At 69.5% G+C, this 115,343-nt stretch carries 93 protein-coding genes (1 of these 93 running past the window's edge); 32 read left to right on the forward strand and 61 right to left on the reverse strand.

Annotation, left to right across the window (positions count from 1 at the left end; all coding sequences use genetic code 11):
• Positions 1-50: 50 nt before the first annotated feature.
• Together CEK65_RS08510 and CEK65_RS08515 are read right to left on the reverse strand one after the other, a co-directional pair.
• Positions 51-3,368 (reverse strand): ankyrin repeat domain-containing protein, encoded by a 3,318-nt coding sequence (locus tag CEK65_RS08510; RefSeq protein ID WP_152181425.1) that lies wholly within the window; start codon positions 3,366-3,368, stop codon positions 51-53.
• Complete coding sequence (locus CEK65_RS08515; RefSeq protein WP_017909431.1) at positions 3,361-3,621, reverse strand: YcgL domain-containing protein; 261 nt, start codon at positions 3,619-3,621, stop codon at positions 3,361-3,363. The genes CEK65_RS08510 and CEK65_RS08515 overlap by 8 nt, the downstream gene beginning before the upstream one ends.
• Positions 3,622-3,838: 217 nt before the next feature.
• Here CEK65_RS08515 and CEK65_RS08520 point away from each other — a divergent pair, with 217 nt between their 5' ends.
• The 5 genes from CEK65_RS08520 (at position 3,839) to CEK65_RS08540 (ending at position 10,149) form a co-directional block, all read left to right on the forward strand.
• Positions 3,839-5,038, forward strand: coding sequence for a beta-ketoacyl-[acyl-carrier-protein] synthase family protein (locus CEK65_RS08520; protein ID WP_152181495.1), 1,200 nt, complete (start codon positions 3,839-3,841; stop codon positions 5,036-5,038).
• An 8-nt stretch (positions 5,039-5,046) separates the two neighbouring features.
• Complete coding sequence (locus tag CEK65_RS08525) at positions 5,047-5,823, forward strand: beta-ketoacyl synthase chain length factor (protein ID WP_152181496.1); 777 nt, start codon at positions 5,047-5,049, stop codon at positions 5,821-5,823.
• Positions 5,820-6,641, forward strand: a complete 822-nt coding sequence (locus tag CEK65_RS08530; protein WP_150409026.1) for a glycosyltransferase family 2 protein — start codon at positions 5,820-5,822, stop codon at positions 6,639-6,641. Before CEK65_RS08525 ends, CEK65_RS08530 begins: the two co-directional genes overlap by 4 nt.
• Complete coding sequence (locus CEK65_RS08535) at positions 6,638-8,263, forward strand: tryptophan 7-halogenase (RefSeq protein ID WP_152181426.1); 1,626 nt, start codon at positions 6,638-6,640, stop codon at positions 8,261-8,263. The genes CEK65_RS08530 and CEK65_RS08535 overlap by 4 nt, the downstream gene beginning before the upstream one ends.
• A 209-nt stretch (positions 8,264-8,472) precedes the next feature.
• On the forward strand, positions 8,473-10,149 hold the full coding sequence (locus CEK65_RS08540) for a tannase/feruloyl esterase family alpha/beta hydrolase (protein ID WP_152181427.1): 1,677 nt from the start codon (positions 8,473-8,475) through the stop codon (positions 10,147-10,149).
• Positions 10,150-10,210: 61 nt separating this feature from the next.
• Here the strand turns inward: CEK65_RS08540 and fabG are convergent, their stop codons facing one another.
• From fabG to xanC, 9 genes are all read right to left on the reverse strand, one after another.
• Entirely contained in the window at positions 10,211-10,948 is a 738-nt protein-coding gene (fabG, locus tag CEK65_RS08545) for a 3-oxoacyl-ACP reductase FabG (RefSeq protein ID WP_152181428.1), read from the reverse strand.
• Between the two features lie 266 nt (positions 10,949-11,214).
• Entirely contained in the window at positions 11,215-11,646 is a 432-nt protein-coding gene (locus tag CEK65_RS08550; RefSeq protein WP_150409037.1) for a phosphotransferase, read from the reverse strand.
• 4 nt (positions 11,647-11,650) lie between these two features.
• Entirely contained in the window at positions 11,651-14,008 is a 2,358-nt protein-coding gene (locus CEK65_RS08555) for an MMPL family transporter (protein WP_152181429.1), read from the reverse strand.
• Between the two features lie 97 nt (positions 14,009-14,105).
• The gene (locus tag CEK65_RS08560) at positions 14,106-14,753 is read right to left on the reverse strand and encodes a LolA-related protein (RefSeq protein WP_152181430.1); all 648 of its coding nucleotides are present in this window, start codon (positions 14,751-14,753) and stop codon (positions 14,106-14,108) included.
• Positions 14,677-15,651, reverse strand: a complete 975-nt coding sequence (locus CEK65_RS08565; protein WP_017908318.1) for an acyltransferase — start codon at positions 15,649-15,651, stop codon at positions 14,677-14,679. The genes CEK65_RS08560 and CEK65_RS08565 overlap by 77 nt, the downstream gene beginning before the upstream one ends.
• A complete protein-coding gene (locus CEK65_RS08570) occupies positions 15,648-15,935 on the reverse strand; it encodes a hypothetical protein (protein WP_017914445.1) in 288 nt (95 codons plus the stop codon). The genes CEK65_RS08565 and CEK65_RS08570 overlap by 4 nt, the downstream gene beginning before the upstream one ends.
• A gap of 9 nt (positions 15,936-15,944) precedes the next feature.
• Entirely contained in the window at positions 15,945-16,694 is a 750-nt protein-coding gene (locus tag CEK65_RS08575; RefSeq protein ID WP_026144254.1) for a lysophospholipid acyltransferase family protein, read from the reverse strand.
• A 55-nt stretch (positions 16,695-16,749) separates the two neighbouring features.
• Positions 16,750-17,481, reverse strand: a complete 732-nt coding sequence (locus CEK65_RS08580; RefSeq protein WP_039726353.1) for a hypothetical protein — start codon at positions 17,479-17,481, stop codon at positions 16,750-16,752.
• Complete coding sequence (xanC, locus tag CEK65_RS08585) at positions 17,456-17,725, reverse strand: xanthomonadin biosynthesis acyl carrier protein XanC (protein ID WP_003470209.1); 270 nt, start codon at positions 17,723-17,725, stop codon at positions 17,456-17,458. The genes CEK65_RS08580 and xanC overlap by 26 nt, the downstream gene beginning before the upstream one ends.
• 131 nt (positions 17,726-17,856) lie before the next feature.
• Here xanC and CEK65_RS08590 point away from each other — a divergent pair, with 131 nt between their 5' ends.
• From CEK65_RS08590 to CEK65_RS08600, 3 genes are read left to right on the forward strand one after another with little or no spacing between them, the layout of a single operon-like run.
• Positions 17,857-19,215, forward strand: a complete 1,359-nt coding sequence (locus CEK65_RS08590; protein WP_152181431.1) for an NAD(P)/FAD-dependent oxidoreductase — start codon at positions 17,857-17,859, stop codon at positions 19,213-19,215.
• Positions 19,212-20,228: a pteridine-dependent deoxygenase gene (locus CEK65_RS08595; protein ID WP_193314733.1), complete on the forward strand. Its 1,017-nt coding sequence runs from the start codon at positions 19,212-19,214 to the stop codon at positions 20,226-20,228. Before CEK65_RS08590 ends, CEK65_RS08595 begins: the two co-directional genes overlap by 4 nt.
• 22 nt (positions 20,229-20,250) lie before the next feature.
• The gene (locus tag CEK65_RS08600) at positions 20,251-20,754 is read left to right on the forward strand and encodes an AAA family ATPase (protein WP_255424516.1); all 504 of its coding nucleotides are present in this window, start codon (positions 20,251-20,253) and stop codon (positions 20,752-20,754) included.
• A 235-nt stretch (positions 20,755-20,989) separates the two neighbouring features.
• On the opposite strand, the gene CEK65_RS21155 is transcribed toward CEK65_RS08600, so the two are convergent.
• The 6 genes from CEK65_RS21155 to CEK65_RS08630 form a co-directional block, all read right to left on the reverse strand.
• The gene (locus tag CEK65_RS21155) at positions 20,990-22,486 is read right to left on the reverse strand and encodes an XVIPCD domain-containing protein (RefSeq protein ID WP_226980522.1); all 1,497 of its coding nucleotides are present in this window, start codon (positions 22,484-22,486) and stop codon (positions 20,990-20,992) included.
• Positions 22,487-22,501: 15 nt separating this feature from the next.
• Positions 22,502-23,071 carry a hypothetical protein gene (locus CEK65_RS08610; RefSeq protein ID WP_152181433.1) on the reverse strand — a complete coding sequence of 190 codons (570 nt, stop codon included), beginning with the start codon at positions 23,069-23,071 and terminating at the stop codon, positions 22,502-22,504.
• A 289-nt stretch (positions 23,072-23,360) separates the two neighbouring features.
• Positions 23,361-24,722 (reverse strand): AMP-binding protein, encoded by a 1,362-nt coding sequence (locus tag CEK65_RS08615; protein ID WP_152181434.1) that lies wholly within the window; start codon positions 24,720-24,722, stop codon positions 23,361-23,363.
• A 103-nt stretch (positions 24,723-24,825) separates the two neighbouring features.
• Complete coding sequence (gene cydB, locus CEK65_RS08620) at positions 24,826-25,842, reverse strand: cytochrome d ubiquinol oxidase subunit II (protein ID WP_152181435.1); 1,017 nt, start codon at positions 25,840-25,842, stop codon at positions 24,826-24,828.
• A complete protein-coding gene (locus CEK65_RS08625) occupies positions 25,842-27,245 on the reverse strand; it encodes a cytochrome ubiquinol oxidase subunit I (protein WP_152181436.1) in 1,404 nt (467 codons plus the stop codon). Before CEK65_RS08625 ends, cydB begins: the two co-directional genes overlap by 1 nt.
• Positions 27,246-27,627: 382 nt before the next feature.
• On the reverse strand, positions 27,628-27,939 hold the full coding sequence (locus CEK65_RS08630; protein ID WP_019800014.1) for a hypothetical protein: 312 nt from the start codon (positions 27,937-27,939) through the stop codon (positions 27,628-27,630).
• 889 nt (positions 27,940-28,828) lie between these two features.
• Here CEK65_RS08630 and CEK65_RS08635 point away from each other — a divergent pair.
• From CEK65_RS08635 to CEK65_RS08655, 5 genes are all read left to right on the forward strand, one after another.
• A complete protein-coding gene (locus CEK65_RS08635) occupies positions 28,829-30,916 on the forward strand; it encodes a glycosyl hydrolase family 28-related protein (RefSeq protein ID WP_152181437.1) in 2,088 nt (695 codons plus the stop codon).
• 503 nt (positions 30,917-31,419) lie between these two features.
• Positions 31,420-33,804, forward strand: a complete 2,385-nt coding sequence (locus CEK65_RS08640; protein WP_152181438.1) for a S9 family peptidase — start codon at positions 31,420-31,422, stop codon at positions 33,802-33,804.
• Between the two features lie 525 nt (positions 33,805-34,329).
• Positions 34,330-34,890: a hypothetical protein gene (locus tag CEK65_RS08645; RefSeq protein ID WP_152181439.1), complete on the forward strand. Its 561-nt coding sequence runs from the start codon at positions 34,330-34,332 to the stop codon at positions 34,888-34,890.
• A 75-nt stretch (positions 34,891-34,965) separates the two neighbouring features.
• The gene (gene hemF / locus CEK65_RS08650; protein WP_017910342.1) at positions 34,966-35,865 is read left to right on the forward strand and encodes an oxygen-dependent coproporphyrinogen oxidase; all 900 of its coding nucleotides are present in this window, start codon (positions 34,966-34,968) and stop codon (positions 35,863-35,865) included.
• Positions 35,862-36,128 (forward strand): DUF2164 domain-containing protein, encoded by a 267-nt coding sequence (locus CEK65_RS08655; protein ID WP_152181440.1) that lies wholly within the window; start codon positions 35,862-35,864, stop codon positions 36,126-36,128. Before hemF ends, CEK65_RS08655 begins: the two co-directional genes overlap by 4 nt.
• A 519-nt stretch (positions 36,129-36,647) precedes the next feature.
• Here the strand turns inward: CEK65_RS08655 and polA are convergent.
• Positions 36,648-39,419, reverse strand: a complete 2,772-nt coding sequence (gene polA / locus CEK65_RS08660) for a DNA polymerase I (protein WP_152181441.1) — start codon at positions 39,417-39,419, stop codon at positions 36,648-36,650.
• Between the two features lie 611 nt (positions 39,420-40,030).
• Between polA and CEK65_RS08665 the strand changes: the two genes are divergently transcribed.
• A complete protein-coding gene (locus CEK65_RS08665; protein ID WP_017910345.1) occupies positions 40,031-40,324 on the forward strand; it encodes a DUF2782 domain-containing protein in 294 nt (97 codons plus the stop codon).
• A 246-nt stretch (positions 40,325-40,570) separates the two neighbouring features.
• On the opposite strand, the gene CEK65_RS08670 is transcribed toward CEK65_RS08665, so the two are convergent.
• Together CEK65_RS08670 and CEK65_RS08675 are read right to left on the reverse strand one after the other, a co-directional pair.
• A complete protein-coding gene (locus tag CEK65_RS08670; RefSeq protein WP_148828883.1) occupies positions 40,571-41,017 on the reverse strand; it encodes a universal stress protein in 447 nt (148 codons plus the stop codon).
• Between the two features lie 84 nt (positions 41,018-41,101).
• The gene (locus CEK65_RS08675; protein WP_152181442.1) at positions 41,102-41,662 is read right to left on the reverse strand and encodes a sugar O-acetyltransferase; all 561 of its coding nucleotides are present in this window, start codon (positions 41,660-41,662) and stop codon (positions 41,102-41,104) included.
• A gap of 221 nt (positions 41,663-41,883) precedes the next feature.
• Here CEK65_RS08675 and CEK65_RS08680 point away from each other — a divergent pair, with 221 nt between their 5' ends.
• The 6 genes from CEK65_RS08680 (at position 41,884) to CEK65_RS08705 (ending at position 48,129) form a co-directional block, all read left to right on the forward strand.
• Positions 41,884-42,180, forward strand: coding sequence for a hypothetical protein (locus CEK65_RS08680; RefSeq protein WP_226975046.1), 297 nt, complete (start codon positions 41,884-41,886; stop codon positions 42,178-42,180).
• Between the two features lie 291 nt (positions 42,181-42,471).
• Complete coding sequence (locus CEK65_RS08685; RefSeq protein ID WP_152181443.1) at positions 42,472-44,409, forward strand: M61 family metallopeptidase; 1,938 nt, start codon at positions 42,472-42,474, stop codon at positions 44,407-44,409.
• Positions 44,410-44,531: 122 nt separating this feature from the next.
• The gene (locus CEK65_RS08690; protein ID WP_152181444.1) at positions 44,532-45,272 is read left to right on the forward strand and encodes an endonuclease/exonuclease/phosphatase family protein; all 741 of its coding nucleotides are present in this window, start codon (positions 44,532-44,534) and stop codon (positions 45,270-45,272) included.
• Complete coding sequence (clsB, locus tag CEK65_RS08695; protein WP_152181445.1) at positions 45,269-46,474, forward strand: cardiolipin synthase ClsB; 1,206 nt, start codon at positions 45,269-45,271, stop codon at positions 46,472-46,474. The genes CEK65_RS08690 and clsB overlap by 4 nt, the downstream gene beginning before the upstream one ends.
• Positions 46,471-47,406, forward strand: a complete 936-nt coding sequence (locus CEK65_RS08700; RefSeq protein ID WP_226980523.1) for a UPF0104 family protein — start codon at positions 46,471-46,473, stop codon at positions 47,404-47,406. The genes clsB and CEK65_RS08700 overlap by 4 nt, the downstream gene beginning before the upstream one ends.
• 216 nt (positions 47,407-47,622) lie before the next feature.
• Complete coding sequence (locus CEK65_RS08705; protein WP_193314734.1) at positions 47,623-48,129, forward strand: hypothetical protein; 507 nt, start codon at positions 47,623-47,625, stop codon at positions 48,127-48,129.
• 218 nt (positions 48,130-48,347) lie between these two features.
• On the opposite strand, the gene CEK65_RS08710 is transcribed toward CEK65_RS08705, so the two are convergent.
• The 4 genes from CEK65_RS08710 to CEK65_RS08725 form a co-directional block, all read right to left on the reverse strand.
• Positions 48,348-49,631: a HipA domain-containing protein gene (locus tag CEK65_RS08710; protein ID WP_081616541.1), complete on the reverse strand. Its 1,284-nt coding sequence runs from the start codon at positions 49,629-49,631 to the stop codon at positions 48,348-48,350.
• A gap of 2 nt (positions 49,632-49,633) precedes the next feature.
• Positions 49,634-49,951 (reverse strand): helix-turn-helix transcriptional regulator, encoded by a 318-nt coding sequence (locus CEK65_RS08715; RefSeq protein ID WP_223875660.1) that lies wholly within the window; start codon positions 49,949-49,951, stop codon positions 49,634-49,636.
• Positions 49,952-50,145: 194 nt separating this feature from the next.
• Positions 50,146-52,347 (reverse strand): DNA helicase II, encoded by a 2,202-nt coding sequence (uvrD, locus tag CEK65_RS08720; protein WP_043091413.1) that lies wholly within the window; start codon positions 52,345-52,347, stop codon positions 50,146-50,148.
• Between the two features lie 70 nt (positions 52,348-52,417).
• Positions 52,418-53,299: a LysR substrate-binding domain-containing protein gene (locus CEK65_RS08725; protein ID WP_152181447.1), complete on the reverse strand. Its 882-nt coding sequence runs from the start codon at positions 53,297-53,299 to the stop codon at positions 52,418-52,420.
• A 115-nt stretch (positions 53,300-53,414) separates the two neighbouring features.
• On the opposite strand from CEK65_RS08725, the gene CEK65_RS08730 reads away from it, so the two are divergent.
• Positions 53,415-54,932 (forward strand): MFS transporter, encoded by a 1,518-nt coding sequence (locus CEK65_RS08730; protein WP_152181448.1) that lies wholly within the window; start codon positions 53,415-53,417, stop codon positions 54,930-54,932.
• A gap of 162 nt (positions 54,933-55,094) precedes the next feature.
• Here the strand turns inward: CEK65_RS08730 and CEK65_RS08735 are convergent, their stop codons facing one another.
• The 5 genes from CEK65_RS08735 to CEK65_RS08755 form a co-directional block, all read right to left on the reverse strand.
• Positions 55,095-56,519 (reverse strand): FAD/NAD(P)-binding protein, encoded by a 1,425-nt coding sequence (locus CEK65_RS08735; protein ID WP_152181449.1) that lies wholly within the window; start codon positions 56,517-56,519, stop codon positions 55,095-55,097.
• A 111-nt stretch (positions 56,520-56,630) separates the two neighbouring features.
• Positions 56,631-58,049 (reverse strand): cardiolipin synthase, encoded by a 1,419-nt coding sequence (cls, locus tag CEK65_RS08740; RefSeq protein WP_152181450.1) that lies wholly within the window; start codon positions 58,047-58,049, stop codon positions 56,631-56,633.
• Positions 58,050-58,209: 160 nt separating this feature from the next.
• Positions 58,210-58,377, reverse strand: coding sequence for a 50S ribosomal protein L33 (gene rpmG, locus CEK65_RS08745; protein WP_169411268.1), 168 nt, complete (start codon positions 58,375-58,377; stop codon positions 58,210-58,212).
• A gap of 10 nt (positions 58,378-58,387) precedes the next feature.
• Positions 58,388-58,624, reverse strand: a complete 237-nt coding sequence (rpmB, locus tag CEK65_RS08750; protein WP_010342733.1) for a 50S ribosomal protein L28 — start codon at positions 58,622-58,624, stop codon at positions 58,388-58,390.
• A 242-nt stretch (positions 58,625-58,866) separates the two neighbouring features.
• Complete coding sequence (locus tag CEK65_RS08755) at positions 58,867-59,775, reverse strand: LysR family transcriptional regulator (protein ID WP_152181451.1); 909 nt, start codon at positions 59,773-59,775, stop codon at positions 58,867-58,869.
• Between the two features lie 129 nt (positions 59,776-59,904).
• Between CEK65_RS08755 and CEK65_RS08760 the strand changes: the two genes are divergently transcribed.
• The 5 genes from CEK65_RS08760 to CEK65_RS08780 all read left to right on the forward strand — a co-directional run bounded on the left by CEK65_RS08760 (position 59,905) and on the right by CEK65_RS08780 (position 66,423).
• Positions 59,905-60,294, forward strand: coding sequence for a RidA family protein (locus CEK65_RS08760; RefSeq protein ID WP_152181452.1), 390 nt, complete (start codon positions 59,905-59,907; stop codon positions 60,292-60,294).
• 67 nt (positions 60,295-60,361) lie between these two features.
• On the forward strand, positions 60,362-60,700 hold the full coding sequence (locus CEK65_RS08765; RefSeq protein ID WP_017908581.1) for a hypothetical protein: 339 nt from the start codon (positions 60,362-60,364) through the stop codon (positions 60,698-60,700).
• 56 nt (positions 60,701-60,756) lie between these two features.
• On the forward strand, positions 60,757-62,010 hold the full coding sequence (locus CEK65_RS08770) for a TolC family protein (RefSeq protein WP_152181453.1): 1,254 nt from the start codon (positions 60,757-60,759) through the stop codon (positions 62,008-62,010).
• Positions 62,007-63,203, forward strand: a complete 1,197-nt coding sequence (locus tag CEK65_RS08775) for an efflux RND transporter periplasmic adaptor subunit (protein ID WP_152181454.1) — start codon at positions 62,007-62,009, stop codon at positions 63,201-63,203. Before CEK65_RS08770 ends, CEK65_RS08775 begins: the two co-directional genes overlap by 4 nt.
• 10 nt (positions 63,204-63,213) lie before the next feature.
• Positions 63,214-66,423, forward strand: coding sequence for a CusA/CzcA family heavy metal efflux RND transporter (locus tag CEK65_RS08780; RefSeq protein ID WP_152181455.1), 3,210 nt, complete (start codon positions 63,214-63,216; stop codon positions 66,421-66,423).
• Positions 66,424-66,480: 57 nt separating this feature from the next.
• On the opposite strand, the gene CEK65_RS08785 is transcribed toward CEK65_RS08780, so the two are convergent.
• The 12 genes from CEK65_RS08785 to CEK65_RS08840 all read right to left on the reverse strand — a co-directional run bounded on the left by CEK65_RS08785 (position 66,481) and on the right by CEK65_RS08840 (position 77,423).
• Positions 66,481-68,295, reverse strand: a complete 1,815-nt coding sequence (locus tag CEK65_RS08785; protein WP_193314735.1) for a DUF885 family protein — start codon at positions 68,293-68,295, stop codon at positions 66,481-66,483.
• 348 nt (positions 68,296-68,643) lie between these two features.
• Positions 68,644-69,225 carry a transposase gene (locus CEK65_RS08790; RefSeq protein WP_226980524.1) on the reverse strand — a complete coding sequence of 194 codons (582 nt, stop codon included), beginning with the start codon at positions 69,223-69,225 and terminating at the stop codon, positions 68,644-68,646.
• Between the two features lie 303 nt (positions 69,226-69,528).
• Positions 69,529-69,870 carry a lipid-A-disaccharide synthase N-terminal domain-containing protein gene (locus tag CEK65_RS08795; protein WP_152181456.1) on the reverse strand — a complete coding sequence of 114 codons (342 nt, stop codon included), beginning with the start codon at positions 69,868-69,870 and terminating at the stop codon, positions 69,529-69,531.
• 1 nt (position 69,871) lies between these two features.
• Positions 69,872-70,594 carry a glycosyltransferase family 2 protein gene (locus CEK65_RS08800; protein WP_010342743.1) on the reverse strand — a complete coding sequence of 241 codons (723 nt, stop codon included), beginning with the start codon at positions 70,592-70,594 and terminating at the stop codon, positions 69,872-69,874.
• Positions 70,595-70,677: 83 nt separating this feature from the next.
• Positions 70,678-71,643: an NAD-dependent epimerase/dehydratase family protein gene (locus CEK65_RS08805; protein WP_152181457.1), complete on the reverse strand. Its 966-nt coding sequence runs from the start codon at positions 71,641-71,643 to the stop codon at positions 70,678-70,680.
• A 58-nt stretch (positions 71,644-71,701) separates the two neighbouring features.
• Positions 71,702-72,427 carry a suppressor of fused domain protein gene (locus CEK65_RS08810; RefSeq protein ID WP_152181458.1) on the reverse strand — a complete coding sequence of 242 codons (726 nt, stop codon included), beginning with the start codon at positions 72,425-72,427 and terminating at the stop codon, positions 71,702-71,704.
• A 40-nt stretch (positions 72,428-72,467) separates the two neighbouring features.
• Positions 72,468-72,776, reverse strand: a complete 309-nt coding sequence (locus tag CEK65_RS08815; protein ID WP_017917017.1) for a helix-hairpin-helix domain-containing protein — start codon at positions 72,774-72,776, stop codon at positions 72,468-72,470.
• Positions 72,777-72,812: 36 nt separating this feature from the next.
• On the reverse strand, positions 72,813-73,733 hold the full coding sequence (locus CEK65_RS08820; RefSeq protein ID WP_017908742.1) for a ParB/RepB/Spo0J family partition protein: 921 nt from the start codon (positions 73,731-73,733) through the stop codon (positions 72,813-72,815).
• Complete coding sequence (locus tag CEK65_RS08825; protein ID WP_017908741.1) at positions 73,733-74,530, reverse strand: AAA family ATPase; 798 nt, start codon at positions 74,528-74,530, stop codon at positions 73,733-73,735. Before CEK65_RS08825 ends, CEK65_RS08820 begins: the two co-directional genes overlap by 1 nt.
• A gap of 89 nt (positions 74,531-74,619) precedes the next feature.
• Positions 74,620-75,261 (reverse strand): 16S rRNA (guanine(527)-N(7))-methyltransferase RsmG, encoded by a 642-nt coding sequence (gene rsmG / locus CEK65_RS08830; RefSeq protein ID WP_152181459.1) that lies wholly within the window; start codon positions 75,259-75,261, stop codon positions 74,620-74,622.
• 88 nt (positions 75,262-75,349) lie between these two features.
• Positions 75,350-76,678 carry a Fic family protein gene (locus CEK65_RS08835; RefSeq protein ID WP_226980525.1) on the reverse strand — a complete coding sequence of 443 codons (1,329 nt, stop codon included), beginning with the start codon at positions 76,676-76,678 and terminating at the stop codon, positions 75,350-75,352.
• 121 nt (positions 76,679-76,799) lie between these two features.
• Positions 76,800-77,423: a 4'-phosphopantetheinyl transferase superfamily protein gene (locus tag CEK65_RS08840; protein ID WP_152181460.1), complete on the reverse strand. Its 624-nt coding sequence runs from the start codon at positions 77,421-77,423 to the stop codon at positions 76,800-76,802.
• Between the two features lie 129 nt (positions 77,424-77,552).
• On the opposite strand from CEK65_RS08840, the gene CEK65_RS08845 reads away from it, so the two are divergent.
• Complete coding sequence (locus CEK65_RS08845; protein ID WP_017908994.1) at positions 77,553-77,804, forward strand: GlsB/YeaQ/YmgE family stress response membrane protein; 252 nt, start codon at positions 77,553-77,555, stop codon at positions 77,802-77,804.
• Between the two features lie 64 nt (positions 77,805-77,868).
• Here the strand turns inward: CEK65_RS08845 and CEK65_RS08850 are convergent, their stop codons facing one another.
• The 10 genes from CEK65_RS08850 to CEK65_RS08895 form a co-directional block, all read right to left on the reverse strand.
• Positions 77,869-78,300 carry a GFA family protein gene (locus CEK65_RS08850; RefSeq protein WP_152181461.1) on the reverse strand — a complete coding sequence of 144 codons (432 nt, stop codon included), beginning with the start codon at positions 78,298-78,300 and terminating at the stop codon, positions 77,869-77,871.
• The gene (xth, locus tag CEK65_RS08855) at positions 78,297-79,073 is read right to left on the reverse strand and encodes an exodeoxyribonuclease III (RefSeq protein ID WP_017908996.1); all 777 of its coding nucleotides are present in this window, start codon (positions 79,071-79,073) and stop codon (positions 78,297-78,299) included. The genes CEK65_RS08850 and xth overlap by 4 nt, the downstream gene beginning before the upstream one ends.
• 78 nt (positions 79,074-79,151) lie before the next feature.
• Positions 79,152-79,985 carry a hypothetical protein gene (locus tag CEK65_RS08860; RefSeq protein ID WP_152181462.1) on the reverse strand — a complete coding sequence of 278 codons (834 nt, stop codon included), beginning with the start codon at positions 79,983-79,985 and terminating at the stop codon, positions 79,152-79,154.
• A gap of 11 nt (positions 79,986-79,996) precedes the next feature.
• Complete coding sequence (locus tag CEK65_RS08865) at positions 79,997-80,881, reverse strand: peptidylprolyl isomerase (RefSeq protein ID WP_152181463.1); 885 nt, start codon at positions 80,879-80,881, stop codon at positions 79,997-79,999.
• Positions 80,882-80,974: 93 nt separating this feature from the next.
• Positions 80,975-82,078: a glycerophosphodiester phosphodiesterase family protein gene (locus tag CEK65_RS08870; RefSeq protein ID WP_017908349.1), complete on the reverse strand. Its 1,104-nt coding sequence runs from the start codon at positions 82,076-82,078 to the stop codon at positions 80,975-80,977.
• 478 nt (positions 82,079-82,556) lie between these two features.
• Positions 82,557-83,993 carry a coniferyl aldehyde dehydrogenase gene (locus CEK65_RS08875; protein WP_152181464.1) on the reverse strand — a complete coding sequence of 479 codons (1,437 nt, stop codon included), beginning with the start codon at positions 83,991-83,993 and terminating at the stop codon, positions 82,557-82,559.
• A 304-nt stretch (positions 83,994-84,297) separates the two neighbouring features.
• Positions 84,298-84,987: a pyrimidine 5'-nucleotidase gene (gene yjjG / locus CEK65_RS08880; protein ID WP_043093836.1), complete on the reverse strand. Its 690-nt coding sequence runs from the start codon at positions 84,985-84,987 to the stop codon at positions 84,298-84,300.
• Between the two features lie 123 nt (positions 84,988-85,110).
• Positions 85,111-86,841, reverse strand: a complete 1,731-nt coding sequence (locus CEK65_RS08885; protein ID WP_152181465.1) for a cation acetate symporter — start codon at positions 86,839-86,841, stop codon at positions 85,111-85,113.
• The gene (locus tag CEK65_RS08890) at positions 86,838-87,155 is read right to left on the reverse strand and encodes a DUF485 domain-containing protein (RefSeq protein ID WP_017908353.1); all 318 of its coding nucleotides are present in this window, start codon (positions 87,153-87,155) and stop codon (positions 86,838-86,840) included. The genes CEK65_RS08885 and CEK65_RS08890 overlap by 4 nt, the downstream gene beginning before the upstream one ends.
• Positions 87,156-87,187: 32 nt before the next feature.
• A complete protein-coding gene (locus CEK65_RS08895) occupies positions 87,188-88,600 on the reverse strand; it encodes a DcaP family trimeric outer membrane transporter (protein ID WP_152181466.1) in 1,413 nt (470 codons plus the stop codon).
• A 215-nt stretch (positions 88,601-88,815) separates the two neighbouring features.
• On the opposite strand from CEK65_RS08895, the gene acs reads away from it, so the two are divergent.
• The 3 genes from acs (at position 88,816) to mntP (ending at position 92,767) form a co-directional block, all read left to right on the forward strand.
• Positions 88,816-90,759 (forward strand): acetate--CoA ligase, encoded by a 1,944-nt coding sequence (gene acs, locus CEK65_RS08900; RefSeq protein WP_152181467.1) that lies wholly within the window; start codon positions 88,816-88,818, stop codon positions 90,757-90,759.
• A 144-nt stretch (positions 90,760-90,903) separates the two neighbouring features.
• Positions 90,904-91,569: a response regulator transcription factor gene (locus CEK65_RS08905; RefSeq protein ID WP_010342764.1), complete on the forward strand. Its 666-nt coding sequence runs from the start codon at positions 90,904-90,906 to the stop codon at positions 91,567-91,569.
• A 622-nt stretch (positions 91,570-92,191) separates the two neighbouring features.
• Entirely contained in the window at positions 92,192-92,767 is a 576-nt protein-coding gene (gene mntP / locus CEK65_RS08910) for a manganese efflux pump MntP (protein WP_017908356.1), read from the forward strand.
• 92 nt (positions 92,768-92,859) lie between these two features.
• Here the strand turns inward: mntP and CEK65_RS21160 are convergent, their stop codons facing one another.
• From CEK65_RS21160 to CEK65_RS08935, 5 genes are all read right to left on the reverse strand, one after another.
• Positions 92,860-93,000, reverse strand: coding sequence for a hypothetical protein (locus CEK65_RS21160; protein WP_226980526.1), 141 nt, complete (start codon positions 92,998-93,000; stop codon positions 92,860-92,862).
• Positions 93,000-93,479, reverse strand: a complete 480-nt coding sequence (locus CEK65_RS08920; protein WP_150409502.1) for a hypothetical protein — start codon at positions 93,477-93,479, stop codon at positions 93,000-93,002. Before CEK65_RS08920 ends, CEK65_RS21160 begins: the two co-directional genes overlap by 1 nt.
• 143 nt (positions 93,480-93,622) lie before the next feature.
• Positions 93,623-96,334, reverse strand: coding sequence for a TonB-dependent receptor (locus CEK65_RS08925; protein WP_152181468.1), 2,712 nt, complete (start codon positions 96,332-96,334; stop codon positions 93,623-93,625).
• Positions 96,335-96,656: 322 nt separating this feature from the next.
• Entirely contained in the window at positions 96,657-98,513 is a 1,857-nt protein-coding gene (locus CEK65_RS08930) for a sulfotransferase (protein WP_152181469.1), read from the reverse strand.
• Between the two features lie 122 nt (positions 98,514-98,635).
• Positions 98,636-102,067 (reverse strand): PAS domain-containing hybrid sensor histidine kinase/response regulator, encoded by a 3,432-nt coding sequence (locus CEK65_RS08935; RefSeq protein WP_152181470.1) that lies wholly within the window; start codon positions 102,065-102,067, stop codon positions 98,636-98,638.
• A gap of 828 nt (positions 102,068-102,895) precedes the next feature.
• Here CEK65_RS08935 and CEK65_RS08940 point away from each other — a divergent pair.
• A complete protein-coding gene (locus CEK65_RS08940) occupies positions 102,896-105,322 on the forward strand; it encodes an AAA family ATPase (RefSeq protein ID WP_152181471.1) in 2,427 nt (808 codons plus the stop codon).
• A gap of 266 nt (positions 105,323-105,588) precedes the next feature.
• Positions 105,589-106,083 (forward strand): gluconokinase, encoded by a 495-nt coding sequence (locus CEK65_RS08945; protein WP_152181504.1) that lies wholly within the window; start codon positions 105,589-105,591, stop codon positions 106,081-106,083.
• Positions 106,084-106,323: 240 nt separating this feature from the next.
• On the opposite strand, the gene CEK65_RS08950 is transcribed toward CEK65_RS08945, so the two are convergent.
• The 5 genes from CEK65_RS08950 to CEK65_RS08970 all read right to left on the reverse strand — a co-directional run.
• A complete protein-coding gene (locus CEK65_RS08950; protein ID WP_152181472.1) occupies positions 106,324-106,938 on the reverse strand; it encodes a DNA-3-methyladenine glycosylase in 615 nt (204 codons plus the stop codon).
• A 382-nt stretch (positions 106,939-107,320) separates the two neighbouring features.
• The gene (locus CEK65_RS08955) at positions 107,321-109,390 is read right to left on the reverse strand and encodes a S46 family peptidase (RefSeq protein WP_226980527.1); all 2,070 of its coding nucleotides are present in this window, start codon (positions 109,388-109,390) and stop codon (positions 107,321-107,323) included.
• A gap of 488 nt (positions 109,391-109,878) precedes the next feature.
• Positions 109,879-110,334, reverse strand: coding sequence for a hypothetical protein (locus CEK65_RS08960; protein ID WP_152181474.1), 456 nt, complete (start codon positions 110,332-110,334; stop codon positions 109,879-109,881).
• A 1,072-nt stretch (positions 110,335-111,406) separates the two neighbouring features.
• Complete coding sequence (locus tag CEK65_RS08965; RefSeq protein ID WP_152181475.1) at positions 111,407-115,246, reverse strand: translocation/assembly module TamB domain-containing protein; 3,840 nt, start codon at positions 115,244-115,246, stop codon at positions 111,407-111,409.
• On the reverse strand, positions 115,243-115,343 hold the 3' portion of the coding sequence (locus CEK65_RS08970; protein WP_152181476.1) for an autotransporter assembly complex family protein. It continues 1,681 nt past the right edge of the window; the window shows 101 of its 1,782 coding nt (coding positions 1,682-1,782); the start codon falls outside the window, past its right edge — the gene reads right to left on this strand; the stop codon is at positions 115,243-115,245. Before CEK65_RS08970 ends, CEK65_RS08965 begins: the two co-directional genes overlap by 4 nt.

The raw sequence follows: 115,343 nt of genomic DNA on the forward strand, positions 1-115,343 counted from the left end.
CCTCATCCGGCCCTTCGGGCCACCTTCTCCCGGTGGGAGAAGGAAAAGCGCTAGCGGCTTTCGCGCAGGAACCGCGCCATCGACGACACCCCCGGCAGCGCCGGCTGGAACTGCCCGGCGACGTCGACGAAGCCGCGCATCACCGCGATCTCGCGCGGGGTGCGGTTCAAGGTATCGCGCAGTTCCGGATCGGCACCGGCGCGCAGCAGGCGCTGCACCAGCAGCGGCAGGCCGTGCAGCGCGGCCAGGTGCAGCGGGCCGAAACCGCGCGGATCCTGCACCTCCAGGCTGACCTCCTCGTCGAGCAGGCGCTCGACGCCGGCCAGCACCACCGGCTCCTCGCAGGCCGTGCCCGGTTCGGCGCGCGCGCCCAGCAGCAACAGTAGCGGCGTGACCCCGCCGGCGGAACCGCGGTCGGCCTCGGCGCCGGCCAGCAGCAGCGTGTCCAGCAGCGCCAGTAGGCGCGACTTGTCGCGCGCGGTGAAGCCGTACAGCGCGGCGCAGTGCAGCGGCGCCAGTTGCTGCGCGTCGCCGGCATGCACGTCGGCACCGGCGGCCAGCAGCCGCGCGGCGATGTCCGGCAGACCCAGCGCGCAGGCCAGCATCAGCACGGTGACCCCGCCCGGCAGGCGGTGTTCGATCTGCGCCCCGGCCTGCAGCAATGCCGCGACGATCTCGGTCTGGCGCATGCTCACCGCCGCCGACAGCGGCGTGGCGCCGCTGGCCGCGGCGTGCTGCAGATCGGCGCCGCGCGAGAGCAACAGTTTCACCGCCTCGGCATGGCCGCCGCCAGCGGCGCGCAGCAATGCGGTGCAGCCCTGCGCGTCCACCGCATCCACCGGCAGGCCGAGGTCGATCAGGCGGCGAATCGCCTCGGCGTCGCCGACCATCGCCGCGGCCGGCACGTCGGCCTCGCGCAGCGGGCGCCGCGGCAGCGGCCAGGTGCGCCAGTCCAGCCAGTCGGCCAGGTCGCGGCGGCCGCTGGCCAGGGCCACGCCGAGGGGGGTCTGGCCGTCGGCGGCGCGCGCATCCGGCGAGGCGCCCTGCTGGATCAGCAGTTTCAGCGAGGCCTCGCGGCCCAGCGCGGCGGCCAGGTGCAGCGCGGTCATGCCGTGGCTGTCGCGCGCCTCGCGGTCGGCGCCGCGCTCAAGCAACTGCAACTGCAGCCGCAGCCAGCCCAGGCGCACCGCCAGCGACAGCGGCGGATCGCCGGCCGGCGACGGCGCGAACGGATCGGCGCCGCGCTCCAGCAGTTCCAGGGCGAACTGTTCCAGCGCGCGCGAGGCGTGATCGTGCTGCGCGCAGGCGGCGAGCAGGCGGGTCAGGCCGCCACGGCCGGCCGGCGACACGCCGTGGCGCAGCATCGCCTGCAGGCTGGGCACCGCCTCCACGCCGCGCGAGAGCAGCGCGAACATCGGGGTGTCGCCGCAGGCATCGAGCACCTCCGGCTCGGCGCCGTGCGCCAGCAGCCAGTCCACCGCCTGCGCGTTCAACGCCAGCGGCGGCTCGTGCAGCAGCGCGCCCAGTTCCTCGGCCGCGCACAGCCGCGCCAGCGCGGCCAGGCCGTCGCGCGGCTGGCCCAGTTGCAGGCCTTCGCGCAGCAGTTCCAGCGGCGGCCGGTCGGGCAGCCCGGCCGGGCCGGTCTCGCCCTGACCGTCGCTGACCGCGGCCGGCAGCGGATAGTCCGGGTCCAGCGCGGACACGATCGCCCAGCGCCCGGCCTCGGCGGCCAGGTCGACGGCGCGGCGGCCGCTCTGGTCCGGCTGCGCCGGCGCCACGCCCAGCTCCAGCAGGCGCCGGATCAGCCCAGGGGCGACGTGGTCGGCAGTGCAGGCCAGCAGGATCGCGTTGCGGCCATCGCCATCGACCGCAACCAGGTCCGGCTTGTGCGGCAGCAGCCGTTCCAGCACCGCCACGCGGCCGTGGCGGGCGGCTTCCAGCCACGGCGTGCGGCCCAGCGCATCGCGCGCTTCCAGGTTGGCGCCGGCGCCGAGCAGGGCCTGCACGATCTCCACGTGGCCGGCCTGCGCCGCCTCGTGCAGCGCGCTGCGGCGCTGGCGATCGCGCGCGTCGACACGCGCCTTGTGCTTGAGCAGCAACTGCACGCCGGCCGGATCGTCTTCCTCGGTACCGGCCGCGGCCAGCAGCACCGGGCTGGCCTCGGCCGGCTCCGGCTTGGCGCCGCGCTCAAGCAGGAACTTGGCCATGCGCCAGTTGCCGACCTGGCAGGCCACCGCCAGCGGGGTCAGGCCGTCGCGGTTGGCCGCGTCCAGTTCGGCAGCGGCGTCGCGCAGCAGCGCAGCCACGCCCGGGTCGGAACTGCGTGCGGCGTGATGCAGCGGGGTGTTGCCGTCGCCGTCGCTGGCGCGCGGATCGGCGCCGTTGGCGAGCAGGGTCATCACCGCCTCCGGGCGGCCATGCCAGCTGTCGCGGGTGGCGGCCAGCAGCGGGGTCATGCCCAGGTGCGGACGATTGACGTCGACCCCGCGCACGATCAGTTCGCGCAACAGGCGCAGGTCCGGCAGCACCGCGGCCAGCACCGGCAGGCTGCGCTGGTCGCGCCACTCGGCGGCGGGCAGCGCATGCGGATCGGCGCCGGCCTGCAGCAGTTGCAGCGCGCGATCGACGCGACCACCGCGGGCGGCGTCGTACAGCGCCGCATGCAGTTCGTCCTGCGCCGGCGGCGGCTCGTCCGCGCGCGGCGCGGCAGTGACGCTGAGTTCGGCGAACAGGTCGGCGGAAGACACCGGCGGGGTCAGCGTCTGCGGCGGCGCCACCCGTTGCAGGCCGGCGTGCAGCAGCGGCGACAGCAGCGCATAGGCCAGCGCCAGCGGCCAGCGTGCGGCCTCGGCGAGCAGTCCCGGCCAGGCCAGCACCACGCCGAGCCCGGCCAGCACCAATACCAGCGCGGCCACCGCCAGCCCGCGCCAGGCCTGCACGTCCTGCTGCGCCAGCGCATGCCAGCGCGCGCCCAGCGGGCCGCCCTCGGCATCGCTGCCGTGCCACAGCGGCCAGGTCCGCCACAGCCCGAGCAGCGCGGCACTGGCGGCCACGCTCAGCGCCAGCGCCGCAGCCAGGCTGCCGCTGTCGTGCAGCGCCGCCAGCGGCCAGGCCACCAGCACCGCGACCAGCGCCATCCCGCCGGCCCACAGCACCAGCAGCGACGCCGCCGCGCCGACCAGATCGCGCGCCGCGCGTGGGCGCGGCCGGCTGCCACGGTGCCAGGACAACGCCAGTGCGAACGCCGGTTGCGCCAGCCATGCGCCCAGGGCGGCGGCCAGCGGGCCGATTCCGGCGGCCAGCGCCAGCACCGCGCCCAGGGCGGCGGCGAGCATCGGCGCACGCGCGCGGAGGAAAGAGTCAGTCATCGTGTCGATCGGTGGTGCCGGGCAGGGACGGCGGCAATTGCAGATGGAAGCCGCAGCCGGCGAGGTTGGCGCGCACCGCGGCCGGATCGGCGCGGGCCAGCGTGCGTTCGGCGGTCAACGCCACCTCGAGCACGAACGCCAGCGGCTGCAGCGACGCCAGCAGCGCCGGCGGCAGACGGCCGAAGTCGTCGCGGGCGGCGAGATACAGATAGGTGTCCGGCTTGCGTTGGCTTTTGTAGACGTAGGCTTGCATGCCCGTGGCGTGCGCCTGGCGTGGAAAGGCAAGCGATTGTGGAGGAAATGCGCCAGCGGCGAAAGCGCACGCCGGCCCTGCGCTGAACGGATCCGGGCGCGGGCGCTATTCACGTTCGCGTCGTGGGTGTTTCACGGCATGACCGAATGCGTCGATATACTGCGGCGATTGTCCTTGTATGGAATACCGCGTGACCGAAGCGTCCTCGTCGCCCCGCATGGCCCCGGTGGCCATTCGCGCCTACACCGCGACCAACGCGCTCGGCAGCGGACTGCAGGCCCAGGCCGCGGCGCTGCGCGAGGGCCGCAGCGGCCTGCGCCGCAACGACTTCGGTCCACAACCGCTGGAATGCTGGATAGGCCGGGTGGACGCGCTGGAAACCGCCGCGCTGCCGGAGGCCCTGGCCGCGTGGGAATGCCGCAATAACCGCCTGGCCTGGCTCGCCCTGCAACAGGACGGCATGGCCGCGGCCGTGGCCGCCGCGGCGCAACGCCACGGCGCCGAACGGGTGGCGGTGGTGATGGGCACCTCCACCTCCAGCATCGGCGCCAGCGAGGAGGCCTACACCCGGCTCGAGCACGATGCGGAGGGTCCGCGCATGCCCGCCGACCTGGACCGGCCGATCGTGCACACCCCGCATTCGCTCGGCGATTTCGTGCGCGCCGCCACCGGCCTGCGCGGCCCGTGCATCACCGTCGCCACCGCCTGCTCGTCCAGCGCCAAGGTGTTCGCCCAGGCCGCGCGGCTGATCGCCGCCGGCGTGGTCGATGCGGCCCTGGTCGGCGGCGTGGACACGCTGTGCGGCAGCGTGCTGTTCGGCTTCAACTCGCTGCAGGTGGTGTCGCCGGAACCATGCCGGCCGTTCGACGTGCGCCGGGTCGGGCTGTCGCTGGGCGAGGCCGGCGGCTACGCGCTGCTGGAGCGCGCCGATGCCGCCGACGCGCCGCCGGCGCAGGCGCTGCTGTGCGGCTACGGCGAATCCAGCGACGCCCACCACATGTCCGCGCCGCATCCGCAGGGCCTGGGCGCCGGCCTGGCGATGCGCGGTGCGCTGCAGCGCGCCGGCGTGGACGCGGCCGAGGTGGGGTACCTGAACCTGCACGGCACCGCGACCCCGGCCAACGACAGCGTCGAGGCCGCCGCGGTGGCGGCGCTGTTCCCGCCGACCCTGCACGCCAGTTCGACCAAGGCCTGGACCGGGCACACGCTCGGCGCCGCCGGCATCGTCGAGTCGGTGTTCGCGCTGCTGGCGCTGCGCGACGGCCTGCTGCCCGGCACCCTCAACAGCGAATTGCCCGACCCCGCCTGCGGCCCACAGATCCGCTTCGCCACCGCCCATGCACAGGTCCGCTACGCGATGAACAACTCCTTCGGCTTCGGCGGCAACAACTGCTCGCTGCTGTTCGGCCGCGCATGAGCACGCCCATGCTGAGCGCGACGATCGAAGGCATCGGGTTCTGGGCGCCCGGCCTGCCCGGATGGACGCTGGCACAGGCGTTCGCGCGCGGCGAAGGCGCGCCGCTGGAGACGCCCGGACGGCCCTCGCCGCAACTGCTGGCGCCCAACGAGCGCCGCCGCGCGCCGGACACGGTGGCGGTGTCGCTGGACGCGGCGCTGGCCGCCTGCCAGGACGCCGGCCGCGACCCGGCCACGCTGCCGTCGGTGTTCACCTCCACCCACGGCGACCTGGCGATCACCGACTACATGTGCACCACCCTGGCCAGCGAGCCGCTGTCGGTGTCGCCGACCAAGTTCCACAACTCGGTGCACAACGCCGCCGCCGGCTACTGGACCATCGGCGCAGGCGCCACCGCCGCGGCGACCGCGATCAGCGCGCACAGCGGCAGTTTCGCGCAGGGACTGCTGGAAGCGCTGTCGCAACTGGCCGCGGGCGAAGACGCGGTGCTGCTGGTCGGCTACGACAGCCGCTCGGTGGGGGCGCTGGGCCGGATCGCGCGCAGCGAGGGCCTGCTCGGCGGCGCGCTGGTGCTGAGCGCGGGCGCACGCGACGGCAAGCCGCAATTGCAGGTACAACTGCGCGACGGCACCGCGCCGGTTGGCGATGGCCCGCTGGCGCGGCATGTCGCGGGCAACGCGATGGCGCCGATGCTGCCGCTGTTCGACGCGCTGGCGCTGGGCAGCAGCGGTTGCGTGCTCGATGCCGGCGGCGGCCGTTGCCTGCAGGTGGAGCTGCGCGCATGAGCCGCACGCCGCTGAGCGCCGCCGACGCGGCGATCCTGATTCCGGCCCTCAACGAACGGCTGCGCATCCGCGAGGTGGTCAGCGACGCGCTGGCGCACTGCCCGCGGGTGATCGTGGTCGACGACGGCTCCGACGACGGCACCAGCGACTGCATCGCCGACCTGCCGGTGACCCTGCTGCGCCATCCGCAGCGCCGCGGCAAGGGCGCGGCGCTGCGCAGCGGCTTCGCCGAGGCGCAGCGCCAGGGCGCGCGCGCGGTGATGACCATGGACGGCGACGGCCAGCACAGCGCCGCCGACTTCCCGCGGCTGCTGGCCGCGGCCAACCGCCATCCCGGCTGCGTGATCGTGGGCGCGCGCCTGCGCAAGCGCGCCAGCCAGCCGCCGATCCGCCGCATCGGCAACGATTTCGGCGACTGGGGCATCGCCTGGGGCTGCGGCTTCCGCCTGGTCGACAGCCAGAGCGGCCAGCGCCTGTACCCGCAGTCGGTCTACACCCTGCCCGACGTGCCCGGCGAGGGCTTCGTGTTCGAGGCGCAACTGCTGATCTCCGCGGCGCGCCAGGCCGGCGCGCGGGTGGTGGCGGTGCCGATCGAGACCCGCTACGCCAACCAGACCCCGGGCACGTTCCGCAAGAGCCACTTCCGGCTGGTGCGCGATCTGTGGAAGATCACCTCGCACGTGATCGTGCAGGTGTGGACCTATGGGCACGTGGTGCGCGAGTACCGGCGCACCCGCGCCAATCCGGTGCTGATCGACGACATCGACGGCACCCTCGACACGGCCCCCCTGGCCGTCGCCAAGGAAAAGACGACATGAAGGCAGCGCAGGCGGATGTGGCGATTCTGGGCGGCGGACTGGCCGGACTGACCCTGGCGCTGCAATTGCGCCAGCGCGACCCGCAGTTGCGCATCCGCGTGCTGGAACGGCGCGCGCACCCGGTACGCGAGGCCGCGTTCAAGGTCGGCGAGTCCTCGGTGGAGATCGGCGCGCACTACTTCGCCGAGGTGCTGGGCCTGCGCGAGCACCTGGATGCCGAACAGATCCGCAAGTTCGGCTTCCGCTTCTTCTTCTCCGACCGGCGCACCGACATCGACCAGTGCACCGAGCTGGGGGTGAGCCAGTTGCTGCCCACCCCGTCGTGGCAGATCGACCGCGGCCGCTTCGAGAATTTTCTCGGGCAGCGCGCGCGTGACCTGGGCGTGGAATTCCTCGACGGCAGCACGGTGCGCGGCGTCGACCTGGCCGAGGACGACGGCGACCACTGCGTGCGCTACAGCCGCGACGGCGCCGAGGCCAGCCTGCAGGCGCGCTGGGTGATCGACGCCAGCGGCCGCGCCGGCCTGCTCAAGCGCAAGCTCGGCCTGGCCCAGGACAACGCGCACCAGGCCAACGCGGTGTGGTGGCGGGTGGACGGGCTGGTCGATCCCAACGGCTGGTCGCAGGACAGCGCCTGGCTGCAGCGCTGCACGCCGCCGGACCGCTGGCGCTCGACCAACCACATGTGCGGCCCCGGCTACTGGTTCTGGCTGATCCCGCTGTCCTCCGGCGCGCATTCGCTGGGCATCGTCTGCGATGCCGCGATGCATCCGCTGGAGACCATGAACACCCACGCCAAGGCGATGGACTGGCTGCGCACGCACCAGCCGCAGGTGGCCAGCACGCTGGAGCGCAGCGAGCACACGGTGCAGGATTTCCTGTTCCTGCGCGACTTCTCCTACGGCTGCAAGCAGGTGTTCTCGGCACAGCGCTGGGCGCTGACCGGCGAGGCCGGCGTGTTCCTGGATCCGTTCTATTCCCCGGGCAGCGACTTTATCGCCATCAGCAACACCTACATCTGCGAACTGATCGGGCGCGAGCGCGCCGGGCGCGACATCGCGCCGTATGCCGAGCTTTACCAGCAGCTGTACTTCTCCTTCTACGAGAACACCCTGACCCTCTACCAGGACCAGTACCCGCTGTTCGGCGATGCCCAGGTGATGCCGGTCAAGGTGATCTGGGACTACACCTACTACTGGTCGCTGCTGGCGCCGCTGTACTGCACCGACCGCATCGCCGACCTGGCCGTGCTGGGCCGGCTGCGCCCGGCGCTGCAGCAGGCCAGCGCGCTCAACCTGGGCATGCAGGCGCTGCTGCGCGACTGGGGCGCGGCCAACCGCGCGCAGGCCGCGGCGGTGGCCGACGGGCGCCTGCTGGACCAGTACCTGATCGGCTGGTTCCACGAACTCAACCGCGCCCTGAGCGACCGGCTGGACGATGCCGCGTTCGTCGCCCGCCTGCACGGCAACGTCGCGCGCATGGCGGAACTGGCCGGGGAGATCCTGGCGCGCGCCCGCCAGCAGCATCCCACGCTGGCCGACCACGGCCTGCTGGATGCCTGCCGCGACGCGGCGACGCCGCTGCCGGTGCTGTCGCCGGCCTGGTACGCGGACGCCGCCTGATCCACGCGCAGGGCCATGCCGCCCTGCAACAACGCGCGCTTCGCTTCCCCGCCGCGAAGCGCCAGGCGAGCGCGCAATTGCGCGGCACGCGTCACATGGGGCGAATATCGCCCGCGCATTCGGGTTTTCGCACGCGCGGCGGTTGACGCCCCGGCGCCACCGGCGCGACACAGGCCCGCCGCGCCCGGCGCGTCCTCCAGGAGAACTCCATGCGCTCCACGCTGCTCGCCTTGGCCCTGCCGCTGGCCGCTCTCGCCGCCGCCTCCACCGCACAAGCGCAGACGACCGCGCGCGCACCGGCCTCGCCGGCACCACTGCAGCAGTCGTGCGACGCGCTGGCGAGCCGGCTCGCCTATCCCGGTACCCGCTTCACCGCGGTGCGCAGCGTGGCGGCCAGCGCCCTGCAGGTGGCCGGCCAGCCGATCGGCGCACACTGCCAGGTCACCGGGCTGATGCACGAACGCGTCGGCAGCGACGGCCAGTCCTATGCGATCGGCTTCGAGATGCGCCTGCCGGCGGCATGGAACGGGCGCTTCTTCTACCAGGCCAACGGCGGCCTGGACGGCAACGTGGTCCCCGCGCTCGGCGACATCGGCGGCGGCGGCCAGCGCGACAATCCGCTGCGCATGGGCTTTGCGGTCATCAGCTCCGATGCCGGGCACAGCAACGCGCAGAACCCGCTGTTCGGCCGCGATCCGCAGGCGCGCCTGGACTACGGCTACCAGGCGGTGCAGGCGCTGACGCCGATGGCCAAGCGCGTGGTGCAGATCGCCTACGGCAAGGCGCCGGACTACAGCTACTTCGGCGGCTGCTCCAACGGCGGCCGCCACGGCATGGTCGCCGCCGCGCGCGACGCGCAGGACTACGACGGCATCCTGGTCGGCGACCCCGGGTTCCATCTGCCCAAGGCGGCGATCGCGGACCTGGCCGCGGCCCAGCAACTGGCGGCACTGGCCGGCGGCAGCGACACGCGCAGCGGCCTGACCGTGGCCGAGCGCAGCCTGGTGGCCGAGCGCATCGTCGCCACCTGCGATGCGCTGGATGGCGTGCGCGACGGCATGGTGCAGGACGTGCTCGCCTGCCAGCGCCGCTTCGACCTGAACCGCGACGTCGCCACCTGCGGCAGCGCCGGGCGCACCGGCCAATGCCTGACCCCGGCGCAGAAGCGCGCGCTCGGCGCCATCCACGCCGGCGCGCGCAACAGCGCCGGCACGCCGCTGTACGCGCCCTTCCCCTACGACCCGGGCATCGCCAGCGGCGACTGGGCCGGCTGGCGACAGGACGCCTCGCTGACCCTGGTGCCCGGCTCGGTGGCCTTCGGCTTCGTCACCCCGCCGGAGGATCCGGCGGTGCTGCAGGATCTGAAGCGCTATGCGCTGCAGTTCGACATGGACCGCGACGCGCCGAAGATCTTCGCCACGGCCGGCGCCTTTGGCGAATCCGCGTGGTCGTACATGACCCCGCCGAACGAGACCCGGCTGACCACGCTGAAGAAGCGCGGCGGCAAGCTGCTGATCTACCACGGCACCGGCGACGGCATTTTCTCCTTCGCCGATACCGCGGCCTGGTACGACCGCCTGCGCACCGCCGACACCGATGCCGCCAGCTACGCACGCCTGTTCGCGGTGCCGGCGATGGCGCATTGCGCCGGCGGGCCGGCCACCGACCAGTTCGACGCGTTGACCCCGCTGGTGGCCTGGGTCGAGCAGGGCCAGGCGCCGGACGCGATCGTCGCCAGCGCGCGCGGCAGCGGCAGCGCCGCGCCCAATGCCGAGGTACCGGCCAACTGGAGCAGCCAGCGCAGCCGTCCGCTGTGCCCGTATCCGCAGGTGGCGCGCTACGTCGGCGGCGACGTGGAGGCGGCGTCCAGCTTCGTCTGCCGCTGAGCGCCGGCCGCCGTTGCGCCGCCAGCATGGCGGCGCAACGGCCGCGTCGTTTTCGAGGCGGTCAGCCCATGCCGCCGTTGATGCCGATGATCTGGCCGTTGATGTAGGCGGCCGCGTCCGAGCACAGGAAGGCGACCAGCGCGGCCACTTCCTCCGGCTTGCCGGGACGCCCGGCCGGGACCATCTGCTTGATCGCCTCCGGCGGGAAGGCACTGTCGGCCATCGCACCCTGGATCACGCCCGGTGCGACCACGTTGACGCTGATGCCGCGGCTGGCCATTTCCCGCGCCAGCGACATGCTGGCGCCGTGCAGCGCCGCCTTGGCCGCGGCGTAGTTGGTCTGCCCGCGGTTGCCCAGCACCGCCGACACCGAGGACACGCTGACGATGCGGCCCCAGCGCGTGCGCGCCATCGGCAGCAGCAGCGGCTGGGTGACGTGGAAGAAGCCGTGCAGCGAAACGTCGATGACCTTGTGCCATTGCGCCGCGCTCATGCCCGCCATCGGCGCGTCGTCGTGGATGCCGGCGTTGTTGACCAGCACCTGGATCGGGCCGGCCTCCAGCAGCGTCGCCAGCGCCTGCGCGCTGGCCTGCGCATCGGCCACGTCGAACGCCACCGCCTCGGCGCTGCCGCCGGCGGCGACGATCGCCTCCACCACCGCGGCGGCGCGCGCGACGTTGGCATTGGCGTGCACGATCACGTGCAGGCCCTGCGCGGCCAGGGCACGGCAGATCGCGCCACCGAGATCGCCGCTGCCGCCGGTGACCAGGGCGCGGCGCGGGGAAGCAGGCTGGGACATCGTGGTTCCTTGGGCGGAGGGACAGGGCCGCCATCCTAACGACTCGTCGCGCACCGCGGGCACCCCGTCCGACGCCGCAGCAGCCGCGGGCGGACGTTATCGTGGAAACCTATCGCGATCGATGACCCACGACACCGCGAAACGGCACCTGCAGGAATGTGCCTGTGCGTTGCCTGGGTGCACTGTGGGAGGGACTTCAGTCCCGACGCTTTCCAAGCCTGGATACTCGGCGAGCCGCGCCTGCAGCGCCGTCGTTGCCTACGCGGTCACGCCGCGCCCAGCATCACCGTCGCACGGCCCTCGGCCAGCAACTGCCCGGCATGGCTGATGCGGAAGGCGTACTGCTGGCTGTCCTCGGCCTGCAGCAGCACCTCGGCCTCGCCTTCGATCGGACCCGGCAGATCCTGCAGTTCGGCGACGTGCAACTGCACCCCGCGCAGCGCCACCAGCATGCCCGGCCGCACCGGCGTGCCCGCGGCGCGACCGAGCAGGCCACCGTGCACCGCCATCGCCTGCGCACCGTACTCGCACAGGTGCAGCGCGCGCAGCCGATCGCCACTGCGGAGCGGATGCGCGGCCTGGCGATGCGCGACGCTGCGCAACACCACGCGCTGCGCGTCCCAGGCCACCACCTCTTCCCACAGGCACATCAGGCCCTGGTGCGGGACCAGGGCGGCGATGGCGTCGCGTCCGTGCAAGGGTTCAGTGGGCATGGCGGCTCTCCCGGGCCTCGCTGGCGGTCTCGCGCGAAATCAGCAGCGCCAGCACGAAATTGAACAGCACGCCCAGCGCCACGGTGCTGCCGATCGCGCGCAGCACCGGGATGCTGGAGGCGGCCAGCAGCGCGAACACCAGCAGGGTCATCAGGCTGCACACGATCAGCGCATGCAGGGTGCGCAACTGGTCGGCGCGGTCGTCGCCGGCGTGGTCGAAGAACAGCGCGTAGTCCAGGCCCAGGCCGGCGGCCAGGATCAGCGCGATCAGGTGGAACAGGTTCAGTTCGACCCCGCAGCCGCGCAGGATCGCCAGGATCAGCAGCGTGGTCAGCGCCATCGGCAGCAGCACGCGTGCGATCCGTCGCGGCGTGCGCAAGGCGATCGCCACGGTCAGCGCCAGCAGCACCGCGGCCACACCCAGCGCGGCGAGCACGCGGCCGCGGTAGGCGGCGACCAGCGACTCGGAGGCGTCCTTCAGGTCCAGCAGTTGCGCGCCGCTGCCCTGCACCGCCCGCGCCAGCTGCGCCGGATCGCGCAGCCCGGTCAGCGACACCAGCGCGGTGGTGCGGTCCGCGCGCTCCAGCAGCAGGCCGCCGACGGGGGTCGCCAGCGGCGTGCCGTGCAGATCGCGCGCGGTCAGCAGCGGCGCACTGCGTGCGGCCTGCAGGTCGGCCAGGAACGGCGCGAAGGCGTCGGCGCGGAACGGGGTGGCGGCGACCGCGGCGGCGGTGATCGCCTGCGCCTGTGCCGGATCGGGCAAGGCGGCCTGGCGCCGGCGCTGTGTGGCGGCGCTGGGCAGGTAGCGCGCGGCCATGTCGTAGCCGGCCAGCTCGCCCTGCGCCACCAGCGCATCCAGGCGCGGGCGCAGGCGTTCGGACGCGGCCAGCGCGGCCTCGGCGGAAGCCGCCGGCAGCGCCAGCACGTAGCGCACGTCGGGCGCACCCAGTTCCTGGCGCAGGTGCGCGTCGCGGGCCAGGCCGTCGGCCGGCACCGGGGTCAGCTTGGACAGGTCGTTCTGCCAGAACGGCCCCGGCGCGAACACGATCACCGCGGCCGCCAGCAGGGCCAGCGGCAGCAGCGACCAGCGCGGCCGCGGCAGCCGCGCGATGCCGCGCCACAGCCGCTCCAGCATCGGCGAATCGGCATGGTCCCGCGGCGAGGGATCGATCAGCGCCGGCAGCAGCAGGCGCGTGGTCAGCGCCGCCACCAGCAGGCCGGCGATGGTGAACACCGCCAACTGGCGCAGGCCGTCCACGCCGGAGAACAGGAAGGTGACGTAGGCGATGCAGGTGGAGACCACGCCGGTGGCCAGGGTCGGCCAGAGATGGCGCGCGTTCTCGCGTGGATCCAGGCCCGGGCGCTGATGGCTGAACAGATGGATCGGGTAGTCCTGGACCACGCCGATCAGGGTGAAACCGAACGCCACGGTGATGCCATGCACGCCGTCGAACAGCAGCGCCACCGCGCCCAGCCCGGCCAGGCCGGCGCTGGCCAGCGGCAGCACGCCCAGCACCGGGATCTTCCAGCTGCGGTAGGCCACCAGCAGCAGCACGATCAGCCCCACCGTATCCAGGGTGCCGATCCACTGCGCCTCATTCTGGGTGCGCCCGCCGATCTCCACCGAGAACGCGCCGGGGCCGGTCAGGGTCAGCGTGCTGCCGGTGCCGGCGCTGACCTTGGCGAAGGCGGCATGGATCGCATCCACCGCGCGCTGCTGGCCGGTGGGGTCGAAGCCGGCGGCGCGGGTCTGCGCGACCAGCAGCGCGTCCTTGCCGGCGCGGTCGAACCACACCCCGTCGCGCTGCTGCGGGCCGCCGGCCGGCTGCAGGCTCTCGGCCAGGTGCAGCACTTCCAGGGTGGGATCGCGCGGCAGCAGCGGCTCCACCATCGCCGCCGCCGGCGAGCCCAGGTCCTGCAGCCGCGCCTGCAGCGCATCGCGCAGGGTCGGCGCATCCAGCGATTTGGCGTCGAAGCTGTCGCTGAGCAGGTAGCGGTACGGCAGCAGGCGCGGCGGGATTGCGTCCAGGCCGGCGTCGGCACCGTTGGCGACCAGTTCGAACACGTCGTGCTGCGCGGCCAGTTCGGTATGCAGCGCCTGCGATTGCTTGGCCAGCGTGGCCGGATCGGCCCCGGACAGCGACATCAGCAGCAGCCGCGAGCCAGGGCCTTCGCCGAGTTCGTCGAGCAGGAGTTTCTGAGCGGGAGTGCGGGCTTCCGGCATGAATTTACGAAGATCGCCCGACACCTGCAGCGCATTGCCCAGCCAGATCCCGGCCACGGTCAGCAGCGCCAGCCACAGCAGCGCCAGCGAGATGCGCATCTTCGAACTCAGGGGACGCTTCATCGCCGCGTCCTCAGGCCTGCCTGCACCGCGCGATCAGCCACCGCACGCGCAGCCGTCGGGCCGGCAGCATGCTGCCGGCGGGCGCCTCGTGCGAGGATCACGCCGCGTCGCCGTGGCACAGCGCGGTCAGCGCAGCGCCGTCGGCGAGGGCGCCGGCGGCCTGCGCGGCACCGGCCAGTAGGGTGCGCTGGACGTCGCCCTTGGCCGGGGTGGTCTCGATGCAGCGCAGTTCGGCGCCACGGCCGTACAGGCGCAGGCTGCGCACGTGCGCGGCCACGGCCGGGTCCTTGGGCTGCAGCTGCAGCTGCCAGCGCTCGCGGGTGCCGGAGCTGCTGATGGTGTACTGCTGCTGCAGCAGCGCACGGTCGCCGGACAGCAGCGCGCCGAAGCCACTTTGCAGGCCGGCCAGTTCTGGCACGCGCGTCAGCGAGAAGCGCCGCGGCGGCTTGCCGTCGCGCTCCAGCGTGGCTTCACTGCCGCGCAGGGTGGTGGTCTCGTGGTACGGCGCGGTGACCTCGCGCACCAGCGTCTGCGCGTCCGGGCGGCGGTACTCGCCCTGCACCCGCAACGGCGTCTTCAGCAGCGCCGAGCCGCGCAGTTCGACGAAGGCGGTGCTGACCGGCGCCGGCCGCGCCAGCTTCTGCAGGATCCAGTCGGCATCCGGCGCCTCAGGCGATGCGGCGCTCAGCGGTGCGGCGCTGCACAGCAGTATCAGCATCCACGGCAAGGTGCGGCGCATCGGCATGGCGGTTGTTCCAGAAGTCGTAGAAGTTGAACCAGTTGTAGGGCGCGGAGCGGGTGTAATGCTCCAGCCTGGCGGCGTAATCGCGGATGAGCGCGGCCAGCACCGGGGCACGCTGCCGGCGCGGCAGGTCCAGGCCTTCGCTGAAGGTCTCGAACACCAGCTCGTAGCGGTTGCCGCCGCGGTACAGCCCGAACGCCAGCACCACCGGCACCTTGAGCGCGGCGGCGATCAGCCACGGCGAGGTCGGGAACATGGCGCCCTGGCCGATGAACGCGGCCGGCAGCGCCGGATCCTCCGGGCGCGGCCGGTCCACCAGCAGCGCGACCAGCGCGCCCTCGTCGGTGGCCTGCTTGATCGCCATGACGATGGAGGTGCTGTCCATGCCGGCGTCGATGATGTTGGCGGCCAGTTGCGGGTTCAGCGCGCCCAGCAGTTCGGTCATCGCCGGGTTGTGCGCCTTGTCCAGCACCACCTTGACCTGCACGTCCGGGCGCTCGGTGGCCAGTACCCGCAGCGCGTCGAAGCTGCCCAGGTGCGAGCCGAAGATCAGCACGCCGCGGCCGCGGTCCATCTGCGTGTGCAACTGGTCCAGGCCGCGGATCTGCACCCGGAACCGGTGCATCTGCCCGCACAGCATGAACACCCGGTCGAGGATGGTCGAGGCGAAGGTGTGGATGTGCCGGGCCACCTCCAGCAGCGTGGCCGGGCGGTCGAACACGCGGCTCAGGTAATGCCGCGAATCGCGCCGCTCCGGGCCGCGCACCAGCAGGAAGTACAGGGTGATCGGGTACAGCAGCAGGCGGCCGACGGCGCGGCCGCCGTAACGGGCGATGCTGCGGATCAGCCACAGGGCGAAATGGCCGCCGCCTTCCGGGCGGTGCTTCCAGCCGGCGCTCACGGCGCCGCCTCGGCGTTCAGCTCGCCGCTGACCAGCAGGTCCTCGCCGCGCAGCACGCGGAAGCGCCAGCGCGGCGCGGCGCCGTCCAGTTCCACCCGCGCCGGCTGGCCGGGAAACAGCGGTTGCACGAACTTCACCTGCGGCAGGCGCAGCGGCGCGCGCGCGCCGTGCGCCGCCTCGACGGCCTGCAGCACGTGGTCCAGCACCACGACGCCGGGCACCACCGGGCGGCCCGGGAAGTGGCCGGGCAGGCTGGGATGATCATGCGGTACGACGAATTGCATACGGGCGACTCATATCCTGGGTTCGAGCATGGCACGGACGGCCTGGTGCGCGCGCTGGGTCACTTCCTGGCGGTTCAGCGGGCCGTCCTCGCCGTTCACCCGGATCGGCGTGCCGATCCGCACCCGGATGACGCCGGGCCGGACCCGGAACAGGCTGGTCGGCGGCAGCACCTTGCCCGCCCCGTCCAGCGCCACCGGCACCACGTCCACCCCGGCGTCGATCGCGGCCTGCAGCAGCCCGGCCTTGAACTCGGCCAGTGCGCCGCTGCGGCTGCGGGTGCCTTCCGGGAACAGGCACAGGTCCTGGCCACGGCGCAGCAGCGCCGCCGCCTCGCGCCGCATCATCGCCCCGGCGCGGCGGCTGTCGCGGTCCAGGAACAGCATGCCGGTCGCGCGCGCATACCAGTTCACGAACGGCACCTTCAGCATCTCGTCCTTGAGCAGGAAGCGCAGCGGCACCGGCAGCGCCATGAACAGCGCGCAGATGTCGATGATCGACTGGTGGTTGCTGACGAACAGGTGGTTGCGCGACCAGTCCACCCGCTCGCGGCCCTCCACCTGCAGCCGCGCCCCGGCGCCGAACAGCAGCACCGGCGCCCAGAACCGCGCGCCCATGCGCAGCGGCAAGCGCGGCCCGGTCAGCCGCAGCAGCACCAGTGCGACGACGATGCCCAGCGCGGTGTGCGCCAGGGTGAATACCAGTTGCAGGGCGTTCCACACGGCCCAGGCCATGCGCGAAGGCATCCCAGCCTGCGGCAACTTGCTGTTTTCCTTGATGATCTGCACGACCCTTGCGTCCCCTGCACTTCGCGCGTCAGCGCAACAGATCGCGCCAAAAAACCGGCCCCAGCCGCGCCAGCCGGTGCAGGAAGTCGGGCAGATTACGGTAGGGACGCTGCGGAAACCAGCGCCCGCGCAGCAGGTACTCGCCGACGAAGAAGCCGCCGATGACCCCGTAGCCCAGCAGATTGGCGAACAGCGAGGCGCGCGCATCGCTGATCGGCAGCGGCGAGGCCAGGCCCAGTTGCGCCAGCACCCCGCTGGGCTGGGCGCACAGCGCCAGCAGCAGGTTGAGCAGGGTCAGCCCGACCAGCAGCAGGGTCCAGGCCAGGGTCAGGCGGCGGGTGTAGCGCAGTTGGTCCGGGGTGATCGGCATGCCGGCCTGCCGGTACAGGGCCTCGACGATGCGGGTGATCAGCGGCGTGCGCCCGCGCTGCAGGCTGCGCCCGAAGAACCAGGCCACCCAGGCGGTGAACAGCACCGGCGGTGCGGCCAGCAGCAGCAGGGCGTGCGGCGAGCGCCACAGCGGCACCAGCGCCGCGGTCGCGGCGATCGCCAGCGCCCAGGCCCAGGGCCGCCAGCGCGCCATCGGCTCCACCAGCACCATCAGCACCAGCGCCGCGCCGGCCAGCACCGCCAGGTCCGGGCGGTGCGCGGCATTGGCCCAGTGCGCCAGTGGCGAGTAGGCCAGCGCCAGCAGCACGCCCAGGGCCAGCGCCCAGGGCGCGGCGTCGGCCGGCTCAGCTGGTCTTGTTGGCTTCGACATGCGCCGACAGCGCGCGCAGCGAGGCGAAGATGCGGCGGTTCTCGTCGTTGTCCGAGCGCAGCTGGAAGCCGTAGCGCTTGCTGATCGCCAGCGCCAGTTCCAGGGCGTCGATCGAGTCCAGCCCCAGGCCGGTATTGAACAGCGGCGCCTCCGGATCGATGTCGCCGGGCTGGACGTCTTCCAGGTTCAGGCTCTCGACCAGCAGCTCGGCCAGTTCACGTTCGGCGGCGGTTTGCGAAGACATCCAGGGGCTTCCAGGCGAAAGGACGGGTGCGACAAGATGGTGCATCGGGCGCTGCGGCGCAACCATCGGCCCGCGAACGGCACGCTATCATGCCGTTTCGCCCCGCCGTTGCGCCCGCAGGTTCCCTCAGGATGACGTCCGCCGCTGTTGCTTCCCCTCCCCCCACCGCACGCGACGCCGCGGCAGACACGCCCGACGTGCTGGTGATCGGCGGGGGGCCGGCCGGCTGCGCGGCGGCGATCGTGCTGGCGCAACGCGGCTGGCGGGTGACGGTGCTGGAAAAGGACCACCATCCGCGCTTCCACATCGGCGAATCGCTGCTGCCGATGAACATGCCGATCCTGCAGCGGCTGGGCGTGCTCGACCAGGTGCGGGCGATCGGCGTGCTCAAGCTCGGCGCCGATTTCCCCAACGATGCCGGCGGCTACAACACCTTCCGTTTCGCGCATGCGCTGGGCGCGCAGTCCGACTTCGCGCTGCAGGTGCCGCGCGCCGACTTCGACCGGGTGCTGTTCGCACACGCGCGTGCGGTCGGCGCCGACGTGCACGAGGGCGTGCGCGTCGAGGCGGTGCAGCTGGACGGCGAGACGCCGACGGTGCAGGCGCGCGGCGCCGACGGCGTGCGCCACTACCGGCCGCGCTACCTGATCGACGCCAGCGGCCGCGACACCTTCCTCGGCAACACGCTCAAGCTCAAGCGCGCCAACCCGCGGCACCAGTCGGCTGCGCTGTTCAGCCATTTCCGCGGCGTGGCGCGGCGCCCCGGCGAGGACGCCGGCAACATCAGCATCTATCGCCACGCGCACGGCTGGATGTGGCTGATCCCGCTGCCCGACGACGTGATGAGCGTGGGCGCGGTGTGCGACCCGGAGTACATGAAGACCCGCAAGGGCTGCGACAGCGAGACGTTCCTGCTGCGCACGCTGGCGCTGAATCCGGACGTGGTGGCGCGCATGGCCGGCGCGCAGCGCGTTGCGCCCGTGCACGCCACCGGCAACTACGCCTACGAATGCACGCGCATGAGCGGGCCGCGCTGGCTGATGCTCGGCGACGCCTACGCCTTCGTCGACCCGATGTTCTCCTCCGGCGTGTACCTGGCCATGCACAGCGCCGAGCGCGGCGCGTCCGTGGTCGACGCGGCGCTGCGCGACCCGGCCAGCGAGGCGCGGCTGCAGCGGCGCCTGGAGCGGCACCTGCGCGGCGGCCTGGACGAGTTCAAGTGGTTCATCTACCGCTTCACCTCGCCGACCATGCGCGAGCTGTTCGCGCAGCCGCGCAACGTGCTGCAGGTGGAACAGGCGGTGGTGGCGATGCTCGCCGGCGACGTCTTCGACAACCGTGCGGTGCTGCGCCGCCTGCGCGTGTTCCGCGCCATCTATGCGCTGTCCGCGGTGGCGATGCTGCCGCGGGCCTGGCGCGCCTGGCGCCACCGCCGCCGCCAGGCCCGCGAACAGTTCCACGGCGACACCTTGCACGGAGATACACCATGAGCCGCCCGCACCTGCAGTTTCCGCACCACACGCAGGGCCATCCGCAGTTGCAGGTGGACTACGTCGCCGAAACCGACCCCAGCCAGTGGCTGGCCGAGGACCGCGTGCTGGCGGTGTTCGGCTTCGGCGAGACCGCGCCCTACCACGAGGACCCGCGCTACCTGCGCGTGCCGCTGCAGCCGCACGGCCCGCGCATGCTCGAGGTGTGGCGTACCGACGCGCCGGTGCACAGCGGCCGCGACGGCGCCATCGCCTGGGCCAGCGACGGTCGCCTGCAGTTCGGCGTCATCGAGATCGACGAGCGCCAGGTCGACCTGGACATCGAGGAAGCCGCCGCGCTTGCCTACGCCCAGCTCAGCGCCTTCGTCGCCGGCAGCGCCACTCCGCGCCTGCTGCGGATCTGGAACTATCTGGACGCGATCACCCTGGGCAGCGGCGACCGCGAGCGCTACCGGCGCTTCTGCGTCGGCCGCGCACGCGGGCTGGGCGATTTCGACGCCACCCAGTTGCCGGCGGCGACCGCGGTCGGCCGCTGCGACGACGCACGGGTGATGCAGATCTACTGGCTGGCCGCCGCGCAGGCCGGCACCCCACTGGAGAACCCGCGCCAGGTCAGCGCCTACCGCTACCCGCGCCAGTACGGCCCGCAGCCGCCCAGCTTCGCCCGCGCCATGCTGCCGCCGGCCGGCAGCGACATGCCGCTGCTGCTGTCGGGCACCGCCAGCGTGGTCGGCCACGCCTCCATGCACCAGGGCCAGTTGCTGGCGCAGTTGGAGGAAACCTTCGCCAACTTCGACGCCCTGCTGGCGGCCGCGCGCGAACACGCCCCGGACCTGCCGCCGCAGTTCGGCGACGGCACCCGCCTGAAGGTCTACGTGCGCGAACCCGGCGACCTGCCGCTGGTCGCCGACGCCCTCGACGCCCGCTTCGGCGAGCGCGTGCCGCGCCTGCTGCTGCACGCGGTGATCTGCCGCGACGAACTGGCGGTGGAGATCGACGGCGTCCATGGTTGAACGGCGACGCAAGATCGTCCTGGTGTCCGGCGCCCCCGGCGCCGGCAAGACCACGCTGGCGGTCCCGCTGGCCGCGCACCTGGGCTTTCCGCTGTTCTGCAAGGATTTCATCAAGGAGACGCTGACCGACGCCCTCGGCGATGGCGGCGGCGATCTCGCCGCGTCGCGCCGTCTCGGCGGCGCCGCGATGGAGATCCTCTGGTCGCTGGCACAGCGCAGTCCGCACGCGGTGCTGGAAGCCAACTTCCGGCCCCGCAGCGACTACGAGCGCGGCAGGATCGCCGCACTGGAGGCGAGGCTGGTGGAAGTCCATTGCCACTGCGGCCATGACGAGACCCTGCGCCGCTTCCGCGCGCGCGCCGCGACGGGCACGCAGCATGCGGCGCACCCCCTGCGGGAACTGCCGCCCGACCTGCTTGCCGACTATCCCGGTCCGATCGGCCTGGGGACGGTGATCGACGTGGACACCCGCATGCCGGTGGATCTGCCGCACCTGTTCGCGCAGGTCGCCGCCGCGCTTTCCTGAGCGGGTACCGGCACCGCCGCTGCCGCGCCGGTTCCGCCCGCGCGACGCGCTGTCCCTGGACTTGCGCCCAAGTGCGGTCTGTGCGGGACGGATGCCGTGTCGCTGCTTGCCCGGCGCAAATCACGTTGGACGCCGGACGTGGCAGAGCGCACCGCAGCAAGCGCGTATGCGTCGATGTTTCGCGCCGCTGCCTTCCGACCATCCCACCTCGCCGGCCACGCAGTGGCGACATGCACTAACGCGTCGGCGCGGTCAGGTGACAGTCCAATTCCGGCTGTGTGGTGCGCTGCTGCTCCTGCCCCAGCGCCTGATTGGCCAGCGCCAGTTTCTGGTCCGACTGCTCCACCGGCGTGGCCAACGCCTGCTCCACCGGAACGACCGCGCGCTTCATCGCCGGGTCCTCCAGTGCGCCCTGCACGGCGATCAGGTTCCCGGTCTTCCCCAACACCACGTGGTCGACCCGCTCCAGCGCATTGCCCGACAACGAATAGCCGGCCGTGCCCGGATACATGTCGCGGTTGTCCTTGCAGGCCGCCAGCAGGCTGCGGCTGAGCCGTTCGCTGTCGTGGTCGTAGGCCTTGCCCAGGTCTGCGTCGACCCTGCGCATGCCTGCGCGGATCTGTTCCAGCAACGCGTGATCCGGATGCCCCGGCAGCGACGGATCATCGCTCCGGTGCGCCTCCGTGCCGTGCGCGGGAAGCGTCGAAGGTTCGGGTAACCCGTTGGCCAGGGGCGACACGTGCCGATGGGTGTCGGCGGTATGCTGCAGCAGTCCCGAAACCGGCGGCTGGGCGCTGGTGTCGAAGTACGGCAGAGGACGCCGATCCCTGCCCAGATCCAGCCCGTTCTCTTCCAGCAGCGACTCGCGCAGATGCAGCCGCGACAGGTTCAGCGCGATCTGCGGGGGGTCGTTGCCGGGTTGGGGAGGATGGCTTGCTCGCTCCGCCTGTGCGATGAACGAGATCGCATTGGCTGCGTAGTAGTTGGGATAGTCGGAGTTTCCGAGCGCGCCCAGGCCACCCGGGCTTCTAGGCAGCTTATCGAAGTAGTTCTGCCCCATTGCCTCCAGATTGCCTGGGGTTGAACTCAGCGTCAGATCGCTATTGATGCTCAAGTTCTGCTTCAGCTCATAGGACAAACCACGCGGCCCACTCTTGACCTCAATAAAGTCAGCCATGCGCCCTGGCTGCTCGCGATAGATGTCTTGAAGCGATGGATGGGGATTGACTGCTTTCACCTTGCTTACGACAGCGTTCCATCCCGCAATTTCTGCTCCAGCCTCATCGCGCCGATGCTGAGACAGTAAGGTATTGAGAGGCTCGGTATAGTCGCGAGGCTCTGACTGGTGCCGCGCAATGTGCTTCACCGCGTCATGGAAAGCTTCGCGCGCTTGCGCAGTGTCAGCGGCATTGAAACCGTGTTGCAGCTCGTGGCCCAACACGAATGTCAGCTCACCGGCAGCGGGCAACCTGCCTCCAGGCAGCGCAGTAAGTCGCGCCAAGGGGATCCGCATGGACTGCGTCTGAGGCTCGTACTCACCGCCAGCATTCGGATTGGTCAATGGCACGATCTGCTTGAGGCACTGTCGCTCAACTGCCGTGTTGAACTGATCTACCAATGCGGGAGAAGCATTGACGATCGCCCGCAAATTATCCGCTTGCTCTCGAGTGACGCCAGGTTGGGTAGAAAATGCCGAAATGACAGTTTCAGCTTGTGGACTGAGCCCCGCCATGATGCTCTCCTGCGATCAAGTGACAACGATCGTCCTGACGCAGGAACGACCGCTGCCTGTGTCCGATGTCCACACATGCTCACCTTCGGGATAGACCTCCACATGCATTCCCGGACGATCAAAAGAGTCGTACAGAAGCCGACCATTCAGCAGGTTCGGCTGTCCTGGTGCCGGCTGCGGAGGCGAATCGAAATTACGCTGCCGGGCAAATCCCATTTCTTCCAACTGACGAGTGAATTGATCGAAGTCGAGTTGGCAGATATCCCCCATTTGCGGCGAAGCGCCTGAGACAACCGGATTGAATCCGAAGTCCAAACGGGGAGGAACGGCACGCATATCGACCTCAAAGCCATGAGCCCACTCCGGGCTTACCTGCTCGCCAAATCCATAACGTTCGACGCCGTTCTCCCCACGCTCCACCGCCACCCCCATCACCTCGCGCAAGCGCTCCGGCGTGAAGTCGGCCACGCTCCTGCTGGTCCGGAGCAAGGTCAGCAATCGGCTGAGCATCTGCTCGGCGCTCAGCTTGGGCGACACGGGCGCGGCGGCCTGATCGGCGGCGCCGGACGAGGGGGACGAGGTCATGGCGGGAGATTCCTTGGCAGGAGGCGCAACGGCAGGCGTCCGCGCGGGCGCATGGGTGCAGGCCCCGCACAGCAGCGAGGCGATCAGGACGAGAGAAGCCCGATGGGGCATGCGGCACATCCTTGCGGCGCGAAGCGATGAGCGCAGTATACGAACACCGGCAGGCCCCACAGCAAGCCGCCCACTGAACCATCTGCAGCGATGCAGGCTCGGCGTTTCACCAGCAGCGGTCGATTGACCGCTTGCCAAGCCGGCTTGATCCCGATCCCGGTGCGATTCGACCGCCCCGTCAGTCCTCGCGTGCCGCCAGCAACGCCAGCAGGCGATCGCGCGGCAGCTTGCCGGTCTCGTTGCGCGGCAGGGCGTCGAGCAGGCGCAGGCGGCGCGGCAGGAACACCGGATCCAGTTCGCGGCGCAGCGCGGCGAGGATCGTGGCCTCGTCCAGGGTCGGTGCCACCACCACCGCGGCGATGCGGCCCACCGCCTGGCCCGGCTCCGGATCCAGTTGCAGCATCGCGCCGTCGACCACGCCCGGCAGGGCCAGCAGGCGCCGGGTGAGGTCGGCCAGCGAGGCGCGCTTGCCGGCGATCTCCAGCAGGTCGGCCTGGCGCCCGCGCACCTGGAAACGACCGTCGGCATCCACTTCCATCAGGTCGGCCAGCAGCACCGGCTGCGGCAGGTGCGGCGCGTGCACCAGGGTGCCGTCCGGCTGCGGCGCCACGCGCACGCCCGGCAGCGGCGTCCACGGCGCTTCACAGGCAGTACGGCGGCTGGCGAACACGCAGGTCTCGGTCGAGCCGAACATCTCGCGCACCTGCCCGCCGAAGCGCGCCTCGGCAGCGGCGGCCAGTTCCTGCGCCAGCGGCGCGGTGGCCGAGACGATGCCGGCCAGCGGCGGCAGGGCGACGCCGGATTCGACCAGCGCGCGCAGATGCACCGGCGTGGTCACCAGCAACCGCGGCGCCGGCAGCTGCGCCAGCGCGCGCGCCACGTCCTCGGGAAAGAACGGCCGACCGGCGTGCACCGCCAGCGGCGTCACCAGCGGCAGCAGGATCGACAGCTCCATGCCGTACATGTGCTGCGGCGGCACCGTCGCCACCACCTGCGGCACCGCCGTGTCCGGCCACAGCCCGACCAGCGCCAGCAAGTCCTGGCGGGTGCTGGTGAGGAAGCTGCCCCAGGTCTTGGGATTGGGCTTGGGCGCGCCGGTGCTGCCGGAGGTGAAGCCGATCGCCACCAGCGCGTCGTCGGCCAGCTGCGGCATCGGCCCGTCCAGCGACGGCAACACGTCCGGCAACTGCCAGTAGCGCGGCGGCGGCTCGGCCAGCGCCAGGTCGCCCAGGCAATAGCAATCGGCATGGCTGCGCTGCACCTCGGCCACCACCGCCGGCGCGCGCGAGGACGGCAGCAACGAGGTCTGCCCGCGCAGCGCCACCGCGCAGAACGCGACCATGAAGCGGTAGCGGTCCTCGCACAGGTTCAGCGCGTGCCGGCCGGCCGGCAGCACCGCGGCCAGGCCGCGCACGTGGCCGAGGAAGGTGGCCAGGTCGATGTGTTCGCCGTTGGCGAAGGCCAGCGGGCGCCGCGCGTCGCCGACGGCGAGCGGATGCAACAGGGGCGCGGCGGGAATCTCGGAAGAAACGGCGGACATGCGGGGCGGCGGCTCGGGCGGGCGATGACCCGCACGGCGCGGGAGCCGGTAGCTTGGCCGCCACCGCCGCCGCTGGCAAGCCGGCCTGCCGCGGCGGCCGCCGTCAGTGGTGGTAGCCGGTGTCGGCGGTGATCTTGCCGCGGAACACCCGGTACGACCACGCGGTGTAGCCCAGGATCACCGGCAGCAGCACCGCCAGCCCGGCCAGCACGAACCCCTGCGAGGACGGCGGCGAGGCCGCTTCCCAGATGGTCAGCCCGGGCGGCACGATGTTCGGCCAGATGCCCAGCACCAGGCCGAAGAAACCGAGCACGAAGAAGCACAGGGTCAGCACGAACGGACGCGCATCGCGGCCCTGCGCCATCGCCGCCCGCCACAGCGCCAACGCGTTGACCAGCACCAGCAGCGGCACCGGCGACAGCCACCAGAAATTCCCGTCGTGGAACCAGCGCGCCATGATCCGCGAGTCCAGGAACGGCAGCCAGGCGCTGACCAGGCCCATGAACACCACCACCACCAGTACCAGCGGCCGGGTCAGGGTGCGGGCGATGCGCTGCATCGCGCCCTCGGTCTTGAGGATCAGCCAGCTGCCGCCGAGCAGCGCGTAGCCGAACACCACCGCCGCGCCGGTGAGCATCGAGAACGGGCTGAACCAGCCCAGCACCCCGCCCAGGTACTTGCCGTCCTGCAGCGGCATGCCTTCCACCAGCGCGCCCAGGATCACCCCCTGCCAGAACGCCGCGCACAGCGAGCCCAGCGCGAACGCCCAGCCCCAAAGATACTTGGAACTGCGCGCCTTGAAGCGGAACTCGAAGGCCACGCCGCGGAACACCAGCGCGATCAGCATCAGCAGCACCGGCAGGTACAGCGCCGACAGCACGATCGCGTAGGCCTTGGGGAAGGCCGCCAGCAGGCCGGCGCCACCGAGCACCAGCCAGGTCTCGTTGCCGTCCCAGATCGGCGCGGCGGTATTCATCATCAGGTCGAGCTGGTCCTCGTCCTCGGCGAACGGCGCCAGGATGCCGAGGCCGAGTACGAAGCCGTCCAGCAGCACGTACATCAGCACGCCGAAGCCGATCACGCCGAACCAGATCACCGGCAATACGGTCGCCATGTCCATCAGCGGGTCTCCTCGATGTCGTCGTCGGCCGCCGACAGCGGCCGCGCCGGGGTCTTGTCGCCTTCCTGCATGCGCGGCGCCGGCTCGTGCGGCAGCGGCCCGTGGCGCAGCATGCGCAGGATGTACCAACTGCCGAAACCGAACACCAGCGCGTAGGCGAGCACGTACACGCTCAGCGAGATCCACACCATCGCCGGGCTGAGCGTCGGACTCACCGCATCGCGCGTATGCAGCAGGCCATAGATCACGTAGGGCTGGCGCCCGATCTCGGTGACGAACCAGCCGGCGACCAGCGCCACGAACCCGGCCGGCAGCATCGCGTTCCACGCCAGGTGTAGCGCGCGCCGGCGCAGCAGCGTGCCGCGCCACCAGAAGAACAGCGACACCAGCGCCAGCAGCAGCATCGCCATGCCCAGCCCGACCATCACCCGGAACGCGTAGAACACCGGCTTCACCGGCGGCCGCTCGTCCCGCGGCACCGCGGTCAGCGGGGTGATCTCGCCATCCAGCGTGTGGGTGAGGATCACGCTGCCCAGGCGCGGGATGGTCACCTCGTAATCGTTGCGCTCGGCGGCTTCGTTGGGGACCGCGAACACCACCAGCGGCACGCCCTGCCCCTTCGCCTCGCCGTGCCAGTGCCCCTCCATCGCCGCCACCTTGATCGGCTGGTGCTCGAGCGTGTTCAGGCCATGCGCATCGCCGGCGGCGATCTGCAACGGCAGCGCGATCGCGGCGAACGCCACCGCCAGCTTGAGCATGCGCCCGGCTGCATCCAGGTGCTCGCCGCGGCGCAGGTACCAGCCGCTGACCCCGCCGATCACGAAACAGGTGGTGATGAATGCGGCCAGCACCATGTGCGTGAGCCGGTACGGGAACGACGGGTTGACGATCACCTCGCGCCAGTTGGCCGGATGGAACACGCCTTCGACCACCGCATAGCCGGCCGGCGTCTGCAGCCAGCTGTTGGCGGACAGGATCCAGAACGTGGAGATCAGTGTGCCGATGGCGACCAGGCAGGTGGCCAGGAAGTGCAGCTTCTCCGGCACCTTGTGCCAGCCGAACAGCATCACCCCCAGGAACGAGGCTTCCAGGAAGAACGCGGTCAGGACTTCGTAGCTGAGCAGCGGCCCGAGGATGTTGCCGGCACGTTCGCTGAGCACCGCCCAGTTGGTGCCGAACTGGAAGCTCATCACGATGCCGCTGACCACACCCATCCCGAAGGACACGGCGAAGATCTTCAGCCAGAAGAAGTACAGATCGCGCCACACCGTGTCGCGGGTGCGCAGCCAGCGCCACTCCAGGAACGCCAGCCAGCTCGACAGGCCGATGGTGAAGGCCGGGAACAGCACGTGGAAACTGATGACGAATCCGAACTGGATGCGCGACAGCAGCAGGGCGTCCATGGGTAGCGCCTGAGGCAGCGGAAACGATGCCTATTGTTGGTGCGGCGCGGCGAAATGGGATGTGACGGTTTGTCGCAGGAAGGACATCCGCGGGTGTCTAAGCACACCTACGCCGGATGGGTATCCCTTCGGCATCTGGAGCCTCAGCGACAAAAGGGCTGATCAACGCGGCCCAAGGGAAATGACCTCGGCATGGGCCACGCTGACAACACTCAGACCCGGTGTTCTCCCGCCGGCTTCGGCGTTTTTCGGAAAATTTCGACGACGACAGGCGAATCAGACATCGCCGTTTTCGGCTCGATCACTGGTTCGACAACGCACACGGCAGTGGCACTCCCACCGCGGCGCTGACCGTCTCACAATTGCTCGCCCTTACTCGCCTTTACTTCAAATAGATCTCGAGAATACTGCACCCTTTGGCTTGCACATTGACCTTGCGCTTATTGAGCAGCGCGGCCATCGCGATGGCCAGCATGCCTTTTCCTCCAGATTGCGCTTCATCGAACGTCATGATCGGCGCGGAGGGAGATGCGGTCTTGCACTCTTGAGACACGGCGCTAAACCAAACGAAATGACCTGTCCCCGATTGATACGCGTTGATCTGTGTGATTTCAACATCATTCAACCACTCGTTGGCGAACGACGGACCAGAGAAACACAGTAGAAACAGCAATGTCACCCACTTCATCTTCATGTATCGCCCCCTTTTATCTTGAATTTTTGGTTTACACGAAAAACACCATCAACATCTGAATTTACAGATTCCCAGATGCCCACCCCAGGCGACGTCATCACCATCTTTTTATCTAAGACTGAAAGAAAAGCGCAATTATATTGAAACGCCCACACCCCTTTGAAGATCAATTAGTTTGGGCGCCCCGCCCTTGCCTGCCCCGCCTGCCAGCAGTATGCCATTTTCACCCTGCGCCTGCACTCGCTGATTCCGAGTGCGCAGCTCCGGATAGACGCCTGTGGCCGACGGGCAACTCGATGCGCCAGTATTTCACGGTGTTGGCAGCTCGACGGCATAGCCATCATCCCGCGCAAGTCGGCCGGATGCTGCAGAGCTCGCATGACAGTGAAACGCCACCTGCTGAGACTTGAAGTGCAATCGGAGCGGGCTTTTGCAAGGCGCGCCGACGCCTCGAACAAAATCTGGCGATCCTGCCGCAAGTCGCGACGCCCGCACCCCATCACCGTCGTCCGTGACCTCTCATCAGACGCGAGGGACGCCCTTTCGTGAACTCCATGCGCTGCGCATGCGCACTGCGACCGATGTTCTCGGCGATTTTTCCCGGCACCCCCAAAGACTCCATCGATGGCTCGCCCGACACGCCATCTTGCGACCTGATTCAACACATCCCTTCAACGAAATCTCATCCGATGAGAGCGATCTTTCGGATGCTGCGGTTTCGCCCCATGGAGAACGGGTCTTATAGATCAATCATGCGCCATTCCCGCCGCACCCGTGGTACCCGCGCTCTTCAAGCACGACGGCATGTGCAACGAGGACCTCGCGTTTCCGCGGCCTATCGAGCAACCCCTCTTCCGCCAACAGCGCAATTTCATAAAGGATCAGGAAAATGACAGTTCCCAACAGCCGCAGCCGTCGACTCCACCATGGCGACGGAACGAACGACACGTTTCCCGGCCCTGTGGCTCACGCCGCAACTCATATAAAGGTATTTATTTTCAGCGGTGACAGGGCGATCGAACTGGATGGCGATAATTTCGACGTGGAAAGCGTTGGAGATGAATCCGGCACACGCGTCATATTGCGTCGCCCACCATCTGCGGAGGAAACAATCTTGTTAATCAGAGCGGCGCCCTACGTGCAGGAGATTGATCTCGTGGGTCGAGGCGAATTCGACGCGATCCTGATCGAACGCGGACTGGATGCGCTGGCCATGCAGATTCAGCAGATTGTTGACTCATCGGAAATGTCACGGGACGTACCTGCTTCGATGGCAGGTACCGGTGGTGACGCTCACTCACCTTTCCCGGCAGCCTCGCGTGAAAGCAATGCGCTGCTTGCTGCAGCGGAAGCCAGCGATCCTGACGACACGTCACTACGTGAGAGTCTCGCTCAAACCACTGGGGGAGACTTGATTGGTTACGCCTTTCCCGCGACTGGCGGAAGCACGACGGTCAAGAAATTCCTGGATGGCCTATGGGCAGCGACAGGCGCGCAGAACATACGGTTTCAGCAGGCGGCGGCCACCGGATCTTTGCCCGTACATGTTGCCGAGAAATTGAGCTACCTTCCTGTCTCAGTGCTGGAATTCGGCGCTGATCGCACCGGCGCTTCCGATTCGTCGGCAGCATTTCAGGCCGCGGTGAACTACGTGCAGAGTCGTGGCGGCGGGATTGTGCATGTACCATACGGCATCTATCAGATCGATGCTGCCGTGACGATTTCACGAGGGGGAATCGCGATCAAGGGCGACGGCGTCCTGGAAGAGTTTGTCGGCCCATTTGGCTCGACTGTTCCGCAACTCCGCGGCAATGGGTCGTGGATCCGTTTGGGCTCGATGACCGAGAGCGCGTTTGTTTTGGCATCCGGCTCGAACAATGTGCAGATATCTGGGCTTGGCTTCAATCAGGCCAAGCCTTCACCTGCACCCGGCTGGAATCCACCCGCGTACAAGCCTTGCATCCGGATCATTGCCGGCGGCGCTTGCTTGCTGGACAACCTGGTGTTTTTCGGCGTCACTGCCGGTATTGAAGTGGGCCAGCCGGGCGTCAGTACCGGACGCACGCGAATCGACAACGTATGGGGCGAGTTCTTCTCGTTCGGGATAAAGATTAATTTTGCGGCCGATGTGGTCCGCATCAACAATTTTCACCAATACCCGTTCTGGAGCGCTTTCACGGCAGATGTCGCCGCTTACACCCAGGCAAACACCTATGGCCTGATCTCGTACCGCAACGACAACTGTCAGATTGCCAACTTCTTCGTCTATGGCGTCTGGCGTGGCATGTACTTGGCCACAAGCGGGGACGGCGCCACCAATAAAATGATGGTGGCGAATGCCGACCTGGATGCGTGCGCGACCGGCGTCATGATAGACGGCAACGGCATCACCGCATCGATGACCAACCTTCAATGCCAACCCGGACCGAACACGCAGCTATCAAATAGCCGGGGTGTCTTCATCAATGGTGACAGAAATAGCCTGATGCTAGGCAATGTGCGTGTCGCGCGGACGACAGCAGAGGCTGTATTCGTCAGCGGGAACGACAACGCGATTGGCATCAGCAATTGCTATTTTGACAATTGGGACGATGCGCTGACTGGAGCCTTTACTGCGATTTCATCCACCAGCGCCTCGAACAGCATCCACCTGTCAGGCGCAATTACTTATTCCACGGGCACTGGTGCGCATGGGGCGTTTCTTGGTGGCCAGATGCAGGCCTACCACTGGCCCAACTGCGCCTCCGGCTCTCTGGCCGGCACGGTAGATGGTCGCGGCTTGGTGTCGATTACCCATGGACTCGGATTTGTTCCGGCACGCATCTTTGTCAACAACCAGACCGACTACGCGTTCCTCTTGAATGTGACGAATGCGGATAGCGCGAGCATCGAAGTCTCGGTTCGGGATGTGAACAAGGCCGGCGCTAGAGCCCCATCCGGGACGAATCTCGTGATCAACTGGTCGGCCAGCATGTAGCACGGGAAAGACGTTCAGTTCGACCAGCGCGGCTGCTCCAGTCGGTCGCCGCGCTGTCGACCGTTGGGGTGGGGCATGCACCCGCGACTTCCCAAGTCCCCAAAGACGCCGTTCGGCAAGACCAGGGCATGGTCACTTGGTCTTGCGGGCATCGCCGCTCGCGCGATGTTCCGGATTCGTACACGCAGGACGCCGCACCGGCGCCGCCTGCAGCCACCCGCCACGGCCAGGCATCGGAGGATGCGCCGCCCCGGCGCTGCCTACTGTCAACTGTGCGGTGATCGACATGTATTCATCGATACATGTTCGTGCCGGCGGCACGATGCCTACGGTTGCCGGTTGCACTGATTGGAGTCCGCCGGCGCCTCGGCGCCGCCCAGGCACCGGCGCGCCACGTGAGTGTTCACCTGTCGCTCTTGCGCCATGCGCCCATGACCAACGGCGCAATCGCGCCTCCCTGGCGACTGCTACCCTTGTGGTTTGCCGTTCGCCCGGAATTCCAGATGCGTCGTCTCGCCCTGAGCGCTGTTGTGTTGCTGTCCCTGTCCTGCCTGCCGCCGCTGGCCGCGGCCCAGGAGGCCGCCGCCCCGCTGACCATCGAGCAGGCCATGGCCGATCCGGACTGGATCGGGCCGCCGGTCGAGGATGCGTGGTGGGCCTGGGACGGGCGCCAGGTGCAGTACCAGCTCAAGCGCACCGGCAGCCCGGTGCGCGACACCTACCGCCGGGGCGTCGACGGCGGCGCCGCGCAGCGGGTCGAGGACGCCCAGCGCAGCACCCTGGACGCGGCCAACCCGGTCTACGACGCACGCCGCCAGCGCATGCTGTTCGTGCGCAACGGCGACGTATTCCTGCGCGACCTGCGCAGCGGCGCGCTGACCCAGCTGACCCGCAGCAACCAGGCTGCCGCGCGGCCGCAGTTCACCACCGATGGCGGCGCGCTGTGGCGGGTCGGCAACGACTGGTACCGCTGGAACCCGGGCGGCGGCGTGCAGCAGGCCGCGGTGCTCAAGGCCGAGCGCGATCCCGATGCCGCGCCCAAGCCCGACGTGCTGCGCGACCAGCAGCTGCGCACCCTGGAAACCCTGGCCCGCGACCGCGCCCAGCGCGAGCTGCTGCGCCAGCAGGAGCAGGCCTGGCGCCGCGCCGACAGCAGCCGCGCGCCGGCACCGGTGTACCTGGGCGACGACGTGGTGGTCGACGACAGCGCGCTGTCGCCGGACGGCCGCCACCTGCTGGTCGTCACCCACGCCAAGGGCGCCGAGGAAGGCCGCGACAGCAAGATGCCCAAGTACGTGACCGAGTCCGGCTACGCCGAGTTCCAGGAAGCGCGCACCCTGGTCGGGCGCAATTCGCCGGTGGCGCAGACCCTGTGGCTGGTCGATGCGGTGGCCGGCAGTGCGCGCAAGCTCGACCTGTCGGTGCTGCCCGGCATCGGCACCGATCCGCTGGCGGCGCTGCGCAAGGCCGCCAAGCAGGAGCCGCTGCAGGGCCCGCGCGCGGTGCGCGTGGAAACCGACGGCGACGGCAGCGGCGCCTCGATGCACTGGAGCGAGGACGGCCGCAACGTCGCTGTGCTGCTGCGTGCGGTGGACAACAAGGACCGCTGGATCGCCAGCGTCGACCTGGACAAGGCGGTGCTGCAGCCGCGCCACCGCCTCACCGATCCGGCCTGGATCAACTGGAGCTTCAACGACTTCGGCTGGATGCCGGACAACCAGACCCTGTGGCTGCTGTCCGAGCAGTCCGGCTATTCGCACCTGTACACCCAGCGCGGCACCGAGAAGCCGCGCCAGCGCACCTCCGGCAAGTGGGAAGTGTCCGCGCCGGTGGTCAGCGCCGACGGCCAGGGCTTCCTGTTCCTGTGCAACCGCAAGTGGCCGGGCGACTACGAGGTGTGCAAGCTCGACCTGCGCAATGACAGCGTCGCCGAGCTGACCGCGCTGGACGGCGTGGAGGACTTCGCGCTGTCGCCGGACGGCCAGCAACTGCTGGTGCACTACTCCGGCCCCTACCTGCCGCCGCAACTGGCGGTGCTGCCGGCCGCCGGCGGCAACGCGCGCGTGCTCACCGACACCCGCAGTGCCGCGTTCAAGGCGCGCCAATGGGTACAGCCGCAGTTCGTGCAGGTGCCGTCCAAGCACGGCGCCGGCACCGTCTGGGGCAAGTACTACGGTCCGGCGCAGCCGGAGCCGGGCAAGCGCTATCCGGTGGTGATGTTCGTGCACGGCGCCGGCTACCTGCAGAACGTGTCGGCACGCTACACCCCGTACTTCCGCGAGCAGATGTTCCACAACCTGCTGGTGCAGAAGGGCTACATCGTGCTGGACCTGGACTACCGCGCCAGCGCCGGCTACGGCCGCGACTGGCGCACCGCGATCTACCGCGACATGGGCCACCCGGAACTGGAGGACTACCTGGACGGCCTGGACTGGCTGGTCGACAGCAAGCAGGGCGACCGTGGCCGCGCCGGCATCTACGGCGGTTCCTACGGCGGCTTCATGACCTACATGGCGCTGTTCCGCAGCCCCGGCACGTTCAAGGCCGGCGCCGCGCTGCGCCCGGTCGCCGACTGGAGCCAGTACAACCACGAGTACACCTCCAACATCCTCAACACCCCGGACCTGGACCCGGAGGCCTACCGCACCTCCTCGCCGATCGAATACGCCAGCGGCCTGCGCGACCACCTGCTGATCGCCCACGGCATGGTCGACGACAACGTGTTCTTCAAGGACTCGGTGGATATGACCCAGAAGCTGATCGAGCTGCACAAGGACAACTGGGAGATCGCGCCATATCCGCTAGAGAAGCACGGCTTCACCCGCGCCGACTCCTGGCTGGACGAGTACAAGCGCATCCTCAAGCTGTTCGAACGCGAGCTGCGCTGAGCCGGCCGCATACCGAGGCGCCTGCCGTCGACGTGCGGCAGGCGCAGCGCCCGCGGGGCGCCTTCGGGACAGCGCCAACCACCGGTGTCCGTCACGCATCGCGCCGTTCCGCAGGAGTCAACGGTCATGCATCCGCGACGCGCGACGTGGTGAGCCTTCCGATGGCGCAATGCATCGGGACTGAAGTCCCCTCCCACAGTGCACCCGGCGGGCTCGCCGCAAGCCCCTGTGGGAGCGACCTCAGTCGCGACGAGGCTTTCCCGGTAAGGCGCGTCGCGGCTGCAGCCGCTGCTACGCGAGCGCCCGCAGCTAGGCCGTCCGGACGCAGACGGCATCGGCACGACCTTGGCGTAGCCCCGCTCCTGGCGACACCGCATCGGCAGCGCCCTGACCAGAGGCCGCGCATCGGCATAGGCGCCCCCCTCGCGCGCCACGCCGGCTTGCGCCCTGCTCCGCCATCCCTATCCTTGCCGGACTGCCGCCGGTGCGGCGCCGCCAGCGCCGCCCCGCCCCGAAGGACCGCCGATGCCGCCTCCGCCGCTGCCCCGCACTGCCGCCCGCAACCAGAATATCGATGCGATGGCCAAGCTCTCGCTGCTGCTCGGGGTGCTGTCGCTGCTGTACTCGCTGGGCCAGGCGCTGTTGCTGCTGACGCTGCCGGACGGGGCGATCAAGGGCATGCTGCGCGAGGCCGGACTGCCGTTGCCGCCGCTGCTGCAGTGGTGCGTCGCCCATGCACTGGCGCTGTCCTGGCTGTCGGCGCTGCTGTCGGCGGGCCTGTGCGCGGCGTCGTGGGCGCTGCTGCAGCGGCGCGACTGGGCGCGGCGGGCGTTCATCGTGTTCCTGGTGGTCACCGCCGCTGCCAACTTCGCGGTGCTGCCGCTGCTGTGGCAACTGTTCGATCTGCTGCAGGTCTGGGCGCCGCAGCACGCCTTCGACCCGCAACAGCTCCAGCACGACCTGGCGCTGGGCCGGATCACGCTCATGGTCAGCGGCGCGCTGACCGCCCTGGTCTTCGCCGGCCTGCACGGCTGGCTGGTCTACCAGCTGTGCCGCCCCGCGCTGCGCGCCGAGTTCCGCCGCTGACGCATGCCGACCGGCCCGCGCAGTCCGGGCAGTCCGCCGCAGACGCCTGACACAGCCAGCTTCTAGAATGGCGGCATGCATACCTTCGACCGCGTTCGCGACTATCTCACTGGCCTGCAAGACCGCATCTGTGCGGCGGTCGAGGCCGCCGACGGCCAGGCCCGTTTCGCCGAAGACCTGTGGCAGCGCGCGGAGGGCGGCGGCGGCCGTACCCGCATCCTGCGCGACGGCGCGCTGTTCGAGCAGGCCGGCATCGGCTTCTCCGACGTCGCCGGCACCCGCCTGCCGCCCTCGGCCAGCGCCAACCGTCCGGAACTGGCCGGCGCCTCGTGGCGCGCGGTCGGGGTGTCGCTGGTGTTCCACCCGCTCAGCCCGTACATCCCCACCACCCACGCCAACGTGCGCTACTTCGAGGCGCAGCGCGACGGCGCCACCGTGGCCTGGTGGTTCGGCGGCGGTTTCGACCTGACCCCGTACTACCCGTTCGACGAGGACGCCCGCCACTGGCACCAGACCGCGCACGACCTGTGCGCGCCGTTCGGCGAAGACCGCTATCCGGCGCACAAGCGCTGGTGCGACGAGTACTTCTTCCTCAAGCACCGCAACGAGACCCGCGGCGTCGGCGGCCTGTTCTTCGACGACCTGCATGCCGATTTCGAGCGCGACTTCGCCTACCAGCGCGCGGTCGGCGACGGCTTCCTCGACGCCTACCTGCCGATCGTGGAACGCCGCCGCGGCCTGCCCTGGGGCGAGCGCGAGCGCGAGTTCCAGCTGTACCGGCGCGGCCGCTACGTCGAATTCAACCTGGTCTACGACCGCGGCACCCTGTTCGGCCTGCAGAGCGGCGGCCGCAGCGAGAGCATCCTGATGAGCCTGCCGCCGCGGGTGCGCTGGGAGTACGGCTTCCAGCCCGAACCGGGCAGCGCCGAGGCGCGCCTGGCCGAGTACCTGGTGCCGCGCGAATGGCTGGCATGAGCGCGCAGGCACGTACCGCCGTGCTGGGCCGCGAGGACAAGCGCGCCATCGCCGACCAGTTGCAGGCCTACCTGCGCACCGAACTGCAGCAGCAGGTCGGTGCGTTCGAGGCCGAATTCCTGCTCGACTTCGTCGCCGAGCGCATCGGCCCGCACTATTACAACCGCGGCCTGCACGACGCCCGCACCACGCTGGCCGCGCAGATGGACACCCTGGACGACGCGCTCTATCAACTGCAGCAGCCCACCGACGCGCGCCGCTGAGCCGGGTCGCGCGCGCTGCCAGCGCGGCATCACGAACGTGCGGGCATAAAAAAGCCCCGCGGACCAGGGGGAGGTCGGCGGGGCCAGGGAACGGAGACTTGGGGAGGAGTCGCCGTTCCTGGATCTGCTCCAGGGGATGGGAGGAGATCCGCGACAGGTATTGCGCCTGTCGAGGGATATAAGAACATTCCCCACCTTGCTCGTTCGTGAAGATTTAAGTTAAAAATTTGTCAGATTAAGGACGGATTCATTCCCGAAAATCCGCGCAAATAAACCGCGTCAAAATTCCGTTCAATCAAAGCGATCCTGCACGCCCCGGGGTGTGACGCCAGTAGGAATTTGCGGCTTGTCGCGCCCGATGGGGTCAAAAAACCAACGCGAATGGGAAAGCGAAAATCGCGGGCGGGATAATCCTTCGGAAAACCCTCTGCGATATCCGGCGTGCATGCGCATGCGATGTCTACGCAAGACACCGCAGCGCCAGGTCGGGTCCCGGGTGCATGCCCGGAACCCGGGCACTCAATGCGCCTCGTCCCAGTTGTCGCCCACCCCGCTGTCCACCACCAGCGGCACCTTCAGCTCCGCCGCGGCGGACATCCGCCCGGTCACTTCCGGCAGCAAGGTGTCGACGAAGCCGGCATCGGCTTCGAACACCAGTTCGTCGTGCACCTGCAGGATCATCAACGCGCGGTCGCGGTGGTCCTGCAGCCAGGCGTCCACGCCGACCATGGCGCGCTTGATGATGTCGGCGGCGGTGCCCTGCATCGGGGCGTTGATCGCCGCGCGCTCGGCACCGGCGCGCAGGCCCTGCTGGCGGGCGTTGATGTCGTTCAGGTACAGGCGGCGGCCGAACAGGGTCTCCACGTAGCCCTGGGTGCGCGCCTGCTCGCGCATGCGCTCCATGAAGTCGCGCACGCCCGGGTAGCGGCTGAAGTACAGCGCCACGTAGTCCTGCGCCTCGCCGCGGCCGATGCCCAGGTTGCGGGCCAGGCCGAACGCGCTCATGCCGTACATCAGGCCGAAGTTGATCGCCTTGGCGGCGCGGCGCTCGTTGCCGGTGACCTCTTCGAGCTTGCGCCCGAACACCTCGGCGGCGGTGGCGCGGTGCACGTCCACGCCGCTGCCGAAGGCGCGCAACAGGCCCGGGTCCTCGGACAGGTGGGCCATGATCCGCAACTCGATCTGCGAATAGTCGCAGGCGATCAGCTTGCGCCCGGGCGGGGCGACGAAGGCGCGGCGGATGCGGCGGCCGTCGTCGGTGCGGATCGGAATGTTCTGCAGGTTGGGATCGGAGGAGGACAGCCGCCCGGTGGCGGCGCCGGCCTGGTGGTAGCTGGTGTGCACGCGACCGGTGTCGGGGTTGACCATCTCCGGCAGCTTGTCGGTGTAGGTGCTGCGCAGCTTGGCCAGGCCACGGTACTCCAGGATCACCCGCGGCAGCTCGTGCTGGTCGGCGATCGCCTCCAGCGCCTCCTCGTTGGTGCTGGGCTGGCCCTTGGGGGTCTTCAGCACCGCCGGCAGCTTCAGCTCGTCGAACAGCACCGCCTGCAGCTGCTTGGGCGAGTCCATGTTGAAGCTGCGCCCGGCCAGCGCGGTGGCCTTCTGCTGCGCGGCCAGCATGCGCTGGCTCAGGTCCTGGCTCTGCTTGCGCAGCTCGGCGATGTCCACGCACACGCCGTTGGCCTCGACCCGCGCCAGCACCGGCACCAGCGGCATCTCGATCTCGCGGTAGACCCGCGCCAGCGCCGGCTCGGCGTCCAACTGCGCCGACAGCGTGCGGTGCAGGCGCAGGGTGATGTCGGCGTCCTCGGCGGCGTAGCCGGTGGCATCGTCGATGGCCACCTGCGAGAACGCGATCTGCTTGGCGCCCTTGCCGGCCACGTCCTCGTACTTGACCGTGTCGTAGCCCAGGTAGCGCCGGGCCAGCGAGTCCATATCGTGGCGGCTGGCGGTGGAATTGAGCACGAAGCTCTCCAGCATGGTGTCGTCGGCGTAGCCGCGCACGTCCACGCCGTGGCGGCGCAGCACGTGCAGGTCGTACTTGCCGTGCTGGCCGACCTTGGGCTTGGCCGGGTCCTCCAGCAGCGGCTTGAGCATCTCCAGCGCCAGCGCGCGATCCAGTTGCACCGGCGCGCCCGGGTAGTCGTGGCCCAGCGGCAGGTAGTCGGCGCGGCCCGGCTCGGTGGCGAAGCTGAGCCCGACCAGGTTGGCGCGCATCGCGTCCAGCGCGTCGGTCTCGGTGTCGAAGGCGAAGCCGTCGGCGGCGCGCAGGCGCACCAGCAGTGCTTCGAATGCCTCGGGTGCGGTCACCGCGGTGTAGTCGCCCTTGGCGGCCAGCGCCGGGTCCAGCGCCGTATCGGCGGCCGGCGCCGCGGCCCGGGCATAGCCGGCGGCGGTGCCGCGCAGGCTGGGCGTCGCCTCGCTGGCGGCCTCCGGCGCGGCCACGCCGCCGTCCAGGTCGCGCAGCGCCTGGGTAAAGCCATAACGCTGGTACAGGCCGCGCAGCTGCTCCGGCTCCTGTTCGCGCAGGCCCAGGGTGCGAGGGCCGCCGGGCAGCGCCACGTCGGTCTTGATGGTGACCAGTTCGCGGTTCAGCGGCAGGCGCTGCAGCGCCGCGCGCAGGTTGTCGCCGATCTTGCCCTTGATGCTGTCGGCGTGGGCGATCACCCCGTCCAGCGAGCTGTACTCGGCCAGCCACTTGGCCGCGGTCTTGGGTCCGCATTTCTCCACGCCCGGCACGTTGTCGATGGCGTCGCCCATCAGCGCCAGCAGGTCGACGATCTGGTGCGGCCAGACCCCGAACTTCTCCATCACCGCCGCATCCGAGTCCATGCGGCTGCCGCTCATGGTGTTGACCAGTTGCACGCCGGGGCGCACCAGCTGGGCGAAATCCTTGTCGCCGGTGGAGATGGTGACGTCCAGGCCGTCGCCGGCGCCCTGCAGGGCCAGGGTACCGATCACGTCGTCGGCCTCGACCCCGTCCTGGCGCAGGATGGTGATGCCCAGCGCATGCACGATCTGGCACATCGGCTCGACCTGGGCGCGCAGCTCGTCGGGCATCGGCGGGCGGTTGGCCTTGTACTGCGGGTACAGGTCGTCGCGGAAGGTCTTGCCCGGCGCGTCGACCACGAAGGCCACGTACTCGGGGCGCTCCTTGAGGGTGGCGCGCAACATGTTGACCACGCCGAACAGCGCGCCGGTGGGCTCGCCGGCGGCATTGGTCAGCGGCGGAAGCGCGTGGAACGCGCGATACAGGTAACTGGACCCGTCGATCAGGACTAATCGGCTCATCGGCCAATTCTACGCTGCGGCGTGTTCGCGGCCCTGAAATGAATACCGCCCCAGGGCAGAGGTGCACGGGCGGTTAGCCCCTCTCCCACCGGGAGAGGGGTTGGGGTGAGGGTACGGCGCGAAGCGACGCGCCGACCTAAATCCACGAGGCTGCGCACGCACCCTCATCCGCCCCTGCGGGGCACCTTCTCCCGGAGGGAGAAGGAAAGGCGCGAGCCCCTATCCCACCGGGAGAGGGGTTGGGGTGAGGGTCCGACGCGAAGCGACGCGCTGATCTGGATCCACGCGGTTGCGCCCGTACCCTCATCCGCCCCCTACGGGGCACCTTCTCCCGGCGGGAGAAGGGAACAGCCAGGAGCCCCTCTCCCACCGGGAGAGGGGTTGGGGTGAGGGTCGGCGCGAAGCGACCCGCTGACCTGGGTTCACGAGGCTGCGCGCGTACCCTCATCCGCCCCTACGGGGCACCTTCTCCCGGCGGGAGAAGGGAACAGCCAGGAGCCCCTCTCCCACCGGGAGAGGGGTTGAGGTGAGGGTACGGCGCGCCATTCCCACACCGCATGCAGACACTCGGCGCATACTCTGCGCATGTCCTGCCCGTGGAGAACACCGCAATGAAAGCCCTGATCCTCGTTCCGCTGTTGCTGCTGGCGGGCTGCGCCTCGACCGGCCTGGGCCCGGACGGTGCACCGATGGACGTGCGCGGCGCGGAAACGACCCAGCGCAAGATGGACAACGGCGACACCGTCGACGAGTACCGCGTGGGCGGCCAGCTGCGCATGGTCAAAGTGACGCCGGCGCGCGGCCCGGCCTACTACCTGTACGACCGCAACGGCGACGGCCACATGGAAGTGGACGGCAGCAAGGACAATGTGTCGCCCGTGTACTGGAAGCTGTACAGCTGGTGACGTCGCGCCCGGCGCGTCGCCCAACGGTGGCGGCGCGCGGGCGTGCTCGCGTCCCCGATCTGCACAGACGGACGAATGCATGCACGTGCCGGATGCCGGCCCCCTGTCGCGGCGTCGCCTCCCGGCGCAGCCGCGTGACAGGCCGAAGCGTATCGGCAAAGCGATAGGTCGCTGCCGCCAGCGGCCGGATGCCGGCCTCGAACGTGTTCCGCACCGCGCCGACCCCGGCGCGGGCCGGTCAGCGCCTCAGCGGATCACCAGCACCGGCACCTGGCTGTTGGCCAGCACTTCCGCGGTCTGGCTGCCGAGCAGGACCCGGCTCATGCCGCGGCGGCCGTGCGAGGTCATCACGATCAGATCGCTGTTGCAGGCCACGGCCATGTCGATGATGCCCTCGGCGGCGTAGCGGTCGAGCACGTGACGGCCGTGCGCGGTCACTCCGGTGGCCGCGGCGGCGGCCAGCGCCGGCGCCAGGATCTTCTGCGCGCCGGCCTCGCGGTCCTGGCGGTATTCGGGGCTGGCCTCGTAGCCCACGCTCCAGCCCATCGCGTCGTACATGCCCATTGCCCACGGCTCGGACACGGTGACGATATCCACGTCCGCGCCGAGCTCGGCGGCCAGCGCCAGCCCCTGCTGCAGACCCTTGGCGGACAACTCGGAACCATCGATGGCGATCAGGATGCGCTGGTACATGGGATGCTCCGGTGACGCCGCACACGGCGGCCTGGACAGCATTGCACACCCATTGCGCGGTGCCTGCCTTGACCCGGATCAAATTCAGTCGCTGTGCGGCTTCAGCAGGTGTGCTGGATTGCCGGCCACGCGCGCGCCGGCCGGCACGTCGCGGGTGACCACGCTGCCGGCGCCGACCACCGCGTCGTCGCCGATGGTCACACCGGGCAGTACGATCGCGCCGCCGCCAATCCAGACGTTGCGCCCGATCGTCAGCGGCCGCCCCAACTCCAACCCCTCGGCGCGCTGCGCAGCATCGCGCGGATGATCGGCGGCATAGAGTTGCACCGCCGGCCCGATCTGGGTGCCGGCGCCGATGTGCACCGGTGCCACGTCCAGGATCACGCAGTTGAAGTTGAGGAACACGTCCTCGCCGAGATGGATGTTGTAGCCGTAGTCGCAATGGAACGGCGGCCGCACCACCGCGCCGCGTCCCACCGAACCCAGTCCTTCGACCAGCAGCGCGTGCCGCCGCGCCGGTGGCTCGGCCAGCGCCGCGTTGTAGCGCTGCATCCAGGCACTGGCCGCGTCCTGCTCAACCTGCAGTTGCGCGTCGTTGGGGCGATACGCCTCGCCGGCCAGCATCTTCTCTTTCTCGCTTCGCATCCTTGCCCTCCCAGGCAGTGGTCGAACGCGAATGATCGCATCGCGCTGCGTCACGGCGCGTGTCCCTGGCGGTGACGCGCACACGGCAGCCACGACGATGTCGTGACCCGCAGACCACGCGGCATTCACCGTCCAGCAACGCCTGCGCGTCCGATCATCGAACACCCGTGCCGGCACATTCCAGCCCGCGTGGACTCTCTCCCAGACAAAGGCGGTGCGCGATGTCCGAACGTGTGGAAGCAGGCCAGATGGTGTTCGTGGCCGATGGCGAGGTCGGTGTGGGGGCAGTGCGCGAGGTGCGCGACGGCGGCGCCACGTTCGTCGTCAATATCGAGAACGGCGGCGATTTCGTGGTGCCGTCGAGCGCGGTGCGCGACGTGCACTTCGGCAAGGTGATCCTGGCGGTGGAGCGGCTGCCGGCGCCGCTGCGCGAGGCGTTACGACATCCTCACGCTGCGGAGTTGCCGACGTCCACCTATGCCGCCAGCGATCCGGGCGACGGGGCGCTGAAGGACTGAGGCGGCACACTTTCCGGCTGCAACACCGAAGCTGCGGTGCAGCCGGAGTCCAAGGGGTTGCGCACTTGGCGGCGGTCCACAGCGGGCCAGCGCTGGACGACCGCCGCTGCCGCCAGACGCCAGAGGGACACCGCTGTCGCGCGGCCGTCCCGGGATCACAGCCCGGGCCCCGTGGCCCCCGGATGAACGGCATTGCCCGGCACCTGCATGACCGGGCTGGGCAAGTGCGCCGGCGATGGCGGCAGGTGCTAACGTTCCGCGTTTCCGCACCCATCGCCCTCGGAGCCGCGCATGTCCGCCACCGCTTTCCCCGCCTCCCGTTGCGCCCGTCGGGCGCTGGTCCTCGGCATCGGCCTGGCGCTCACCGGCGCCGCGCAGGCACAGGTGGTGCGCGCACCGGACGTGCCGGCGCCGCAGGACACGCCCTACCCCGGCACCCTGACCCTGCAGGTGGACGCCGGCGATGTGCGCCAGGGTATCTACCGGGTGCACGAGACCATCCCGGTCAGCGCCGGGCGGCTGACCCTGCAGTACCCACAATGGATCCCCGGCGACCATTCGCCGAGCGGGCCGGTGGCGATGCTGGCCGGTCTCACCCTCACCGCCAACGGCAAGCCGCTGCCGTGGCGCCGCGACACCTTCGACGTGTACAGCTTCCACGTCGACGTGCCGCAGGGCGTGAGCGCGATCGACGCCAGCTTCCAGTACCTGTCGCCGCGCGACGACGGCTTCGAGATGACCGACAAGATGCTGCAGCTGGAGTGGAACAAGGTGGCGCTGTACCCGGCCGGCCACGACACCCGCGGCATCACCGTGGCGCCGAGCGTGACTCTGCCGGCCGGCTGGGAATTCGGCACGGCGCTGGAGACCGCCAGCCGCGACGGCGCCACCACCACCTTCAAGCCAGTGGACTTCACCACCCTGGTCGACTCACCGATCTACGCCGGGCGCTACTTCAAGCGCGTGGACCTGACCCCGGCCGGCGGCGCGCCGGTGCACCTGGACGTGGTCGCCGACGCACCGCGGTTCCTGGACATCAGCGCCGAGCAGCTGCAGGCGCACCGCAATCTGCCGGTACAGGCGATCAAGCTGTTCGGCTCGCATCACTATGCGCATTACGACTTCCTGTTCTCGCTGTCGGACGTGCTGGGCGGCAACGGCCTGGAGCATCACCAGTCCAGCGAGAACGGGCTGGCTGCCGACTACTTCAGCGCCTGGGACGAGAACGCGCCGGACCGCGACCTGCTGGCGCACGAGTACACGCACTCCTGGAACGGCAAGTTCCGGCGTCCGGCCGACCTGTGGACGCCGACCTTCAACGTGCCGATGGGCGACTCGCTGCTGTGGGTCTACGAGGGCCAGACCCAGTACTGGGGTTATGTGCTGACCGCCCGCGCCGGCATGTGGACACCGCAACAGTTCCGCGATGCGCTGGCGATGACCGCGGCCAACTACGATCGCAACCGCGCCGGCTTCCGCTGGCGCTCGCTGGAGGACACCACCAACGACCCCACCGCCGCGCATCGCGCGCCGCTGCCCTACCGCAGCTGGCAGATGAGCGAGGACTACTACAGCGGCGGGCAGATGGTGTGGCTGGCGGTGGACGCCAAGCTGCGCGCGATGAGCGGCGGGCGCAAGTCGCTGGACGACGTGGCCAAGGCGTTCTTCGGCGTCGACGACGGCAGCTTCGCGGTCAAGACCTACACCTTCGACGACGTCATCGCCGCGCTCGACGGCGTGGTCCACTACGACTGGGCCGACTACATCAACCGGCGCGTGTACCAGGTGGATCCGCCGCTGCTGGAAGGCCTGCAGGCCAGCGGCTGGAAGCTGGTGTACACCGACCAGCCCAGCGAATTCGAGAAGCAGTACGACGGCCGCCACCAGTCGGCGCGGCACCGCTACAACTTCGCCTGGTCGATCGGCCTGGTGATGAACGACGACGCCAGCATCAATGACGTGCTGTGGGATGGCCCGGCGTTCAAGGCCGGGGTCAGCAGCGGCGCCACTGTGCTTGCGGTCAACGGCCAGGACTATTCGCGCGACACGCTCAAGCAGGCGATCGCCGACGCCAAGGGCGGCAGCGCGCCGATCGTGCTGACGCTCAAGTACCAGGGCGGCGTGCGCGACGTGCCGGTGAACTATCACGACGGCCTGCAGTATCCGCACCTGGTGCGGGTCGAGGGCACGCCGGACTACCTGAGCAAGATCATCGCCGCACGGCGCTGAGCCGACCCGCCGCCGCTGCGGTCAACGCAGCGGCGGCAGGTGCGCGACGCGACACCGTCACGCGCCGCACGCGGATGCCGACGACAATGGCAGGCGGAGTTTCCGCCCCGTCCCGTCCCGGCATGCCTGCGATCGAGTTGCTGACCATCAATGCGCACATGGGCTTCAGCGTGCTGAAGCAGCGCTTCATGCTGCCGGAGTTGCGTGCGGCGATCCGCGCCCTGCCCGCGGACCTGGTGTTCCTGCAGGAAGTGCTGGGCGAGCATCAGCTGCATGCCGGCCGCCACGCCGACTGGCCGGCGCAGAGCCAGTACGAATTCCTCGCCGATACGCTGTGGCCGCAGTTCGCCTATGGCCGCAATGCAGTGTATCCGCATGGACACCACGGCAACGCGCTGCTGTCGCGCTTCCCGATCGCCTCCTTCGTCAACCGCGACGTCTCCATCGCCGGCCACGAGCACCGCGGGCTGCTGCATGCGGTGCTGGAGATCCCGGGGCATGCGCTGGCGGTGCATGCGATCTGCGTGCACCTGGGCCTGCGCGAGGCGCACCGGCGTCGGCAGATCGGCCTGCTCGGCGCGCTGATCGCCGAACTGCCGTCACAGGCGCCGCTGATCGTCGCAGGCGACTTCAACGACTGGCGCCAGCGCGGGCATCCGCTGCTGCAGCGGCATGGCCTGACCGAGGCCTTTGCGCAGCTGCACGGACGCGTGGCGCGCAGCTTCCCGGCGCGCTGGCCGCTGTTGCCGCTGGACCGCATCTATGTGCGCAACGTGCGCATCGAGGCCGCACGGGTGTTGACCGGCCGGCCATGGTCGCACCTGTCCGACCACGCCCCGCTGCATGCCAGGATCGTGCTGTGAACCGGACCGCGAACCGCGACACGCGCTGGCGCCAGGGCCACCGCCTGCAGTTGCTGGAGAACGGCGATGCGTATTTCCCGCGCGCCTTCGCCGCGATCGACGCGGCCCGGCACGAGGTGCTGCTGGAGACCTTCATCTGGTTCGAGGACGAGGTCGGCCTGGCGCTGAAGGACCACCTGGTCGCGGCCGCGCGTCGCGGCGTGCGCGTGCACCTGCTGGTGGATGCGTTCGGCTCGCCGGATCTCTCGCCCGGCTTCGTGCGCGAACTGACCGAGGCCGGCGCCGAGCTGCGCCTGTTCGACCAGCAGCCGACCCTGCTCGGCGTGCGCCTGAACGTGTTCCGGCGCATGCACCGCAAGCTGCTGGTGGTGGACGGGCGGATCGGCATGATCGGCGGCATCAACTGGTCGGCCGATCACCTGGCCGATTTCGGCCCGGAGGCGAAACAGGACTACGCGGTGGAGGTACAAGGCCCGGTGGTGGCGGATATGGTCGCGTTCGTGCGCCGGACCCTGGCCACCCACGGTACCGGTGCGGGTTGGGTGCCGCAGGAGAACGTCGATGTGCCGCCCGCCGGCGCGGCCGAGGTGTGCTTCCTGCCGCGCGACAACGCCGGCCGTTCACGCAGCATCGAGCGCGCCTACCGGCAGGCATTCCGCAACGCGCGGCACGAGATCGTGATCGCCAACGCCTACTTCTTCCCCGGCTACGGCTTCCTGCGCGACCTGTGCGCCGCTGCGCGCCGCGGCGTGGCGGTGAAGCTGATCTTCCAGGGGCAACCGGACACGCCGCTGGCGTTGTCCGCCGCACGCGCGCTGTACCGGCATCTGGTCGACGCCGGCGTGCAGATCTTCGAGTACTGCGAGCGCCCGTTCCACGGCAAGGTCGCGGTGATCGATGGGCACTGGAGCACGGTGGGATCGAGCAACCTGGATCCACTGAGCCTGGCGCTGAACCTGGAAGCCAACCTGGTGATCCGCGATGCCGCCTTCGCGCGCGACCTGCACGGGCGCCTGCAGCGACTGATGCAACGGCACTGCCGCGAAGTCGTGCCGGCGCAGGTGCCGCACGGACGCTTCTGGCAACCGCTGCTGCGGCCGCTGCTGTTCCATGTGCTGCGCAACGTGCCGCAGTGGGCCAGCCGCCTGCCCAAGCGCACGCCGCGCACTGCGCTGCTGCGGCGCGAGCGGCACGCGCCATGAACCATCCGCGCACGCGTTGGCGCATGCTGCGCCGCTTCGCCTATCTGGCCTTCCTGGTACTGGTGGCGGTATTGCTGGTGCGCGCGGCGCGCACCGTGGACTGGGCGCAGGTCGGCACCACCCTGGCGGGCTACGGTGCCGGCACCCTGGCCGCCGCCGCAGGCCTGAGCCTGGCCAGCTACGTGCTGTATGCCGGCTACGACCTGGCCGCGCGACGTTACGCGGCGCACGCGGTGCCAACGCCGCGGGTCATGGCGATCGCGGACATCGCCTACGCTTTCAGCCTGAATGTCGGTGCGCTGATCGGTGGCACCGCGATCCGCTACCGCCTGTACGGACGCGCCGGGCTGGGCCTGGCGACGATCAGCCGCGTGGTCGGCTTCGCCATCGCCACCAACTGGATGGGCTATCTGCTGCTGACCGGCGTGCTGCTGGTCAGCGGCCGCCTGCGCACGCCGGCGCAGTGGCCGCTGAGCGGCGAGGTGCTGCCATGGGTCGGCGCCGCCATGCTGGGCTTGGTGGTGGCCTACCTGATCGCCTGCCAGCGCGCGCACGGCCGCACGCTGCAGGTGCGCGGCCACGTCCTGCACCTGCCGCCGTTGCCGCTGGCGCTGCTGCAACTCGGCCTGGGCACCTGCAACTGGGCGCTGATGGGCGCCCTGCTGTACGTGCTGATGCCGGCCGGCGTGGCCTATACCGCGGCGCTCGGCGCACTGCTGGCGGCGGCCGTGGCCACCGCCATCGCCCACGTGCCGGCCGGCATCGGCGTGCTCGAAGCGGTGGTGCTGCCGCTGCTGGGATCGCATGCACCGCAAGCGGAACTGCTGGCGGCATTGCTGGCCTATCGCGCCTTCTACTACCTCGGCCCGCTACTGCTGGCTTGTACCGGCTATGCGCTGCTGGAAGCGCGGCGACGGCGTGGCGCGGGCTGAGCGAGGCCGTGTGCGCGACGGACCCAGCCTCCTGACCACCTGACCTGTTGCGCTGCGCCTGCGGTGCCAGCGTCGCAGCGCACGCGTCCTGAAGCAGGACGGTCATGCCGCCGCACGGATGCGCTCTTCGGCACCCCGGCACGCTCGACCGAGCGAACGCGCGCAGCGCACACCATTGGCTGTCCTCATCGCCGCACACCATCCCCGGGAGGTCGAATGAAACTGCTGTTCGCCGTCGCGCTCGCGGCGCTGCTGTCGCCGTGTCTGTCCGCATCCGCCGCACCCGTTGCGCCCTCGCCCCTGCTCGGCAACTGGGCCGTGGACGTGGCGCGCCTGGATCGGGCGCCCCAGGATCGGCCCAAGGCGGTCACCCTGCGCTTCAGCGAGGCGGGCAAGGGCAAGTGGGCGGTCAAGGTCGACATCGCCGAACAGGGCGGCGGCACCATGCATGCCGAAGGCGTCGCCGCGCTCGATGGCCGCGCCACGCCGGTGAAGAACAACTTCGAGGCCGATGTCTTCGCGCTGCAGATGCCCGCGCCCAACGTGCTGGCGATGATGCTGTCCAAGGACAGGAGCGTGGCCTCGCCCCGCATCTACACCGTCGCCGCCGACGGACGCTCGATGACCGAGACGGTCTCCGCGTTCGCGCCGGACGGCACGCCGACGATGCGCACCAACTACTTCACCCGCGTCGCGGCGTCTGCCACGCCGTCGTCGCGCTGACCCACCCGCCGGGCGCGGCATGTCAGACCGGTGCTGGCCTACGCAGCTCTCCAGCGAGGTACAGGCCAGGAACCCAACCAGCTCGGTCATCGCCTGTCGTCCTGGCGCGGCCGCGGTCGCTGACGTAGGGACCATGAAGCAAGACCATGGATGCTCCCTGCGTAGATGCCCGTCCTGCCCGGCCAGTCGCGCCAGCCCGCCGCGAGCGGCAGACCGCGTTACAGGAACCGGTTCACTTGCGCCAGGCCGATCTGCGATGGCCGCCGGAATGCGTTCTGCACCTTGTCGATCTGCGAACCAGGTACGCCTTGCGCCTCGAAGTGGCCTTTCCACTCGCGCACCACGCCCGCCACCTCATCGATCACCGCTGCCGCGGCCGCGGTGGTGAGGGCAAACCTCGCGCAGTGCGTGAGCGCGTTGTCGAGCGTGGACAGGCGCCCCTGTGCGCCGATCCCCAGATGCAGGAAGCGCTCGCTGCCGCCGCTCGGCCTGGGAACCACGTCGTAGAGCGGGCTCAGGCGCCAGCCGCCGAGGTCGCCACGGTACACAAGCGCGTGGTTGCGGAGATGGTCGTCGTCATTGCAGACCAGAATGTTGAACACCATGCGCCGGAACAGTTCGTGGCGATCGGCAGTCACCTGTCCCGCCGCACCCAGCCGGCCCAGCGCGTCGGCGATGTCCGCATAGGCCATCTTCGGCGAATCCATTTCATGCACGCCCAGCGCCGTCAGCGCACTGACCATATGCCATTTGCGATAGCCCTCGGCCTCGGTGCCGCGATCGAAGCGCGCAATCATCATCACCGTCCCGCGACCTGGCACATCGATCAGCCGGGTGTCGGGAACATCCATCTTGGCAAGACGGGCCAGTTCCAGCGTGGCGTGCTCGATCAAGGGAATGTCGAACGGATCGCGCCGGGTCGGGAACTTGGCCAACCATTGCCGTCCCTGATCGACCAGCACCGCTTTGGGCCGCATGCCGCCGAGCGTGGGCGCCTCGCCCAGCAGCTCGAGCAAGTGTTGCGGAACGGACTCGCCCTCTTCGATTCGCTCGGCGGCATCGAGCAGATGATCCAGATGCATCGGCCGCAGCAGACCGCTGTCGCGCGGCGCGTCTTCGGGACTGCGACGGAAGTCGAGGGCACCGCTGCGATTGGGACTGGAATTGTCGATCAGCACCCGGTCGTTGAGTTGGCCTTCCTGGATGCGCAGCGTGTTGGCAAGCACGCGCCGGCCCCAGGCATCGGGAAGGGCATCGCGGATGGCGCCGAAAAGGGCGAGATCGCCCGGCGGCGCGACCTCGATACCGGGCACTACTTCGTCCAGGCGCAGGCTGCGGGGATCGACGTCGATGGCGCCGGGGCGGCGGGAATAGCGCATGCCATAGGCAAACCGGCTACCGACTGATGCGGCGTGCGTTTCCACCAGCGTCAGCAGCCCTGCGGGCACGTCCTGATCGGCTCCCTCAAGGCGGATCATGACGTAACGTTCGTGGACCGGCATCGTCAGAAATCCAGTTTCTTGCGCAGATCGCGCTTGCGCACCCGGCGTCCATGCGCCGCATCCATGGCCTGCGCCACCGGATCGTGCAATGCCTGCAATGTGCCAAGCAGGCCCAGCACTTCCATGACGCTGACCCACGCCCAGATGGCGACGCCGGGATTGCCCGATTCGATCTTGAGGACGGTCAGACGGCTGACCCGGGCACGCTCGGCCAGTTCCTCCTGGGTCATCGTCCGGGCTCTACGGCCGCGACGAATGACGTCTCCCAGCGACGTGATGGCCGAGCTCGCCAATGGCGACAACCTGTCGTAAGCAGCCATGTCTTCAATCCGATACGCAAACGGCGTTTATGCAATTAATCGGATACATCATACCGCGGCAGACATCGGCCGCAAATCGAAGAATAGTCTTCAATTATGAATCTTATGCAGCTTTAAGTCTTCTATTGAAGACATTTAGAACGTCGAGCATGTCGCCATCCCGCCGCGTCCGCAGACGGGACCGAAGAGCGCACCTACAACAGGGTCAGATTGGCGTACGCCATCACCAGCCACTTGGCGCCGGCTTCGTCGAACTGCACCTGCACGCGGGCGTGCGCGCCGCTGCCTTCGTAGTCGATGACCACGCCGCCGCCGAACTTGGGGTGCTGCACGTTGGCGCCGAGCTTGATCGCCGGGGCCTCGATCACGCTGTGCCCCAGGCTGCGCGGCGCGCCCAGCGAGGCGCTGCGCGAGACCTGCACCTTCGGCCGCACTTCGTGCAGCAGTTCGCGCGGGATCTCGCGCAGGAAGCGCGAGGGCACGTTGTAGTTGTCCTGACCGTGAATGCGCCGCGACTCGGCATAGCTCAGCACCAGCTTGTGGCGGGCACGGGTGATGCCGACGTAGGCCAGGCGCCGCTCTTCCTCCAGGCGCCCGCTCTCTTCCAGCGAACGCGCGCTGGGGAACAGGCCGTCTTCCATGCCGGCCAGGAACACGATCGGAAATTCCAGGCCCTTGGCCGAGTGCAGGGTCATCAGCTGCACGCCTTCCTCGCCGGCCTGGGCCTGGCCTTCGCCGGCCTCCAGCGAGGCGTAGGCCAGGAACGCGACCAGTTCGGTCATCGCCTGGCGGCCTTCGTCGGCGTCCTCGTCGCCGTCGGCACGGACGAAGCGCGAGGCCACCGACACCAGTTCGTCGAGGTTGTCGGTGCGCGATTCCGAATCCAGCCCGCCGCGGCTTTCCTTGCCCCAGTGCTCGCGCAGGGTGGAGCGCGCCAGCACCTGGTCGATCTGTTCGGGCAGCGGCAGCCCGGCCACGTCCAGGGCCAGTTGCTCGATCAGGCCGAGGAACTGGCCCAGCGCGTTGCGCGCGCGTGCGGCCAGGTCGCCGCCCTGCTGCGCGGCCTGTCGCGCCGCCGCCCACAGCGACAGCGACTGCGCGCGCGCCAAACGCCGCACTTCGTCCAGGGTGCGGTCGCCGATGCCGCGCGGCGGGGTGTTGACCGCGCGTTCGAACGCCGCATCGTCGGCGCGATTGGCGACCAGGCGCAGATAGGCCAGGGTGTCCTTGATTTCGGCGCGCTCGAAGAAACGCATGCCGCCATAGACCCGATATGGCACCTGTTCGGCGATCAGCGCCTCTTCGAAGGCGCGCGACTGCGCGTTGCTGCGGTAGAGCACCGCCGCCTCGCTGTAGCTGCCGCCGTCTCGCACCCACTGGCGCACGCGCTCGACCACGTAGCGCGCCTCGTCCACCTCGTTGTAGGCCGCGTACAGGTCGATCGGCTCGCCATCGCCCGAATCGGTCCACAACTGCTTGCCGATCCGGTCGGGATTGTGCGCGATCACCGCGTTGGCGGCGTTGAGGATGTTGGCGCTGGAGCGGTAGTTCTGCTCCAGGCGGATGGTCTGCGCGCTGGGGAAATCGGTGAGGAAGCGCTGCACGTTCTCGACCTTGGCGCCGCGCCAGCCATAGATCGCCTGGTCGTCGTCGCCGACCACGAACACGTGGCCGCTGTCGCCGGCGAGCACGCGCACGAACGCGTACTGGATGGCGTTGGTGTCCTGGAATTCGTCGACCAGGATCTCGCCGAAGCGGGCGCGGTAGTGCGCCAGCAGCGCCGGGGTGTCGCGCAACAATTCGTGTGCGCGCAGCAGCAGTTCGGCGAAGTCGACCAGGCCGGCGCGGTCGCAGCGCTCCTGGTACAGCGCGTAGGCGTTGCGCAGGGTGGTCACCCACTCGTCGCGCGGTTCCGGCTGGATGTGCTGGGCGCGGCGGCCCTCGTCCTTCTGCTGGTTGATCCACCACACGATCTGCTTGGGTGGGTACTTGCCCTCGTCCAGCTCCAGCTGCTGCACCACGCGCTTGACCAGCCGCAGCTGGTCGTCGGCGTCGAGCACCTGGAAGCTCTCGGGCAGCTTCGCGTCCTGCCAGTGCAGGCGCAGCAGGCGGTGCGCCAGGCCGTGGAAGGTGCCGATCCACATGCCGCGGCTGCCGTTGCGCAACTGCAGATCGGCGCGGTGGCGCATCTCGCCCGCGGCCTTGTTGGTGAAGGTGACCGCCAGAATGCCGTGCACCGGCACCCCATGCACCTGGTGCAACCAGGCGATGCGATGGGTGAGCACGCGCGTCTTGCCGGAGCCGGCGCCGGCCAGGACCAGATAATGGCCGGGCGCGGCGGAAACGGCCTCGCGCTGGGCGGGGTTCAGATCGTCGAGCAAATGAGAGACATCCACCCGCGCATTTTAGCCGGTGCGGCGGCGCAGCGGCTGCGACAGCGCGCGTCGCCCGGCACACGACGTGGCGTCAATCGGTGCGGAACAGCCGTTCGGCGAGGAAATCCACGAACACGCGCAGCTTCGGCGACAGTTGCCGACGCGACGGCCACACCACGAAGAACGCGCCGCCGTCGGCCATGTGTGCGTCCAGCACCGGCTGCAGGCGGCCGTCGGCCAACGCGTCTTGCGCCAGGAACGCCGGCATGCAGGCGATGCCCAGGCCGGCGATCGCCGCGGCGCGCACCGCTTCCATGTTGTTGCAGGTGAGCACCGCCGGCGGCAGCGGCGCCGGTTCCGCCAGCGGCCAGTCCTGCGGCTTGCCGGTATCGGGAACGCGGAACAGCACGCCATCGTGCGCGGCCAGCTCCGCCGGGGTCTGCGGCACGCCGCGGCGGCGCAGGTAGTCCGGCGCCGCGCACAGGCAGAAGCGGAATGGCCCCAGGCGCCGCGCCAGCAGCCGCGAGTCGACCTGCACGCCGCTGCGGATCACCGCGTCCAGGCCGTGCTCGAGCAGGTCGACCACGCGGTCGTCGAACTCCAGGTCCAGCGCCACGTCCGGATAGCGCTGGCGGAACTCCGGCAGCAGCGGCACCAGGAAGCGGTAGCCGATGGTCGGCAGGCCGACCCGCAGCCGCCCGCGCGGCGCCTGCCGGGTCTGCGCCAGCGCCTCCTCGGCTTCGCGCAGATCGGCCAGCACGCGCTGGCAATGCTCCAGGAACAGCGCGCCTTCGGCGGTCAACGCGATGCGGCGGGTGGTCCGCTGCAGCAGGCGCACGCCGAACTCGCGCTCCAGCGCGGCCACGCTCTTGCCCACCGCCGAGGCCGAGATGCCGAGCACGCGGCCGGCGCCGACGAAGCTGCGCTGTTCGGCGGCCCGGACGAAGGCGACGATGCCGGTGAGGCGATCCATGCCGCGATATTAGAGCGTTCCATTCCGCAAAGTGCGGAGGATCGCGGCCTTTTTCGCGAATTGCCGCCCCGGTATCTCTAGTGGCCTTCCGACATCCACCGCCAGAGCCGCTCCGATGACCTCCACTTCGCCTCCCGATTCCACTGTCCTGCCGCGCCGCGGCGCCGCCCTGGCCGCGGTGTGCCTGGCCGCCCTGGCGCTGCCGCTGAACTTCTCCGGCGGTGCCGTCGCCACCCCGGCGATCGGCGCGGCCCTGGGCGGCAGCGCGCTGGCCCTGGCCTGGATCACCAACGCCTTCATGCTCAGCTTCGGCAGCCTGCTGCTGGCCGCTGGCGCGCTCGCCGACCGGCATGGGCGGCGCCGGGTGTTCCTCGGCGGTCTGGCGCTGTTCGCCGGCGCCAGCCTGGGCGTGGCCGTGGCCGGCTCGGTCGCGGCGATCGACCTGTGGCGGGCGCTGCAGGGCGTCGGTGCCGCCGCCGCGCTCGCCGCCGGCACCGCGGCGCTGGCCCAGCTGTACACCGGCGCGGCGCGCACGCGCGCGTTCAGCCTGCTCGGCACCACCTTCGGCACCGGCCTGGCGTTCGGCCCGCTGGCCGCCGGCGCCCTGAGCGAACGGCTGGGCTGGCGCGCGATCTTCTTCGGCGTGGCCGCGTTCGCGGCGCTGGCGTGGGCGTTGGCCGCGCGCTGGCTGCCGGCCTCGCGCGATCCGGCCGGCGGTCCGCCCGACCGCGCTGGCGCGCTGTGTTTCAGCGCGGCGCTGGCGCTGTTCACCGCCGGCCTGATCCAGGGCCCGCACAGCGGCTGGGGCAGCGCCGCGACGCTGGTCCTGCTCGGTGCCGCCGCACTGCTGCTGCTCGGCTTCGTGTGGATCGAACGGCGCCGCCGCCATCCGCTGCTGGACCTGCGCCTGTTCCGCTACCGGCGCTTCGTCGGCGTGCAGCTGCTGCCGGTCGCCACCTGCACCAGCTACGTGGTGCTGCTGGTGCTGCTGCCGCTGCGCATGATCGGCGTGGATGGCACGCCCGCCGCCAGCGCCGGCCTGACGCTGTTGGCACTGTCGGCGCCGATGCTGCTGGTGCCGAGCCTGGCCGCGGTGCTGGCGCAGCGCATCGCCCCGGCCTGGCTGTCGGCAGCCGGGTTAGCGGCGGCCGCGGCCGGCCTGTGCTGGCTCGGCGCGCGGCCCCCGGCGCAGGCGCTGCCGGCATTGTTGTTGATCGGTGCCGGTACCGCCCTGCCCTGGGGCCTGATGGATGCGCTGTCGGTGAGCGTGGTGCCGATCGAACGCGCCGGCATGGCCGCCGGCCTGTTCGGCACGCTGCGCGTGGCCGGCGAAGGCATCGCCCTGGCCAGCGTGGCGGCCCTGCTCGCGGCCTTGGTGCAGGTGCGGCTGGCCGCGGTCGCGCCGCTGCTGCCGCACGCGGCCCTGGCGGACACCGCGCAGCGGCTGGTCGCCGGCGATCTGTCCGCCTCCATGGCCGAGGGCGCGCTGTCCGCGACGCAACTACGGCTGGCCTACGCGGCGGCCTTCGGCACGCTCACCCGGGTGCTGGCGGCGATCACCGCGCTGGCGGCGATCGCGATCTGCCTGTTGCTCGGGCGCACGCCGCAAGACGCGGTGGATGGGGGCCTTTGATCGCGATAGGAGACCCGCCTGTAGGGCCGGCAATGCAGGCCGCAGCTAGAAACGACGCAAAGGCCTGTCCCTGTTGGAGCGGCTTCAGCCGCGACGGGCGTTACCGTAGTCACGAGTCGCAGCTGCGCCGCGCGCAACCGCGGCCGGCATGCGCCGCAGCGGTCAATGGACGGTGGCTACCGGCAGCTCCAGCGCCAGCAGCGCCCGCGCGGTCTGCTGCGCCTGCACCCGCAGCTCGGGGATCGCCAGGCTTTCCCACAGGCTGCCGATGCGCAGGCTGCCGAGTACGCGGATCCGCGGCGTGGCGCGGCCGTCGGCGTCGAGCAGCGCGCCGTCGGCGGCGCTGCCCACGCCGATGCCGTGCGGGCCCGGCTGCGCATGGCCGCAGCCGAGCAACTGGTGCAGCAGCGGATTGCGCATGGTCTGTGCGCGCAGTTCGACGCCGGTGGCATTGATCACACAGTGCGCGTCGAGCTGCAGCGGCACGCCGTCGGCGCCCATGCCGTTGACCTGCACGCAGGCGCCGACCGGGAATACCGTATCCAGCCGCGCGCGGTGCAGGCGCAACTGACCGACCCGGCGCATCGCCTGCAATTGCGCGAACACCGGCGCGGCGATGCGATGCCGGTGCACGTCCCAGTAGCGCACCACGTGGCGCAGGAAGCGGCGCTGCTCGGTCACCGACAGCGACTGCCACAGCGCCTGGCTCAGCGGGCGTATCCGGTCCATCACGCCCTGCCAGGGCCGGCCCTGCGCCTGTGCCGCGGCGGCATGGCTACGCAGCGCGCGCACCCGCTGGCGCAGCGGCATCGCCAGCAATGCCTGCGCATCGAAGTCGGCCGGCGCGCCATGCGCGGCATGCGGCAACGGCAGCAAGGCGTGCCGCGAGACCACATGCACCGGGCCGCGGTGCGCATTGGCCAGCAGGGTCAGCACGCTGTCGGCCATGCTCAGCCCTGAGCCGACGATGCACACCGTGGCCTCGCGCGGAATCGCCTGCAACTGCGCATAGTCCCAGGCCTCGATCCGCGACGGCGCGTCGAGACTGGGGGCACCGCGCGCCGGCAGCGGACGCAGGCTGTTGCCCAGCGCCAGCACGGTGGCGCCAGCGTGCAGCTGTCCACCGTCGTGCAATTGCAGAATCTGACCGCCCGTCGGCTGCGGATGCAGCGCCAGCACCCGCGCCTGGCGCCATTGCAGGCGCGCCGGCCCGGCGGTCTGCGCCTGCCACAGGCGTGCGCGCAGATAGGCGGCGTAATGGCGGCGCTGCACATAGGCCTCGGCCAGTGCGGCGCGCGACAGCAGCGGATACAACGCCTGCTGCTGCAGCCAGTCGAGGAAGTCGTCGGGCGCGTCGGCGAATGCGCTCATGCGCCCGGTCGTCACGTTCAACAGGTGCTCGGCGCAGGGCGTCGCATAGGCCACGCCCTGCGCCAGCGACGGCTGCGATTCGATCAATTGCACGCGCAGCGCGGTGCCGGCCTGGCGCAGCAACTGCAGCGCGGCCAGCACGCCGGCCGCGCCGCCGCCGACGATGGCGATGTCGCAGTCGTCGTCGGCCGGTTCGCTGGGCACAAGCTCATTCATGCCGCGATTGTAAGGGAAGCCCCCACCGGCCCGGCCCGCGGCTGAGAACCGTGGTGCATGTGCCGGCACCGATCGCGCATGAGCGCGTCATGCGCCTGTCATCGGCATGCGTCACATCAGTGCATCGGCCAGGCGCGCGATGCCTTCGCGGCTGCGCCGCCAGGCCGGTCGCTTACGCCAGTCCTGCAACGTCAGCACCCGCGCGTCGGCCAGGTAGTCGGCCTCCACCGCGCGCAGCCGCTGCACCACCGCGGCGCTGTAGCACAGCATGCCGACCTCGGCGTTCAACGCGAACGAGCGGATGTCCAGGTTGATCGAGCCGACCAGGGCGATGCCCTCATCCACGCTCAGGTGCTTGGCGTGCAGGAAGCATGGCCGGTACAGCGCGATCTTGACCCCGCTGCGCAGCAGTTCGTCGTAATACGCCTCCTGCGCCCAGGCGGTGAGCCGCTGGTTGTTGCTCTCGGACAGGATCAACTGCACGTCCACCCCGGACAGCGCGGCGATGCGCAGCGCGCTGAGCGTGGCCTCGTCCGGCACGAAGTACGGCGTGACCATGACGATGCGCCGCCGCGCTAGATGGATCAGCGCGTTGACCGTGTCGCGGGCGTTCTCGAACGGGTACGCCGGCCCGCTGGGCAACAGCTGCGCGGCGACGCCGCCGCCGTGGATGGAGGCGGGCGCGACCACGCTCAGGCGCTGCCCCGTCTCGATGAACCAGTCGCTGGCGAACACCGCTTCCAGGTGCGCCACCACCGGTCCCTGCACCCGCGCCACCAGCTCGCGGTTGGGATGGCCGGGGACGAACTGCGGTTCGGCCAGGTTCTGCGAGCCGATGTAGCCGACGCGGTTGTCGATCACCGCGATCTTGCGGTGGTTGCGCAGGTCCATGCGACCGCTGCGGCGCCAGCGCAGCCCGCCCGGCAGCAGCGCCTGCACCTCGACCCCGGCCGCGTGCAGGCGCTTGCGGTAGCGGCGCAGGCCGCGGCGGCCACCGCGCGCATCCAGCAGCAGCCGGCAGCGCACGCCGCGCGCGGCGGCGCGCAGCAGCGCCGCGCTCACCGCATCGCCGACCGCGTCGTCGAACATCAGGTAATACAGCAGGTGCACACGCTCGACCGCCGCGTCGATGTCGTCGATCAGCGCCTGCAGCGAGGGCGCGTAGCGGTCGAGCAGCTCGACGCTGTTGCCGTGGGTCGGCATGAAGTCGCCCTGGCGCTCGACCAGCGGCACCACTTCGGCGACCACGGTATCGGCCGGCGGCGCCCAGCGCAGCGCGGTCAGCGGCACCTGCTGCTCGCGGATCACCTGCGAGGCCAGCGCCTGGCGGCGGATGCGCTCGCGCGACAGCCAGGGGTGGCCGAGCAACAGGTACAGCGGCAGCCCCAGCAACGGCACGAAGCCCACCAGCAACAGCCAGCTGCGCGCCGCGCCCGGCGTGGTGCGGGTGGGGATCCACAACAGCGCCACCAGCCGGATCAGCCAGTCCAGCGCCAGCAGCCACGTGCCTTCCAACCAGACCGGCAGCATCGCGATCCTCGCAACCCAGGTCGCCCGATTCTGCGGACTGCGCCGGCAAACGCAACCATGGCCGCAGCGGCGGTGCGCTTTTTCCTTGCTCCAGACGCACGAAACCCGCCTTGCGGCGGGTTCCGTGTGCAACGTGAGCAGCGATCTGAGGATCAGCCGATCACTTGATCTTGCCTTCCTTGTACAGGACGTGCTTGCGCACGACCGGATCGTACTTGAGGAATTCCATCTTCCCCGGGGTGTTCTTCTTGTTCTTGTCCGTGGTGTAGAAGTGGCCGGTACCGGCCGAGGAAATCATACGGACCTTATCGCGCTTGCCTGCCATGATGCTCTACTCCTCAGACCTTTTCGCCGCGCGCACGCAGCTCAGCCAGAACGGTGTCGATGCCGTTCTTGTCGATGGTGCGCAGCGCGTGCGCGGAAACCTTCAGCTTGACCCAGCGGTTCTCGCTGGCGACCCAGAAGCGGCGCTCGTGCAGGTTGGGCAGGAAACGACGGCGGGTCTTGTTGTTGGCGTGGGAGACGTTGTTACCCGTCTGCACACGCTTGCCGGACACTTGGCATACGCGGGACATTGCGCACCTCGATAGTAGTTTGGTCGCCCATAGCCTGGGAGACGGCGGCCCCGGCAGCCCTGCGGCTACCACGCGACGTGGGAAATCAAGCGGTTACGCTGGGAAAGGCCGGCCGGAGATCGCGCATCCGGCCGCCGGCCCCGACCTCGTCGGGCACAGCGAGCCGCGCATTATGCAGGCGATCAAGGGCTTGTGCAAGTTGTCCACAGGCGGATCGCCTTCCCCCGCGGCGCGAATGCCGGCTACACCGGGCCCGCCGGGCCCAACGCCTCCACCGCCCAGTCGATGAACACGCGCAGCCGCTGGCTCATGTGCCGATTGGGCGCGAACATCAGGTGCATCGGCATCGGCGGCAACTGCCAGTCCTGCAGCAGCGGCCGCAATGCGCCCTCGGCCACGTGCGCTGCGGCCATGTAAGACGGCAATACGACCACGCCCAACCCGGCCAGGCCGGCGGCCAGATAGGCGTTGCCGTCGTCGAAGCCGACCTGGTAGCGGCCCTGCACCTCGCATTGCTCCTCGCCGCGCCGCGCCTGGAAGCTGCGCGCGCGGCCGCTGCGCGGGCTGAGGAATCCGACCATGCGATGCGTCGGCCCGTCCAGCGCGCGCGGGTGGTCGGGCACGCCGTGCCGATGCAGATACGCCGGGCTGGCGTGGAAGCCCAGCGGCAGGCTGGCCAGCGGCCGCGCCACCAGCGCCGGATCGGCCGGCGCGCCGCCGCGGATCACGCAATCGACCTGATCGACGATCACGTCGACCTCGCGGTCGCTCACGCCCACGTCGAGCTGGATCTGCGGGTAGCGGGCATGGAAGTCGGGCAACGCCGGCACCAGCCGCAATCGCGCATACGGGCCTGGCACGTCGATGCGCAGGCGCCCGCGCGGCGCCGCGGCGGCGCTGCCCAGGCCGGCCTCGACCTCTTCCAGCTCGGCCAACAGACGGGCGATGCGCGGGTAGTAGGCGGCCCCGTCGGCGGTGACGCTGACCCGGCGTGTGGTGCGGTGAAGCAGGCGCAGCCGCAGGTGCGCCTCCAACTGCTGCACCAGTTGGGTCACGCTGGTGCGGCTGAGCTGCAGGGTGTGGGCGGCACGGGTGAAGCTGCCGGTCTCCACCACGCGAGCAAATGCCCGCATCGCCTCGAATCGGTCCATCGCCGTCCGCGATTGTTTGGAATCCACAATCAATCTAGGCGGATCGTCGCGGTTTATCCAGGCAACGGCGCCGACCACGATGGCGACTCCGGCACGCGCAGCGCGTGCCGCCTCTTCTGGAGCGTCCTCATGTCCCACCGCGATGTCGTCTTTCCCGCCGGCCGCCAGGCGCTGTACGCGCGCAACCGCTACTCGCCGGCGATCCGCAGCAATGGCTTGCTGTTCGTCTCCGGCCAGGTCGGCAGCCGCGAGGACGGCTCGCCCGAGCCGGAGCTCGCCGCGCAGGTGCGCCGCGCCTTCGACAACCTCAACGCGGTGCTGGCCGCCGCCGGCTGCACGTTCGACGACGTGATCGACGTGACCATGTTCCTGGTCGATCCGGAGCGGAACTTCGCCACCGTCTGGGCGATCGTGCCCGAGTACTGGGGCGAGGCACCGCACCCAACCCTGACCGGCATCGGCGTGACCTGGCTGTACGGCTTCCAGTTCGAGATCAAGGTGATCGCGAAGCTGCCTTGAGCGTGGGATGGCGCGCGGCGGGTTGATATTGTGTCCGCGCCGAAGCGCTTGTTAGTCTGCCGGCCTCATGCGCCGCCTGTTCCGTCCACTGCGTACCTCCCTGCTGATGCTGCTGCTGGCGGCGTTCGTGGTCGTGCCGGTGGCCGATGCGCTGGCCTGCGCGCTGGAGCCGGAATCGGCCGACGCCGTGCACGCGCCCGCCGCGGCGCATGCCGATGGCGAGGACAGCGACGGCAAGCATGCCGGCGCCTGCAGCCACAACCATTGCCACCACTCGAATCTGAGCCTGCCGGCGAGCGCCCTCGCCGTGTTCGGCGCGCCGCGACCGGCGCGCTGGATGCAGGCCGTCGACGCCTCCCCTGCAGGCGTCGTCCAGGACGGATTGAAGCGCCCGCCCAGAGCGTGAGTTGAGCGTGTCCCGCGATCGCGGGTTTCCGTTTCCCTCACCTCTGGAATTTCCTCATGTCGACTCCGACACGTCGGCCGCCGCGCGCGGCCGGGCGGGTCGTCGCCGTGCTGCTGGGCCTGGCCCCGGCCGCGCTGGCGATGGCGCAGACCGCCCCTTCGTACGACACCTTGCTGCAACGTCTCGATCAACTGCCCGGCAGCCGCGTCGGCGCGGCGCTGACCGAGGCCGCCGATGCGCGCGCCGAACAGGCGCGGGCGCTGCCCAACCCGTCGCTGTCCTGGTCCACCGAAAACGCCTGGGGCAGCGGCACTTATGCGGGCACCGACCGGGCCGAAACCTCGCTGACCCTGTCGCAACCGCTGGAACTGTGGGGCCAACGCGGCGCGCGCCTCCGTGCGGCCCGCGCCGACGCCGACGCTGCGGCCCTGCGCGGCACGCAGAGCCGCAGCGAGGCCGCCGGCGAGCTGGCCTCGGCCTACGCGCTGGCCGAAAGCGTGCTGCGCCGCTACGCGCTGGCCGAGGAAGCACTGGGCCTGATCCGCGACGATGCGGCCGCCGTCGAGGCGATGGTCGCGCAGGGCCGCGAGCCGCGACTGCGCGCGGTGCAGGCGCGCAGCGAAGTGGCCGATGCCACCGCGGCGCTGGACGAAGCGCAGGCGTTCCGCGACGCGGCGCTGGCGCGCCTGGCGGCGATCGCCCTGCTGGAGACGCCGGTGCAGTCCCTCGATGGCAGCCTGCTCGACCGCACGCCGCCGTCGCCGCGCGCGACCGAGGCGACAGCGCTGCCGGTACGCATCGCCGCCGCGGAAGCCGAAGCTGCTGATCGCCAAGTCGAGGTGGAGCGCAAGCGCGCCCTGCCCGAGCTGAGCCTGACCGCCGCGCAGACGCGGTTCCGCGAAGACCGCGCCCACGCCTACACGCTCGGCGTCAGCCTCAGCCTGCCGCTGTTCGATCGCAACCGCGGCGGCATCCGTGCCGCCAGCGCCGAACAGCGCGCGGCCGAGGCACGCCTGGAGCGACAACGTCGCACCAGCGCCGCCGACCGCGTGTCCGCGCTGGCCACGCTGAAGGCCGCCGGCAGCCGTACACGCGCCGCCGACGACGGTGTGGCGGCGGCGCAGGAGGCCTACCGCCTGGCCCGCATCGGCGTCGACGCCGGTCGCATCACGCAACTGGAACTGCGCAGCACCCGCGCTGCGCTCATCGCCGCGCGCGGCATTGCCGTGGACGCGCGCCTGGCGCGCGTCGCGGCGGAAATCGAACTGGCCCGCCTGGAAGGGCGCGCGCCGTTCATGGAGGCCCAATGAACCTGTCCCGTCCGATCTCCCTTGCCGCCAGCCTGCTGCTGGCACTCCTGCCGGGCGCCTGCGCCGGCGACAGGCAGGCCGCCCCGGCGGCCGATGACGCCCACGACCATGGCGCCGAGGGCAAGGACGCAGCCCACGCACCGGTGGCCAAGACCGATGCCACTGTCCACGCGGATGCCGAAACCGACGACGTGGTGCGGCTGACGCCGCAACAGATCGCCGCCTCCGGCCTGGACGTGGTCGCGGTCGGCCGCGGCGGCGGCGCCTCGGTGCGCCTGGCCGGGCGGGTCGAACCGGCGGTGGGCGCGCGCGCCTCGGTCGCCTCGACGGTGACCGGCCGGGTCGAGCGCGTGCTGGTCGCGCCAGGCGACGCGGTGCAGGCGCAGCAGCCGCTGGCCATCGTGGTCAGCGGCGAGGCCGCGGTGTTCCGCGCCAATGCACTGGCTGCCGCGGCCGAGGCCAAGGCCGCCGGCCTGGCGCATGCCCGCGACCGCGCCCTGGTCGAACAGGGCGTGGTCGCCCGCCAGGAGCTGGAAACCTCGCACGCGCGGGCGCTGGCGGCGCAGGCCCAGGCTGCCGCCGCGCAGGCGCAGGCCGCGGCCAGCGGCGCCCCCGATGCCAGCGGCCGCGTGCGCATCGTCAGCCCGGTGGCCGGCATCGTCGGCAATGTGCAGGTCACGCCCGGCAGCGTGGTCGCGGCCGGCAGCGTGGTGGCCGAGGTCGCCGATCCGGCGATGAACGAGCTGGTGTTCAGCGCGCCGCCGGCGCTGGCGGCGCAGGTCGCGCCGGGCATGGCGCTGGAGGTGCGCGGTGCGGGCGGCAGCTTCGCCGCCCGGGTCACGGCGGCGGCGGCCGACCTACGCCAGCAGGGTGGCGCCGCGGTGATCCGCGCGATGCCGGTCGCTGCGCCCCTGCCGGCGGCCGGCTCGCCGGTCTCGGCGGTGCTGGTCGCCGACGGCCAGGACAGCGCGCTCAGCGTCCCCGCCGATGCGGTGCAGACCGTCGAGGGCCGCAACGCGGTGTTCGTGGCGGTCGCGGGCGGCTTCAAGGCGCAGCCGGTGCTGGTCGGGCGGCGCGCCGGCGACCGCATCGAGATCCTCGGCGGACTGCGCGGCGACGAACGCATCGTCGGCGCCAACGCCTTCCTGCTCAAGGCCGAACTGGTCAAGGGCGACGCCGACCACGGCCACTGAGGAGGCGACCATGTTCAAGCTGATCATCGACACCGCCGTGCGCCACCGCTGGCTGGTGGTGGCGCTGGCCGCGCTGCTCGCCGCCGTGGGCCTGTTCCAATTGGGCAGGCTGCCGATCGACGCGGTACCGGACATCACCAACCGCCAGGTGCAACTCAACACGGTGGCGCCGGCCCTGACCCCGGAGCAGATCGAGCGGCAGGTGACCTACCCGCTGGAAACCGCGCTGGCCGGCATTCCCGGCCTGACCGCTACCCGCTCGCTGTCGCGCAACGGCTTTTCGCAGGTCACCGCGATCTTCACCGATGCGACCGACCTCTACTTCGCGCGCCAGCAGGTGGCCGAACGCATGCGCGAGGCGGCCGAGGCGTTGCCCGACGGCGTGACGCCACGGCTGTCGCCGGTCACCACCGGCCTGGGCGAGGTGCTGATGTGGACGGTGGACTTCACCGCGTTCGACCCGTCCCGGCTGGCCCGGCCGGGCGCGGCGGGCTGGCAGGCCGGTGAGGTCTACCGCACGCCGGACGGCGAACTGCTGCGCACGCCGCAGGAGCGCGCCACCTATCTGCGCACCGTGCAGGACTGGATCATCGCGCCGCAGATGCGTTCCAGCCCGGGACTGGCCGGCGTCGATACGGTCGGCGGCTACGTCAAGGAATACGGCGTGCATCCGGACACTGCCAGGCTGGCCGCGCACGGCCTGGGCCTGGCCGACCTGGTCACCGCCCTGCAGCGCGCCAACGTGCAGGCCGGCGCCGGCTTCGTGCAGCGCGCCGGCGAAGGCCTGGTGGTGCGCGCAGACGGCCTGGCGCTGAGCGCCGACGATCTGGCGCAGGCGCCGGTGGCCATCCGCAACGGCATCGTGGTGCGCGTGGCCGACGTGGCCGAGGTCGCCTCCGGTCGCGCCCCGCGCCTGGGCGCGGCCAGCCGCAACGGCCACGAGGCGGTGCTGGGGACCGCGCTGATGCTCGCCGGCGGCAACAGCCGCACTGTGGCGCAGGCCGCGGCCGCGCGGCTGGCGCAGGTGAACGCGTCGCTGCCGCCGGACATCGTGGCGGCACCGGTGCTGGACCGCAGCGTGCTGGTCAACGCGACCATCAAGACGGTAGCCAGGAACCTCACCGAGGGCGCGCTGCTGGTGGTGGTGATCCTGTTCCTGCTGCTGGGCAACCTGCGTGCGGCCGCGATCACCGCGCTGGTGATTCCCTTGTCGTTCCTGTTCGCGGTGATCGGCATGCACCGCTTCGGCATCAGCGGCAACCTGATGAGCCTGGGTGCGCTGGACTTCGGCATCCTGGTGGACGGCGCGGTGATCGTGATCGAAGCGACCCTGCTGTTGCTCGGCCAGCGCCGCGCCGCGCTTGGCCGCGGGTTGACCGCCGCCGAGCGCCTGGGCGTGGCCGCCGAGGCGGCGCGCAAGATGGCGCGGCCGGCCGCCTTCGGCCAGTTGATCATCCTGCTGGTGTTCGCGCCGATCCTCACACTGGAGGGGGTGGAGGGCAAGACGTTCCAGCCGATGGCGGCGACCTTCATGCTGGCCCTGGTCGGTGCGTTCCTGTTTTCCTTCACCTTCGTGCCGGCGATGGCCGCGCTGCTGGTGCGCGAGCCGACGCTGCAGGACGACGCGGCGCATGCGGCCGAGGGCGCGCACGAAACATGGCTGCTCCGCGCGCTGCGCACGCGCATCGCACCGGTGATCCGCACCGCCGTCGCGCATCCGCGCACGGTCGCCGGCGGTGCGGTGGCGATGCTGCTGGCGGGCGTCGGCGCGTTCGCGCTGCTGGGCCGCGAGTTCATGCCGACGCTGGACGAAGGCAATGTGGCGATGCAGGCCCTGCGCGTGCCGTCCACCTCGCTGGAACAGTCGCTGGCGATGCAACTGGCGCTGGAGAAGGCCATCGCCACGCAGCCGGAAGTGGCGACCGTGTTCTCGCGCACCGGTACCGCCGAGGCGGCGATCGACCCGATGCCGACCAACATCTCCGACAGCGTGATCGTGCTCAAGCCGCGCAAGGACTGGCCCGATCCGGCGCTGGACAAGGAGCGGCTGGTGGCCCGCCTGGAGGCGCTGGCGGGGCAGCAACTCGGCAACAGCTTCGAGTTCAGCCAACCGATCGAATTGCGCTTCAACGAACTGATCTCCGGCGTGCGCACCGACCTGGCGGTGATGATCTTCGGCGACGACTTCGGCCAGTTGCAGAAGGTGGCCGAGCAGATCGCATCGACGCTGCGCGCGGTGGAGGGCGCGGCCGACGTGCGGGTGGAGCAGATCTCCGGCCTGCCCACGCTCGACGTGACCATCGACCACACGGCGGCGGCGCAGGTCGGGCTGAGCGCGGCGGATGTGAGCGACGCGCTGGCCACCGGCATCGGCGGCCGCGCCGCCGGCAAGATCTTCGAGGGCGACCGCCGCTTCGACGTGGTGGTGCGGATGGACGATGCCGCGCGCAACGATCCGGACCAGCTGGCCGCGCTGCCGATCGCCACGCCGACCGGACAGGTGATCCCGCTGTCGTCGGTGGCGCGCATCGCCATCAGCGAAGGGCCGAACCAGATCAGCCGCGACAACGGCAGCCGCCGCGTGGTGGTGCAGGCCAACGTGCGCGGCCGCGACCTGGGCGGCTTCGTCGGCGCGGCGCAGGCCGCGGTGGCCGACGTGCCGTTGCCGCCGGGGGCCTACCTGACCTGGGGCGGCCAGTTCGAGAACCTGCAGCGTGCCGAGCGACGGCTGGCGACCGTGGTGCCGGTAGTGTTCCTGCTGATCGGCGGCCTGCTGTTCATGGCTCTGCGCAGCGTCAAGGAAGCGGTGCTGGTGTTCAGTTGCGTGCCGCTGGCGCTGGTCGGCGGTCTGCTCGCCCTGCTGCTGCGCGGCATGCCGTTCTCGGTGTCGGCCGCGGTGGGCTTCATCGCCGTCTCCGGCGTGGCCACCTTGAACGGCCTGGTGCTGATGCAGGCGATCCGCGAGCGCCTGGAGGCCGGCGACCTGCCGCTGCAGGCGGCGATCGACGGCGCGGGCAGCCGCATCCGCGCGGTGTTGACCACCGCGCTGGTCGCGATCGTCGGCTTCATTCCGATGGCGATCGCCAGCGGCTCCGGTGCGGAGGTGCAGAAACCGCTGGCGACGGTGGTGATCGGCGGGCTGATCACCGCCACCGCGCTGACCTTGCTGGTGTTGCCGACGTTTGCCGCACGCGTGGCCGGGCTGCGCGCGGCGGGCTGATCCGGCACGGGCCGGCGCGCTTCTCGCGGGAAGCGGCGCCGGCCTGCGCGGCAGCGATCAGGCCTTCTTCTTGCGTGCGGCGATGTAGGCGCGGATCTGCTGCTGCAGCACCGGCAGCGGCACCGAGCCCTGCTGCAGCACCGCGTCGTGGAAGGACTTGACGTCGAAATCCGCGCCGAGTTCGCGCTCGGCCTCGGCGCGCAAATCGAGGATGGTCAGCTCGCCGAGCTTGTAGCTCAGCGCCTGGCCCGGCCAGGAAATGTAGCGATCGACCTCGGTGGTGACCTCGTGCTCGCTGAGCGCGGTGCGCTCGCGCAGGTAGGCCTGCGCCTGCGCGCGGGTCCAGCCCTTGTGGTGCACGCCGGTGTCGATCACCAGGCGGCAGGCGCGCCACATCTCGTAGCTGAGCCGGCCGAAGTCCTCGTAGGGCGTGGCGTAGATGCCCATCTCCTTGCCCAGCTTCTCGGTGTACAGCGCCCAGCCCTCGCCGTAGGCCGAGATGTAGTTCTCGCGGCGGAACGCCGGCTGTGCGCCCTGCTCCTCGGCCAGCGCGCCCTGCAGCGAATGGCCCGGCGAAGACTCGTGCAGGGTCAGCGCCGGCAGGTTGTAGAGCGGCCGCGACGGCAGGTCGTAGGTGTTGAGCCAGTAGGTGCCGACGCCGCCACGGCCGGCGGTCCAGAACGGGGCGATGTCCGCCGGCACCGGCACGATGGTGAAGCGCCCGCGCGGCAGCGTGCCGATGAACTTGCCGACCTCGCCGTCCACGCGCTTGGCGATCCACGCGGCGCGATCAAGCAGTTCCTGCGGGGTCTTCACGTAGAACTGCGGATCGGTGCGCAGGAACTGCAGGAACGCCGGGAAGGTCTTCTGCCCGGCCGGCGCGTGAAAGCCGACCTGCTGGATGATCGCGTCCATCTCCTTCTGGATCCGCGCCACCTCGCGCAGGCCGAGCTGGTGGATCTGCTCGGGGTCCATGTCCAGCGTGGTGTACTCGCGGATCTGCTGCCGGTAGTAGGCCTTGCCGTCGGGCAGGGCTTCGGCGGCGAGCGTGGTGCGCGCCTGCGGCATGTACTCCTGGCGATAGAAGGTCAGCAGCTGCGCGTAGGCCGGGATCACCTTGTCGCGCAGCGTCGCCTGCGCCTGCGCGCGCAGTTGCGCCTGCTCGGCGGCGGGAATCTGCGCCGGCATCTGCTTGAACGGCGTGTACAGCACCGCGGCGGTCGGATCCTTCAGTTCGGCCACGGTGGCGATGGCGCCATCGCGGCCGTCGAGCACCGCGCGCGGCACGCTGAAGCCGCGCTTGAGCCCGGCGCGCATGTTGTCGGTCTGCTGCGCGAAGTAGCGCGGCACGTCCTCCAGCCGCGCGATGTAGGCGCGGTACTCGTCGGGCGTGCGCAGCGTGCGCCGGGCCATGAACGCCAGGTCCGACCAGAACGCGCTGTCGGAATTGAACGGCATCTCGTAGGCGCGCAGGCGCACCGACGCGGCCAGGTTCTCCACCTGCGGCCGGTACACCGCCAGGTTGACCTGGTTCTCGGGCGAAAGCTGGGTCGCATCGAGCGTGTCCAGCTGCCGCAGCACGTCCTCCCACACCTTCAGGCGCGCCGCCTGCGCCGCCGCGCCGACGTCGGGCAGATGGCGGTTGTCGCCACTGCTGTCGCTGTCCTCGTCGGCCTGGCCGAGCTGCGCCTGGCGCCAGGCCCACTCCTTCTCGTAGATGGCCTGGAAGCGCGCATCGGCGGCACTGGCATTGGCCGTGGCCGGTGTTGCACTGGACGCTGTCGACGCCGGCGGTGCGGCCAGTGCGGGTGTGGCCACGGCGAACGCGATCAGCAGGGAAATGGCCAGCGGGGTCTTGGCGAGCATGGGCATGGACGGCACACGACGGGAACGGATCGTCGATGATCGCATCACCGCCCGGCCTGGCGGGTGGGCCGGAAGTCCTGTGTGGGGCGATGCAGGGAACGGAAACGCACCTCGCAGCGGTTGTACCGGGCTGCAACTCAGGAACTGCATCGCTGGCCTAGCTATAGCTGTAGCTGTAGCTCTGGCTGGATGCGGCTGCTGCCGCTGCCGCTGCGCAGGATGGCGTCCCATTGTGGGAGGGACTTCAGTCCCGACGCGCGGTCGCTCCGCCTGCGACAGCATCCAGCAGCAACTGCAGCCATTGCAGCGGTCGCAGGCCTGCTGGTGCCGACATCGACCATGCGACCGCAAGCCTCAACGTCGGTCTGCGCGGCATCGCGCCGTCGCACCTGCACCCGAGCATGATGCCGCGCACGGCGCGGTGGCGACCGGACACAGCCACACCGCATCCCAGTACGGGTAGTCCCCGACCCGGCGAACCAGCCCTGCGCGCAACGGGTTGGCGACGATGTAGCGCGCGGCCGGCAGCAACTGCCGCGTATCGCGCAGTGCGCGATCGTGGAACCCCTCCATCCACACCGCGCCGCCACGGCCGCGCGCGTGATTGGCTGACCTCGCGGCGCGGCCCTTGGCCTCGCGCATGACGGTTGGCAGAGCAGCACCGCGCTCGAGCATGACCAGCCCATGCCAGTGATCGGGCATCAGCACCCAGCACAGAAGCTGCGCGCCGGCCCAGGTATCGGCATGGCCCAGGCAGGACGCGGCTGCCCATGCGCAGCGCCAGTCCTCGAACAGGCGCTGGCGCTGCCAGGTCACTGTGGTGACCAGATAGATGCGTCCGGTCTCGCTCCAGCGTCCTGCACGAAGCGCGCGGTAATCTCGGGGAATTCTGCTGTGCATGACGCCAGGGTTGCAGAGCGGATCATGCGGGACCATCGGGAATCGACCGGTACAGGCGTGGGGAAACTCACAGGCGTGGTGTCAGAAAGCCGGTGCTCGCTGCTGTGTGAAGCAGAGGGCGGCACTACCGAGACCTGGAAGATTCACGCGTCGGGACTGAAGTCCCTCCCACATGTGGAGCCTCGGCGTCATCGGCGGCAATGACGGTAGAACCACTGAGGTGTGGAAGATGCGCGCGTCGGGACTGAAGTCCCTCCCACAGTGGCGGGTCGCGATCGGAGGGTGTTAGGCGCCGCCTGCGATCATGCGCCCCTGCGATCGCGCGCAGCGGCGCCGCGTTCAATGCGAGGCGCGGTCGCGGTGCCAGCCGCGGTGCTTGATGTCCAGGTACAGGCTGTAGAAGGCGGTGAAGGCGGGGAACAGGTTCTGCAGCACACCCACCGAGTCCTGCTTGGCCGAGAACATGAAGTAGCTCAGCGTCATCAGGCTGCCGACCACGCTCATGTACCAGAACAGGCGCGGGATCACCGGCTTGCCGGCGCGCTTGGAGGCGACGAACTGCACCAGCCAGCGGCCGCCGAACATCAGCGCGCCGACGTAGCCGATCAGCTTCCAGCCGGTGACGTGCAGCCCGGTCCAGTACAGCGCCTGGATCGGTTCGTTGAGGAAATGCGCGTCCATCTCAGCGCTCCTGCACCGCGGTGCGGCGGCTGCGCGCGATCAGCCAGGCCACGCCGCGCAGGTCGCGGATGCCGACCAGGGCGCGGTTGAGGTTGTTGTACTTGGACACGCCGGAGGTGCGGTGACGGTGATTGACCGGCACGCTCAGGGTCTGCCAGCCGGCGCGCTGCATCAGCGCCGGCAGGTAGCGGTGCATGTGGTCGAAGTACGGCAGGTCCAGGAATGCCTCGCGCTCGAACAGCTTGATGCCGCAGCCGGTGTCCGGGGTGTCGTCGCGCAGCATGCGCGCGCGAATCGCGTTGGCCCACTTGGACGCCCAGCGCTTGCTGCCCGAATCCTGCCGCGACACCCGCCAGCCGGCGAACAGCTTGACCAGCGGCTCGGCTGCCTGGCGCGCGGCCAGCAGCTTGGGGATGTCGGCCGGATCGTTCTGGCCGTCGCCGTCCAGGGTGGCGATCCACAGCCCGCGCGCGGCCTTGACGCCGTTGCGCACCGCGGTGCTCTGCCCGCTCTGGCTGACATGGTGCAGCACGCGCAGCTCCGGCGTGGACGCCTTCAGCCCTTCGAGCACCGCCAGGGTGTCGTCGCGCGAATGGTCGTCGACATAGACGATCTCGAAATCGATCGTGCCGCGCAGCGCGGCGACGATCTCGGCGACCAGCGGCGGCACGTTGTCGCGCTCGTTGAACACCGGGACGACGACGGAAAGGGAAAGCTGGCTCATGGATTCGGCAGGGCTGGGCGCGGGGGCGCGTGGGGGAAAAGCGGGGCATTGTGCCGCGGACCAATGGATCCGCGCATGAAGCGTCAGGCGGCGGCGCCGAAATACTCCCGGCACCAAGCCACCACCTGCGGCAGGCCGACCTCGATCGGGGTGCTCGGATCGAAGCCGAACGCGGCCTGGGCCCGCGCAGTATCGGCCATCGTCTCGATCATGTCGCCCGGCTGCATCGGCCGATACTGTTTCTCGGCGCTGCGCCCGGCGGCGTCCTCGATCACCGCGATGAAGCGCTCCAGTTCCACCGGGGTGTGGTTGCCGAGGTTGAACACGCGGTGCGGTACCGCCTCGGTGGAGGGGTGATCGAGCGCGCCGAGCACGCCGGCGACGATGTCGGCGACGAAGGTGAAGTCGCGGCGCATGCGGCCGTGGTTGAACACCTCGATCGGGCGCCCGGCCAGCACCGCGCGGCTGAACAGCAGCGGCGCCATGTCCGGACGGCCCCAGGGGCCGTACACGGTGAAGAAGCGCAGCCCGGTGGCGCGCAGGCCGTACAGCTGCGCGTAGGTATGGGCCATCAGCTCGTTGGCGGCCTTGGTCGCCGCGTACAGCGAGCGCGGCTGGTCGATGCGCTGATCCTCGGAGAACGGCGGCGTCGCCGAATCGCCGTACACCGAGCTGCTGGAGGCATAGACCAGATGCTCCACGCCGCGGTGCCGGCACAGCTCCAGCATGTTGACGAAACCGACCAGGTTGCTGTCGACGTAGGCGTAGGGGTTCTGCAGCGAATAGCGCACCCCGGCCTGCGCGGCCAGGTGCACCACGCGGGTCGGCTGCACCTCGTCGAACAGCGCGGCCAGGCCGTCGCGGTCGGTCAGGTCCAGGGTGCGGATGTCTGCGTTCGCGCACAGCGCGGCGACGCGGTCGCGCTTGAGCTGCGGGTCGTAGTAGTCGTTGTAGTTGTCCAGGCCCACCACCAGTTGCCCGGCGGCGCGCAGCGCACGGACGGTGTGGGCACCGATGAAGCCGGCGGCGCCGGTGACGAGGATGGGCATGGCGAAAGTCCTGGAAAGCGTGGAACAGCGTGCGCGGTGTGTGGATCGGAACGGCAGGTCAGAACAGCCCGAAGCGCTTGCGGGCGACATTGGGCCGGGCGGGATCGATCACGTCCTGCAGGCCCTTGGCGTCGAAGCGGTCCATCAGCGCCTCGGCGCCCTTCTTCAGCTTGAGCGCCATTTCTTCCGGATACAGCGGCACCAGGGTCATGAACACGATGGTCTTGTCGGCATCGACGACCAGTTCCCCAAACGCCTCGGGCGTGCTCACCGGCGGCAGCACGATCGCCCCGTCGAAGCCGATGCCGGGCGCGTACGGTTCGGCCGGGTGACCGTTGGGCACGGTGTGGCCGAAGCCCAGCCAGGTGTCGTACTTGTGCGGCAGCCGCGCCAGGGTCTTGAGCAGGCGCAGCGGCCAGTAATGGCGCTCATCCTGGAAATCGTCCTGGGTGATCGGCCAGTCGGGCGGCAGGGTCAGCATCAGCTCCATGAAGCGCGGTGCCCCCACGCCCTCGGGCACAGCCATCGGCAGGTCGCTCATCCCCGAGGTCACCAACCGCAGATACGGCACCTCGTCGGTAGCGGGCACCACATGCACATCCAGGTGCACGGTGTCGGAGATGATCTCGTGCAGCACGCCGGCGACCGGCCCCAGGTGGCATTCGATGTGCGCGCCGATCTGCTCCAGGCAGGACTCGCCGCTCGCCAGCGCGAACGGTTTTTCCTCGCGGTGGTGCAGGATCGGGCTGCCGCCCGGGCTGATCTGCGTGTCCTCGTTGCTCATGCAATGCTCCGGTTGCTGGCCAGCGCCGCGGCGCGCGGCCTCAGCGCAGGGTCAGCGGCGCGTCCTTGGCCAGCGCCGCCTTGCGCTCCTTGCTGAATTCCCACCACGGGCGCGGCGTCTCGCCCTGCATGAAGCGCACGATCGACAGGAACACGTCGATCACGCAGTGGTCGTGCATCACCCCGGTGCGCAGGCACAGCTGTGCGTACATGTCGTAGGGATCGCGGCCCTGCAGATGCGCCGGCACGCGGATGCCGATCAGGCGCAGGTCCTTCTCGCAGGCCGGCCCGACGTTGGGCAGGTCGGTCAGGCGCAGCAGGTGGTGGCGGTCGACCTTGCTGGGATGCATGGCGGAGGCGGTCCTGGCGGACGCCGGCGGCGGCGCTCAGGCCTGCCGCGGGCGCAGTTTCTCGAGCACGCCGTCCAGCGTGTCCAGGTCGGTGTAGTGGATCACCAGCTTGCCCTTGCCGCCGCGGCCATGGGCGATGGACACCTTGGTCCCCAGCGACTCGGACAGCTCGGTTTCCAGCGAGGCGATATCGGCCTGCGGGGCGGTGCGCGCCGGCTTGGCCTTGCGATTGCTCGGCACCTTGCCGGCGGCGAACTGCTGCGCACGATGCTCGACCTCGCGCACCGACCAGCCCTGGTCGGCGGCATCGGAGGCCAGGCGACTGGCCAGCTCCGGCGACAGCGTCAGTAGCGCGCGCGCATGGCCCATCTCCAGGCGCCGCGCCTCCAGCAGCGCGCGGATCGCCGGCGGCAGTTCCAGCAGGCGCAGCAGGTTGGACACCGACGCGCGCGAGCGGCCCACCGCCTCGGCGGCCTCGGCGTGGGTCAGCGAGAACTCGTCGATCAGCCGCTGCAGCGCCTGCGCCTCTTCCAGCGGATTGAGGTCCTCGCGCTGGATGTTCTCGATCAGCGCCATGGCGATGACGGTGCGGTCGTCCAGCTCGCGCACCACTACCGGCACTTCGCTCAGCCCAGCCAACTGCGAGGCGCGCCAGCGGCGTTCGCCGGCGACGATCTCGAAGCTGCCCGGCGCCAGTTCGCGGGCGACGATCGGCTGGATCACGCCCTGTGCCTTGATCGACTCGGCCAGCTCCTGCAGCTTGGCCTCGTCCATCTCCTGGCGCGGCTGGTACTTGCCCGGCTGTAGCTGCCCGACCGGCAGGCGGCGCAGGCTCTCGCCCGGCTGCAGCTCGGCGGTCGGCGCCGGCGCGGCCGCGCCCTTCGGCCCCAGCAGCGCTTCCAGGCCACGGCCGAGGCCGCGCTTCTTCGCTCCGAGGGCGGGGGGCTTGGCACTCATCAGACGGTCTCCATGGCCGGCATCGGCCGATTGCGTTCGTTGCGGCGGCGCACGATCTCGCCGGCCAGTCCCAGGTAGGCGACACCGCCGCGCGAGGTGCGGTCGTAGCCGACGATGCTCTGGCCATGGCTGGGCGCCTCGGCCAGGCGCACGTTGCGCGGCACGATGGTGCGGAACACCTTGTCGCCGAAGTGGTTGGTCAGTTCCGCCGACACCGCGTTGGCCAGGTTGTTGCGCACGTCGAACATGGTGCGCAGCACGCCTTCGATCTCCAGCGCCGGGTTCAGCTCGGCGCGCAGCGCCTCGATGGTCTCCAGCAGCGCGGTCAGCCCCTCGAGCGCGTAGTACTCGCACTGCATCGGCACGATCACCGAGTCGGCGGCGGTCAGCGCGTTCAGGGTCAGCAGCGACAGCGCCGGCGGGCAGTCGATCAGGATGAAGTCGTAGGCTTCGCGCAGCGGCGCCAGCGCGGTCTTCAGCCGCTGCTCGCGCGCCGGCTGGTCCATCAGCTGGATCTCGGCGGCGGTGAGATCGATATTGCCCGGCAGCAGGTCGAAGCCTTCCGGCGCGGTCACCCGGATCTGTTCGGCGCTGCTCTCGCCGAGCAGCACGTCGCAGGTGGAGGCGGCCAGCTCGCGCTTGTCGATGCCGCTGCCCATCGTCGCATTGCCCTGCGAGTCCAGGTCCACCAGCAGCACGCGCTGCGACTGCCGCGCCAGCGACGCGGCCAGGTTGACCGCGGTGGTGGTCTTGCCGACGCCGCCCTTCTGGTTGGCGATGGCGATGATGCGGGCCATGCGGGAGCCTCGTCGGCGATGGGGTGGGACCGGGCATTATGCGGTCACAGCCCCCCCTGGCGGAAATCGGGGCCGGCCGCGGCCGCCGCTCAACCGCGCTCGACCACCACCAGGTGGCGGTCGGCGCCCAGGCCGGGGACCTGCAGCGGGTGCACCGTCGGCGCCACCCAGCCCGGCGGCAGCGCGGCGATCTCCTCGTCCGGGCGCACGCCCTTCATCGCCAGCAGGCGCCCGCCCGGGCGCAGCAGGTGGCCGCCGACGGCGACGATGCCGGCCAGGGTGTCCAGCGCGCGCGCGGTCAGCAGGTCGTAGGCGCCGGCCTCGTCCAGCGCCTCGGCGCGCGACTCGGCCACGCGCGCGTTCTCCAGGCGCAGCTGGCGCACCGCCTCGCGCAGGAACCGCGCCTTCTTGCCGTTGCTTTCGACCAGGGTCACCCGCAGCTGCGGCCGCGCGATCGCCAGCGGAATGCCGGGCAGTCCCGGGCCGGTGCCCAGGTCGGCCAGCGCGCCCTCCTGGGCGAACGGCTGCATCGCCAGCGAATCCAGCAGATGGCGGGTCACCATCTCGTGCGGGTCGCGGATCGCGGTCAGGTTGTAGGTGCGGTTCCAGCGCGTCAGCAGCGCCAGATAGGCCAGCAGCGGCGGCGCCAGCGCAGCCGCGTCCAGGCCTTGCGCGTGCAGGCCCTGCGCGAGCGCGACGCGGACGGAATCGGGAAGAGAGGCATCGGTCATCGGCGGATTATCGCAGGTGGCGCCGCTGCCGCACTCTGGCCGAGGCATTTCCCCGGAACGCATAGAGGCTCAGCACCGCCTGGGGCGGTCAGGCTCCCAACATCCCTGCGAGGCCAGGTACCGGGTAGTACTCGAACGCCTTGCCGACCCGTTGCTTGTAGAGCAGGCCCGCGGCGACCAGGGAATTCAGGTCGCCCAGCGCTGTTGGATAGGTGATCGTGTGCGCCGACCGATGGCCGGCCACGGTGTATGGCCGATCAGGATCCTTCAGTGCATTGGCCAGCAAGGCGCGCTGCCTGTGATTCAGCACAGCGTCGCCCACATGCGCCTTGCGCAGCACGTGACGCGCAAGCCGATCTTCCTGCTGCTTCTTCGCGATATACGTGTGCAACGCCTGGATGGACTGCTCGATCGCTTCCAACTGCTGCGAGACGAAATAGCTCAGATCGGCGCCATCGCTCTCGGTGTACAGATAAGCCCGCATGTATTTCCCGGGCGACTTCTTCAACACGCTCGAAATCGACAGATATTCGGTCAACCAGTAACCGGAGTTCATCATGCTCCAGTAGAAGAGCGCCCTGGCCGTTCGTCCGTTCCCATCAACGAATGGATGGTCGTAGCCGATCTGGAAGTGAATTGCGATGGCGCGCACGACAGGATGGATGAAGGTTTCGCTCGCCGTGTCGTTCGCGAACGCGCAAAGCCGTCTCATCCTGTCCGCCACTTGGATTGCAGGCGGCGGGACATGCAGCAGCGTCGGCGGGGAACCTCGGTCGTAGATGACGACATTGTCTCCCACCGAACGATATCGACCAGAATATTCCGCGCTTTCCAGCGTCCCGTCCGTCAGGATGCTATGCAGCTCCAGCACCTCCTCGGGCGTGATTGGCCGCTTCCCCCTGTCGCGAATCATGTTCATCGCGAGGTAGTTGTTGTAGATCATTCGCTCCGACTGATCGCGCGGCAGTCTGCCAGTCGATAGCATCTCTTTTGCAACCGCGCGGGTGGTAGCGGCTCCCTCAAGCTGGGACGAAGTCATGGCCTCCTCGATCAGCGAACGGATCAGAAATCTATTCTGTCCACCGCTGCTCTCCATTCCTTTGATCGCCCCAGCCGCCTCGCGATCAATGTAGTGAAGTCTGCGCTGCATCGAATCGGTAACGGAAACGACGAAGTTCTCGTCGTCTTTGTCCACCAGATCAAGTTCGCGCGCCAGCGCTTGACGGCTCCACTTGATGCCAGCCCACCATTCTTCTGTGGTGAGGCCGTCTGGCGCGACTCTATGCCTGAGTTTGTCCCAGTGTTCGTAGCTTCCAGCCACCTCGGGGCCGATCTTCGACCTGAACACCCTCATCATGCGTTCAGGTTCATCAGCAAGAAGACGCCAGCGGTCTGGGGGCGGTACTGGGAGCTTCATCGCGCTTTCCTATAAAAAACGTATATCTTTTTACATCAAATTGCGCCAAAGCACGACCTGCCCAGCCAACGAGGCCGACATCGGAATCACAGGGCTGCAACACGATCCAGAGGCATGGAACCTATGGCAGCCCTGGCCACCAGGCCAGCGCCGCCCGGTAGCCGGGCGCGGCCTCCCATTCGTGCAGGTGCCAGGCCTCAGCCGTGCCCAGGCCCGGGTCGCACCAGACCAGGCGCAGCGCGCCGCCGGCGTCCTCGGCGAAGCGCAGCCGGTGCAGGCCGAAGGCGATGCCGTGGCCATGCGCCTTGAGCAGCGCTTCCTTGGCGCACCACAGGCGGAAGAACAGCGCCTCGCGCGCCGGCATCGCCAGCGCGGCCAGCAGCGCGACCTCGTCCGGGTGGAAGAAGCGCTGCGCCAGTTCCAGCAGGCGCGGCCGCGGCCGCTGGCGCTCGATGTCCACGCCCAGCCGCGCGTGCGCGGCCACCGCCACCAGCAGGTAGTCGCCGCTGTGGCTCCAACCGGTGTCCACGTGCGCCAGCGGTGCATGCAGGCCGGGCCGGCCGCGGGCGTCGCGGCGCAGCGGCAATTGCGCCGCCGGCACCGCCAGTTCGCCGGCCAGCAGGCGCCGCGCCTGCGCCTCGCCGGAGGTCCGCGGCGGATGCGGGCGCAGCCACAGCGCCACCGGGCCGAGGCGCCAGTCCGGCGGCTCGGCGCCGCCGGCCACGGGCGGCGTCGGCGCGCTCACGCCACGCCCACAAAGCGCAATGGCCGCTGCGCGGTGGGGCCGACGCTATACGGCCGCTTCACGGCGGCGCTCCTTAAATGACGCGCACCCCACCGCTCCTGGTGCGGGCCGAACCGAGGAGTCTGACGCATGGGCATCATCATCTGGTTGATCGTCGGCGGCATCGTGGGCTGGCTGGCCAGTATCATCATGCGCCGTGACGCACAGCAGGGCATCATCCTGAACATCGTGGTCGGCATCGTCGGCGCGCTGATCGCCGGCTGGCTGTTCGGCGGCGGCATCAACCAGGCGATCACCCTGTGGACGTTCCTGTACTCGTTGATCGGCGCCATCATCCTGCTGGCGATCGTCAACCTGTTCACCCGCGGCCGCGCGCGCTGACACAGCGCCCTCGCCGCTTGCGCAAACGCCCGGTTCGCCGGGCGTTTTGCATTTGCGGCCGCGCTCACGGCGTAGCGCGGTCGGTCGGATGGCGCACGCCGTCCTCGATCGGCACCGCGATGGCCAGCGCATACGGGTCCACGCCCTCCAGGCAGCCGACGTTGTAGCCGTACAGGCTGGGATCGGAGCGGCGCCGATGATGCGTATAGATCCCGCAGGTGCCGCAGAAATAATGCTGCGCGGTATGCGTGTGGAACTGGTACAGGCGCAGCGCCTGCTCGCCCTGGCGGACATGCAGGGCCGCCAGCGGCACCGAGGCGACGATGGCGCCGCGGCGCCGGCACAGCGAGCAGTTGCAGCGGCGCGGGTCGACGATGCCCTGCGGCAGCTCCAGGTCGATCTGCACCGCACCGCAGTGGCAGCTGAGCCGGTGCAGCGGCGCGATCGCGGTATCGCCGACCTTGTCGATGCAGCGGCGCACGTGGCGCTCGCTCATGCCGCCGGCTCCAGCTCGACCCAGGCCGGCGCGTGATCGCTGGGACGGTCCCAGCTGCGCGGTTCGCGGTCGATGCCGGCACCGCGGGTGCGCGCCTTCAGCGCCTCGGACACCAGGGTCAGGTCGATGCGCAGCCCCAGGTCGCGGCGGAAGCCGGCCTGGCGGTAGTCCCACCAGCTGAAGATGCCACCGTCGGCATGGTGCAGGCGGAAGCCGTCGTGCAGGCCCAGGCCGAGCAGCTTGTGCAGGGCGCCGCGCTCGGCGGTGGAAGTGAGGATGTGGTTGTCGCTCCACACCAGCGGGTCGTGCACGTCGCGCGCATCCGGGGCGATGTTGAAGTCGCCCAGCACCACCAGCCGCGGATGCCGCTGCAGCTCGTCGGCCAGCCAGGCGTGCACCGCCTCCAGCCAGCGCAGCTTGTAGGCGTACTTGTCGGTGCCCACGTCCTGGCCGTTGACCACGTACAGATTGACGATGCGCAGGTCGCCGATGGTGGCGGCGATGGCGCGCTTCTGCTCGTCCTCCAGGCCCGGCACGCCGATCTGCACGTCGCCGATCGGCAGGCGCGACAGGATCGCCACGCCGTTGTAGGTCTTCTGCCCGGCGAACACGCTGCGGTAGCCGGCCTCGGCCAGCACCGTGTCGGGAAACTTGTGGTCCTCCAGCTTGGTCTCCTGGATCCCGACCACGTCCGGCGCGAACGCGGCCAGCCACTGTTGCAGGTGCGGCAGGCGCACGTTGAGCGAGTTGACGTTCCAGCTGGCGATCTTCAAGGGAAATCCGGGACGGGGAAGCCGGCCGCTATTCTGACCGCAGCCGCCGCGGCGGCCAAACCGCGGGCACCAGCCCGTTCAGCGCCGCGCGCAGCACTGCGCGAACAGCGCCGGCGCCAGGCTCAGCGCCTGCTGGCGCTGCGCCTCGTTCAAGCCGTCGAGTAGTTCGTCGGCACCGAGCGCCTGTTCCGGCGGCGGGAACGGTCGCTCCGGCGCCTGCCGCGCGGCCAGTTGCCAGGCTGCGGCGTACGGCGGATCGGCCACCGCCAGCCAGGGCGCGCGCAGCAACTGCGCCAACGCGTCGATCGAGGCGCGGTCGCCGTGCAGCGCGCGGTCTTCCAGTTGCGTCACCACGTCCTCGGCATCGCGCTCGTCGGCGGCCGACAGCGGAGCGCGTTGCCCTTCCGCGTCGACGCTGCCGGCGCGCGCGACCAACTGCGCCACGCGCTGCGCCAGCAACTGGCGTTGCGCATCGGCATCGCCGCGCGCGGCCGCACTGCGCAGCATCGCCTCGATCTGCGCGGCACCGAGTCCGGCAACGCCGCGACAGGCCGCGAGACGTTGCCGTTCGGCCGTCCGGCGTGCCGCGGCGGCCGCGGCGTCCTCGGCGTCTGCGCCCGGCAGCACCGCCGGGCGGGACGGCGGCGCTTGCGCGCGTTGCCGGCAATCCAGCGCCAACAGCGCGGTGTCGGTCAGACGCTGCGCCTCGCTGGCGCCGGCCGCCAGCGCCGCATCGGGCGGCGTGGTCGCGGACACCGCCAACGGCGACGGTGCTGCCGAGCGCGGTAGCGCCGGTGCCTGCACCTTGTTCGCGGCAACGGCGGGTGCGGCCGTCGGCGGCATCAGCTTCGCCGCGAGCGCGACCATTCCCACGACCACCGCGCCGGCGAACCAACACAGCGGGCGCCGCATCGCCGCCATGCTCAGCGCGCCGCGGCGGTGTAGGCGTCGCGGTCGAACGCCATCGGCTGCGCCTGGCGCAGGCGCTGCATGGCGTCGGCCGCCGCCTGCTCGCGCAGTTGCAGGTCGATCTGCCCGCGCACCGCGTCGAAGCGCGCCGCGGTCTTCGCATCGAGCCGGATCAGGTGGTAGCCGTCGGGGCCGCGCACTGGCGCGGAGACCTGTTCCACCGCGAGCTGGCGGATCGGCGCGTCGAACGCGTCGGCCAGGTAGCGGCCGAAGGTCGGCGACAACTGCCCACCCTCGCCGGCGGTGGCGGTGTCGTCGGACTCGCGCATCGCCAGCGTGGCGAAATCGGCGCCGCCGTCGAGCTGGCGCTTGAGCGCTTCGGCGCGCTGCAGAGCCTGCGCCTCGGTCAGGGTGTGCCCGCTGCGCGGCCCGCCCTGCGGATGCAGGGCCACGAACAGATGGCGCAGGTGGTATTCGGTGTAGTCGTCCGGATGCGCGGCGAACTGCCGGCGCAGCATCGCCTCGTCGATGTGCGCGTCGGCGCTGAGCCGTGCCTGCGCGGCCTCGGCCAGGATCGCGTCGGCGGCGCGGCGCAGGCGCGCGGCCACCACCGGGTCGTCCTGCAGGTGCTGCTGCCGGGCCTGGTCGAGCAGGATCGCGCGGTCGGCGAAACGGCGCACCACCGAGTCGTCGTCGATGCCGGCAGCGCCGCGCGTGGCGTCGCCGGCCAGGGCGCGGTACTCGCTGGCAGTGAACTGCTGCGGGCCGACGCGCAGTACCACCGGGTCAGCGGTGGCGGGCTCGGCGGCCGGCGCGGCCAGGGCGGCGAACGCGGCCAGCGCGCAGGTGGCCAGGGTGATGGACCTGGCCACGGCGGATTTGGCGAAAGACAGGGACATGCGCTTCTCCAGGTGAGGGCGGCGCGCGACGCCGAAGCGCCGCAGCCGCAAAAGGCGGCCGGCCGCAGGCCGGCCGCCAGGACATGCAAGGACTCAGTCGTGCTTGCCGCGTGCCTTCAGGTACGCGATCGCCGCCTTCGGGTCGTCGGTGGTGATCAGGCTGAACGCCTCCTGGTTGACGATGAAGTTGAGATCGCCACGGTTGTCGGCGGTGTCGCGGCCGCCGGAGTAGGAGAAGTACAGGTCCGACAGCTGATAGCAGCAGGCGCCGCTGTTCTGGTAAAACTTCCCGGCCAGCGGGCTGTCCGGAATCGCCTGGAACACGCCCACGCGCACGCCGCGCTCGCGCACGCGGTCGGCCTGGCCCTGCAGCAGGCCACCGAGCTGCTTGACGTTGATCTCCATCGCCTCCTTGGTATCGCTCCAGGCCGATATGGCGTTGTCGACATTGATCTTGGTCAGCATGTTGGTGGTGAACACCGGAATGCCGACCATGCTGGTGGTGTCGGCGCGGAACGCCGAGCGGCTCGGATACAGGGTGGCATTGACCTTGGCCGCGACGAAGTTGGACGCACCCACCGAGAACGCGGCATCGGCCGCGCGCGACACCGCACGCACCGAGGCGGCGTCCTTGATGTCGAACACGATGGGCGTCTTCAGGCCATGCGCCTTGAAGTAGGAGAACAAGTCATCCACGCGCGGCACGTGGTAGCCGGTGGTGGTGCGGCGGTCGGGGGTCAGCAGGAACAGGCCGCTGACCACCGACCACGGGGTCACGGTGATCGACGGGTTGTAGCCCTGGTTGCTCATCGGGTCGTACTTGGTTTCGCCGGCACGGCTGGTCCACACGTTGGTGGTGCGACCGAGGTTCCAGTCGTGCAGCACCACCGGCACGCCGTCGCTGGTCATCTTGATGTCCAGTTCCACGCCGTCCATGCACTGGTCGTTGGCGAGCTGCAGCGCACCGCGCGAGTTTTCCGGCATGTCGGGGAAGTTGCCGTACTTGCCCCACAGACCGCGGTGGGCCAGCACGACGGTGTCGCCGCTGCTGTCGCCGAACAGGATGTTGCTCATCTTGGTGCCGACGGTGTCGTTGCAGTTGGCCATGGCCAGCTGCGGCACGACGGCCAGCACCGTCAGGGCGGCGAGCACGCGGCAGGCGCGCGCCAGGGGCGAGGGAACGAATGCGATCTTCATTGGGCTGCGTCCGGTTCTGAGGGAAAGGGGAGACACGGGGGACGAGCGCCGGTCAGGTCGACGCATGGCGGCATCTCGTGTGTTGCGCTCCGCACGGACGTCTCGCGCAGGAGCCTGAGCCGCCGTGATCGGCGGCGGCGTCGGGCGAGAACCTAATAACTTACTGTGAATTATTTATTTCCAGGGTGCGACCCCGTCCTGGACTGTGGACTGCGCCGCGATTTTGGACAGTGCGGGTCGCACTGCTTCCCGGTGACGGGGCTGCGGACACGGCCCAGGGGTGGATCGCGCGTGCGAGGCCACGGGGCGTGGCGCCGCATCGGAGGCTTCGCCGGTCGCGGCCGAGGCAGGCCTTGCAGGAGCGGCTTCAGCCGCGACGCTCTACCGGTAATGCTTCTTCGCGGCTGAAGCCGCGCCTGCACGCAGGTGCCCTATCGCCACGCCATGCACCCGCATCTGGACGTCGGCTATGCCCCGCTCACCGCACCAGGAACGAGAGTATGCGCGCGATCCGCGCGTACGGCGGCTTCAGCAGGTCGCTGCCGGCGCGGCGCGACTGCCACAGGATCGGCAGCGCCTTGCTGAAGGCGTCGAAGCCGGCGCGGCCGTGGTAGGCGCCCATGCCGCTGGGGCCGATGCCGCCGAACGGCAGCGCGTTGGCGGCGAAATGCAGCAGGCTGTCGTTGACGGTGACCCCGCCGGCGATGGTGGCATGCAGGATCGTCTCGATCCGCGCGCGGTCATGGCTGAAGGGATACAGCGCCAGCGGCCGGTCGCGGCTGTTGATCTCGGCGATGGCCGCGTCCAGGGAGCGGTAGCTGCGCACCGGCAGGATCGGGCCGAAGATCTCCTCTTGCATCAGCAGCGCGTCGTCGCCCGGCTGCAGTACCAGCGTGGGCACGATCAGCCGCTCGCGCTCGGCACGCTCGCGCGCCACCGTGGCCAGTTCGATGACCTCCAGGCCGCGCGCGCGGGCATCGTCCAGGTAGCCGCGCAGGCGCCGATACTGGCCCTCGTTGACGATGCGGGTGTAGTCCTCGGCGCTGGCGAAATCACCGTAGCGCGCCAGCACCTGCGCACGCAGCGCCTGCACCAGCGCCGCCTCGCGGCCGGCGTCGATCAGCACGTAGTCCGGGGCGATGCAGGTCTGCCCGGCGTTGAACCACTTGCCGGTGGCCAGGCGCGCGGCGGCCTGTTCCAGCGGGTAGTCGGCGCAGACGATGGCCGGCGACTTGCCGCCCAGTTCCAGGGTCAGCGGGGTCAGATTGGGGGCGGCGGCGGCCATCACCTTGCGCCCGACCGCGGTGGAGCCGGTGAACACCAGGTGATCCAGCGGCAGCGCCGCGAAGGCGGACGCCACCTCGGCACCGCCCAGTGCCACCGCCACCCGCTGCGGCGGGAACACCTCGGCCAGCAGCGACTGCAGGAACTGCGCGCTGCGCGGGGTGTGCTCGGAGGGTTTCAGGTAGACGTGGTTGCCGGCGGCGATCGCGGTGGCCAGCGGGATCAGCGCCAGGTTGACCGGGTAGTTCCACGGCGCGATCACCCCGACCACGCCGACCGGCACCGGCCGCACTTCCGCACGCGCCGGCCACAGCCGCCAGCCGGCGCCGACCCGCTGCGGGCGCATCCAGCGCTTCAGATGACGCAGCAGATGATCGATCTCGCCAAGCACGGTCATGCCGTCGGCGATCAGCGATTCGTGGCGCGAGCGGTGGCCGAAATCGGCGGCGATGGCATCGGCCATCTCCGGCAACCGCCGCTTCAGCGCCGCGCGCAGCCGCAGCAGGTCCTCGCGGCGCTGCGCCCGCTCCGGCTTGGCCGCCTGCCAGGCCGCGCGCAGACGCTGCAGGGTGACTGGCAAGGCGGCCAGTGGCGTGTCGGTGGAAGCGGCATCGGCAACGGAGGTCGGCATGGGCGCACTATACGACGGCGGTCGCGGCTGTCTTGCGTGCCCATGTGGATGGGCAGCATGCCGCCGCGATCTCGGATCCGACAGTCGGTCGCGTCGGGACTGAAGTCCCTCCCACAAGAGAGCAGCAGCGACCGGGCGAGATGATGCGGCATCCCGTCTCGGGACCGGCAACCCCCACCCTTCCGGGGTCGGGACTGAAGTCCCTCCCACAAGGGGCGCGCCGGCATCGTCGCGAACTGAAGTTTCCACCTGTGGGAGGGACTTCAGTTCCGACCCGATGGCGCCAGGCACGCGAGCAGATGCGCTACAGCGCCGCCGGCTCTTCCAGCAACCACGCCTGCAATTGCGCCAGCGAGGCGACCTGGTGGTGCGGCACGACGCCCTCCGGCGCGGCGGCGCCGTGCGCATTGAACCAACAGGTGTGCAGGCCCGCGGCCAGGCCGCCGGCGATGTCCGCCTGCGGGTTGTCGCCGACCATCAGCACCTGCGCCGGCGGTGGGTCGCCGAGCTGCGCCAGCGCGTGCGCGAAGATCCCCGGGTGCGGCTTGGCCACGCCCACCACCTCGGAAATGGCGATGACTTCGAAGCGGTCGTGCAGCCCGGTACGCTGCAGGCGCGCGTTCTGCAGCGCGCCGAAGCCGTTGGTGACCAGGCCCAGGCGCGCGCGCCCACGCAAGGCGTCGAGCAGGTCCACCGCTCCGTCCAGCGGCGCACACAGCTCGGCCATCGCCGCCAGGAACGCCGTGTTCAAGGCCTCCGGCGCGGTCTGCAGGCGCTGCGCCCAGTCGGCGAAACGGCGCTGCTGCAATTGCAGCGCGGTGATCGCGCCGTTCTGGTACTGCACCCACAGCGGCCGGTTGCACGCCGTGTACTCGGCGAACTCGGCTTCGCCGAACTGCACGCCGTAGCCGGCGAACATGCGCTGCAGGCCGGCGAAGGCATCGAAGTGAAACAGGGTGTCGTCAGCGTCGAACAGGATCCAGCGGTAGCGCATGCGTTGGCACGACGGAGGCAGCGGGCGCTCATGGTAACGCCGCCTCATTGCACAGACGACGACGCCGGCCCGAAGGTCGGCGGCGCGTGCGGCGTTGGCCGCGTCCTGCTTAGGCGCGCGTGCTCAGTGACCCGACCCGCGCGAAGCGCCCAGCCCGGTCTCGGCGCGGATCTGCTGCGCCTTGAACGCGGCGCGTTCCTTGCCGGCCTGCGCGCTGCGGTCCAGCACCGAGAACAGCCAGATGCCGACGAAGCCGATGGTCACCGAGAACAGCGCCGGCGAGGTGTACGGGAACGGCGCCGAACCGGTCGGGTTGCCCAGCGTGTCCACCCACACCGACGGCGACAGCACCGTCAGCACCAGCGAGGAGATCAGGCCCAGGAAACCGCCGATCACCGCACCGCGGGCGGTGCAGTTCTTCCACAGCAACGACAGGATCAGCACCGGGAAGTTGGCCGAGGCGGCGATGGCGAAGGCCAGCGACACCATGAAGGCCACGTTCTGCTTCTCGAACACGATGCCGAGCAGCACCGCGATCACGCCCAGCGCGATGGTGGTGACGCGCGACACCTTCAGCTCAGAGCCCGGGGCGGGATTGCCCTTCTTGATCACCGTGGCGTACAGGTCGTGGGACACCGCCGAGGCGCCGGACAGGGTCAGGCCGGCGACCACCGCCAGGATGGTGGCGAAGGCCACCGCGGAGATGAAGCCCATGAACACGTTGCCGCCCACCGCGTTGCCGACCAGCACCGCCGCCATGTTGGCCGCGCCCTTGCCGCCGTGGATGGTGCCGGTGGCGACATCGGCGAACTGCGGGTTGGTCAGCACCAGGGCGATGGCGCCGAAGCCGATGATGAAGATCAGGATGTAGAAGTAGCCGATCCAGGTGGTGGCCCACAGCACCGACTTGCGCGCCTGCTTGGCGTCGGGGACGGTGAAGAAGCGCATCAGGATGTGCGGCAGGCCGGCGGTGCCGAACATCAGCGCCATGCCGAAGGAGATCGCCGAGATCGGATCCTTGACGAAGCCACCCGGGCCCATGATCGACAGACCGGCACTGGCCGCGTCTTCCGGCGAGGCACCGCCGTTGGCCGCCACCGCGGTCTTCACCCGCACGCCCTCGGCGAACAGCGCCTCGAAGCTGAAGTTGAAGTGCCACATGATCGCCACGGCCATGAAGGTCACGCCGGTCAGCAGCAGTACCGCCTTGATGATCTGCACCCAGGTGGTGGCGGTCATGCCGCCGAACAGCACGTAGACCATCATCAGCACGCCGACCAGACTCACCGCCACCCAGTAGTCCAGGCCGAACAGCAGCTTGATCAGCGCACCGGCACCGACCATCTGCGCGATCAGGTAGAACAGCACCACCACCAGCGTGCCGGAGGCGGCGAAGCTGCGGATCGCGGTCGGCGCGAAGCGGTAGCCGGCCACGTCGGCGAAGGTGTACTTGCCGAGGTTGCGCAGGCGCTCGGCCATCAGGAAGGTCAGGATCGGCCAGCCGACCAGGAAGCCGATGGCGTAGATCAGGCCGTCGTAGCCGTTGGTCATCACCGCCGCGGTGATGCCCAGGAACGAGGCCGCCGACATGTAGTCGCCGGCGATCGCCAGGCCGTTCTGGAAGCCGGTGATGCCGCCGCCAGCGGTGTAGAAGTCCGACGCCGAGCGGGTCTTCTTCGCCGCCCACTTGGTGATCCACAGCGTGCCGGCGACGAAGAAGGCGAACATGCCGATCGCCACCCAGTTGGTCGGCTGCTTGTCGGTCTGGCCGACATCGCCGCCGGCGGCCAGGGCCGCGCCGGCCGGCAGCAGCGCAGCCAGCAGCAGCAGAAGGAAGCGCAGGTGCTTGCTCATTGGCGGGCGTCCTCGAGGATGTCGGCGGTCAGCTGGTCGTACACGGTGTTGGCGCGACGCACGTAGATCGCGGTGATGGCGATGGTGAAGACCATCACCCCGATCGCGATCGGGATGCCGATGGTGGTGACGCCGCTGCCCATCGGCTGGGCCAGGAACGCCTTGTCGAAGGCGATCAGGCCGATGAAGCCGAAGTAGGCCAGCAACATCAGGATGGTCAGCGTCCAGCCCAGCGCGTTGCGCTGGCGCTTGAGCGCGTGGTACTTCGGATTGGCGTCGATCTTGGCGATCAGCGCGTCGTTGGAGAGGCTCATGTGATGGCTCCGGTAAGTGGCCGCGGCGCGGATCAGAAGCTGTACTTGGTGGTGAACTGCAGGCGGGTGATGTCGCCCTTGGCGCCGCTTTCGATCTCGCGCTTGCCGTACATCAGCTCGGCGCCGATATCGACCTTGGGCAACGGCGAGTAGAAGACGTTGCCGCGGATGCTCTGCACACTCTTGGTCACGGCCAGGCCGGTACGCGCGGTGTCGTTGTCGTAGTCGCTGCGCGCGTAGATCAGGTTGGTGCGCAGCTTGGGCGAGAACGCGTGGCGCCAGCCGACATAGCCGGCGACCACCCCGACCGTGTCCAGGTCGCGGTCGGCGGCGTCGTACACCGCGTTCTGGGCGATGCCCAGGCCGATGTAGCGGCCGATGCCTTCGCCGCCGGTGAGCTGGTAGAACAGGCTGTCGCTGTCGCTGGCCACCCACTTGCCGCCCAGGGTCAGGCCGCCGGAGGCCTTGCTGGCATCGGCGCCGGTGGCGCGGTTGTCGACCTTCTGCTGGCCGACCACGCCGGCGACGCCGAAGCTGCCCCAGTCGCCCTTCCAGCCGTAGCGCACGGTCAGGTCCGGCAGCGCGCCGCGGTCGGAACTGGCGGTGCTGACCACGCCGGCCACGCTGCGCGTGTACAGCGTGGTTTCCGGATTCTCCAGGGCGATGCTGAAGCCGCCGTTGGTGTAGCGCAGCTGCGCCTGCCGCACGAACACCACACCGTCGGTGGGGCCGATGAAGTCGGCCGCTTCCGGCAGCGCCGCCGGATCCATGAAGTTGGACCAGGTCTGGCCGGCCAGCCAGTGGTTCCAGTACATGTAGGCGTGGCGCAGGGTGGCGCCGTAGGTGTTGGTGGCGGTCTGGGTGCCCAGTGAATTGCCGAAGAAATCCAGTTCCACCAGCGCGCCGGCCTTGTTGCCGCCTTCGGTGACGCTGTCCACGCCGAAGTTGATCCGCGAGAACTTGGCATGCGCGTTGTAGTCGGTGCCGGACTTGGCCCCGCCCACCGGGGTCTGCCCGGGCAGGTACAGCGCGCGGCCGGTGGCATCGTCGGCGAGCTGGCCGTCGCCGGTGCGGGTGGCCAGGAAGTCGGCCTTGATGAAGCCGCCGACCTTGAAGGTGGTGCCGGGCGTGGCCCCCGGGGTGATGGTGGTGACCTGGATCGGCGCCTTGCCGGCCGGCGGCGCCGGGGGTGGCGGCGGCGGCGCGGCCTGGGTCGAGCGGACCGCGGCGACCTCGGTCTGGGTCTGCGCGATCTGCCCCTGCTGCTGTTGCTGCGCCGACAGCAGTTGCTGCACCTGCCGTTCCAGCTCGGCCACGCGGGTCTCCAGCGCCTGTTCGCGCGCCGAGGGTTTGCCTTGGGCGAAGGCTGCGCCGGGCGCGACCAGGGCCACCAACAGCGCCGCCGCCAACGGGCGACGCGCCAGGGATGCGACGCGGTTGCTCATTACTCCCTCCCGAATAATGGATGGCCGCACGCATGCGCACGGCCGTAGCCCAGCGTGCGCGACCGCACCGGCCGCGCCTATTGGCCATTAGTCGAACGTCGGCTGAGTTACGACCATCGTCTAAGACCCGGCGCGTGTGCGCTTAACGCCGGATGCGGCACACTGCGCGTTGACGCGCCGCCGCATGCGGCGCCCCGTTCATTGCAGAGGGAACCATGGCCGATCTCTATCCCGTCGATCCGCAGTTCGCCGCCCGTGCGCGGGTCGACAAGACCCAGTACCAGACCCAGTACAAGGCATCGGTGGAACAGCCGGAGGCGTTCTGGGGCAAGGTGGCCGAGCGCCTGGACTGGTTCAAGAAGCCGACCCGGATCAAGGACGTCAGCTTCGCCCTGGACGATTTCCGTATCCGCTGGTTCGACGACGGCGAACTCAACGCCAGCGTCAACTGCCTGGACCGGCAACTGGCCACCCGCGGCGACAAGACCGCGCTGCTGTTCGAGCCGGACAGCCCGGACGCGCCGTCCTACCGCGTCACCTATCGCGAGCTGTACGAGCGCGTGTGCCGGCTCGGCAACGCCCTGCGCGCGCTGGGCGTGCGCAAGGGCGACCGCGTCACCATCTACCTGCCGATGATCCCCGATGCCGCGGTGGCGATGCTGGCCTGCGCGCGCATCGGCGCGATCCACTCGGTGGTGTTCGGCGGCTTCGCGCCCAACTCGATCGCCGACCGGGTGATCGACTGCGGCAGCAAGCTGATCATCACCGCCGACGAAGGCCTGCGCGGCGGCAAGAAGATCCCGCTCAAGGCCAACGTGGACGCGGCGCTGAAGCTGCCCGGCACCACCAGCGTGGAGACCGTGCTGGTGGTGCGCCACACCGGCGGCGCGGTGGACATGCAGGCCCCGCGCGACCGCTGGTTCCACGACGTGGTCGACAGCCAGCCCGCCGAATGCGAACCCGAGCGCATGAATGCCGAGGACCCGCTGTTCATCCTCTACACCTCCGGTTCCACCGGCAAGCCCAAGGGCGTGCTGCACACCACCGCCGGCTACCTGCTGTACGCCGCCTACACCCACGAGACCGTGTTCGACCTGCGCGAGGACGACATCTACTGGTGCACCGCCGACGTCGGCTGGGTGACGGGGCACAGCTACATCGTCTACGGGCCGCTGGCCAACGGCGCCACCGCGCTGATGTTCGAGGGCGTGCCCAACTACCCGAGCGTGTCGCGCTTCTGGGAAGTCATCGACAAGCACCAGGTGACGATCTTCTACACCGCCCCGACCGCGATCCGCGCGCTGATGCGCGAGGGCGAGGCGCCGGTGAAGAAGACCGCGCGCACGAGCCTGCGCCTGCTCGGCAGCGTCGGCGAGCCGATCAATCCGGAGGCCTGGCGCTGGTACTACGACGTGGTCGGCGACGGCCGCTGCCCGATCGTGGACACCTGGTGGCAGACCGAGACCGGCGGCATCCTGATCACCCCGCTGGCCGGCGCCATCGACCTCAAGCCCGGCTCGGCGACGCTGCCGTTCTTCGGCGTGCAGCCGGCGCTGGTCAGCGCCGACGGCGAGATCCTGGAAGGCGCCACCGAGGGCAACCTGGTGCTGCGCGATTCCTGGCCGGGGCAGATGCGCACCGTGTACGGCGACCACCAGCGCTTCATCGACACCTATTTCCGCACCTACCCGGGCAGCTATTTCACCGGCGACGGCTGCCGCCGCGATGCCGACGGCTACTACTGGATCACCGGCCGCGTCGACGACGTCATCAACGTCTCCGGCCACCGCATCGGCACCGCCGAAGTGGAGAGCGCGCTGGTTTCCCACCCCAAGGTCGCCGAAGCGGCGGTGGTCGGCTTCCCGCACGACATCAAGGGCCAGGGCATCTACGCCTACGTAACCCTGGTCGCCGAGGAGCAGCCGAGCGAGGCCCTGCACAAGGAACTGGTGGCCTGGGTACGCAAGGAGATCGGCCCGATCGCCGCCCCCGACCACCTGCAGTGGGCGCCCGGCCTGCCCAAGACCCGCTCGGGCAAGATCATGCGCCGCATCCTGCGCAAGATCGCCGAGAACGCCCCCGACCAGCTCGGCGACACCTCGACCCTGGCCGATCCGTCGGTGGTGGATTCGTTGGTGAACGAACGGCTGGCGCGCTGACGCGCTACGCGCGTCGGGAATGGGGAGTCGAGAATGGGGAATGGGAAAAGCCATTCCCTGATCGCTTCATTTCCTCAGGCACCCGACGCGCTGCTCTTGCCGTTCCCATTCCCCATTCCCGTTTCCCCACTCCCGGCCTTCCAAATGCCCACCCTGCTGATCGCCGACGACCATCCCCTGTTCCGCGAGGCACTGCGTGGGGCGGTGCAGCGGGTGATGCCCGGGGTGCAGTTGTACGAGGCCGACAGCGTCGAGGCGTTGTACGCGCTGGCCGATCGCCATGCCGATGCCGATCTGCTGCTGATGGATCTCAACATGCCCGGCGCGCAGGGCTTCAGCGCGCTGGTGCACATGCGCGCGCTGCATCCGCAGTTGCCGGTGGTGGTGGTGTCCGCGCGCGAGGAGCCGACGGTGATGCGGCGCGCGCTGGACCACGGCGCGTTCGGCTTCATTCCCAAGTCGGCCGACTCGGACACCATCGGCCTGGCCCTGGGCACGGTGCTGGACGGCGAGCACTGGGCGCCGCCGGAAGCGCACAACGTGCCGCCCACCGACCGCGCCGAACGCGAGGTCGGGCAGCGCCTGCGCGAACTGACCCCGCAGCAGTTCCGGGTGCTGCAGATGCTCGGTGCCGGCAGCCTCAACAAGCAGATCGCCTACGACCTGGGCGTGTCCGAAGCCACCATCAAGGCGCACGTCACCGCGATCCTGCGCAAGCTCGGCGTCACCAACCGCACCCAGGCGGTGCTGCTGGCCGGCAAGCTGGCCATCGACAGCGACGCCATCGTGCTGCCGCCGGAAGAGGACTGAGCCGCGGCAACGCCTGTCGAAGGCGCGAGCGGTGCGGATGCAGCGCGTGCGCGCACGTTGGCCTTGCGCACGCGGCGTGCTGGGCGCCTCCTTATGGGAGGGACTTCAGTCCCGACGCACTGACCATTGACCGCCAGTCGCTCCCTTCGGCGCGGCGCAAGCTGGCCCACACAGCGGCGATGCATAGGTTGCTGCATGCGGGAACTGAGGACACGTCCGTGGCGCTGCCCTGAAGTGGCGCACACATTCGCACCTCGCGCTCTATGGCTGAGTGCCACAGCGAGAGCCACATGCACAGGGAGTGGGCGTCCTCGACCTATCACGCACACACGCGTGCCGTACCGCCGCAGAGCCATCGCCGATATAGCCGCAGCTATCAAGATAAGCTGCAGGTTCGCGTGCGTTCCAGGGATGTTCGCCGCAGTTGGGCGCTGTTAGACTGCGCGTCCCCTTGGGGAGTAGCCTGCTGTCCGCCCTGCGCGGACAGCGCCCGTATCAACAGACTCGGCCGATGCGCCGTGGTACGGGCAGCCAGTTCGGTTGGCGAGACCAGCGGCGAGTGCGCAAGGCGAAGGCCGGGCGCGCGCGCTCGTCGTTGTCGCCTGTCCCGGTAAGGTCCCCCATGTCGTTTCTTTCGATTCTCCTGCTCGGCATCGCCATGTCGACCGACGCGTTCGCCGCCGCCGTCGGCAAGGGCGCGGCGATGCAACGTCCGCGCTGGGCCGACGCGCTGCGTGCCGGCCTGATCTTCGGCTGTATCGAGGCACTGACCCCGGCACTGGGCTGGGTGCTCGGCCAGGCCGCGTCCAAGTACGTGGTCGCCTTCGACCACTGGATCGCCTTCGGCCTGCTCGGCGCACTGGGCGTGCACATGATCGTCGCCGGCCTCAAGCCGGAGTCCGACACGCCCGAGGAGGCCGCGCCCAAGCGCCACGGCTTCTGGAACCTGGCCGCCACCGGCTTTGCCACCAGCATCGACGCGATGGCGGTCGGCGTCGGCCTGGCCTTCCTCGACGTGAACATCGTCGAGGTCGCGGCGATCATCGGCCTGTGCACGCTGACCATGGTCACCCTGGGCATCATGCTCGGCCGCGCGCTCGGCGCGCTCGCCGGCAAGCGCGCGGAGATCGTCGGCGGCGCGCTGCTGATCGCGATCGGCAGCACCATCCTGTTCGAGCATCTGCATGGCGCAGGTTGATCGACGTGGTGCCGGTGCAGCCGGGATTGGGGATTCGGGATTGGGGATGTGCGGCGACGTGCGCGCCCATCCCACACTGACGGCGCCTTGGGTCAGGCCGGCTTGGCGGTGAATTCGAGATAGGTGGACAGGATGTACTTGTCGCCGCTGCGCGGCGGCAGCCGGCCGCCGGTGCAATGGCATTGCGCCGCGCCACCCATGGAATTGGGTGACGCGGCCCAATCAGCTTTCATCAGTTCTGTGGGAAGAATCCATAAATCGTCGTTACGCCACCAGAATCAGCGAAACTTTCGACGAAGCTGGCAACGTCGCCTTTCATTGACGCTTCCGCCTGCGCCCTCGCAGGAACGGCTCTGACATCCGAATCCCGCTCGACACCCCCATCGATCAAGTCATTGAAAGAGGTGACCGGAAGATTCTTGATCGTGTAGTAGTGGTCGACAAGGAGATAGCCACCAGGTGTCTGCGTGTACTTCTCGATCTGGACTTGATTGCCGACCTTGACCGGCCCCCAACCGTTACTGCTTGCTGCGGATGCGTAGGCACTAAGCGCGATCTTCACGTAGCCCAGCACGGCGTCCGTATTTTTCGCCACAGCGCAGTCGGCACATTGAATGAAGATTTCATCGACCCTGTCGGTGACGACGGTGGCGCTTGCGCCGAACGATGCGGCGGACAGAACTACTCCCAACAGACCATATGCAAATTTCATGAGCTAAATCCTTGCCGTTGAAATTAAAGAAAGTACCGAGGAGATCTCCACAAGCAAAAAGCAGACAACAAAACACCACACCTGGAATCGGCGCCCCATGAAGGGGCGCCAACGCCATTTCCCTTACAACAAACCCTTACGCATTAGAACTTGTACGTAGCACGCATCCAGTAGTAGCGGCCGAGCGTGTCGTAGGTGCTCACGTCGGTGTTCGCGTTCAACACGTTGTTCTGGTACATCATCGGCGGCTGCTTGTTGGTCAGGTTGTCCACGCCCAGATCCAGGCGCAGGTTGGCCCCGGCCATGTCGTAGCCCACCTGCAGCGCGTGGTACATGTAGCTGCCGTAGTTCAGCACCACACCCTTGTCATGCCCGTCGGCGGACATGTTCTGGCTCAGGTCGCCGCTGCCGACCTGCATCTTGCCGACCCAGCGGGTGGTCCAGCTCGCATCCCAGTTGCCCAGCTTCCAGCCGAACAGCGCATGCGCGCGCCAATGCGCGTAGTTGCCATAGGACGAGTTGTAGCGCCCGGCCATGTGCACCACCGTGTCTCCGGTGTCGATGTCGTAGCGGTGCAGGTAGGTGCTGTCCACAGTCACGGTGAACTTGCCGTAGTCGGTAGCGGGCAGCGCGTAGCTCGCGCCGAGGTCGATGCCCTGGGTGTTGAGCTTGCCGATGTTGACCACCGGCGTCTGGATGTGGTCGATGTTGCCGGCGCTTGGGGTGCCGGCGGCGTAGCGGTGGAGGTAGCTGCAGTACGGGCTGTTGTCATCGTTGTAGCAGAGGTCGGCTACGGTCTGCGCGGAGATCGGCTGGATCAGGTCGTCGAGCTTGACCTTCCACCAGTCGAGGTTGACCGACAGGCCCGGTACGTACTCGGGGCTGTACACCAGGCCGTAGTCGAACGAGGTGCCCTTCTCCGGCTTGAGCTGGTAGCCCACGTAGGTGGCGCCGGACTTGATCGCGTTGGTCTGCGACAGGCCTGTGCCGCTCCAGCCGGCCGGCACACCGGCGCAGGCAGTGGCGTGGCCGCTGCCGCTGTAGCCGACGCAGGGGTCGATGAAGTTCGGCGCGTCGGCGGTCGGGCCCTGGTAGATGTCGGTGATGGTCGGCGCGCGGAACACCTGCGCCGCCGTGCCGCGCACCATCAGGTCGTGGATCGGCCGCCACTCCACCTGGAACGAGGCGCTGTTATTGCCCGAGCGCACGCTGCTGTAGTCGGAGTAGCGGTCGCTCAGGGTCAGGTTGAGCGCGCCGATCGGCGAGGACTGCTCCAGCACCGGCATGAACAACTGCGCGTAAGCCTCCTTGACGTTGAAGCTGCCGCTCAGCGGCGAGGAACAGGCTTCGGAAGAAACCGCGCAGGTGTTGTCGCTGTTGATCAGCGCATTCGCCGACACCGTGGAGTTCAGGCTCTCCTTGCGGTACAGCGCGCCCACTGCCAGCTGCGCGGCACCGGCCGGCATCTCCCACAGGCTGCCGTTGGCGCTGGCTTCCCACTGCCGCATGATCGTGGTGGTCTCCAGGCGCGGGATCGACTCGTTGCTCTGCAGCCAGGCGACCGTGGTCGGGCTGCCCTGGTCCAGGATATTGACCTGCCCACTGTTGATCGCGTTCTGCAGCGCGGCGTAATCGACGTAGCCGTGGCTCCAGTTGCGCTGGCGGTAGTGGCCATAGTTGAAGTTGGCGTCCCACACCCAGCTGCTGTCGCCGATGCCGCCCTTCAGGCCGATCACGTCCTGATCGGTGGCGGTGTCGTAGAAACCCTCGCGCTGGCCGAGCGACGTGAAGCGCGTCTGATACTGGTAGCCGTTGGGGCCGAACTCCACGCCGAACGGGTTGTACGGATTGTTGGCGGCGACGGTGATGCCGTCGTTCTGCGCGTCGAGCGGCAGCGGCGCGATCGCGAAGTTGGACATGGTGTGGTTGTGGTAGGCGTTGACGTACGCCTGCATCGAGTCGGTGATGTTGAAGCTGCCGAGCACGAAGGCGCCGACGCGCTGCTGCGGGGTCAGCAGCAGGTTCTCCGCCTCGTAGTTGTACGAATCGGCCGAGGAGCTGTAGCACTTGTAGCCGCCGCTGCCGTTGCCGGTCAACGCGCCGTCGGGCTTGCAACCGTTGGCCGCCAGGGTCGCCGCCGGCAGCTTGTAGTAGCCGGTCGGGGTCCGTGCCGAACCGCCCTTGTAGACGCTGCCGCTGGACAGGTACATCGCGTACTTGGAGAACGCGCGGTTGGCGGTGGAGACTTCCTTCTGCTTGTTGTAGTCCAGGCCGACCACGACGTTGCCGCGGTCCCAGGTCTTGCCGAAGGTGAAGCTGCCGCCCTGGCGCGCGCCGTCGCCGCGGCTGGTCTGGCCGTAGTTGGCGGAGACTTCGCCGCCTTCGAAGTTCTTGCGCAAGATGAAGTTGACCACGCCGCCGATGGCGTCGGAGCCGTACATCGCCGAGGCGCCGACCTTCAGCACTTCGACATGGTCGATCATGTTGGCCGGGATCGAGTTGACGTCGTTGTTCTGGATGCGGTGGCCGTCGATCAGGATCAGCGTGCGCTCGTCGCCGAGGCCGCGCAGCGAGATGGTCGAAGCGCCATCGCCGCCGCCGTTGTTGACCTGCGGGTTGGTCGCGGCGCCGGCGATGCCGGGCAGCGCCTGCAGCAGATCGCCCAGGGTCTGCTTGCCGCTCTGCTGGATCTGCTGGCGATCGACCACGGCGACCGGGCTGGCGGTCTCCACATCCACGCGGCGCACCAGCGAACCGGTGACGGTGAGCTTGTCCAGGGTCACCGGCGCGTCGCCCGAGGCGGACGCCGCCGGCGTGGCGCTCTGCGCATAGAGCGTGGCGGGAAGCGTCGCCATGGCCAGGCAAACGGCGTGAGCGAGTCTGTTCTTTGCTACGGACATCGGGAAGACCTCATGTGATGTGCGACAAGCGCCGGCTGCACGCAGGCGCGAACCATCCCGGGCGCGGAAACGCGCGGCGGGTGAAATGGATGCCTCGGGCCAGCGGTCCATTACAGGACCGTCAGGCACTTGTTAGTTTTTTATAAGAAGGGTGTTGTTTCGGTGTGCCAACGTGCGCCATCCCCTGACAAAAACACCGCTTCAAGCGCGGTACAGCGCACGCTGCGTTTTTGCCGTTCAACCAGCAGACGGGAACGGTTCAGACAACACGCAACACTCAGTCGACGCGGTAGTCCCAGCGTCGCAGGAACGGCTGCAGCACCGGCAGTACCGGTGCGAAGGCGTCGCAATAGGCGTGCCAGCGGTCCAGGGCCTTGCGGTTGATGCCCTCCACCACCTGCGCGTAGCTGGGCGTGCTGATGAAGCCCTTGGCGCGCGCGTGGCGCTGGAAGTCCAGCAGCCGCTCCGGCTGCTGCAGCTGCAGGAACTGCCCCAGACGCGCCACCTGCGCCTGCGGATCGGCCACCAGGTCCTCGTAGCGCAACTCCAGCGTGCGTGGCTGCAGCAGGGCGGCGTGGTAGAGCCAGAACTCCATCGCGTCGGCATAGCCGCGCGCCAGCCGCGGCAGGCTGGCACACAGCAGGGCGAATGCCGGCGAGCGGAACGCCTGCATGTAGCAGCTCAGCAGCACGTCGCAGGGATGGCGCAGCGCCAGGATCACCGGCGCCTCCGGGAACAGGCGCCGGATCAGCGGCAGGCGCAGCAGGTTCAACGGGTTCTTGTCGACCAGGCGCTGGCCCGGCTGCAGCTGCACCACCCCGCGCACCGCCTGCCAGTACTCGGCGCGCAGCGTCGCGCAGGCGGCATCGTCGAGCTCGCCCAGGCCGTCCGGCCAGGCCACGCCGCGCGCTTCCAGGCGGTCGGCCAGTCCCTGCAGGAAAGGCCGCTCGTCCATCGCCACCAACTGCGGGTGGGCGTCGAGCATCTGTTCCAGCAAGGTGGTGCCCGAGCGCGGGAAGCCGACCACGAAGATCGGCGAGTCGGCCATGGCCGGCGCGGTCACCGGCCACGCCGCGGCATGGCGTGCCGGATCCCAGCGGGCCTGCGCGACCGGCAATGGCGGTGCGTCCGCCGCCGCCAGCTCCGGCACCAGCGCGGCCAGGCCCTCGACCTGGCCGGCATGGCCCTGCGCGCAGGCATGCAGCGCTTCGTCGTGAAGGCCGAGGCGGTCGCAGACCCGCGCCAGCGCGAAGAACAGGTTGCTCTGTTTGCGCCGGTCGACCGCACTGCCATCGGCCAACAGCCCGCGCAGCAGCGCATGCGCCTGCTGCCAGTGGCCCTCGCGCATGGCCAGCACCGCCAGCGCATTGCTGGCGTCCTGGCGCACGTCCGGGTCGTCGATGCGCTCCGGCGGCGGCAGCTGCGCGGCGGCCTCGCGCGCCTGCGGCAGGCGGTTGGCGCGCTCGAGCACCAGCACCAGCCGCGACCAGGCCCGCGCCGGCTGCGCCATCGGTCCCTTGGCACAGGCGCGCAGCAGGTCGCAGGCGGTGTCGGTCTCGCCGCCCTGCGACAACAGCCAGGCCAGTTCCACGGTGGTGTCCGGATCCAGCGGCGGCCACTGCCGCCAGTCGGCGATCAGCGCCTGCACGCGCTGGAAGTCGCCGCACTCATGGCAGGCCATCGCCGCGTGCACGCACAGCGGCGGCGCCTGCGGCGCCAGCGCGTGCGCGTCGAGCAGGTGTTCGCGGGCTGCGGCGTAATCGCCGGCGTCCATCGCCAGCAGGCCGAGGTTGTGGTGCGGCAGCGGATCGTCCGGCGCCAGCGCGCGGGCGCGCAGATAGGCCTCGCCGGCCGGGCCGGGGTCGCCGGCCTCGCGCAGCGCCGTGCCGAGGTTGTTCCAGTGCGCGACCTCGTGCGGCTCGCGCTCGGCCAGCCTGCGGTACACGGCGGCGGCCGGCGCCGGCTGGCCCTGCATCTGCAGGCTCATCGCCAGCAGACTGCTGGCCAGGACATCGTCGGGGCGCTGCCGCAGGTAGGCGCGGGCACCGCGTTCGAGGGTCTGCGCCTGGCCGGCCTCCAGCGCCGCCAGCAGGTCCGGGAGCGGGGGGATCGCGGTGTCGTCCAGGGAGGTCATGCGCAGGCGGGTCGTGGGCGGTCCTCCACCTTAGCCGCCCGCCCGCGCCGTGCGCCACGCCGGTTGCGCCGACGGCTGCCACATAACCCATACATTGCCGTTACGAAGACGCGCGACCGCTCCTAGATCGGATCGTGGTAGGCGGTGAGGAACGCGCGCAGCGAGGCCGGCTTGACCGGCTTGGTCAGCAGCCGGTAGCCACGCTCGCGGGCCTGCAGCTTCAGTTCGTCGCGACCGTCGGCGGTGAGCAGCGCGCCGGCCACCGGCCCCGGCATCGCCGCGCGCAGCGCATCCAGCGTCTCCAGGCCGTCGAGCCGGTCGTGCAGGTGGTAATCGACCAGCATCACCTGCGGCGCGCACGCGGCCTGCGCCAGCGCCTCGTCGACGGTGCTGGCGCAGATCACCTCCACCTGCCAACGGCCGAGCAGCGCGCGCATGCCGTCGAGGATTTCCTGATCGTTGTCCACGCACAGCACGCGCAGCCCGGCCAGCGAATCGGCCGCGGCCGCTGCGCGTGGCGCGCGTTGCAGTGCCTGCGGCGGTGGCGCCGCCCGCGGCACGGTGATGGAGAACATGCTGCCGTGGCCGACGCGGCTGCGCGCATCCAGCTCGTGGCCGAGCAGGCGCGAGATGCGCTGGCAGATCGACAGGCCCAGGCCCAGCCCCTGCTCGCCCCAGTCGAACGGCTGCTGGTAGCGCTGGAACTCGTCGAAGATCTGCTGCATGTGGTGCGGCGGAATGCCGGGGCCGGTGTCCCAGACCTGCAGTTCCAGCGCCGCGCCGCGGCGGCGCATGCCCAGCACGATGCGGCCCTGGCGGGTGTAGCGCAGCGCGTTGGCGAGGAAGTTCTGCAGCACCCGGCGCAGCAGCCGGCGATCGCTGCGCACCCACAGCGGCCGCGCGTACACGTGCAGGCGCAGGCCGCGGCCGGCGGCGATCGGGCTGTACTGCGCGGCCAGTTCGCGCAGCAGCAGGCCGGCATCGACGTCCTCGATGGTCGGGCGCAGGCCGCCGGCATCCAGCCGCGACACGTCGAGCAGGCCGTCGAGCAGTTCCTCGGCCGCGCGCAGCGAGGCGTCCACGCGCTCGGCCAGATGCCGCTGCTCCTCGTTCTGGTGCGCATCGCGCAGGGCCGAGGCGAACAGGCGTGCGGCGTTGAGCGGCTGCAGCACGTCGTGGCTGATCGCGGCCAGGAAGCGGGTCTTGGACTGCTGCGCCAGCTCGGCCTCGCGCGAGCGATCGGCCACGCGCTGCTCCAGGGTCTCGTTGGCTTCGAGCAGCGCCTGCTCGGCGCGCTTGTAGTCGGTGATGTCGTTGTAGCTGGTGACGTAGCCGCCGCCGGGCAGCGGCTGGCCGCGCATCTCGATCACCTTGCCGTCGCTGCGGGTGCGTTCGAACACGTGCGGGGTGCCGGCGCGCATGTGCGCGATGCGGCGGGCGATCTGATCCTCCACCTGGCCGCCGCCGAGTTCGCCGCGCTCGGCGTTGTAGCGGATCAGGTCGGCGACCGGCCGGCCGACGTAGAGCATGCCGTCGGGATAGCCGAACATCTGCTGGTAGCGGCGGTTCCATGCGGTCAGGCGCATCGCCGGATCCACCACGCTGACCCCGGCGCTGATGTTCTCCAGCGTGGTGGACAGGATCTCGCGGTTGAAGCGCAGCTCCTGCCCGGCCTCGTCGAGCACCGCCACCACCTCGCCCAGGTCCATGCCCGAGCCGCGCAACAGGCTGGTCAGCACCAGACGCGCGGAGGCCGCGCCGATCGAGGCGGCAAGCAGGCGTTCGGTGAACTGCACCCAGACGCGGTCGGCCACCGCAGTGGGCTGCGGTTCGCGGCCGAGCAGTTGCGCCTGTTCGGCGAAGGCGCGGCGGGCATGGCGCTCGCCGACCATGCGCTCGGCCAGCGCCTGCAGATCGACCACGCGCACCTGCCCGAGCCAGTCGCCGGCCACCGCCGGGCGCTGCGAGTACGGCTCCAGGAACGGCGCGGCGCGCAGGCGCTCGTCCAGGCCCGGTCGCCAGCGCGCCGACACCAGCATCATCGTGCCGACGTTGACCAGCAGCGACCAGAACGTGCCGTGCGCCAGCGGATCCCAGCCGCTCATGCCGAACAACTGCTGCGGGCGCAGCCAGGAGATGCCGAACGGCCCATCCAGCAGCCAGGCCGGCGCCAGCCAGCCGGCCTGGGTCAGCGCCGGTAGCAGCAGCGTGTAAATCCAGGTGGCGAAGCCCAGCACCATGCCGGTCTCCACGCCCTTGCGGCTGGCGCCGCGCCAGTAAAGCCCGCCGATCACGCCCGGCGCGAACTGCGCCACTGCGGCGAAGGCCATCAGACCGTAGGACGCCAGCGTCGTGTCGTTGCTGCTGCTGCGGTAATAGCCGTAGGCGATCAGCGCCAGCAGCAGGATCGCAAGGCGGCGGATCCACAGCACCTTCGAGGCCACGTCGGCACCGGCCGCCTGGTGCCCGCGGCGGCGCAGCAGCACCGGCATCACCAGGTCGTTGCTGATCATCGTCGCCAGCGCGATGCTGGAGACGATGACCATGCCGGTGGCGGCGGAGAACCCGCCCACGTAGGCGACCAACGCCAGCGCGGTGCGGCTTTCGGCCAACGGCAGCGCCAGCACGATGCTGTCGTCGGCCACGTCGCCCCCGCCGAACAGGGCGATGCCGGCGGCGGCGATCGGCACCACCATCGCCGAGATCAGCACCAGGTACAGGCCGAACAGCCAGCGCGCCTTGCGGATGTCGCCAACGTCACTGCACTCCACCACCGCCACGTGGAACTGCCGCGGCAGGCACACCAGCGCCAGGAAGCTGAGCAGCGTCTGCGAGATGAAGCCCACCGGCGGGGTGTTCTGGAACAGCGTGCGTGCCGACGCCATCACCTGGCCGCCGTCGCGCACGGACAGCCACACGTAGGCGAACACGCCCACCGCCACCATCGCCAGCAGCTTCACCACCGACTCCAGCGCGATCGCCAGCATCATGCCGTGGTGGTGCTCGGTGGCATCGACCTGGCGGGTGCCGAACAGCGTGGCGAACAGCGCCATGCCCAAGGCCACGTACAGCGCCGGATCGGCATAGAACGGCGCACCGGCGCTGGACTGGCCGCTGAGCACCTGCAGGCTCATCGCCACCGCCTTGTACTGCAGCGCCAGGTACGGCACCACGCCGACCAGGGCGATCACCGCCACCAGCGCGGCCAGGCGCCGCGAGCGGCCGTAGCGCGAGGAAATGAAATCGGCGATGGACACGGTGTTCTCGCTGCGCGCGATCAGCGCCAGGCGCTCGACGATGCGCCAGCCGAACAGCAGCATCAGCAGCGGGCCCAGGTAGATCGGCAGGTAGCCGGCGCCGTTGCGCACCGCGCTGCCGACCGCGCCGTAGAACGTCCACGACGAGCAGTACACGGCCAGCGCCAGGCTGTACACCGCCGGCCGCAGCCACGGCCGCTCCGGGTACAGCGGACGGCGATCGCCCCACCACGCCACCGCGAACAGCAGCGCCGCATAGCCGACCGACACCAGCAGCAGGATCCAACTGGAAACCAAAGGCTAGCCCCCACGACGATGCGTGCAGTCTAGAGGGTGGGATGCGTTTCGGCGTAGTCGGGAGTTCGGGGCTCGCTGCGTCTCGCTTGGGCTGCGCGTGCACCGGGCTGGGCGCCGCGAGGCAGGTGCGGCGGCGGCGGCGCATACACGTAACCGCGCTTCCCTTGGCAGGCATACCCCAGGCTTTGCTTCTGCTATTTCTTTGCTGTTGATTTATGGGGTCCCTCGGCGCGGCAGCCACGGCGGGGTGTGCATGACCAGCCTTCAGCTGTGGAAAGCGCTTCTTTTGGTTTTTCTTTAGCAGAAGCAAAGCTTTCGCCTTACGGCGAGTTACTTTTCTTTGCTCGCGCAAAGAAAAGTAACCAAAAGAAAGCGCGCCCTGCCTACGCGCCCTCCGCGCTGCGCGCTCCGGGTCCGCGGCCAGCACGGGGATCCGCGGAAGGGGCATCCTGCCCCTGCCGCGGACGGCGCACGTCCATGTGCGCCGCCCTTCGGGTTTTTCCCCGCGCTGGCCGCCGCTTCGGAAGGGAACCCGGTAAAGCAAAGGCAACAACCAAAGCAACAGCAACAGCAACAGCCATCATGGAGCTGCAATCCATGCGTAGGAGCGGCTTCAGCCGCGACGAACGAAGCCACGATGGTCTCAAGACCCACCTCGCGCCTCGTGCCCTATCCTTTTCCGAAATGCTCTTCTCCCATGGCAGGCATCCTCACGCGCCGGTCTACCGCGTCCAGCACGGGCAATCTCCCACCCGCATCCACCCACCGCAGCCCCGCCAGCGCTCGGGCTAAGATGCGCGCGGTGACCACCTGCGCCTGCCCCCGCTGATGTCCGGCATCCCGGCCGCCGTGCCGACGCCCCCGCCGTCGCTGCAACAGCAGACGCAGCGCCTGCTCGCGCAGGTGCAGCAGGCGCAGTCGCGCCAGGCGCAGGCCGATGCGGATATCGAGCGGCATCTGCCGGCGGTGGACCAGGCCGTGGCCGCGATCAGGCGCCGGTTCGCTGCGCACGCCAGGATCGCGGCGCGGGCGGCGGTACGGCGCGAGCGCCGCCGCGCCTGGGGACCGGCGCTGCTGCTGCGGCCGCTGCTGCCGGATTGGCGCTGGCGCGCGGCCTTGATCGGCATGCTGGTGCTGGTCCTGCCGTGGACGAGCGCACACTGGCTGGGCGAGACGCGCAGCTTCCTCGTCTGGTGGCGCCAGGTCGGCCTGCACGGCGATGGCGGCCTGCTGCTGCAAAGCCTGCTGCCCTCGTTGCTGGCGTACGGTCTGCTGGTCGTCGCCGGTGCGCAGTTGCTGGCGTGGCACCACAGCCATGACGAGCGGCGCGCGCTGCAGACGTTCGCACGCCTGCCGCTGGCGCTGGTGCAGGTGGCCGATGCTGGGTCGCGCGATGCAGGGACGACGTATCCGGTGACCCGCGCGCCATGGCCGCAGCGCGCCCTGCACGGGCGCTGGTCCATTCCCGCCACGCAGGGCGACCTGTCCGCTGCGCGGCTGCTGGCCTTGCACGACGGCAGCGAGGACCCGCGCCTGCAGGCGCTGATCGTGCTGCCCGATGCCCCCCATGCAGCGGCCCTGATCCTCCTCGACGCCGATCTGGCCGCCAACGCTCCGCCGTCGCTGCAATCGCTGGCGCTGGCACTGGCCGAAGACGCCGCCGTCGATGTCGCACCGATCGCCGCGCTGCACGACCACGTGCAGGCCTGGGAGGTCGCGCGCGGCCAGCAACGCGCGCTGCAGCAGCGGCTGCAGAGCCTGGATGCGGTGCAACGGCACTGGGCCGACGTCGCGCTGCCCGACGCCACGCTCGACCAGATCCTGAAGCTGGTGGACCTGTTCGTGTCCGGGCGCCAGCCGGCACCCAAGGGCATGCTCCTGCACGGGCCGCCGGGCACCGGCAAGACACTGATCGCGCGCAAGCTCGCGCGCCACGCCGGCTGCCATTTCGAGGCGCTGGGCGTGGCCGACCTCAAGGCTGCGCACGTCGGCCATACCGGCCCCAAGGTGCAGGCGATCTGGCAGCGATGCCGCGAGCGCGCGCCGGCGATCCTATTCATCGACGAATGCGAAAGCGTGTTCGCGCGCCGCGGCGGCGCCGACAGCGACAGCTTCGGCGCCGAGCTGGTGCAGACCTTTCTCGCCGAGTGGGACGGCTTCCATGCCGCGCACGGCCAGGTGCTGGTGATCGGCGCGACCAACCGCCCGGCGCTGCTGGACGACGCGATCCTGTCGCGCTTCACCGCCAGCATCGCCGTCGGCCTGCCCGATGCCGCGGCGCGCGCGCGCATTCTCGGCGCCGAACTGCAGCGGGCCGGTTTCACGCTGGAGCCGGACGCGCAGGCGATCGCCGACAGCACCGGCCTGTCCGGTCGCGACCTGCACACGCTGGTCGCGCGCGTCGCCGCCGAGTGCGTGGACGGCACGCTGGACAACGCCACCCTGCTCGCGCACCTGCGCGCGCTGCGCGGCAAAGGCTCCACTGCCGTCGCCACGCTCGGCTGGGACGACATCGTGCTGCCGGCGGCCACGGTCGAGGAGTTCGTCGGCCTGGGCAAGGAGTTGCGCAATGCCGAGACCCTGGCCACGCTCGGCGTGCCGGTGCCGCGCGGCATCCTGATGGTCGGCCCGCCGGGCACCGGCAAAACCCAGGTCGCGCGGATTCTCGCCAGCCAGTCCGGGCTGGCCTTCATCGCCCTGAGCAGCGCCGACCTCAAGGCCGGCTACCTTGGGCAATCCGGCCAGCGCGTGCAGTCGGCGTTCGAGCGCGCGCGGACGCAGGCGCCGTGCATCGTGTTCGTCGACGAACTGGACATCGTCGCGCCGGCGCGCGGTGCCGACGGCGACGACGCCTTCACCCGCGAGATCGTCGGCCAACTGCTGCAGGAACTGGACGGCGTCGCCAGCCACGCGGGCCAGGTGTTCCTGCTGGCCGCCAGCAACCATGCCGCCGCGATCGACCCGGCATTGCTGTCGCGGCTGGATCGGCAGATCGTCATCGCCCTGCCCAACCACGCGGCGCGCGTCGCCATCGTCGCGCGCCTGCTGCGCGGCAAGCCCCTGGACCTCGACGCCGACGCCGCGGCGGCCTGGATCGCCGAGCGCAGCGAAGGCCAGTCCGGTCGCGACCTGCAGAACTGGATCAGCCGCGCGATGCGTCGCGCCGTTCGCCGCACCTTGCAGCACAGCGACGATGCGTCCGGCACGCGACTGCAGTGGGACGACCTGGTCGAGACGGCGAACGCGACGATGTAGACGCCTTGCGGGAAGATGCAAGCACGGGGTGCGGAACCAGGAGTGCCGGCTGGAGTCCCTGTGGGAGGGGCTTCAGCCCCGACGCCAGGATCCACACAGAACCCATTTGCCACGGCGCACATCTCAACAACAGCGCAAGACCCAGTACAGAAGCGCTGACGTCCACACGACGCCCACGCTGGCATCATGCGGGCGACCCCACGGGACCGCAGCGCGTGACTCACATCCCCTCATCCCCGCCGCAACGCGCCGAAGCCATCGTCGTGATGGGCGTGTCCGGCAGCGGCAAGACCAGCGTTGCCCAGGCACTGGCGGCCCACTACGGACTCACCTTCCTGGACGCCGACGACTTCCACAGCGCCGCCGCCAAGGCGCAGATGGCGCACGGCATTCCGCTCAGCGACGCGCAGCGCGCACCCTGGGTCGCGGCCCTGGCGCAGCGCCTGCGCGCATCGGTCGATGCCGGGCAGAGTGTCGTGCTGGCCTTCTCCGGCCTGCGCAAGGCGCATCGGCAACAACTGCGCGAGACAGGCGTGCCAATGCGTTTCGTGTTCCTGCACGCGGCCGCGCATGTCATCGCCGAACGCCTGGCCGCGCGGCATGGCCACTTCATGCCACCGGCGCTGCTGCAAAGCCAAGTCGACACGCTGGAACTGCCGCTGGACGAGGCAGACGTGATCTCGGTGGACGTGGACGCACCGTTCCCCACAGTCGTGGCCGATGCCATCGCGCAACTGGATGCGAGCGCCGCGATCGCCTAGCGTGTGCCTTGTCGGCATACCCTCAGCCATGCGCCCGTTTGTGGCGATGGTGACGCAGGTTGCCCACCGTAGTAACGGCGTCAGCCGCGACGAACGAAGCGAAGGTCCCTGAGCAAATGCGTTCGTCTCCGGGCCAAAGCGCCTTCCGTCACCACCGCATTGCGGCCTTTCACTCGTGACGGCGGACAAGGCGCCGACCTTCTTGCAGTGTGTAGTGCGACGATGCCTACAAGCGCCACGCTACCCACGCCGCCTCACCCGCCCCACCACGAAGCGCGACACGTTCGGCTCGTCGGGCACATGCCAGCGCCACGGCGCGTCCATCGCCTTGCTGATGCCGATCCGTGTGGTGACGACCGGCGTGGTCGGCGGCGGCGTCCCGTCCTGTCCCAGCCATAGGCGCGACTGCCGCGTGGTCAGGTCCAGCCCGTTGTCCGCACCCGTAACACCCAGCGCCTTGGCCAGGCGCCCCGGCCCACGGGTGAGATCGGCGGCGCGCACCGCGCCGCGTGCCGACTGCATCGCCTCGATACCGGCCACAGGCGCCAAGGCGCGGATCAGCACCGCATGCCCCGGCGCGCCACCGCATACCGCATTGAGCGCCCAATGCATGCCGTAGATGAAGTACACGTACAGATGTCCAGGCGGGCCGAACATCACCCGCGTGCGCGGGGTCATGCCGCGAAACGAATGCGCCGCCGGATCCTCTGCACCGCAGTAGGCCTCCACCTCGACAATGCGCCCGCAGCGACCATCGGCTGTGACAAGCAGCTTGTTCAACAGCTTCGGCGCCACCACGCGGGCATCGCGGGCATAGAACGCACGCGGCAAGGGCTTGGCGACAAGCAACTCCATGCGATCAGTCTAAGCCCTGCAGCGAGGTCGCTTCGTGAGTCACCACCGGTGCATCCGCATCTCCACGGTCTCAATCGAACACGTCATCTCGCCAACCGCAGCGCATGCTGTCGCTTGTGGGAGGGACTTCAGTCCCGACGCATGGAGGTTTCCAGGACCACGATCATCTTCCTGGTCTCCGATCGCGGCAGCGCAGCGCGGTGAGCGGTGACGAATTCCTCTATTGAGGCAGCGCCCGAGCCGCAGAGCATGTTCGGCGCTGTGACGGCGAGCGGACTGCACCAGGCCACGTGGCCGTCGCATCAGGACAAAGCACATCACATGCCCTGCCCGATTTCGCTCGAATCAACGCCAACGACGCCCGCATCCTCAACCTGCCCAATCACTCCTGCGGAACGTTCAACTCCTTCAGCAGTTGCGGCGCCGGATACACCTTGGCCATCAGCCAGCGCAGATAACGCATGTCCACATGGATCGCACGCTTGTAGCGCGGGTCGTACCACCAGCTGGCGCTGACTGCCTCCCAGTTGCTGTCGAAGTTCAACCCGATCAGCTCGCCGCGCGCATTGAGCACCGGCGAGCCGGAGTTGCCGCCGGTGGTGTCCAGGTTGGTCAGGAAGTTCACCGGCTGCGTCTTCGACTGCGAATCGGCGGTGCTGCCGAAGTCGCCCTTGGCGATCGCCGCCAGCAGCGGCTTGGGCGCATCGAACGGCTCCTTGCCGGTGTTCTTCTCGACGATGCCGGCCACCGTGGTCAGCGGCGCGAAGCTGACCGCATCGCGCGGCGCCAGCGGCTCCACACGACCATAGCTGATCCGCAGCGTGCTGTTGGCGTCCGGATAGACCGCACGGCCCTGCTGCTTTCGCCAGGCGAACAGCGCACGCATGTAGGCCGGGCGCAACCGCAACTGCTCGCCCTCGCGCGCCTTGCGCTCGTCGTCCAGCCGCAGCTGCGCCGGCACCAGCGTGGCGGCCAGCGCCAGCAACGGATCGGCCGCAGGCGCCTTGCCCTCGCGCGCCGCGGCAAAGCGCGACAGCCGCTCGGCCTCGGTGCCCAGCGCCGTGCCGGCATAGGCCTTGTCCAGCACCGCCTGCAATTGCGCCGGGGTCCGCCCGAACGCCGCATCGAACTCCTGCAGCCGCTGCGCCTCCGGCAGTTGCTGGTAACGGGTCAGCAACGTCGTCAGCAGCGCCTTCTCCACGGTCGGCGCATAGCGCCGCTGCACCTGCTTGAGCATGCCCTCGATCAACGCCAGGTCGCGCTGCTGATAGCCGCTCTCGCGCCGATCGTCGGGCTTGCCCGCCTCCAGTCGCAGCCGCTCCAGCGTCAGCGCCGAGCGCAGCGCCTGGGTTTGCGTGGCGATCAAGCCCAACAGCAGATCGCGCTCGCGCAACGCCGACGCCTGGCCAAGTGTCTTCTGCAATGCCGCGATATCGCGTGCATCGCTACCGTGGGTCGCCGCAAGCATGCCGCGTTCGTCCTCCGCACGCAGCCGCACCGCATCGCTGCGCTGCAGCCCTTCCAGTTCACCGGCGGCCCGCTTACGGTTGTTCTTCAGCGATTGCAGCTGCGACGCGTAGCGCGTGCGCGCCTCCGCATCGGCCTTGCCCGCCGCCTCGATCACCCCGATCAACTGGTCCAGCACCGCCACCCGCTGCGGCAGCGTCGCCTCCACCTGCTCGGCGAACTCGGCCGCCGTGCGATGCCGGTAAGTGACGCCGGGGTAACCGGCCAGCATCGCGAAGTCGCCGGCCTTCGGCCCATCGGTGGCGATCTGCAGATGCGCCGGCGGCTGGTAGGGCACGTTATCGGTGCTGTAGTCCGCCGGCTTGCCGTCCTTGCCCACGTAGGCGCGCAGCAAGGTGAAATCGCCGCTGTGCCGCGGCCACATGAAGTTGTCGATCTCGTCGCCATAGTTGCCGATCGCCCGCGGCGGCGCATATACCAGGCGCACGTCGCGCAGCTCCAACTGGCGGATCCGGTAGAAATCGGTGCCGTAATACATGTTGGCGACACTGCAGCGCACCCCGGCCTCGCGCTCGCAGTCGGCGACGATGCGCTTGCTCGCCGCATCCACCGCGTCGTAGTAGGCGCGCCCGGTCTTGCCCTTGGCCGACCCCAGCACCTGCTCGGTGACCTTGTCGAAGCCCACCGTCACCAGCACCCTGAAGTCAGGATTGGCCGCCCGCTCGTCGGCGCGATCCCGCGCGATGAACCCGTTCTCGATCAGGTTCTCCTTGGCCGAGGTGTTGTACTGAATCACCCCGTAGGCGACGTGGTGATTGGTCAACAACAACCCGTCCCCGGACACGAACGCCCCGGTACCGCCCCCGACCTTCACCACCGCACTCAATGGTGGCTGGGTCACCTCCGCCAACGTCTGTGGATCGCCCTGGAAGCCAGCCTCGTGCAGCGGCTTGGCCAGCTCCGGCATCTGCGACGGCATCCACATGCCTTCGTCGGCGTGGGCAGTGGTGGTGAGGGCTAGGCTTAGAGTGAGAGATGCGGCAAGGCAGTTGGGCAAGGGCATGCAGAGGTCGAGGCAAAGAACATGACCGCGACCTTAGCCGGCCAATGCGATCGCAGCAACCAAGACGCCGATCCATTCATCGGTGGGTGTGATCTTTACCAAGAAAGATCCAGAATGCTTGAGACAAAAAATAGCGCAGGGTCAGCTCACTTCCTAAGCCCCTATACACAAATTCCTGCTATTAATAAATGAACCCGACCCCATTACTCCGCAAGAAAATGCACTATGACCCCTGTTCTCCTTACCTGTTCTCCTAAGCGTTGCCCAAAGCCAAGCAGCGAGCGATTTTTCAGGTGCTGGATTCGATCATCGCTGCGCATCAGTAGCCACACAAGACAACCCAAAAAACAACAAGGCCCGCAGCGACGCGGGCCTTGTCGTGACCGTGCCGAAATCATCCAACAAGTTCTTTAGTCGGCATTTCGCCTCTTAAAGCACCACACCTTCTCGATGTAGATCGAGCCGGCTGGCTTCTCGCCGCCACGCCAAACATATATCCCTGAAACATCCACTGAGAAAACTCTAATCGCACGGTCTGAAAGTTTTCCTGCCACAGCAACATCGAAACGCCGTATACTCTCCACATCCAATTTTGACTCTTCAGCGTCAAATGGGATGACAACCACTGAGGGGCATTTCGGATCAGTGATTACGCTTCGCTCTAGCAGATCACTGGTAAAAATCGCTCGGACTCGTACTTGCGCTCCGCTGGCCTCCTTCCCTCTCTGTGTCAACTCGCAAATTGAAGAAATGGCGGCGCCGGAATGTCCAGACATAGGCCGCAGTTCAGTTGCCATCGCGATTGGTGGCAATTCAATCTGGACAGCAAGACTGAAAGCAACAGCAAGGAGTCGATTCAGTTGCATGCAGGATTTCCTTGACACCATGTATCGGTTGAAGCATCAGTACCAGCGGCAACTTCTTGCGGAGTAGAAACCCCGAGATTCATGCCTAAACCCTGCCCGACAGCGGCCTGAGTCTGATACTTATTCATTTCAGTCCTATATTCCGTCGCTCTAGAGTTCGGGCACCCAACTCTCTGATAGTCAAGCTCGTGGCGCCCCTCATGAGCCAGTGCCGCCGAACCTCTCGCATTGCCAATATCACCGGCAGATTTTCCCGGATTTGCACGCAAGTACGCCGACGAAAAACTCGCATCTGCTTTAGATCAATTTTGATGTTTACATTAGACTCTGCGCTAGCCAACGTGTTCTTCGCAAACGATAAAGGAGTGATCATTACTCCACTCTTATCCCCAACCTTTCCAAGGTAATTTGATACAACATCGAGCTTCTTGCATCTATCAGACTTAGGGCTGAGAGAGGCAGCAAGTTTGGCAGGAATGGGCATGGAACGGTTCAGGAACAAGACAGGGCTCGACCTTAGCACCCGGCTTGTAACAGCCAGCCTTATTCGCATACTGGGAGCACGCGACAACGCCTTCTCATCGAAACGCTACCGAAGCCGTTGCAGTGAGCACACGATGCATGCGTCACCGTTTGAGGGTCATCTTCTTCTTTGAAGATCTTCAACGACCCTATACAGAAATCTAGTGACCGCTAGCGCGTCAAAGAATTTACCGTCCTTGACGCCTGTAACAGGCATCAGCACCTCTCTACCCGAGGAAAGTCGAACGAGCAAACTTAGGCTCTTTTTCTCATTAGGAAGTGAATGGTAGAGAATTTCGCCATATTTGACTTGAAGCACTTCCGTACTTTCCCTCCACGCCATCCCCTCGGAGAAGAACGCGACGTCTCCAACATGCTCGGCTCGATTTCTATAGAGCCCAATAAATTCACCAAGCGACACGTCTCTGAACTCTTCGGGGATAGAGCAAGCTTCCCTCGATGTAACGAAATTTTCTAGTGGGCGCAAAATCCTGTGTGCGCGGCTTTGGGGGTTCATGAGAACTCGATAGATCCGTTGCAGGAGGTGGCTCTATTTTTCTTTCCGCCAATTCACCGACCCACGGTTCTCCACCGTGCTCGATTCCACCTCGGCGTCGAAGCCGCGGCCCAGCAGATATTTCAGCGTCAGGACCGAGCCGCTGCCGATCAGCGACACGCCGTAGCTGACGTAGAGTTTCGGCGAGAGATATTTGCCGAAGCCCACCACCGAGCCGCCGAGGGTGCGCGACTGGCTGACGCCAGCGTCGTCGAAGCCGAGCCTGGCGCCGAGTTGCGAGGCGAGCAGGCCGCTGCCGGCCGACAGCGCGCTGGCCGCGGCGGTGACCTGGTCGGCTTCGGCGCTGCTGGTGTTGCTGAGGCTGCGGCCCAGCACCAGGTAGGACATCGCCTCCGATTGCGACATCGACGGGTCCGACCACACGTCCGCGTGCGGGGCGGTGGCGCGGCCGGTGACGTCGATGCCGGCGGTGACGTCGCCGACCTGGCGCTGCGCGCGGATGTTGATGCGCGGGTCGGAGACGATGTTGTTGCTCCAGGTGAGCTGGCCGCGGGTGATGGTCAGATCCTGCCCGTACGCCTTGTACTTACCGCTGACGTCCAGCCCGCCGGTGGCGGTGGTTTCGCGGCCCGGCCGCGAGCGCACCTGCATGGCGCCGGTCAGCGCACCCTTGAGGCCGAAGCCGGCCATCTTGACCTGGTCGCCCAGGGTCACGCGCAGGTCCATCTCCAGCGGCGAGGTCGGCGTGGCCTCGGGGTCGGCCGGATCCAGCACCACCACGTCCTCGGACAGCGAGGTGCCGCGATCCAGCCGCTCCAGGTCGATGTCGGCCGAGGGCACGGTGACCTGGCCGCTCAGCATCATGGTCTTGTTGGCGATGCCGAACTGCAGGTCGGGGTTGGCCACCGCGCGCAGTTCGGCGGTGTTGGACACCAGCACGTTGGTGCCGCGGATGTTCAACTGCAGCGGCGTGCGGTCGCCGTACCAGGACAGCCCGCCATCGACGTTGAGCGTGCCTTCGCCGGACTTCACCGAGGCGACGATGCGCGCCGAGCCGTCCGGCTGAGCGTCGAAGCGGCCCTTGCCTTCGCTCAGGGTCAGGCCCAGCGCCGGCAGTTCGCCGGTGAAGTTGCTGAGCGTGGCGTCGCCGCCCATCGCCGGCTGCGAGCGGGTGCCGCGCAGGCTGACGTGGCCTTCGACCAGCCCCTTGGGCCGCACCAGATCGGGCGAGAACAGCTCCAGCCAGTACAGCCGCGCCATGTTCATGTAGATCTCGCCGGTCAGCGGCGCGTACGCGTCCCAGCCGGTGTCGACGGTGGCGTCGACGAAGCCGTCGCCCTGGAAGCCGATGCCGAGCTTGGAATGGATGTGCTGGGCGCTGAAATCGGTGACGAAACTGAACTGGTCGTAGCGCAGCAGTTCGCCGCGGGCGTTGTCGCCCAGGCGCAGGCCGCCTTCGCGCGAGGCCAGGCGCAGCGAACCCTGCCAGGCGTTGCCCGCCGGCTTGAAGCTGCCGTCGATGGACAGGTCGCCGCGCAGGTACATCTTGCGGCCGCTGTTGGGCGGCAGCCACGGCTGCACCAGCGCCAGCGGCAAGGCATCGCCACGCAGGGTCAGGCCCTGCTTCGGCCAGTCGGCGGACACGCACAGTGCGCCGCCGCTGCCCGGAGCCAGGCAGCTCTCGGACAGGCTGAAGGCGCTGCCGGCGACGCTGAAATTGGCCGGCTGCCGCAGCTGCCACGGTTCGCCCTTGGCCGGGGCGATACGCAGCGTGTTCAAAGCGCCCTGCCAGCGCGCGCCATCGCGGCGCACCTGCCCGGCCAGGGCCAATGCGCCCATGTCGTTCTCGGTCTTGGCATCGAGTTGCAGATTCTCGACCGCGCCGCGCGCATCCACGCTCAGCGTCTGCAGCAGCACGCCGGCATTGATCGCACTGCCGCGCAGGGCCAGTTCGCCGCCATTGCCGCGCCAGGGCAGGCGACCGCGCAGGCTGAGGCTGTCGGCACTGTAGCTGTCCCACTTCAGGCCGTTGCCGGTGAGGTCGGCGGTGAGATCGGGCGCGTCGCGGCGGCCCTTGACCTGCACGCTGCCGCGCAGGCTGCCGGCGCCGCCAGGCAGCAAGTCGGCCAGTTGCAGCGGTTGCAGTTGCGCGTCCACGTCGAGCTGGTCGCCGACCTTGCCCTGCGCCTGCAGGCGGCTGTCGCCCAGGCTCAGTTGCAGCTTTCCCTCGCCCTGGCTGCCCTGCAGGGCGAGCTTGGCGTTGGCGTCGAGCGGGCGGCTGCGCAGGCGCCCGTTCAAACGCGGGATGTCGAGCGTGGCCTGATAGCCGGCGGCGCTGCCGTCCGGCCGCGCCGGCAACTGCTTGCCCTGCGAGGCGAAGGTGCCCGACAGCTTGCCGTCCCAGCCCGGTGCGAAGTAGCCCGGGTCGAACCCGGCCAGCGTGCCTTGCACGTCCCAGTTCAACTCCGGCACCCAGGCCACGTTGCCGCCCAGGTCGAGGGTGCCGCTGGGCATGCTCGCGCGCACCTGCTTCAGCTGCGCCTGGCGATCGTCGCCGCGCACGTCCAACTGCAACTTGGCGCTGTCCTTGCCGCGGGCAACGGTGGCTTCGCCGTAAGTGGCCCACTGTTTCATCGTGCCGGCCACGCCCAGGTTGGCCTCGACCAGCTTGATCGGCACCGCCGGTGCGTCCGGGGTGGACGGATCCGGCGCGGTGGCGAAGCTCATGCCGCTGGCGTTGACCGCAAAGCGCAGCTGCGCATTGTCCGGGTCGCGCAGATCGGCGGTGCCGCGCAGGCGCAGCTGTCCGTCGAACGCGCGCAGTTGCAGCGGCGCGACGGTGAGCACCTGGTTGTCCAGGCTCAGGTGCGAGGGATCGAGTACCAGCTTCTGCCCGTCGCGCGACAGCTCGCCCTGCAGATCGGCGTTGCCGCCCTTGCCCTTGGCGCGCAGGTCGAAGGCCAGCGGCACGGACGCCGGCGCGTCGTCGGCCGGCGGCACCAGCAGCGACGGATCCAGCGCCTTGCTGCTGGCGGCGAATTCCCACACCGGGTCGGTGCGGCCGGTGAACACCAGCGTGGCGCGCAGCGGCGCCGGTGCGTTGCCGGCAATGGCCACCTCCATCTTGTCCAGATCGCCGCGCGCGACCAGGCCCAGGCGCGCCGGGGTACGTCCGCGCGCGGCCGGCAGCACCGCGCTGGCGGTGAGGTCGGCCTTGTAGTCCTGGCCCGGCAGGTAATCGCCATTGACACGGAAATCGCCGCGGTCGCTGGTCACCACCACCTGGGTGGCACGGAACTCGCCGCTGGCCACTTCCACCCCGCCGCGCAGCGTGCGAATGTCGATCATCGGCTGCTGCGCCTGGGTGATGCGCAGGCCGTCGATGGCGATGCGGTCGGCCTGCAGCGCCAGCGGCACTTCGATCTGCGGCAGCGACTGCGGCCAGCGCGGCAGTTCGAACGGCTCGTTGCTCTTGGCCAGGTTGAGCGTGGCGTTGGTCAGTTCCAGCGCATCCAGTTGCAGCTTGCGCCCGAGCAGCGGGCGGATGTCCGGATCGAGGTAGGCGCGCTCGGCGGTGAAGTGGATCTCGTTGTAGCGGAAGTCCAGGTTGTGCAGGGTCAGCGGACCGGCCAGCGGTCCTTCGGCTCGTTCCCAGGTGAGCGTCGAACCGGCCGGCAGCCGCGCCACCACCTGCGCCAGCAGCACGTCGCGCCCGGCCACGGTCTGCAGCAGCCAGTACAGCGCAATCGCCGCCAGCAGCACCAGGCCGGCGACGGTCAGCGCCGAGCCCCACCAGAAGCGCTTGCGCCGATAGAAGCGCGGGCGCCGCGGCGGCGGTGCGGTGGGCGACGTCGGCTCGATCGGCGCGCTCACAGATTGGCTCCGATGTTGAGATAGAGCTGGAACTGCGAGTCGGGATCGTTCAAGCCATGGGCGATGTCCACCCGCACTGGGCCGACCGGCGAGCGCC

It is taken from the genome of Xanthomonas sp. LMG 12459, assembly GCF_009192905.1.
Lineage (GTDB): Bacteria > Pseudomonadota > Gammaproteobacteria > Xanthomonadales > Xanthomonadaceae > Xanthomonas_A > Xanthomonas_A sontii.

Excerpts from the sequence above, each read along its gene's own strand:
- CEK65_RS08945 (WP_152181504.1), top strand. The coding sequence starts at position 105,589 with ATGGGCGTGTCCGGCAGCGGCAAGACCAGCGTTGCCCAGGCACTGGCG.
- CEK65_RS08640 (WP_152181438.1), top strand. The coding sequence starts at position 31,420 with ATGCGTCGTCTCGCCCTGAGCGCTGTTGTGTTGCTGTCCCTGTCCTGC.
- CEK65_RS08785 (WP_193314735.1), bottom strand. The coding sequence starts at position 68,295 with ATGCCCATGCTCGCCAAGACCCCGCTGGCCATTTCCCTGCTGATCGCG.
- CEK65_RS08670 (WP_148828883.1), bottom strand. The coding sequence starts at position 41,017 with ATGTACCAGCGCATCCTGATCGCCATCGATGGTTCCGAGTTGTCCGCC.
- CEK65_RS08815 (WP_017917017.1), bottom strand. The coding sequence starts at position 72,776 with ATGCATCCCAGCAAGGTCGACCGCCACCACCTGCTGCGCCTGACCGAC.
- CEK65_RS08780 (WP_152181455.1), top strand. The coding sequence starts at position 63,214 with ATGTTCAAGCTGATCATCGACACCGCCGTGCGCCACCGCTGGCTGGTG.
- CEK65_RS08950 (WP_152181472.1), bottom strand. The coding sequence starts at position 106,938 with ATGGAGTTGCTTGTCGCCAAGCCCTTGCCGCGTGCGTTCTATGCCCGC.
- CEK65_RS08630 (WP_019800014.1), bottom strand. The coding sequence starts at position 27,939 with ATGAAGATGAAGTGGGTGACATTGCTGTTTCTACTGTGTTTCTCTGGT.
- CEK65_RS08755 (WP_152181451.1), bottom strand. The coding sequence starts at position 59,775 with ATGGACCGATTCGAGGCGATGCGGGCATTTGCTCGCGTGGTGGAGACC.
- CEK65_RS08770 (WP_152181453.1), top strand. The coding sequence starts at position 60,757 with ATGTCGACTCCGACACGTCGGCCGCCGCGCGCGGCCGGGCGGGTCGTC.
- CEK65_RS08925 (WP_152181468.1), bottom strand. The coding sequence starts at position 96,334 with ATGGCGACGCTTCCCGCCACGCTCTATGCGCAGAGCGCCACGCCGGCG.
- CEK65_RS08535 (WP_152181426.1), top strand. The coding sequence starts at position 6,638 with ATGAAGGCAGCGCAGGCGGATGTGGCGATTCTGGGCGGCGGACTGGCC.
- CEK65_RS08515 (WP_017909431.1), bottom strand. The coding sequence starts at position 3,621 with ATGCAAGCCTACGTCTACAAAAGCCAACGCAAGCCGGACACCTATCTG.
- CEK65_RS08895 (WP_152181466.1), bottom strand. The coding sequence starts at position 88,600 with ATGAGCAACCGCGTCGCATCCCTGGCGCGTCGCCCGTTGGCGGCGGCG.
- cls (WP_152181450.1), bottom strand. The coding sequence starts at position 58,049 with ATGCTGCCGGTCTGGTTGGAAGGCACGTGGCTGCTGGCGCTGGACTGG.
- CEK65_RS08705 (WP_193314734.1), top strand. The coding sequence starts at position 47,623 with ATGAAACTGCTGTTCGCCGTCGCGCTCGCGGCGCTGCTGTCGCCGTGT.
- CEK65_RS08850 (WP_152181461.1), bottom strand. The coding sequence starts at position 78,300 with ATGAGCGAGCGCCACGTGCGCCGCTGCATCGACAAGGTCGGCGATACC.
- CEK65_RS08590 (WP_152181431.1), top strand. The coding sequence starts at position 17,857 with ATGACGTCCGCCGCTGTTGCTTCCCCTCCCCCCACCGCACGCGACGCC.
- CEK65_RS08890 (WP_017908353.1), bottom strand. The coding sequence starts at position 87,155 with ATGAGCCTCTCCAACGACGCGCTGATCGCCAAGATCGACGCCAATCCG.
- CEK65_RS08570 (WP_017914445.1), bottom strand. The coding sequence starts at position 15,935 with ATGCAATTCGTCGTACCGCATGATCATCCCAGCCTGCCCGGCCACTTC.
- fabG (WP_152181428.1), bottom strand. The coding sequence starts at position 10,948 with ATGTCCCAGCCTGCTTCCCCGCGCCGCGCCCTGGTCACCGGCGGCAGC.
- CEK65_RS08790 (WP_226980524.1), bottom strand. The coding sequence starts at position 69,225 with ATGGTCCCGCATGATCCGCTCTGCAACCCTGGCGTCATGCACAGCAGA.
- CEK65_RS08825 (WP_017908741.1), bottom strand. The coding sequence starts at position 74,530 with ATGGCCCGCATCATCGCCATCGCCAACCAGAAGGGCGGCGTCGGCAAG.
- CEK65_RS08690 (WP_152181444.1), top strand. The coding sequence starts at position 44,532 with ATGCCTGCGATCGAGTTGCTGACCATCAATGCGCACATGGGCTTCAGC.
- CEK65_RS08905 (WP_010342764.1), top strand. The coding sequence starts at position 90,904 with ATGCCCACCCTGCTGATCGCCGACGACCATCCCCTGTTCCGCGAGGCA.
- CEK65_RS08920 (WP_150409502.1), bottom strand. The coding sequence starts at position 93,479 with ATGAAATTTGCATATGGTCTGTTGGGAGTAGTTCTGTCCGCCGCATCG.
- CEK65_RS08665 (WP_017910345.1), top strand. The coding sequence starts at position 40,031 with ATGAAAGCCCTGATCCTCGTTCCGCTGTTGCTGCTGGCGGGCTGCGCC.
- xanC (WP_003470209.1), bottom strand. The coding sequence starts at position 17,725 with ATGTCTTCGCAAACCGCCGCCGAACGTGAACTGGCCGAGCTGCTGGTC.
- CEK65_RS08615 (WP_152181434.1), bottom strand. The coding sequence starts at position 24,722 with ATGTCCGCCGTTTCTTCCGAGATTCCCGCCGCGCCCCTGTTGCATCCG.
- CEK65_RS08595 (WP_193314733.1), top strand. The coding sequence starts at position 19,212 with ATGAGCCGCCCGCACCTGCAGTTTCCGCACCACACGCAGGGCCATCCG.
- rsmG (WP_152181459.1), bottom strand. The coding sequence starts at position 75,261 with ATGACCGATGCCTCTCTTCCCGATTCCGTCCGCGTCGCGCTCGCGCAG.
- CEK65_RS08635 (WP_152181437.1), top strand. The coding sequence starts at position 28,829 with ATGACAGTTCCCAACAGCCGCAGCCGTCGACTCCACCATGGCGACGGA.
- CEK65_RS08760 (WP_152181452.1), top strand. The coding sequence starts at position 59,905 with ATGTCCCACCGCGATGTCGTCTTTCCCGCCGGCCGCCAGGCGCTGTAC.
- CEK65_RS08610 (WP_152181433.1), bottom strand. The coding sequence starts at position 23,071 with ATGACCTCGTCCCCCTCGTCCGGCGCCGCCGATCAGGCCGCCGCGCCC.
- CEK65_RS08960 (WP_152181474.1), bottom strand. The coding sequence starts at position 110,334 with ATGCAACTGAATCGACTCCTTGCTGTTGCTTTCAGTCTTGCTGTCCAG.
- CEK65_RS08645 (WP_152181439.1), top strand. The coding sequence starts at position 34,330 with ATGCCGCCTCCGCCGCTGCCCCGCACTGCCGCCCGCAACCAGAATATC.
- CEK65_RS08865 (WP_152181463.1), bottom strand. The coding sequence starts at position 80,881 with ATGTCCCTGTCTTTCGCCAAATCCGCCGTGGCCAGGTCCATCACCCTG.
- CEK65_RS08800 (WP_010342743.1), bottom strand. The coding sequence starts at position 70,594 with ATGAGCCAGCTTTCCCTTTCCGTCGTCGTCCCGGTGTTCAACGAGCGC.
- CEK65_RS08710 (WP_081616541.1), bottom strand. The coding sequence starts at position 49,631 with ATGCCGGTCCACGAACGTTACGTCATGATCCGCCTTGAGGGAGCCGAT.
- CEK65_RS08655 (WP_152181440.1), top strand. The coding sequence starts at position 35,862 with ATGAGCGCGCAGGCACGTACCGCCGTGCTGGGCCGCGAGGACAAGCGC.
- CEK65_RS08560 (WP_152181430.1), bottom strand. The coding sequence starts at position 14,753 with ATGCCGATGCGCCGCACCTTGCCGTGGATGCTGATACTGCTGTGCAGC.
- CEK65_RS08735 (WP_152181449.1), bottom strand. The coding sequence starts at position 56,519 with ATGAATGAGCTTGTGCCCAGCGAACCGGCCGACGACGACTGCGACATC.
- CEK65_RS08725 (WP_152181447.1), bottom strand. The coding sequence starts at position 53,299 with ATGGATCGCCTCACCGGCATCGTCGCCTTCGTCCGGGCCGCCGAACAG.
- CEK65_RS08845 (WP_017908994.1), top strand. The coding sequence starts at position 77,553 with ATGGGCATCATCATCTGGTTGATCGTCGGCGGCATCGTGGGCTGGCTG.
- CEK65_RS08715 (WP_223875660.1), bottom strand. The coding sequence starts at position 49,951 with ATGGCTGCTTACGACAGGTTGTCGCCATTGGCGAGCTCGGCCATCACG.
- mntP (WP_017908356.1), top strand. The coding sequence starts at position 92,192 with ATGTCGTTTCTTTCGATTCTCCTGCTCGGCATCGCCATGTCGACCGAC.
- CEK65_RS08885 (WP_152181465.1), bottom strand. The coding sequence starts at position 86,841 with ATGAGCAAGCACCTGCGCTTCCTTCTGCTGCTGCTGGCTGCGCTGCTG.
- CEK65_RS08765 (WP_017908581.1), top strand. The coding sequence starts at position 60,362 with ATGCGCCGCCTGTTCCGTCCACTGCGTACCTCCCTGCTGATGCTGCTG.
- CEK65_RS08955 (WP_226980527.1), bottom strand. The coding sequence starts at position 109,390 with ATGTGGATGCCGTCGCAGATGCCGGAGCTGGCCAAGCCGCTGCACGAG.
- CEK65_RS21155 (WP_226980522.1), bottom strand. The coding sequence starts at position 22,486 with ATGGCGGGGCTCAGTCCACAAGCTGAAACTGTCATTTCGGCATTTTCT.
- CEK65_RS08860 (WP_152181462.1), bottom strand. The coding sequence starts at position 79,985 with ATGCGGCGCCCGCTGTGTTGGTTCGCCGGCGCGGTGGTCGTGGGAATG.
- CEK65_RS08555 (WP_152181429.1), bottom strand. The coding sequence starts at position 14,008 with ATGAAGCGTCCCCTGAGTTCGAAGATGCGCATCTCGCTGGCGCTGCTG.
- CEK65_RS08730 (WP_152181448.1), top strand. The coding sequence starts at position 53,415 with ATGACCTCCACTTCGCCTCCCGATTCCACTGTCCTGCCGCGCCGCGGC.
- CEK65_RS08685 (WP_152181443.1), top strand. The coding sequence starts at position 42,472 with ATGTCCGCCACCGCTTTCCCCGCCTCCCGTTGCGCCCGTCGGGCGCTG.
- rpmB (WP_010342733.1), bottom strand. The coding sequence starts at position 58,624 with ATGTCCCGCGTATGCCAAGTGTCCGGCAAGCGTGTGCAGACGGGTAAC.
- CEK65_RS08510 (WP_152181425.1), bottom strand. The coding sequence starts at position 3,368 with ATGACTGACTCTTTCCTCCGCGCGCGTGCGCCGATGCTCGCCGCCGCC.
- cydB (WP_152181435.1), bottom strand. The coding sequence starts at position 25,842 with ATGGACATGGCGACCGTATTGCCGGTGATCTGGTTCGGCGTGATCGGC.
- CEK65_RS08700 (WP_226980523.1), top strand. The coding sequence starts at position 46,471 with ATGAACCATCCGCGCACGCGTTGGCGCATGCTGCGCCGCTTCGCCTAT.
- CEK65_RS08820 (WP_017908742.1), bottom strand. The coding sequence starts at position 73,733 with ATGAGTGCCAAGCCCCCCGCCCTCGGAGCGAAGAAGCGCGGCCTCGGC.
- CEK65_RS08875 (WP_152181464.1), bottom strand. The coding sequence starts at position 83,993 with ATGCCGACCTCCGTTGCCGATGCCGCTTCCACCGACACGCCACTGGCC.
- CEK65_RS08930 (WP_152181469.1), bottom strand. The coding sequence starts at position 98,513 with ATGACCTCCCTGGACGACACCGCGATCCCCCCGCTCCCGGACCTGCTG.
- yjjG (WP_043093836.1), bottom strand. The coding sequence starts at position 84,987 with ATGCGCTACCGCTGGATCCTGTTCGACGCTGACGACACCCTGTTTCAC.
- CEK65_RS08795 (WP_152181456.1), bottom strand. The coding sequence starts at position 69,870 with ATGGACGCGCATTTCCTCAACGAACCGATCCAGGCGCTGTACTGGACC.
- CEK65_RS08580 (WP_039726353.1), bottom strand. The coding sequence starts at position 17,481 with ATGTCGAAGCCAACAAGACCAGCTGAGCCGGCCGACGCCGCGCCCTGG.
- CEK65_RS08940 (WP_152181471.1), top strand. The coding sequence starts at position 102,896 with ATGTCCGGCATCCCGGCCGCCGTGCCGACGCCCCCGCCGTCGCTGCAA.
- CEK65_RS08675 (WP_152181442.1), bottom strand. The coding sequence starts at position 41,662 with ATGCGAAGCGAGAAAGAGAAGATGCTGGCCGGCGAGGCGTATCGCCCC.
- hemF (WP_017910342.1), top strand. The coding sequence starts at position 34,966 with ATGCATACCTTCGACCGCGTTCGCGACTATCTCACTGGCCTGCAAGAC.
- CEK65_RS21160 (WP_226980526.1), bottom strand. The coding sequence starts at position 93,000 with ATGAAAGCTGATTGGGCCGCGTCACCCAATTCCATGGGTGGCGCGGCG.
- CEK65_RS08810 (WP_152181458.1), bottom strand. The coding sequence starts at position 72,427 with ATGAGCAACGAGGACACGCAGATCAGCCCGGGCGGCAGCCCGATCCTG.
- CEK65_RS08540 (WP_152181427.1), top strand. The coding sequence starts at position 8,473 with ATGCGCTCCACGCTGCTCGCCTTGGCCCTGCCGCTGGCCGCTCTCGCC.
- CEK65_RS08805 (WP_152181457.1), bottom strand. The coding sequence starts at position 71,643 with ATGCCCATCCTCGTCACCGGCGCCGCCGGCTTCATCGGTGCCCACACC.
- CEK65_RS08625 (WP_152181436.1), bottom strand. The coding sequence starts at position 27,245 with ATGGACGCCCTGCTGCTGTCGCGCATCCAGTTCGGATTCGTCATCAGT.
- polA (WP_152181441.1), bottom strand. The coding sequence starts at position 39,419 with ATGAGCCGATTAGTCCTGATCGACGGGTCCAGTTACCTGTATCGCGCG.
- CEK65_RS08775 (WP_152181454.1), top strand. The coding sequence starts at position 62,007 with ATGAACCTGTCCCGTCCGATCTCCCTTGCCGCCAGCCTGCTGCTGGCA.
- CEK65_RS08525 (WP_152181496.1), top strand. The coding sequence starts at position 5,047 with ATGCTGAGCGCGACGATCGAAGGCATCGGGTTCTGGGCGCCCGGCCTG.
- CEK65_RS08680 (WP_226975046.1), top strand. The coding sequence starts at position 41,884 with ATGTCCGAACGTGTGGAAGCAGGCCAGATGGTGTTCGTGGCCGATGGC.
- CEK65_RS08870 (WP_017908349.1), bottom strand. The coding sequence starts at position 82,078 with ATGAAGATCGCATTCGTTCCCTCGCCCCTGGCGCGCGCCTGCCGCGTG.
- CEK65_RS08530 (WP_150409026.1), top strand. The coding sequence starts at position 5,820 with ATGAGCCGCACGCCGCTGAGCGCCGCCGACGCGGCGATCCTGATTCCG.
- CEK65_RS08520 (WP_152181495.1), top strand. The coding sequence starts at position 3,839 with ATGGCCCCGGTGGCCATTCGCGCCTACACCGCGACCAACGCGCTCGGC.
- acs (WP_152181467.1), top strand. The coding sequence starts at position 88,816 with ATGGCCGATCTCTATCCCGTCGATCCGCAGTTCGCCGCCCGTGCGCGG.
- CEK65_RS08835 (WP_226980525.1), bottom strand. The coding sequence starts at position 76,678 with ATGAAGCTCCCAGTACCGCCCCCAGACCGCTGGCGTCTTCTTGCTGAT.